This is a genomic window from Streptomyces sp. NBC_01261 (genome assembly GCF_036226385.1).
In the GTDB taxonomy this organism is placed as follows: Bacteria; Actinomycetota; Actinomycetes; order Streptomycetales; family Streptomycetaceae; genus Streptomyces.
Window position 1 is genome coordinate 9644387 of sequence record NZ_CP108463.1, and the last position, 112630, is coordinate 9757016.

102 protein-coding genes and 4 pseudogenes (2 of these 106 cut by a window edge) are annotated in these 112630 nt (G+C 70.5%); 59 read left to right on the forward strand and 47 right to left on the reverse strand.

Translation table 11 applies throughout. The features are described 5' to 3' along the window. Together OG226_RS42820 and OG226_RS42825 are read right to left on the reverse strand one after the other, a co-directional pair. Positions 1 to 595, reverse strand: partial view of an N-acetylglucosamine kinase gene (locus OG226_RS42820; RefSeq protein WP_329352105.1) — the 5' portion only. Its footprint begins 437 nt before the window's first position; 595 of the gene's 1032 nt are visible here — the first part of the coding sequence; its start codon is at positions 593 to 595; its stop codon lies off the left edge, out of view. Continuing rightward, positions 592 to 1269 carry a uracil-DNA glycosylase gene (locus tag OG226_RS42825; RefSeq protein ID WP_328684950.1) on the reverse strand — a complete coding sequence of 226 codons (678 nt, stop codon included), beginning with the start codon at positions 1267 to 1269 and terminating at the stop codon, positions 592 to 594. The genes OG226_RS42820 and OG226_RS42825 overlap by 4 nt, the downstream gene beginning before the upstream one ends. Before the next feature lie 567 nt (positions 1270 to 1836). Between OG226_RS42825 and OG226_RS42835 the strand changes: the two genes are divergently transcribed. After that, the gene (locus OG226_RS42835; RefSeq protein ID WP_328684951.1) at positions 1837 to 2421 is read left to right on the forward strand and encodes an Rv1733c family protein; all 585 of its coding nucleotides are present in this window, start codon (positions 1837 to 1839) and stop codon (positions 2419 to 2421) included. A 373-nt stretch (positions 2422 to 2794) separates the two neighbouring features. On the opposite strand, the gene OG226_RS42840 is transcribed toward OG226_RS42835, so the two are convergent. Both OG226_RS42840 and OG226_RS42845 read right to left on the reverse strand, forming a co-directional pair. Continuing rightward, complete coding sequence (locus OG226_RS42840; protein ID WP_329352106.1) at positions 2795 to 4849, reverse strand: HEAT repeat domain-containing protein; 2055 nt, start codon at positions 4847 to 4849, stop codon at positions 2795 to 2797. Between the two features lie 86 nt (positions 4850 to 4935). Next, positions 4936 to 6603: an acyl-CoA dehydrogenase family protein gene (locus tag OG226_RS42845; RefSeq protein WP_329352107.1), complete on the reverse strand. Its 1668-nt coding sequence runs from the start codon at positions 6601 to 6603 to the stop codon at positions 4936 to 4938. A gap of 74 nt (positions 6604 to 6677) precedes the next feature. Here OG226_RS42845 and OG226_RS42850 point away from each other — a divergent pair, with 74 nt between their 5' ends. Beyond that, positions 6678 to 7433: a PaaX family transcriptional regulator C-terminal domain-containing protein gene (locus OG226_RS42850; protein WP_329352108.1), complete on the forward strand. Its 756-nt coding sequence runs from the start codon at positions 6678 to 6680 to the stop codon at positions 7431 to 7433. 43 nt (positions 7434 to 7476) lie between these two features. Further along, the gene (locus OG226_RS42855; RefSeq protein WP_329352109.1) at positions 7477 to 8016 is read left to right on the forward strand and encodes a GNAT family N-acetyltransferase; all 540 of its coding nucleotides are present in this window, start codon (positions 7477 to 7479) and stop codon (positions 8014 to 8016) included. Between the two features lie 71 nt (positions 8017 to 8087). Here the strand turns inward: OG226_RS42855 and OG226_RS42860 are convergent, their stop codons facing one another. Further along, positions 8088 to 8882 (reverse strand): pectate lyase, encoded by a 795-nt coding sequence (locus tag OG226_RS42860; RefSeq protein ID WP_328684956.1) that lies wholly within the window; start codon positions 8880 to 8882, stop codon positions 8088 to 8090. A 32-nt stretch (positions 8883 to 8914) separates the two neighbouring features. Then, positions 8915 to 9886 carry a pectate lyase family protein gene (locus OG226_RS42865; RefSeq protein WP_329352110.1) on the reverse strand — a complete coding sequence of 324 codons (972 nt, stop codon included), beginning with the start codon at positions 9884 to 9886 and terminating at the stop codon, positions 8915 to 8917. A gap of 238 nt (positions 9887 to 10124) precedes the next feature. Here OG226_RS42865 and OG226_RS42870 point away from each other — a divergent pair, with 238 nt between their 5' ends. Next, positions 10125 to 11450 (forward strand): extracellular catalytic domain type 1 short-chain-length polyhydroxyalkanoate depolymerase, encoded by a 1326-nt coding sequence (locus OG226_RS42870; RefSeq protein WP_329352111.1) that lies wholly within the window; start codon positions 10125 to 10127, stop codon positions 11448 to 11450. Positions 11451 to 11526: 76 nt separating this feature from the next. Then, on the forward strand, positions 11527 to 12855 hold the full coding sequence (locus tag OG226_RS42875; RefSeq protein WP_329352112.1) for an SGNH/GDSL hydrolase family protein: 1329 nt from the start codon (positions 11527 to 11529) through the stop codon (positions 12853 to 12855). Between the two features lie 60 nt (positions 12856 to 12915). On the opposite strand, the gene OG226_RS42880 is transcribed toward OG226_RS42875, so the two are convergent. Together OG226_RS42880 and OG226_RS42885 are read right to left on the reverse strand one after the other, a co-directional pair. Next, on the reverse strand, positions 12916 to 14283 hold the full coding sequence (locus tag OG226_RS42880; RefSeq protein ID WP_329352113.1) for a nucleobase:cation symporter-2 family protein: 1368 nt from the start codon (positions 14281 to 14283) through the stop codon (positions 12916 to 12918). 136 nt (positions 14284 to 14419) lie between these two features. Then, on the reverse strand, positions 14420 to 15766 hold the full coding sequence (locus OG226_RS42885; RefSeq protein WP_329352114.1) for an FAD-dependent oxidoreductase: 1347 nt from the start codon (positions 15764 to 15766) through the stop codon (positions 14420 to 14422). 227 nt (positions 15767 to 15993) lie between these two features. On the opposite strand from OG226_RS42885, the gene OG226_RS42890 reads away from it, so the two are divergent. Then, positions 15994 to 16467: a DUF6214 family protein gene (locus OG226_RS42890; RefSeq protein ID WP_329352115.1), complete on the forward strand. Its 474-nt coding sequence runs from the start codon at positions 15994 to 15996 to the stop codon at positions 16465 to 16467. A gap of 9 nt (positions 16468 to 16476) precedes the next feature. On the opposite strand, the gene OG226_RS42895 is transcribed toward OG226_RS42890, so the two are convergent. Then, positions 16477 to 17211 (reverse strand): TetR/AcrR family transcriptional regulator, encoded by a 735-nt coding sequence (locus OG226_RS42895; RefSeq protein WP_328684963.1) that lies wholly within the window; start codon positions 17209 to 17211, stop codon positions 16477 to 16479. A 262-nt stretch (positions 17212 to 17473) separates the two neighbouring features. Here OG226_RS42895 and OG226_RS42900 point away from each other — a divergent pair, with 262 nt between their 5' ends. After that, positions 17474 to 17722: a DUF2630 family protein gene (locus tag OG226_RS42900; protein WP_033278377.1), complete on the forward strand. Its 249-nt coding sequence runs from the start codon at positions 17474 to 17476 to the stop codon at positions 17720 to 17722. A gap of 64 nt (positions 17723 to 17786) precedes the next feature. Here OG226_RS42900 and OG226_RS42905 read toward each other — a convergent pair whose 3' ends face one another. From OG226_RS42905 to OG226_RS42925, 5 genes are all read right to left on the reverse strand, one after another. Beyond that, positions 17787 to 18488, reverse strand: a complete 702-nt coding sequence (locus OG226_RS42905; RefSeq protein ID WP_329352116.1) for a Clp protease N-terminal domain-containing protein — start codon at positions 18486 to 18488, stop codon at positions 17787 to 17789. A 126-nt stretch (positions 18489 to 18614) separates the two neighbouring features. Next, a complete protein-coding gene (locus OG226_RS42910; protein WP_329352117.1) occupies positions 18615 to 19334 on the reverse strand; it encodes an HAD family hydrolase in 720 nt (239 codons plus the stop codon). Between the two features lie 123 nt (positions 19335 to 19457). Continuing rightward, positions 19458 to 20117 (reverse strand): phosphatase PAP2 family protein, encoded by a 660-nt coding sequence (locus OG226_RS42915; protein ID WP_329352118.1) that lies wholly within the window; start codon positions 20115 to 20117, stop codon positions 19458 to 19460. Between the two features lie 83 nt (positions 20118 to 20200). Continuing rightward, positions 20201 to 21136 carry a M56 family metallopeptidase gene (locus OG226_RS42920; RefSeq protein WP_328684967.1) on the reverse strand — a complete coding sequence of 312 codons (936 nt, stop codon included), beginning with the start codon at positions 21134 to 21136 and terminating at the stop codon, positions 20201 to 20203. 94 nt (positions 21137 to 21230) lie between these two features. Next, positions 21231 to 21800, reverse strand: coding sequence for a DUF5134 domain-containing protein (locus tag OG226_RS42925; RefSeq protein ID WP_443066953.1), 570 nt, complete (start codon positions 21798 to 21800; stop codon positions 21231 to 21233). Between the two features lie 189 nt (positions 21801 to 21989). On the opposite strand from OG226_RS42925, the gene OG226_RS42930 reads away from it, so the two are divergent. From OG226_RS42930 to OG226_RS42940, 3 genes are all read left to right on the forward strand, one after another. Further along, entirely contained in the window at positions 21990 to 23678 is a 1689-nt protein-coding gene (locus OG226_RS42930) for an FUSC family protein (protein WP_329352119.1), read from the forward strand. After that, positions 23675 to 24247 carry a MarR family winged helix-turn-helix transcriptional regulator gene (locus OG226_RS42935; RefSeq protein WP_443044877.1) on the forward strand — a complete coding sequence of 191 codons (573 nt, stop codon included), beginning with the start codon at positions 23675 to 23677 and terminating at the stop codon, positions 24245 to 24247. Before OG226_RS42930 ends, OG226_RS42935 begins: the two co-directional genes overlap by 4 nt. 118 nt (positions 24248 to 24365) lie before the next feature. Next, positions 24366 to 26942 (forward strand): cellulosome protein, encoded by a 2577-nt coding sequence (locus OG226_RS42940; RefSeq protein ID WP_329352120.1) that lies wholly within the window; start codon positions 24366 to 24368, stop codon positions 26940 to 26942. A gap of 22 nt (positions 26943 to 26964) precedes the next feature. On the opposite strand, the gene OG226_RS42945 is transcribed toward OG226_RS42940, so the two are convergent. Continuing rightward, positions 26965 to 27732, reverse strand: a complete 768-nt coding sequence (locus tag OG226_RS42945; RefSeq protein ID WP_329352121.1) for a VOC family protein — start codon at positions 27730 to 27732, stop codon at positions 26965 to 26967. Positions 27733 to 27830: 98 nt separating this feature from the next. Beyond that, positions 27831 to 28223, reverse strand: coding sequence for a VOC family protein (locus OG226_RS42950; RefSeq protein ID WP_328684971.1), 393 nt, complete (start codon positions 28221 to 28223; stop codon positions 27831 to 27833). 76 nt (positions 28224 to 28299) lie between these two features. Here OG226_RS42950 and OG226_RS42955 point away from each other — a divergent pair, with 76 nt between their 5' ends. Beyond that, positions 28300 to 28839, forward strand: a complete 540-nt coding sequence (locus tag OG226_RS42955) for a GNAT family N-acetyltransferase (RefSeq protein WP_328684972.1) — start codon at positions 28300 to 28302, stop codon at positions 28837 to 28839. Between the two features lie 21 nt (positions 28840 to 28860). Here the strand turns inward: OG226_RS42955 and OG226_RS42960 are convergent, their stop codons facing one another. Further along, positions 28861 to 29544: a glycerophosphodiester phosphodiesterase gene (locus OG226_RS42960; protein ID WP_328684973.1), complete on the reverse strand. Its 684-nt coding sequence runs from the start codon at positions 29542 to 29544 to the stop codon at positions 28861 to 28863. A gap of 415 nt (positions 29545 to 29959) precedes the next feature. Between OG226_RS42960 and OG226_RS42965 the strand changes: the two genes are divergently transcribed. From OG226_RS42965 to OG226_RS42985, 5 genes are all read left to right on the forward strand, one after another. Further along, complete coding sequence (locus OG226_RS42965; RefSeq protein ID WP_328684974.1) at positions 29960 to 31357, forward strand: DUF6421 family protein; 1398 nt, start codon at positions 29960 to 29962, stop codon at positions 31355 to 31357. A gap of 38 nt (positions 31358 to 31395) precedes the next feature. Next, positions 31396 to 32142: an SDR family oxidoreductase gene (locus OG226_RS42970; RefSeq protein WP_329353693.1), complete on the forward strand. Its 747-nt coding sequence runs from the start codon at positions 31396 to 31398 to the stop codon at positions 32140 to 32142. Next, positions 32139 to 33209: a threonine aldolase family protein gene (locus OG226_RS42975; protein WP_328684975.1), complete on the forward strand. Its 1071-nt coding sequence runs from the start codon at positions 32139 to 32141 to the stop codon at positions 33207 to 33209. The genes OG226_RS42970 and OG226_RS42975 overlap by 4 nt, the downstream gene beginning before the upstream one ends. Positions 33210 to 33311: 102 nt before the next feature. Next, positions 33312 to 33884 (forward strand): transglutaminase-like domain-containing protein, encoded by a 573-nt coding sequence (locus OG226_RS42980; RefSeq protein WP_328684976.1) that lies wholly within the window; start codon positions 33312 to 33314, stop codon positions 33882 to 33884. 8 nt (positions 33885 to 33892) lie between these two features. Then, the gene (locus OG226_RS42985) at positions 33893 to 34585 is read left to right on the forward strand and encodes a B3/B4 domain-containing protein (RefSeq protein ID WP_329352122.1); all 693 of its coding nucleotides are present in this window, start codon (positions 33893 to 33895) and stop codon (positions 34583 to 34585) included. 4 nt (positions 34586 to 34589) lie between these two features. On the opposite strand, the gene OG226_RS42990 is transcribed toward OG226_RS42985, so the two are convergent. Together OG226_RS42990 and OG226_RS42995 are read right to left on the reverse strand one after the other, a co-directional pair. Continuing rightward, positions 34590 to 35318: a lysophospholipid acyltransferase family protein gene (locus tag OG226_RS42990; RefSeq protein WP_329352123.1), complete on the reverse strand. Its 729-nt coding sequence runs from the start codon at positions 35316 to 35318 to the stop codon at positions 34590 to 34592. A gap of 186 nt (positions 35319 to 35504) precedes the next feature. Beyond that, positions 35505 to 35921 carry a DUF4395 domain-containing protein gene (locus OG226_RS42995; protein WP_328684979.1) on the reverse strand — a complete coding sequence of 139 codons (417 nt, stop codon included), beginning with the start codon at positions 35919 to 35921 and terminating at the stop codon, positions 35505 to 35507. A gap of 75 nt (positions 35922 to 35996) precedes the next feature. On the opposite strand from OG226_RS42995, the gene OG226_RS43000 reads away from it, so the two are divergent. From OG226_RS43000 to OG226_RS43015, 4 genes are all read left to right on the forward strand, one after another. Then, positions 35997 to 36410: a TlpA family protein disulfide reductase gene (locus OG226_RS43000; protein ID WP_329352124.1), complete on the forward strand. Its 414-nt coding sequence runs from the start codon at positions 35997 to 35999 to the stop codon at positions 36408 to 36410. 220 nt (positions 36411 to 36630) lie between these two features. Then, on the forward strand, positions 36631 to 37146 hold the full coding sequence (locus OG226_RS43005; protein ID WP_329352125.1) for a flavin reductase family protein: 516 nt from the start codon (positions 36631 to 36633) through the stop codon (positions 37144 to 37146). Positions 37147 to 37388: 242 nt separating this feature from the next. Next, positions 37389 to 38177 (forward strand): electron transfer flavoprotein subunit beta/FixA family protein, encoded by a 789-nt coding sequence (locus OG226_RS43010; RefSeq protein ID WP_026178662.1) that lies wholly within the window; start codon positions 37389 to 37391, stop codon positions 38175 to 38177. A gap of 70 nt (positions 38178 to 38247) precedes the next feature. Beyond that, positions 38248 to 39210 carry an electron transfer flavoprotein subunit alpha/FixB family protein gene (locus OG226_RS43015; RefSeq protein WP_329352126.1) on the forward strand — a complete coding sequence of 321 codons (963 nt, stop codon included), beginning with the start codon at positions 38248 to 38250 and terminating at the stop codon, positions 39208 to 39210. Positions 39211 to 39265: 55 nt separating this feature from the next. Here OG226_RS43015 and OG226_RS43020 read toward each other — a convergent pair whose 3' ends face one another. Then, on the reverse strand, positions 39266 to 40162 hold the full coding sequence (locus tag OG226_RS43020; RefSeq protein WP_328684982.1) for an endonuclease/exonuclease/phosphatase family protein: 897 nt from the start codon (positions 40160 to 40162) through the stop codon (positions 39266 to 39268). A 185-nt stretch (positions 40163 to 40347) separates the two neighbouring features. Here OG226_RS43020 and OG226_RS43025 point away from each other — a divergent pair, with 185 nt between their 5' ends. The 4 genes and pseudogenes from OG226_RS43025 to OG226_RS43040 all read left to right on the forward strand — a co-directional run bounded on the left by OG226_RS43025 (position 40348) and on the right by OG226_RS43040 (position 45981). Then, on the forward strand, positions 40348 to 41652 hold the full coding sequence (locus tag OG226_RS43025; protein ID WP_329352127.1) for a DUF6986 family protein: 1305 nt from the start codon (positions 40348 to 40350) through the stop codon (positions 41650 to 41652). Between the two features lie 230 nt (positions 41653 to 41882). Continuing rightward, the gene (locus tag OG226_RS43030; protein ID WP_329352128.1) at positions 41883 to 43094 is read left to right on the forward strand and encodes an RNA-guided endonuclease InsQ/TnpB family protein; all 1212 of its coding nucleotides are present in this window, start codon (positions 41883 to 41885) and stop codon (positions 43092 to 43094) included. A gap of 19 nt (positions 43095 to 43113) precedes the next feature. Continuing rightward, positions 43114 to 44376, forward strand: a pseudogene (locus OG226_RS43035) (serine/threonine-protein kinase); the annotation flags it as partial. Between the two features lie 915 nt (positions 44377 to 45291). Next, positions 45292 to 45981, forward strand: coding sequence for a hypothetical protein (locus OG226_RS43040; protein ID WP_329353761.1), 690 nt, complete (start codon positions 45292 to 45294; stop codon positions 45979 to 45981). Here the strand turns inward: OG226_RS43040 and OG226_RS43045 are convergent. Together OG226_RS43045 and OG226_RS43050 are read right to left on the reverse strand one after the other, a co-directional pair. Then, positions 45927 to 46772 carry a hypothetical protein gene (locus OG226_RS43045; protein ID WP_329352129.1) on the reverse strand — a complete coding sequence of 282 codons (846 nt, stop codon included), beginning with the start codon at positions 46770 to 46772 and terminating at the stop codon, positions 45927 to 45929. The two genes, OG226_RS43040 and OG226_RS43045, sit on opposite strands and share 55 nt — an antisense overlap. A gap of 19 nt (positions 46773 to 46791) precedes the next feature. After that, positions 46792 to 47829 (reverse strand): LacI family DNA-binding transcriptional regulator, encoded by a 1038-nt coding sequence (locus OG226_RS43050; RefSeq protein WP_328684986.1) that lies wholly within the window; start codon positions 47827 to 47829, stop codon positions 46792 to 46794. Between the two features lie 205 nt (positions 47830 to 48034). Here OG226_RS43050 and OG226_RS43055 point away from each other — a divergent pair, with 205 nt between their 5' ends. Then, positions 48035 to 48988, forward strand: coding sequence for an ROK family protein (locus OG226_RS43055; protein ID WP_328684987.1), 954 nt, complete (start codon positions 48035 to 48037; stop codon positions 48986 to 48988). A 98-nt stretch (positions 48989 to 49086) separates the two neighbouring features. Here the strand turns inward: OG226_RS43055 and OG226_RS43060 are convergent, their stop codons facing one another. Then, on the reverse strand, positions 49087 to 51108 hold the full coding sequence (locus OG226_RS43060) for an NPCBM/NEW2 domain-containing protein (protein ID WP_328684988.1): 2022 nt from the start codon (positions 51106 to 51108) through the stop codon (positions 49087 to 49089). Positions 51109 to 51305: 197 nt separating this feature from the next. Here OG226_RS43060 and OG226_RS43065 point away from each other — a divergent pair, with 197 nt between their 5' ends. From OG226_RS43065 to OG226_RS43100, 8 genes are all read left to right on the forward strand, one after another. Next, positions 51306 to 52277 carry a TIGR01777 family oxidoreductase gene (locus OG226_RS43065; RefSeq protein ID WP_328684989.1) on the forward strand — a complete coding sequence of 324 codons (972 nt, stop codon included), beginning with the start codon at positions 51306 to 51308 and terminating at the stop codon, positions 52275 to 52277. Positions 52278 to 52307: 30 nt separating this feature from the next. Further along, positions 52308 to 52502 carry a hypothetical protein gene (locus tag OG226_RS43070; protein WP_019065142.1) on the forward strand — a complete coding sequence of 65 codons (195 nt, stop codon included), beginning with the start codon at positions 52308 to 52310 and terminating at the stop codon, positions 52500 to 52502. Between the two features lie 139 nt (positions 52503 to 52641). Beyond that, the gene (locus OG226_RS43075) at positions 52642 to 53685 is read left to right on the forward strand and encodes an NUDIX hydrolase (protein WP_328684990.1); all 1044 of its coding nucleotides are present in this window, start codon (positions 52642 to 52644) and stop codon (positions 53683 to 53685) included. 250 nt (positions 53686 to 53935) lie between these two features. After that, positions 53936 to 55753 carry an ABC transporter family substrate-binding protein gene (locus OG226_RS43080; protein ID WP_328684991.1) on the forward strand — a complete coding sequence of 606 codons (1818 nt, stop codon included), beginning with the start codon at positions 53936 to 53938 and terminating at the stop codon, positions 55751 to 55753. A gap of 119 nt (positions 55754 to 55872) precedes the next feature. Further along, complete coding sequence (locus OG226_RS43085; RefSeq protein ID WP_328684992.1) at positions 55873 to 56859, forward strand: ABC transporter permease; 987 nt, start codon at positions 55873 to 55875, stop codon at positions 56857 to 56859. Further along, entirely contained in the window at positions 56852 to 57772 is a 921-nt protein-coding gene (locus OG226_RS43090) for an ABC transporter permease (protein ID WP_328684993.1), read from the forward strand. Before OG226_RS43085 ends, OG226_RS43090 begins: the two co-directional genes overlap by 8 nt. A gap of 32 nt (positions 57773 to 57804) precedes the next feature. After that, complete coding sequence (locus OG226_RS43095; RefSeq protein WP_328684994.1) at positions 57805 to 58887, forward strand: ABC transporter ATP-binding protein; 1083 nt, start codon at positions 57805 to 57807, stop codon at positions 58885 to 58887. After that, positions 58884 to 59954, forward strand: a complete 1071-nt coding sequence (locus OG226_RS43100; RefSeq protein ID WP_328684995.1) for an ABC transporter ATP-binding protein — start codon at positions 58884 to 58886, stop codon at positions 59952 to 59954. The genes OG226_RS43095 and OG226_RS43100 overlap by 4 nt, the downstream gene beginning before the upstream one ends. Here the strand turns inward: OG226_RS43100 and OG226_RS43105 are convergent. From OG226_RS43105 to OG226_RS43115, 3 genes and pseudogenes are all read right to left on the reverse strand, one after another. Then, a complete protein-coding gene (locus OG226_RS43105; RefSeq protein ID WP_328684996.1) occupies positions 59951 to 60982 on the reverse strand; it encodes a protein kinase family protein in 1032 nt (343 codons plus the stop codon). The genes OG226_RS43100 and OG226_RS43105 overlap by 4 nt on opposite strands. 33 nt (positions 60983 to 61015) lie before the next feature. After that, positions 61016 to 61219, reverse strand: a pseudogene (locus tag OG226_RS43110) (DUF1905 domain-containing protein); the annotation flags it as partial. Positions 61220 to 61228: 9 nt separating this feature from the next. Then, positions 61229 to 62584: a dipeptidase gene (locus OG226_RS43115; protein WP_328684997.1), complete on the reverse strand. Its 1356-nt coding sequence runs from the start codon at positions 62582 to 62584 to the stop codon at positions 61229 to 61231. A 132-nt stretch (positions 62585 to 62716) separates the two neighbouring features. Between OG226_RS43115 and OG226_RS43120 the strand changes: the two genes are divergently transcribed. Continuing rightward, entirely contained in the window at positions 62717 to 63985 is a 1269-nt protein-coding gene (locus OG226_RS43120; protein ID WP_328684998.1) for a geranylgeranyl reductase family protein, read from the forward strand. Here the strand turns inward: OG226_RS43120 and OG226_RS43125 are convergent. After that, positions 63975 to 64424: a nitroreductase family deazaflavin-dependent oxidoreductase gene (locus OG226_RS43125; protein WP_328684999.1), complete on the reverse strand. Its 450-nt coding sequence runs from the start codon at positions 64422 to 64424 to the stop codon at positions 63975 to 63977. The two genes, OG226_RS43120 and OG226_RS43125, sit on opposite strands and share 11 nt — an antisense overlap. A 167-nt stretch (positions 64425 to 64591) precedes the next feature. On the opposite strand from OG226_RS43125, the gene OG226_RS43130 reads away from it, so the two are divergent. The 3 genes from OG226_RS43130 (at position 64592) to OG226_RS43140 (ending at position 67345) form a co-directional block, all read left to right on the forward strand. Next, complete coding sequence (locus tag OG226_RS43130) at positions 64592 to 65284, forward strand: TetR/AcrR family transcriptional regulator (protein ID WP_328685000.1); 693 nt, start codon at positions 64592 to 64594, stop codon at positions 65282 to 65284. A 190-nt stretch (positions 65285 to 65474) separates the two neighbouring features. After that, positions 65475 to 66683, forward strand: a complete 1209-nt coding sequence (locus OG226_RS43135) for a sensor histidine kinase (RefSeq protein WP_328685001.1) — start codon at positions 65475 to 65477, stop codon at positions 66681 to 66683. Then, positions 66680 to 67345 carry a response regulator transcription factor gene (locus OG226_RS43140; RefSeq protein WP_328685002.1) on the forward strand — a complete coding sequence of 222 codons (666 nt, stop codon included), beginning with the start codon at positions 66680 to 66682 and terminating at the stop codon, positions 67343 to 67345. Before OG226_RS43135 ends, OG226_RS43140 begins: the two co-directional genes overlap by 4 nt. On the opposite strand, the gene OG226_RS43145 is transcribed toward OG226_RS43140, so the two are convergent. Both OG226_RS43145 and OG226_RS43150 read right to left on the reverse strand, forming a co-directional pair. Beyond that, positions 67306 to 67587 (reverse strand): DUF6332 family protein, encoded by a 282-nt coding sequence (locus OG226_RS43145; RefSeq protein ID WP_329353695.1) that lies wholly within the window; start codon positions 67585 to 67587, stop codon positions 67306 to 67308. The genes OG226_RS43140 and OG226_RS43145 overlap by 40 nt on opposite strands. 184 nt (positions 67588 to 67771) lie before the next feature. Further along, entirely contained in the window at positions 67772 to 69256 is a 1485-nt protein-coding gene (locus OG226_RS43150) for an MFS transporter (protein WP_328685003.1), read from the reverse strand. Between the two features lie 87 nt (positions 69257 to 69343). Here OG226_RS43150 and OG226_RS43155 point away from each other — a divergent pair, with 87 nt between their 5' ends. Beyond that, entirely contained in the window at positions 69344 to 69721 is a 378-nt protein-coding gene (locus OG226_RS43155; protein WP_328685004.1) for a MarR family winged helix-turn-helix transcriptional regulator, read from the forward strand. A 36-nt stretch (positions 69722 to 69757) separates the two neighbouring features. Here the strand turns inward: OG226_RS43155 and OG226_RS43160 are convergent, their stop codons facing one another. Both OG226_RS43160 and OG226_RS43165 read right to left on the reverse strand, forming a co-directional pair. Continuing rightward, positions 69758 to 70498 (reverse strand): maleylpyruvate isomerase family mycothiol-dependent enzyme, encoded by a 741-nt coding sequence (locus tag OG226_RS43160; protein ID WP_328685005.1) that lies wholly within the window; start codon positions 70496 to 70498, stop codon positions 69758 to 69760. A gap of 63 nt (positions 70499 to 70561) precedes the next feature. After that, positions 70562 to 71530: an alpha/beta hydrolase gene (locus OG226_RS43165; RefSeq protein ID WP_329352130.1), complete on the reverse strand. Its 969-nt coding sequence runs from the start codon at positions 71528 to 71530 to the stop codon at positions 70562 to 70564. A 202-nt stretch (positions 71531 to 71732) separates the two neighbouring features. Here OG226_RS43165 and OG226_RS43170 point away from each other — a divergent pair, with 202 nt between their 5' ends. Together OG226_RS43170 and OG226_RS43175 are read left to right on the forward strand one after the other, a co-directional pair. Beyond that, positions 71733 to 72188: a MarR family winged helix-turn-helix transcriptional regulator gene (locus OG226_RS43170; RefSeq protein ID WP_328685007.1), complete on the forward strand. Its 456-nt coding sequence runs from the start codon at positions 71733 to 71735 to the stop codon at positions 72186 to 72188. 301 nt (positions 72189 to 72489) lie between these two features. Next, positions 72490 to 74127: an MFS transporter gene (locus OG226_RS43175; RefSeq protein WP_328685008.1), complete on the forward strand. Its 1638-nt coding sequence runs from the start codon at positions 72490 to 72492 to the stop codon at positions 74125 to 74127. Between the two features lie 102 nt (positions 74128 to 74229). Here OG226_RS43175 and OG226_RS43180 read toward each other — a convergent pair whose 3' ends face one another. Together OG226_RS43180 and OG226_RS43185 are read right to left on the reverse strand one after the other, a co-directional pair. Next, positions 74230 to 74883 (reverse strand): TetR/AcrR family transcriptional regulator, encoded by a 654-nt coding sequence (locus OG226_RS43180; protein WP_328685009.1) that lies wholly within the window; start codon positions 74881 to 74883, stop codon positions 74230 to 74232. A gap of 57 nt (positions 74884 to 74940) precedes the next feature. Next, on the reverse strand, positions 74941 to 75549 hold the full coding sequence (locus OG226_RS43185) for a flavin reductase family protein (protein ID WP_328685010.1): 609 nt from the start codon (positions 75547 to 75549) through the stop codon (positions 74941 to 74943). 221 nt (positions 75550 to 75770) lie between these two features. Here OG226_RS43185 and OG226_RS43190 point away from each other — a divergent pair, with 221 nt between their 5' ends. Then, positions 75771 to 76799, forward strand: a complete 1029-nt coding sequence (locus OG226_RS43190) for a GAF domain-containing sensor histidine kinase (protein ID WP_329352131.1) — start codon at positions 75771 to 75773, stop codon at positions 76797 to 76799. A 40-nt stretch (positions 76800 to 76839) separates the two neighbouring features. Here OG226_RS43190 and OG226_RS43195 read toward each other — a convergent pair whose 3' ends face one another. Further along, positions 76840 to 77352: a universal stress protein gene (locus OG226_RS43195; protein WP_328685012.1), complete on the reverse strand. Its 513-nt coding sequence runs from the start codon at positions 77350 to 77352 to the stop codon at positions 76840 to 76842. Between the two features lie 225 nt (positions 77353 to 77577). Between OG226_RS43195 and OG226_RS43200 the strand changes: the two genes are divergently transcribed. Next, positions 77578 to 78423 (forward strand): universal stress protein, encoded by an 846-nt coding sequence (locus OG226_RS43200; protein ID WP_328685013.1) that lies wholly within the window; start codon positions 77578 to 77580, stop codon positions 78421 to 78423. 108 nt (positions 78424 to 78531) lie between these two features. On the opposite strand, the gene OG226_RS43205 is transcribed toward OG226_RS43200, so the two are convergent. Next, positions 78532 to 79233, reverse strand: a complete 702-nt coding sequence (locus tag OG226_RS43205) for a response regulator transcription factor (protein ID WP_328685014.1) — start codon at positions 79231 to 79233, stop codon at positions 78532 to 78534. Between the two features lie 216 nt (positions 79234 to 79449). Between OG226_RS43205 and OG226_RS43210 the strand changes: the two genes are divergently transcribed. The 7 genes from OG226_RS43210 (at position 79450) to OG226_RS43240 (ending at position 87855) form a co-directional block, all read left to right on the forward strand. Beyond that, positions 79450 to 79953 carry a hypothetical protein gene (locus tag OG226_RS43210; protein ID WP_328685015.1) on the forward strand — a complete coding sequence of 168 codons (504 nt, stop codon included), beginning with the start codon at positions 79450 to 79452 and terminating at the stop codon, positions 79951 to 79953. 189 nt (positions 79954 to 80142) lie between these two features. After that, positions 80143 to 80769, forward strand: a complete 627-nt coding sequence (locus OG226_RS43215; protein ID WP_328685016.1) for a hypothetical protein — start codon at positions 80143 to 80145, stop codon at positions 80767 to 80769. 151 nt (positions 80770 to 80920) lie between these two features. Next, the gene (locus tag OG226_RS43220) at positions 80921 to 81814 is read left to right on the forward strand and encodes a universal stress protein (protein ID WP_328685017.1); all 894 of its coding nucleotides are present in this window, start codon (positions 80921 to 80923) and stop codon (positions 81812 to 81814) included. Positions 81815 to 81868: 54 nt separating this feature from the next. Then, complete coding sequence (locus tag OG226_RS43225; RefSeq protein ID WP_328686600.1) at positions 81869 to 82777, forward strand: universal stress protein; 909 nt, start codon at positions 81869 to 81871, stop codon at positions 82775 to 82777. 89 nt (positions 82778 to 82866) lie between these two features. Further along, positions 82867 to 85257 carry a phosphoketolase family protein gene (locus OG226_RS43230; protein ID WP_328685018.1) on the forward strand — a complete coding sequence of 797 codons (2391 nt, stop codon included), beginning with the start codon at positions 82867 to 82869 and terminating at the stop codon, positions 85255 to 85257. 196 nt (positions 85258 to 85453) lie between these two features. Then, positions 85454 to 87028, forward strand: a complete 1575-nt coding sequence (locus OG226_RS43235; protein WP_329352132.1) for an MFS transporter — start codon at positions 85454 to 85456, stop codon at positions 87026 to 87028. A gap of 98 nt (positions 87029 to 87126) precedes the next feature. Next, positions 87127 to 87855 (forward strand): GntR family transcriptional regulator, encoded by a 729-nt coding sequence (locus OG226_RS43240; protein WP_328685020.1) that lies wholly within the window; start codon positions 87127 to 87129, stop codon positions 87853 to 87855. A 40-nt stretch (positions 87856 to 87895) separates the two neighbouring features. On the opposite strand, the gene OG226_RS43245 is transcribed toward OG226_RS43240, so the two are convergent. The 6 genes and pseudogenes from OG226_RS43245 to OG226_RS43270 all read right to left on the reverse strand — a co-directional run bounded on the left by OG226_RS43245 (position 87896) and on the right by OG226_RS43270 (position 94096). Then, positions 87896 to 88219 carry an L-rhamnose mutarotase gene (locus OG226_RS43245; RefSeq protein WP_328685021.1) on the reverse strand — a complete coding sequence of 108 codons (324 nt, stop codon included), beginning with the start codon at positions 88217 to 88219 and terminating at the stop codon, positions 87896 to 87898. Next, positions 88216 to 89742: a sugar ABC transporter ATP-binding protein gene (locus OG226_RS43250; RefSeq protein WP_328685022.1), complete on the reverse strand. Its 1527-nt coding sequence runs from the start codon at positions 89740 to 89742 to the stop codon at positions 88216 to 88218. The genes OG226_RS43245 and OG226_RS43250 overlap by 4 nt, the downstream gene beginning before the upstream one ends. Beyond that, a complete protein-coding gene (locus OG226_RS43255; protein WP_329352133.1) occupies positions 89739 to 90782 on the reverse strand; it encodes an ABC transporter permease in 1044 nt (347 codons plus the stop codon). Before OG226_RS43255 ends, OG226_RS43250 begins: the two co-directional genes overlap by 4 nt. Next, a complete protein-coding gene (locus OG226_RS43260; RefSeq protein ID WP_329352134.1) occupies positions 90779 to 91843 on the reverse strand; it encodes an ABC transporter permease in 1065 nt (354 codons plus the stop codon). Before OG226_RS43260 ends, OG226_RS43255 begins: the two co-directional genes overlap by 4 nt. After that, entirely contained in the window at positions 91840 to 92934 is a 1095-nt protein-coding gene (locus OG226_RS43265) for a mandelate racemase/muconate lactonizing enzyme family protein (protein WP_328685025.1), read from the reverse strand. The genes OG226_RS43260 and OG226_RS43265 overlap by 4 nt, the downstream gene beginning before the upstream one ends. A 70-nt stretch (positions 92935 to 93004) precedes the next feature. Beyond that, positions 93005 to 94096 (reverse strand): annotated as a pseudogene (locus OG226_RS43270) (sugar ABC transporter substrate-binding protein). Between the two features lie 350 nt (positions 94097 to 94446). Here OG226_RS43270 and OG226_RS43275 point away from each other — a divergent pair. Continuing rightward, a complete protein-coding gene (locus OG226_RS43275; protein WP_329352135.1) occupies positions 94447 to 95337 on the forward strand; it encodes a helix-turn-helix domain-containing protein in 891 nt (296 codons plus the stop codon). A gap of 15 nt (positions 95338 to 95352) precedes the next feature. On the opposite strand, the gene OG226_RS43280 is transcribed toward OG226_RS43275, so the two are convergent. Both OG226_RS43280 and OG226_RS43285 read right to left on the reverse strand, forming a co-directional pair. Then, positions 95353 to 96168, reverse strand: coding sequence for an SAM-dependent methyltransferase (locus OG226_RS43280; protein ID WP_328685028.1), 816 nt, complete (start codon positions 96166 to 96168; stop codon positions 95353 to 95355). A gap of 161 nt (positions 96169 to 96329) precedes the next feature. Next, complete coding sequence (locus OG226_RS43285; RefSeq protein ID WP_443066954.1) at positions 96330 to 97544, reverse strand: MFS transporter; 1215 nt, start codon at positions 97542 to 97544, stop codon at positions 96330 to 96332. Between the two features lie 140 nt (positions 97545 to 97684). On the opposite strand from OG226_RS43285, the gene OG226_RS43290 reads away from it, so the two are divergent. Continuing rightward, positions 97685 to 97840, forward strand: coding sequence for a hypothetical protein (locus OG226_RS43290; RefSeq protein ID WP_329352136.1), 156 nt, complete (start codon positions 97685 to 97687; stop codon positions 97838 to 97840). A gap of 104 nt (positions 97841 to 97944) precedes the next feature. On the opposite strand, the gene OG226_RS43295 is transcribed toward OG226_RS43290, so the two are convergent. Beyond that, complete coding sequence (locus OG226_RS43295) at positions 97945 to 99051, reverse strand: sugar ABC transporter substrate-binding protein (protein WP_328685030.1); 1107 nt, start codon at positions 99049 to 99051, stop codon at positions 97945 to 97947. 492 nt (positions 99052 to 99543) lie between these two features. Between OG226_RS43295 and OG226_RS43300 the strand changes: the two genes are divergently transcribed. From OG226_RS43300 to OG226_RS43315, 4 genes are all read left to right on the forward strand, one after another. Further along, positions 99544 to 101298: a serine/threonine-protein kinase gene (locus OG226_RS43300; RefSeq protein WP_329352137.1), complete on the forward strand. Its 1755-nt coding sequence runs from the start codon at positions 99544 to 99546 to the stop codon at positions 101296 to 101298. A 182-nt stretch (positions 101299 to 101480) separates the two neighbouring features. After that, positions 101481 to 103229: an esterase gene (locus tag OG226_RS43305; RefSeq protein WP_329352138.1), complete on the forward strand. Its 1749-nt coding sequence runs from the start codon at positions 101481 to 101483 to the stop codon at positions 103227 to 103229. A 110-nt stretch (positions 103230 to 103339) separates the two neighbouring features. After that, positions 103340 to 104215 carry a PhzF family phenazine biosynthesis protein gene (locus OG226_RS43310; RefSeq protein WP_329352139.1) on the forward strand — a complete coding sequence of 292 codons (876 nt, stop codon included), beginning with the start codon at positions 103340 to 103342 and terminating at the stop codon, positions 104213 to 104215. Positions 104216 to 104320: 105 nt separating this feature from the next. Beyond that, entirely contained in the window at positions 104321 to 105136 is an 816-nt protein-coding gene (locus OG226_RS43315) for a DUF1963 domain-containing protein (protein WP_329352140.1), read from the forward strand. A gap of 172 nt (positions 105137 to 105308) precedes the next feature. On the opposite strand, the gene OG226_RS43320 is transcribed toward OG226_RS43315, so the two are convergent. Next, on the reverse strand, positions 105309 to 106178 hold the full coding sequence (locus OG226_RS43320; protein WP_329352141.1) for an SDR family NAD(P)-dependent oxidoreductase: 870 nt from the start codon (positions 106176 to 106178) through the stop codon (positions 105309 to 105311). Between the two features lie 146 nt (positions 106179 to 106324). On the opposite strand from OG226_RS43320, the gene OG226_RS43325 reads away from it, so the two are divergent. The 3 genes from OG226_RS43325 (at position 106325) to OG226_RS43335 (ending at position 111145) form a co-directional block, all read left to right on the forward strand. Next, entirely contained in the window at positions 106325 to 107185 is an 861-nt protein-coding gene (locus OG226_RS43325) for a helix-turn-helix transcriptional regulator (RefSeq protein ID WP_443066955.1), read from the forward strand. A gap of 230 nt (positions 107186 to 107415) precedes the next feature. After that, the gene (locus tag OG226_RS43330; RefSeq protein ID WP_329352143.1) at positions 107416 to 109224 is read left to right on the forward strand and encodes a hypothetical protein; all 1809 of its coding nucleotides are present in this window, start codon (positions 107416 to 107418) and stop codon (positions 109222 to 109224) included. A 187-nt stretch (positions 109225 to 109411) separates the two neighbouring features. After that, entirely contained in the window at positions 109412 to 111145 is a 1734-nt protein-coding gene (locus OG226_RS43335) for an LCP family protein (protein ID WP_329352144.1), read from the forward strand. A gap of 7 nt (positions 111146 to 111152) precedes the next feature. On the opposite strand, the gene OG226_RS43340 is transcribed toward OG226_RS43335, so the two are convergent. Continuing rightward, on the reverse strand, positions 111153 to 111617 hold the full coding sequence (locus OG226_RS43340; protein WP_328685039.1) for a DUF5990 family protein: 465 nt from the start codon (positions 111615 to 111617) through the stop codon (positions 111153 to 111155). 264 nt (positions 111618 to 111881) lie between these two features. On the opposite strand from OG226_RS43340, the pseudogene OG226_RS43345 reads away from it, so the two are divergent. Continuing rightward, positions 111882 to 112109, forward strand: a pseudogene (locus OG226_RS43345) (FadR/GntR family transcriptional regulator); the annotation flags it as partial. A 126-nt stretch (positions 112110 to 112235) separates the two neighbouring features. On the opposite strand, the gene OG226_RS43350 reads toward OG226_RS43345, so the two are convergent. Continuing rightward, positions 112236 to 112630 carry the final stretch of a PhzF family phenazine biosynthesis protein gene (locus OG226_RS43350; protein WP_329352145.1) on the reverse strand. 448 nt of this gene lie beyond the right edge of the window, so 395 of the gene's 843 nt are visible here — the last part of the coding sequence; its start codon lies off the right edge, out of view; it ends in the stop codon at positions 112236 to 112238.

Genomic DNA, 112630 nt, shown 5'->3' on the forward strand with positions numbered 1-112630 from the left:
TCAACAGCGCTGCGGAACCACCGTCCCGCCCGTCGTACGCCCGCAGCGCCGCCTCCAGCCCGGCCCGCCCGATCCAGGCCCCGCCACCGCAGTCACCGAGCAGATGACCCCAACCGTCGGCTCTTCGCCACCCGGTGAGATCGGTGCCGATGGCGATGAGTCCGGTCCCGGCGGCGATCACGGCACCGGGCCGTGCCCCGAGAGCACCCGCATAAGCGGTGACGGCATCAGCGGCGAGCGTGACGGTCCGCACCCCGAACTCCCGCGCCAACGCCCCCGGCAACTCGGCCCGCAACCCGTCTCCGAGGGTGGCGAGACCGGCGGCCCCGATGACGGCCGTGCCCACCTCGGACACGTCGGATGCCTTGGACGCCTCGGGCTTTTCTGCCAACGCCCGGACCATGGGGACCAGTTGCTCCATGAAATGCCCGGGATCGATCCCGCGAGCACCGGTCCGAACGGGTTCCCCGGAGGAGAGCGGGTCGGACGTCCGGCCGCCGACCTCGCCCACAACGACACGGAGCCCGGAGCCTCCGGAGTCCACGGCGAGGAACCTGCCGCCGGCATCCGGTGACCCCTCCCTCGGAACCGTCACGGCAGACGCCAGTCCACCGGTTGTCCTCCCTGCCGGACCAGCAGGTCGTTGGCGCGGCTGAAGGGGCGGGAGCCGAAGAAGCCGCGGTCGGCCGACATCGGGGACGGGTGCGAGGACTCCACCGAGGGCAGGTCGCCGAGGAGGGGCCGGAGGTTGCGGGCGTCGCGGCCCCACAGGATCGACACCAGCGGCTTGCCGCGCGCCGCCAGCGCCCGTATCGCCTGCTCGGTGACCTCTTCCCAGCCCTTGCCGCGATGGGCGGCCGGACTGCGCGGGGCCGTGGTGAGCGCCCTGTTGAGCAGCAGCACCCCCTGCTGGCTCCACGGGGTCAGATCGCCGTTGGACGGCTGGGGCAGCCCCAGGTCCGTGTTCAGCTCCTGGTAGATGTTGAGCAGACTCGGCGGCAGCGGACGTACCTCAGGGGCCACCGAGAACGACAGCCCCACCGCGTGCCCCGGAGTCGGGTAGGGGTCCTGTCCGACGATCAGGACGCGGACGTCGTCGAAGGGTTGTTGGAAGGCTCGGAGGACATTCGGTCCCGCCGGTAGATAGGTGCGCCCCGCGGCGATCTCCGCGCGCAGGAAGTCCCCCATCTCGGCGACGCGTCCGGTCACGGGTTCCAGGGCTTTCGCCCAGCCCGGTTCGACGATCTCATGCAACGGTCGTGGTGCCACGGGCGTCACCCTACTGCCGTACCGGGCCCGGCGATCAACCGGTGCGCGAAGCCCGACCGGGAACGACCGAACCGACGCCGCATCTGAACGAAGCCCGCCCTGCGGGGAGTTGACCTCCCGCAAACTCCCGCCCTCGGTCCCGGTGTCGGGCCGCGGGTCTCGACGGCGACCGAATACAGCGCCTGAGCGGTGCGGTTCGGACTCTCGTCGAACTCCTGGTCCTTGCCCTGCCTGTGTCCGATGAACAGGCCTTTTCGCGTGCCCGCCGTGTGCGGAGCCTCTGTCATGCCGATCACCCCCGCTGCTTTTTTGGCGACTTCGCCCCCATCTCCGTCCAGTCTGCACCCGACCACTGACAGTCACCCCTGGAACTGGCATCACCGCAGCTCAGGAGGCCAAAGCCGGTCCGCGGCGCGGATTCGCGAGGCCTTCCCGCGAAGTGCCTGCGGGAGTCACGGCAGCCATGGGAACGTCGAGTCGGGGTATTCGTCGTGAGCATCGAGGAGACGTCTCCCGTATGGGAGGGCGGTTCGGCATGTCAGTGCGTTCATGAGGAGGATGCCTTCGATGGCGTTCCGAGGTCCGAAGGTGTGGCTGTGGCGGTGGCGGCGGAATCCGCTCAAGCGCCGTGCCGATGCGGTGGAATCGTGGATCGTGCTCGGCGCCTGGCTGATCACCGTCCTCGCCGGTGTGCTCGCCGGTCTGACGGCGACCCAGTCCGTCGAACACGAGCTGGCCCAGGAACGCGTCGACTGGAAACCCGTGGTGGCCCTGGTGGTCCAGGACGCGCCGGGCGCCGCCCCGGCGAACTCCAGCAGGACGAGCGGCGAACCGGTCTGGGCAAAGGTCCGTTGGACGGCCGTGAACGGCTCCTCGCACACCGGCCAGATACGCGTCCCCTCCGGCAGCGCGATAGGCACTCCGGTGACCGTCTGGACCGATCCGCAGGGTCACCTGGTGACCAAGCCCGCCAGCGCCTCGCAGGCCAAGCTGCGGGCCGTACTGATCGGCACCCTCCTGGGAGTGGGCGCGGCAGCCGTCCCCTTCGTCAGCGCCCGGGCCCTGCGCGGCCGGCTGGAACGCCGACGCATGGACCAGTGGGACGAGGAGTGGGCGCGCTTCGGCCCACTGTGGGGCCGCAAGACGGGCTGAACGCCCGGCAGTACGGCGTCGCCGAGCCCCTGGCCTGCGGATCGCAGACGGGGGCCCTCGTCATGCCCACCGGACGGACCCACCCGATCGCAAGCCGCCCGCACTTCCCGGCAGACGGCCCCGGACGGCCTTGCTCGGCCCGCACCTCCGGTCGTCCGACCTCGCCCGGTCTCAAGCCGCCTGCTTTGCCCGGTTCACAGCCCTGACGGGCTTTGACTCGGCCCGTACCGTCCGGAGCAGGGGCCCGCCCGACCTCGTTCGTCCCGCACCCGGGACCATCCAGCCTCGCCCAGCCTCAATCCGCGCACCTCCCGGCTGGCAGCCCGTCAGATCCCCTTCGTTCCAAGCCTCTGGCCCCCACTCCCACCCGATCTCAAGCCCCCCGTACCTCCCGGCACCTCTCCAACAGTCGCTCGTCCTCCAGAACGTCCAGGCCCCCATGCCCGCCCGACCGCACCAAATGCCTTCGCGGAGCGGCGAGTTCAGCCTCCACCAGGTCATGCAGAGGCGCCCCGGCCGCTTCCATGCCGAGCAGGCATGCGGCAATGGTGCCCCGCACCTCCGGATGCTCCTCCCAGGCCGAACGCAGTACCGGAAGCACTCTCTCCGCCTCCCCGGTGACCCGCCACAGCGCGCACGCCCCCGCCGCTCGCTCCCACACGCTGTCCGCCCCGACCAGCCGAGCCAACCCGGGTGCCGCGACCCGCGCGGCCGACCCCAACCGGGCCAGCGCCTCGGCGGCAGTTCCGCGCCGTTGCGGGTCCGGTTCCGCCAACTCCCGTATCAGCACAGGCAGTACGGCCGAGGCATCCCCCTCCGCCGACCACAGAGCACCCGCGGCGATACCGGCGCACTCGGACTCCAACAGCCCCCGCAGCACCGGTACGACCTCCTCCGCGTCACCCCCGAACGCATCGAGCGCCCGTACCGCAGACTCCACCACCCGGTGCCTCGACCGCACCCCGTCCGCCATCCCGCCCAGCAGCCGCAACACCTCCGGCACGGCCTCCCGATCGGCGAGCGCGGTCAGCGCCGACAGCAGCGGTACGGCGCGGTCGTAGGTCTCGGGGGAGTCGAGGGGGACCTGGCCGAGCCGGTGTCGTAGTGCCGGGGCGAGTGGTGCGGCGGCGCGGCCGAGGTGGACGATCACGCGTCCCAGGTCGTCGGGTACGAGCGGCTGTGCGAGGACCTGGGCCAGTACCGGTGTCGCCCGTGGATCGCCGCTGCGGGCAAGGGACTTGAGCGGGCCGCCCAGGGTCGGCGCCCGGCGTTCCCAGCGGTGCACCCACAGGTCGGGGCGGGAGGTCACCAGCGCGTGGAGGTGATCGGCGGCAGGCGCGGCCAGGTGGAAGAGGTCGCCGAGGACCGACACCGCCGCATCACGCAACCGGTCCGACACCGCCGCACCGAGCAACGGAGGTGTGCCCGCTGCCAGTTGCTCACCGATCAGCTGGACGGGCACCGCGTAGTCGGCCCGCCACTCGCGGAACAACCCCGCCGACATCCACACCCCGTTGCACCGGTCGGCCGGGTCCGGGCTGGTCAACTGCCCTTCCAGCAGGGCGATCCGGTCGCCCACCCGCCCGCCGAGCGCGGTGTGCAGCGTACGCAGCAGCAGCGCGCCCTCCTCGTCCGAGGGCCGCAGCCGCCGTAACCGTCCGGCGAGCGTGTCCGGGTCCGCGTGGTCGCTCTCGGTCGGCGCCGAACGGCCCGACCGGCGCTGCTCGGACCGCTCCCCGAGCAGCTCGACGACGGTGGGGACCAGGTCGGCGGGGAGCAGATCGGGTGCGCAGCCCGCGAGTTGGCCGAGCGCGGCGAGCCGTAGACCGGGGTCGTACGGCGGGGTGCCCAGCATCAGCAGGATGTCCAGCGCCTCGGGGGCGTGGGCCGGGTGACCGCGTACGAACAGGCCGACGCTCTCGGTGAGGGCGAGCAGGACCCGGTCGTCGCGCTCGACCGCGATCCGCCGGCGTAACAGGCCCAGCACGCGCGCGGGTTGGTCGAGAAACCGGACCAGTGCTTCGGCCGCCGCGCGGCGTACGCCGGAGTCCCGGTCCCCGAGGAGGGCGACGAAGACCTCGGCTCCCGCGCGGACGGCGGCGTCGGCCGACCCGCGCCCGTCACCCGTATCCACCACCTCCCCCTCCGGTGCGTGGCCCTGTCCGATGCTGACCAGAAGTTCCACCAACCCGCCCCGGTCCGCGACCTCTTCGCACGCGGCGAGCGCGAGCAGAAACGGAACGCAGGCGAGCGTCGCGTCGTACACGATCCCCTGGTGGTGCACCGCGCCGTACATCCCGTCGAGCGCGCTCGCCCGCTCGACGGGGTCCCTGGAGGCCAGTCCCCGGAGCAGTCCGGGCACGTCCTCCGCACTGCCGTACGCATGCCGCAGTGAGGCCCAGCCGACCTCGTCGATCCCCGTGAACACGTTGTCCTCCCCAGGCGCAGTGCCAACTGATCGCGAGTCTGCACCACGCCACTGACAACGAAGCGGAATCGGGGAGTAACCGAGGGTCAGTTTTCTTCGGGCAAGGCGCGGGCGAGGATCGTGTCGAGGTCGGCGGAGTCGGGGAGGGTGCCGAAGGCGTGGCCCCAGTCGCCGGCCAGCCGGGTCGCGCAGAAGGCGTGGGCGACCGCGGCTGGGGCATGTCGTACCAGGAGGGAGGCCTGGAGGGTCAGCGCCATCTGCTCGACGAGACGCCGGGCTCCCGTCTCGGTGGCCTCGCGCAACCCGCTCTTCAACCGGCTGACGGCCGCGTCCAGGCGGGCGTCAGCGCCCTGGGCCAGGGCGAGTTCGGAGAACAACGCCTCCGCCGGGCCGGGGTCCCGGCTCAACGCCCTCAGTACGTCAAGGGCGTTGACGTTCCCCGAACCCTCCCAGATCGAGAGGAGAGGCGCCTCGCGGTAGTGGCGGGGCATGCCCGAGTCCTCGACGTAACCGTTGCCGCCGAGGCATTCCAGGGCCTCCGCCGTGAAGGCCGGGCCGCGCTTGGTGACCCAGTACTTGCCGACGGCGGTGGCGATCCGGCGGAACGCCGACTCGGCGCCGTCCCCGCGCACCGCCCGGTCGGCCGCGCCCGCCAGCCGTAGCGTGAGCATCGTGGCGGCCTCCGACTCCAGCGCCAGATCGGCCAACACGTTCCGCATCAGGGGCTGTTCGAGGAGCCGGGCGCCGAACGCGGACCGGTGCCGCACATGGTGACCCGCCTCGACGAGCGTCTTGCGCATGAGAGTTGCCGACATCATCACGCAGTCCAGGCGGGTGCAGTTGACCATCTCGATGATGGTCTTGACGCCACGCCCCTCGGGGCCGACCAGCCAGGCGACGGTCCCGTCGAACTCGGGCTCCGAGGACGCGTTGGACCGGTTGCCCAGCTTGTCCTTCAGCCGCTGGATGCGGAACGTGTTGCGGCTGCCGTCGGGCAGCACGCGCGGCACCAGGAAGCATGACAGTCCGTCAGGCGCCTGAGCCAGTACGAGGAACACGTCGCACATCGGCGCCGATGTGAACCACTTGTGCCCGCGCAGGGTGTACACGCCGGGTGCGGTGGTGGGGGTGGCCGTCGTTGTGTTGGTGCGGACGTCGGAGCCGCCCTGCTTCTCGGTCATCCCCATCCCGGCCAGCAGTCCGCGCTTCTCGGTCGGGACGCGCAGGACCGGGTCGTACACCCGGCTGGTCAGCAACGGCTCGTAGACCGCGGCGAGTTCGGGCGTGGCACGCAGGGCGGGGACGGCGGCGTACGTCATCGACGTCGGGCAGCCGTGGCCGGCATCGGTGTGTCCCCACACCAACCCCCGTGCGGTACGGGCCACATGGGCGCCGGGGCGTTCGTCCGCCCAGGGCGCTCCGGCCAGCCCCTCGGCGACGGCGACACCCATCAACCGGTGCCAGCTCGGGTGGAACTCCACCTCGTCGATCCGGTTGCCGTAGCGGTCGTGCGTGCGTAGCTCCGGCTCGTGCCGGTTCGCCTGCTCACCCCACTCCTGCGCCTCCTCGCTGCCCGCCGCCCGACCGAGCCGCCGCACGTCCTCCTCGGCCCAGCCGGCACCCTCCCGGCGCAGCCCCTCCAGCAGGGCCGTGTCCTCGGAGGCGTCGTACGGGGTCAGGGGCGGGGGCTGGTTGGTGACGTCGTGCGTGGCGTTCCGCGGCTGCGGCGGTATGTGCGCGAGTGTCTGGGCCATGGAGTCAGTGTTGCACTATCTCTACGACCGCATCAATGATGTAACACAAGAATCGCCACGTAGAGTACGAGGCCATGCGGATGAACGTGTCAGAAGGGCCCGGCGAGGTGGACCTGCGCCCGCTGTCCGCGCGGTCGGTCGTCCTCAGCCTGCTGCTGGGCACGCACCCGCCCGAGCTGCCCGTGCGAAATCTGCTGCGCGCCGTGGAACCGCTCGGGGTCGCCGGCTCCACGCTGCGGGCCGCGCTCAGCCGGATGGTGGCCGCCGGAGACCTGCGGAGCACGGACGCGGTCTACCGGCTCAGCGACCGCCTGCTGGAACGCCAGCGCCGCCAGGACGCCGCCGTACACCCCGAGACCCGCCCCTGGGGCGGCGACTGGGAGATGACCGTCGTCACCGCGACCGGCCGCGGCCCCGCCGAACGCGCCGACCTGCGCGGCAAGTTGACCGCCTTCCGGCTCGCGGAACTCCGCGAGGGAGTCTGGCTTCGCCCGGCCAATCTGCTACGACCCCGACCGGACGAACTCGGCGCGGTCGCCCGGCACTTCACCACCCGCCCCGAGGAACCCGCCCGCGAACTGGCGGCTGACCTATGGCCACTTGAGGCCTGGGCGAAGGCGGCCGAGGCGCTGCTCGACCGGATCACCGCCACCGCGGACCACCCGGCCGACCGCTTCACCGTACTCGCCGCCGCCGTAAGGCACTTGCTCGCGGACCCGGTCCTGCCCCCCGAACTCCTGCCCGCCGACTGGCCGGGCGCGGCTCTGCGCACCGAATACACGCGCCATCGGCGGGAGTTGATCGCGAACACGCTGGGGAACCCGGTATAGGCCGCTTCGCCAGGCCGGTTTGACGGTCTGTTAGCGTGCGCGGATGGAAGATCTGGGACTCGCGGACTGGCCGCCCGAGCCGATCGGAACCGGACGGCTCGTGCTCCGTGGGTCCGAGGCGCGGGACCGAGCGACGTTCATCGAACTGCTCGCCTCCGCAGAGGTGCACACCTACCTCGGCGGTCCCCACCCGCGTGACGAACTTGAGCGCAAGACGCCCGAGGTGCCCGAGCACCGGCCCGGAAGCCTCGTCGTCGAGCTCGACGGGGCGATGATCGGCCTGATCCTGCTCAGGAGAGCGACCGGACACATCCGCCCGTCCGCTGACGGGAAGGTTGATCTCGGCTACCTGTTCCTGCCGCGTGCGTGGGGATTCGGATACGCCGCCGAGGCGTGCGCGGCTGCACTCGACTGGCTCGACGGCGTCCTTCCCGGCGAGCCGGTGGTGCTCACCACCCAGACCGCCAACGGCCGTTCGATGCGCCTCGCGGCGAAGCTCGGCTTCACCGAGGTGGAGCGGTTCGAGGCGTGGGACGCCGAGCAGTGGCTCGGCATGAGGCCAACGGCCGTCCTGCCGGGCTGAGTTCGTGCCGGAGCGGCCGTGCGAAGCGTCGTGCGGGGACGCTTCGCACGGCCGCCGTCACCGTGGGGGGCTCACTTGTAGGTGATGTCCGACGACGCGTACTTGCAGTAAGTGCCGTCCGCGCCCGTGCCATTGGTCGTCGGCTCGGCGCCCGTGTTGTTCCCGATGTACTTCTGGCAGGGGATCATCTTCTTGCTGGTGTCCCCGACGATCGTGATGGCCTTCAGGGTCGCGCTGTCACCGTAGTTGGTGTTGATGCCGACGATCCGGCTGCCCTTGTAGGTCGCCTCGATGGTGTTGAGGTTGATCGTGCGCTTGTACTGCGTTTTGCAGTTGCCGCACGAGCGGACGAACGTACCGAAGGTCTGCGCCGCGAACTTGGAGACGTTGAGCGTCCCGGCGCCGTTGAACTGGAACACCTTGTCGCTGGCCTCCTTCGCACCACCGCCCGACACGGTGTACACGTTGGACGACGAGGAGCCCAGGAAGGTCGCCGCGTCCTCGCCGACGTCCTCCCACCAGACGTTCTGCAGCGTGCAACTGCCCAGGCAGTGGATGCCGTCGGCGGCGGGCGAGCCGATGATGACGTTCTTGACGACGGCACCGGCGGCCAACTCCAGGATCGGCCCCTGGTCCTCGTCCTGGCTGCCCGTGCCCAGGTCACCGCTGCCGTACAGGCGCAGCATCCCGTAGTCCTTGGTGCCCGAGACCGAGATCGTCGAGGTCACCGCCTGGCTGCCGCTCGCGGTGGGCCAGGTGGCGGCACTGGCCGGCGAGAGGGCGCCGGATGCCATGATCATGCCAACGGAGAGGCCGAAGGCGGTCAGCGCGCCGGTCAGTACGCGCGGTCGTACGGAAGAAGTCATGTCCCGATTCCTTCTCCGAGGTGGGGGAGTGGTCAGAGCTTTCCGGTGCCCGCGCCGGCGGTCACCGAAGTGACGACGGTCGAGGCGGGCTCGGCGGTGTAGCTGTACGGCGGGCTGGTGAACGTGCCGACCTGCGAGATCTCGGTGGCGGCTCCGCCGAGGTCGTTGCCGGACAGGTTGGCGTAGCCGTCCACGTCGCTGTCCCGGTTCGTCGTGACGGCGACCTCGGTGTCCCGGAAGACGTTGTTCTGGACGAACATTTGGGCGCCCATGCGCGAGTGCACGGCCGTCTCGGCGCCGACGACGTAGTTGTCGTAGAAGTGCCCGGTGCCGAAACGCAGGCTGGGGATACGGGAGTTGACCTGGTCGAACCAGTTGTGGTGGTACGTCACCCGCAGATGTCCGGTGTCCTCGCCGGCGTTGTTGTCGCTGTGGCCGACGAGCGAGCCCTTGTAGTGGTTCTTGAAGGTGTTCCAGGAGACGGTGACGTAGTCGGAGGCGTGGGTGATGTCGAGCAGGCCGTCGTAGTAGTCCTTGCCGTGGTCGAGGTCGGACGAGAAGGCGTTGTGGTCGATCCACACCTTCGTCGAGGCCTGCACGGTGATGCCGTCGGCGGGTGCGACCGGCTTGCTGATGTTCAGGTTGCGGACGACGACGTTCGTCACCTTCTTCAGGCGCAGCCCGCCACCGGTGAACCCGGACGCCGAACCGACGCCCAGGACCGTCGTGTTGGACCCGATGTCGACCTGACCGCTCAGCGAGATCAGGCCGTTGACCTTGACCACCTTCGAACTGCTGCCGGTGACCGCCGACTTGAAGGCGTCCAGCGTCGACACCGTGACCGCCGTGGCGCTCCCGCCACCGGTCGTCCCGGCACCGAAACCGACCGGCGAGGCGTCGGCCGCGGAGGCGGACTGGGGGAGCGTGAGCACGGCTGTCGCGGCGAGGGCGACCGCCGCCAGAACTGATCGTCGCGGATGTGTATGTGGGGGGCGAGTACGCATGCGGGTGCGTCCCTTCCGGGGGAGTGGGGTGATCGTGTACGTGAACGGCGTACGCCGTGAGGGACCGCGCGGTCACACTTCTGAACGGAACGTAGGGTGCAAGCGCTTTCTAGTCAACGCTTGTGCAGAAACTATTCGAAGCGTGGGAGCGCTTCCATGACATCCGTGTCCATGCCACGATGCCGATTGCTCTCCCCGAAAGATGCCGCACGAGCCGCGATCAGGAAGGGACGATGACGTGCGCCCCACAGCCGCCGACACCCTCAAGTCCGCCAGAAAACCGCCGCGTTCGGTACTCGTCGCCCTCTTCGGAGCGCTGGTGCCCTTACTCGCGGCCCTGACGCTCCTGGCGCCCCCGGCCGCCGCCCGCACCGAGGCCGTCCCCACCGCCACCCTCACCGAGGTCACCGGCTTCGGCGCCAACCCCAGCAACCTGCAGATGTACGTGTACGTCCCGGCCACGGTCACCGCGCACCCGGCGATCGTCGTGGCCGTGCACTACTGCGGGGGATCGGGCCCGGCGATGTACTCCGGCACCGAATACGCCTCGCTGGCCGACCAGTTGGGGTTCATCGTCGTCTACCCGTCGGTCACCCGCGCCAGCAAGTGCTTCGACGTCTCCTCGCCCCAGGCCCTGCACCGCGACGGCGGCAGCGACCCGGTGGGCATCAAGTCCATGGTCGACTGGGTGACCGGCACCTACTCCGCCGACACCTCCCGCGTCTACGCCCTGGGCATCTCCTCCGGCGCGATGATGACGAACGTCCTGCTCGGCGACTATCCCGACGTGTTCGCGGCGGGCGCCGCCTTCGCCGGCGTGCCGTTCGGCTGCTTCGCGACCACCGACGGTTCCGAGTGGAACACCGCCTGCGCCAACGGCACGGTCATCCAAACCCCGCAGCAATGGGGCGACTTGGTCCGGGGCGCCGACCCCGGCTACACCGGCCCGCGTCCCCGCATGCAGCTGTGGCACGGCACCGCGGACGACACGCTGCGCTACCCCAACTTCGGCGAGGAGATCAAACAGTGGACCAACGTGCTGGGCGTCAGCCAGACCCCGGCCGCCACCGACTCCCCGGCGACCGGCTGGACCCGCACCCGCTACGGCGCCACCGGTGACCGGGCCCCCGTCGAGGCGATCAGCCTCCAGGGCGTCACCCACAACCTCTACACCTACGGCATGGGCGCCCGCGTCCTCACCTTCTTCGGCCTGAGCGGCGGCGGCACCACACCCCCGCCCTCGACCGGCCCCTGCAAGGTGACCGTCACGACCAGCGCCTGGAACACCGGCCTCACCGCCTCCGTGACGCTCACCAACACCGGTACAAGTGCCGTCAACGGCTGGCAGTTGGGCTTCACCCTGCCTGCCGGGCAGACCATCACCAACGGCTGGGGTGCCACGTACACCCCGGCCTCCGGCACGGTGACGGCCACCAACGCGTCGTACGACGGCACGATCGCGCCCAACGCGAGCGTGACCATCGGCTACCAGGCGAACCACACCGGCAACAGCGCGGCACCGACGGCCTACACGCTCAACGGGACGGCCTGCACGGTCGGTTGACCCTGTCCAGGGTGCGCGCCCGTCACCTCCGGTGTGCACCCTCGCCCCCAACTCCCGGCAGAGGAAGGCAGGTTCCGTGCAACCCACGAGACGGACCGCGATCGTCGCCACGACGACAACAGCACTGTCGGCCCTGGTCGCCACCAACCCAGCCCATGCCCAAGGGAGTTCGGCCCCTCCCGCCGCACACTGGGTGAACACCTGGACGGCGATGCCCCAGCTCACCGAGCCCGCCAACCTGCCACCGGTGCCGTTCACCGGGACCAGTTCGGTCCTCGTCGACACCACTCTGCGCCAGACACTCCGCATCACCACCGGCGGGCGGAAGCCGCGCCTGCGCTTCTCCAACGCCTATGGCGACACCCCGCTCCCGCTCACCGCGGTGACGCTGGCATTCCCGCAGGACGGCAGGGCGGGAGCGAGCGCGATCGTTGCCGGCAGCAGCAGACCGGTCACCTTCGCCGGACGCAGATCGGCGACCGTCCCCGTCGGTGCCCAACTGGTCTCCGACCCGCTGGACTTGGACCTGCGTGCAGCGTCCGTCCTGACCGTGACGACCTACCTGGCGACGGGCCAGCCCTCGCTCGCGCTCACCTCGCACCCGGGCTCGCGCACGACGTCGTACCTCCGCACCGGCGACCGCACCGAGGACCAGGACCTGCTGCCCGGGGCGACCCCGGTTGACCACTGGTACCTGCTGAGCGACGTCGAGGTCCTGGCGCCGCGCGCCACCACGGCCGTAGCGATCCTGGGCGACTCGCTCACCGACGGCCGGGGCTCCACGACCAACGCCAACGACCGCTGGCCCGACCAGCTCTACGACCGCCTCCGCGCCCACCCCGCCTCCGCGTCCGTGGCGATCCTGAACCAAGCGGCCGGAGGCAACCGCGTCCTCAACGACGGACTCGGCCCCAACGTCCTCGCCCGACTCGACCGCGACGTCCTCTCCCGCAGCGGAGTCACCCGCCTCATCGTCTTCGAGGGCGTCAACGACATCGGCACCGCCGACGCGACCCCCGCCGCCCAACACCGGGTCACGGAAGACCTGTTGGCCGCGTACGGCCAGATCGTCGTCCGCGCCCACGCCCAGGGCATCCGCGTCTTCGGCGCGACCCTGCTCCCCTTCGGCGGCAACACCTACGACGACCCGGCGGGCGAACGCGAGTCCTCCCGCCGGGCGGTCAACTCCTGGATCCGCACGGCCGGTTGCTTCGACGCGGTGCTCGACTTCGACCGCGCCGTACGCGATCCCGCCGACCCGCGCCGCCTGCTCCCGTCCCTCCAGGTCGGCGACTGGCTGCATCTCAATCCGGCGGGGTACGGGGTGCTGGCCGCGACGGTCCCCGCCGGACTGCTGCGCTGGTCAGGGCGCAGGGCCTCGGTGGTGCCGCATCGGTACCGGTGAGCGAGCCGTCGTGCGTGCCACGCCCCGCGTCCGCGACCGGATCCGCCGGACGGACGGACCCTAGACGACCGGCTCCTCCGCGACAGCGCCGACGGGAGCCGCGGTGCTGGTGGCCGCCGAACTCCCCTTCGCCGGAAGGTGGTTGAAAAGCAGGTTCAGCACGATCGCCGTCAGGCAGCCCGCGCTGATGCCGCTGTTCATCACCGTCTGGAACCAGTCCGGGAACTGCGCGTAGATCGTCGGCACCCCGACCGGGAGCACGCCCACGGCCACCGAGACGGCGACGACCGTGAGGTTGTGGTTGTCCTTGAAGTCGACCTGGGTCAGGGTGCGCAGACCGCTCGCGGCGACCGTGCCGAACATGACCAGACCCGCGCCGCCGAGCACCGGCGCCGGTATCGCCGCGACGACCGCGCCCAGTTTGGGCAGCAGGCCGAGGACGACGAGGATGCCACCGGCGACCGCGACGACCCAGCGGCTGCGGACCCGGGTCATGCCGACGAGGCCGACGTTCTGGGCGTACGCCGTGTACGGGAAGGTGTTGAAGATGCCGCCGAGGACGGTGGACAGGCCATCGGCGCGCAGCCCGTCGGCGAGCGAACGTGGCTCGATCTTGCGGTCGGTCATCTCGCCGACCGCGATCAGGTCACCGGTCGTCTCGGTCATCGTCACCAGCGCCACCACCAGCATCGACACGATCGCCGAGGCGTGGAAGGTAGGCCTACCGAAGTGGAACGGGGTGCTGATGCCGACCCAGTCGGCGTCCCCGACCCCGCTGAAGTCCGTGAACCCGAACACCACCGCGGCCACCAGCCCCACGGCCATGCCGATCAGCACCGCGATCCGGCTCAGGAACGCCGGCGCGAACCGCTGCACACCGAGGACGACCGCGAGCACGAACGCGGCGAGCGCGATGTTCTTGGGCTCACCAAAGTCCTTCGCACCCTGCCCGCCGGCCGCCCAGTTGCCCGCCGCCGGCAGCAGCGACAGACCGATGATCAGGATCACCGTGCCGGTGACCAGCGGCGGGAAGAAGCGCAGCAGCCTGCCGAAGACGGGGGCCAGGAGCGCGATGGCGAGGCCGGCGATGATCACGGAGCCGTAGATCGCGGGCAGTCCGCCGCCCGTCGTACCGATCAGCACCATCGGCGACACCGCGGCGAACGTGCAGCCCTGCATGATCGGCAGCCGTACGCCGAACCGCCAGAAACCTATGCACTGGATGAGGGTGGCTATCCCGCACACCAGCAGGTCCGCGGTGATCAGATACGCCAGGTCGGCGGCCGACAGCTTCATCGCCCCGCCCACGATCAGCGGCACCGCGACCGCGCCCGCGTACATCGCGAGCACGTGCTGGAGTCCGAAGGCGGCCAGTTGCCGGACGGGTGGAACCTCGTCGACGGGATGCACGGGTGTGGTCGTGGCCATGGGCACTCCTGAGCGGCGGAGAGGGGAGGAATGTGCGAACAGTTCGAGACCGTAGGCGCCTTGAACAGTTTGTTGATTTCTGGGTTGTTGCCGCCATGTGTCTTGCCCAGCTGCTATGTGCGCGCCCCACATACCGCTAGGTGTGCGTCCCGCGTACCGCCGCCAGCAGGGCGTCCCAGTCCGGCAGTTTGACCACACCACCCCGCCCGAGCGAGGCCCCCAACTCCGCCTCGGCCCGCTCGATGGCCTCCCACCCGCCCCACTCGACCGGCTCGATCCCCTCCGCGCGCAGCACGGCGAGGGGATCTTCGGAGAGCTCCTTCGCTACGACCGTGGAGGCGTCCGCGAGCAGTGACGTCACCGTCTCCTTGGCGTCCGGGCGGTTGGTGCCGATGACGCCGGTCGGGCCCCGCTTGATCCAGCCGGCCACGTACTCGCCGGGCACGGTCCGCCCTTCGCGTACGACACGGCCTGCCCGGTGCGGCACGGTGCCGAGCTCCGTGTCGAACGGCAGCCCGTCCAGCGGCACCCCGCGATAACCCACCGAGCGCAGCACCAACTGCGCCTCGATCTCCTCGAATCGACCCGTGCCGACCACTCCGCCCCGCCCGTCCGGCGCGGTGCGTTCGAAGCGGACCGAGCCCACGCGCCCCGTCTCGGCCAGGAGTTGGACGGGACGGAGGAAGAAGCGGAGGTGGATACGGCGTGGGGCGCCCCGGGGCGGGAGTGCGGACCAGTTGCGCAGTGCCTCCACGTTGCGGCGCTGGGCGCCGGGCAGGGCGGAGGGGTCGAGACAGCCCGGGTCGAGCGCCAACTCGGCCGGATCCACGGTCACTTCGGTGTCCGGGAGGCCGCCCAGTTCACGCAGCTCCTTGGTGGTGAAGCGGGCCTGCGAGGGGCCGCGTCGGCCGACCATGTGGACGTCCGTGATCCCGCTCGCCGCCAGTGCGGCGAGCGCAGCCTGCGGGATGTCGGTACGGCTCAACTCGGCCGCGCCGCGCGCGAGCATCCGCGTGACGTCCACCGCGACGTTGCCCACGCCGATGACCACGGCCGAGCGTGCGCCGAGCACGAAACCGTCGGCCGTGGAGTCCGGGTGGGCGCTGTACCAGGACACGAACTCGGTCGCCGACCAGCTTCCCGGCAGCTCCTCGCCGGGAATCCCCAGGTGGCGGTCGGTGGCGGCACCGACGCAGTACACGACCGCGTCGTACAACTCCCGCAGCCGGGCGGCGGACGGCCCGCCCGGTCCCACGAGCACCCCGCCGAGGAACCGCACCCGCCCGTGCTCCAGGACCGCCCGCAGATTGTTCTGCAGCGACTTGATCTTCTCGTGGTCCGGTGCCACGCCGTAGCGCACCAGACCGTACGGGCACGGCAGCCGGTCCAGGACGTCGACCAGCACCCCGGGCTCCAACTGGACCAGACTCTGGGCGGTGTAGACCCCGCTCGGCCCGGAACCGACGACGGCGACACGCAGCACGGCGGAACTCCTCACCCGTCAGGCACACAGGAGAACGCACTTTCGCCAGACCACTGACGCGTCCAGGATCGCACCGCCGGTGCTCCGCTGACAGGGTGCCGAACGCACCCGTACGCGCTGGGGGCGCGCGTGTCCGTTCGTATGGAATGTGATCATGCGGTTACGTTGCGTATGTGCTAGAAGCATCCTTCGTTAATCTTTCTGATCGCTCTCCGTCGGACGGGGCGGTGTCCGTGTGGCCCGCGTGGGAAGTGCAGGAGCACGACGGCGCCACCTCGTGGTTCCATGTCCGGCTCGCCTTTCCCGACGGCGCCCGGGTCGACGCGCTCGCCGTGGTGTGCGAGCAGACCGTCTCCGTCGAGGACGTACGGGCCCAACCTGCCCTGTCCCTCGACGACTTGACGGTGCTGGCCGACTGGCTTGAGGGGCCGCTCTTCGAGGCGTGCGGTGTGGAGCCGGCTCCTGTGGAGGGGGAGGAGTGGGCGGAGTCGGGCGGAGCGCGCCGGGCGCGGCCGGCCTGGCCGCGTGGCATCGAGGGGCGATGGCAGATCGCCCAGGAGTACCGGGCCGCGCAGGAGGAGGGAGCTGATCCCGTCCTCGCGGTGATGTGCGCGACGGGACACAGTCGGCGCCGGTCTCTCCGGCTCATCTCGCAGGCGCGGGACGCGGGGTTTTTGACGCCCCGTCATGCTCGGCGCTGAGTGGGGTAGTTACGCGTCGGAGGGCTTGGTCGGCCGGTCGTCGGCCGAACTCCCGGGCGTGGGTGGGGAAATGGGCGGGAGCGTGGACCTGTCGTCCGTCGCGAAGAACCGTGAGAGGTCCGGGTCGGGCGCCGCTCCGGCCCGCGCGGCGGACTCCGGCGGTATCCCCAACTCCCAGTCGAGTCCGTACCGTTGGAACAACTCGGTGCGCAGCACCGGGATCGACATCGGCACCCCGGGCACGAGCGCCGAGTAGACCGCGCCCATGAGCAGCGCGCGCAGCATCGGGTAGTCGGAGGGGACGTTCCCCGAGCCGTACCGCGCGATCGTCTGCCCGAGCAGTTCGGACAGGCGCCGCTGCTCCGGGCACTGCACGAAGCCCTCGCCCTGGAGGAGTCCGGCCATGTGCTGGCGCATCAGCACGGGCCGGTCGTGCGCGAGGCCCAGAATCGCGTCGATGGCCCGCGCCATCCGCTCCCGCCCGTCGTCGGTCCGGGGCTCGCGCTCCAGGGCCTCCTCCAGCGTGCGGTGCATCAGACGGTGCACGGCGGACTGCACGAGCTGGCGCTTTCCGGGGAAGTAGTACGAGACCAGGCCGCGCGCCGAACCGGCCCGGTCCGCGATGTCGCCCAAGGTCGTGGCCTCGTAGCCGTGCTCGCTGACCAGCTCCACGGCCGCGTGCAGGAGCCGTTCCCGGGAACGCCTGCGCAACTCTTCATTGACCGATGCGCTTCGCGGGGACATGCTGTAACTCCTGCGTTGACTGGCTATCAGCCAACTATACTCAGGACGTCCGGGTCTCCCGTCGAGGGGGCCTGGCGCATGCTGCCGTCCGTCTGGGGCGACGCGGGGGATCGTCTCAGGCGGGCGGCTCCTTTTCACCCCAATGGTTTCCTTGGGCGACTTTTGAACCGGCGTCCGGCGCCGCCTTCTCGCACATCTGTCGCACGGCACGTGATCCGTCCCTAGAGTGGGCACGGGTGTCGAGCCGAGGAGGCGCACGGGCATGGAGCAGGACCAGCAGATCTTCGCGCGGATCAACGAGATGGTCGACGACGAGCGCAAGCTCCGGGAGGCCGTCGCGTCCGGCGCGATCGACAGCGCCACGGAGCATCAGCGCCTCGGGCAGCTGGAACGCGAACTCGACCAGTGCTGGGACCTGTTGCGCCAGCGCCGCGCGAAGGTGGAGTTCGGGGAGAACCCGGACGAGGCGCGGGTGCGGCCGGAGTCCGAGGTGGAGGGGTATCAGGGGTGACGTGAGATGACGGGTGAGGTGGTCGCGGCGGCCCGGTGCTCCGTGGCCACAGGGCGTTTCGTCGCTAATTGCCGCGCGCGGCAAGCCTGTTGGCGATCTCGGCCCTGACCGTCTCGTGCAGTTCGTCCGAGGTGAAGCCGAGGCCGCGCAGGATCTGCGCGGCCGGGCTCTCCTCGACACGGATCAGGCCGAGCAGCGCGTGTTCCGTGCCGACCCAGTCGTGGCCGAGGTCGGCGGACGCGCGGCGGGCCTGCCCGATGGCCTCCTTGCTCTCCGGCCGGAACGCGATGTGACCCCGCAGCATCTTCTCGCCGGCCGGCGGCAGTGCTTCCTCGATCGCGGCGCGGACGCGCTGCTCCGACTCGGTCTTCGCCACCAGCACCTCGTACGCCAGGCCCCGCGGTTCGCCGAGCAGGCCGAGCAGGAGGTGTTCGGTGCCGATGGAGTCGTGCCGGTGCGTTCGGGCGGCCTCCTGTGCGAGCACGATGCTGTGCCGGTTCAGGTTGGTGTACCGCTCGAAGGGTCCGGGTGTGTGGCGTTGCTGGGCGGCCTGCTTGGACACCCCGATGGCGTCGCCGATCTCGGTCCACGACGCGCCGACCTGCTTGGCCTTGCTGACGTAGTGGTCGATGAGCTGGTCACCGAGGTCGGACAGGGTCTGGGCCCGCAGTCGCGCTTCGCTGACGCGGGCCAGTTCGTCGGTGTCGGGGAGCTCCTCGTCGAGACGGGCGATCAGATCGGCGAGGCTGATGTCGAGTGGGCTCATGCGTCAACTTTAAATTGACGATCCCTCATCGTCAACCTGTAATTGACGATTGTTCCGGGTGCCCCCGCGCACTGATCCGGGTGTCCCCGCGTACTGATTCGAGGGTGCTCGCGCGTACTGACTGGGTCAGCCCCGAAGCCCGCCCTGCTCCCGCCCTTGTCCGACCAGTTCGAGCACTGGTCGCAGACCGTCCGGCCGCTCCGTCACCAACCGGTGGTCCACGAAGTGCACCCCGCACCCGAGCGCCGCCGCCCCGCCGTCCGCCCGCCGGTCGTCGCCGACCATCAGCACGCCCTTCGGGTCGACGCCGAGGGCCTCGCAGGCGACGGTGAACAGCCGTGGGTCCGGCTTCTGAATGCCGTGTTCGTACGACAGGACGTACGCGTCCACATACGGGTCGAGCCCGTGCTCGCGAAACACCGGCCGCAGATCCCAGCCGATGTTGCTGACCACACCCACGCCGATCCCGCGCTCGTGCAGGGTCCGCAGCACGTCCTCCGTGTCCGGGTACGGCGTCCACGCGGCCGGCGTCATGTGCCGGTCGTACAGCGCGTCGTGCAACGCCGGTTCGGGGAGCGGGACTTGGCGCGAGACGCCGGTGTACGCGGCCCGGTGCAGCGCGGAACTCTCGTCCCGGATCGCCCACACCTCCGCGAACTCCTCGGGCAACCGCTCCGGTTGCGCCCCACCCGGCATCGCCCCCGCCGCCTCCAGTGCCCGCGCCGCCTCGACCAACTCCGGTTCCGGCAAGGCGATTCCGGTCTCACGCAACACGGCACGCAACCAGGACTCGGTGGACTCGATACGGAAGAGGGTCCCGGAGAAGTCGAAGAGGACGGCATTCATGCGGTGATCTTACGCAGCGACATTCCATGCGGCGGGGCGGCCGACACCGGCCTGGTCGATTGCCTGTGCGCCCAGCGCGTCGGCGCCCCCGGCACGCGTCACATGCTCACTGAGGCGCGGCGTTCAGATCCCCGGCCGCGCTGACCCCCACCGTTCGTACACCCCCACAGCCCCCACCACCACGAACGCCCCCAGCATCCACCCGCCCACCACATCCGACGGCCAGTGCACGCCCAGCCACACACGGGTGAGTCCCACACCCGTAACGGAGATCACGGCCAAGATCATGGCCGTACGCCATACAGCGCGTCCGGTCCCGTAGTCGTGGAGCAGCCACAGCAGCAGGCCGCAGACCACCGTGGCGGTCATGGCGTGGCCCGAGGGGAAGGCGGCGTAGTGGGCCGAGTCGACGGGGTCGGGCCATACCGGGCGGGGGCGGTCGACCAGTGCCTTCAGGGTCTGTTGGAACAGGGTGCCCAGCGCACATGTGGCCGCCAGCCATAGCGCCGTCCACCATGCCGAACGGCGCCACACCAGCCACACCATGGCGGCCGCACACACGAGGCGCAGGGTCAGCGGGTCCCAGACCCAGTCCGTCAGGATGCGGAACGTATGTGTCAGGCCGTGGTCCGCGACCGCCCGGCGATGCGTGGTCCGGGCGATCCGCTCGTCGACGTCGATCAGTGGACGCCACTTCACCGCGACGAGCGTAAGGAGCAGGGCGGAGCACAGGGCGAGGGTGATGCCGGTCAGTCGGAGCGTCGGGCGGGGCGGGTAGCGCATGGAACGATCCTCGCCGACTACGCGGTGGGCGGAGCCAACCGCGCCGGGGGAGCACATCCCCGTCGGCTCCTCCCCTGTTCTCCTCAGCCCAGCGCCCGCAACCCCGGCACGAACGCCACCAGTACCGGAACCACCGGCACCAGTGCCGCCGTCGCGGTCCAGCCCAGGCGGCGCATCACGGTGAGGCGGTCCGGGGGAGTGAGGAGCCGGTTCACCCGGTGCGGGACATGGGCGTGCGGAGTGGGGCACGGGCCGAACACCCCGCGGTCCTCGTTGAGTTCGACCAGGGCGAGGGCGGTCGTGAGACGGCCGAAACGGCGGGAGGCCATGTCGTCGGCGGCGAGTTCGACCAGCCGGTGCATCTCGTCCCGGAACGCGGCGAACACCGGCACCTGAGGAAACCCGTTCGCGAGCGCGCCCGAGCAGTGCAGCAACCAGTCGTGCCGGGCCTGCGCGTGCCCCTGCTCGTGCGCGAGCAGCGAGTCCAGTTGCCGCCCCTTGAGGCGTCTCAACGCAGCGGTGGTGATGACCAGTTGGGGCGCGGCGCCGGCCATCCACCACGCGTCCGGCCGCTCTCCCTCCAGGATGACCAGCGGCTCGGCACCAGGCTCCTCGCCGGGCAACACCGGTGCGCGCACGAGGAGTTCGGCCCGACGCAGCCGACGTCGCGCCCGGGCCCGTACGACCTCACGGACCAACATCGCCGCGGTCCACGCACCACCGCACGCGAGGGTCACCGCGGTTGTCGCGGCCCAAGGCCCGGTCGTCACAAGGGGATAGGCGTCCACGACCGCGTGCGGGGCGTTGGCGAACACGTGCCCGCGCACCGCCTGCCACGCGGCGGCGGCGCTGAGCGTCATCGACAGGGCGCAGCACAGGAGTACGGCCGCCACCACGCACTGCCACACCCACAGCGCGAGCACCGGTTCATGGTCCGGCCAGGCGGCCCGGGCGAGCAGCCGTGGGGCGACAACGGCGGCCAAGGCGCCGAGCAGCAACAGTGCCGCGGGGACCATCATGGGAGCACCCTATGAGCGCCGCGGTGATCAGGGGTACGGCTTGTCACGGCAAAGTGACGCAGACCACGATCTCGTACCACCGCACCGGTCCCGCCTAGAGCGTCAGCAGCATCGCGACCATGCCGATCCCCATCGACAGCCGGCATGCCCGCGCCAGCTCCGGCCGGTCGCCCCAACCGACGCTCCCGCCACCGCCCCCCGTGCCGGTGACCGCTCCGGCGACGGGTACCAGCCGGACGCCCGACAGCAGCACGTATCCCACGAAGTAGAGGAGCAACGCGCCTGTCACGAGCGGGACTCCGGAGTCGCCGTGCTCGTGGTGGTGCACGGGCGAGGCGGCCATCGCGAGCGCCATGTAGACCATGGCCGCGGTGCCCAGCAGGTGGTGCACGTGGTGCGGGCTCCTGCGCGCCGACCACAGGGCACGCAGCGCCGCCGCGCCGAACACCGCCGCGTAGGCGGGCCACGCCCAGGAGGGTGGTGTGAACACCGCGGCGGGTACGGCCATCGCCGCCATGCCGAAGCCCATCAGCGCCTCGCCGCCCGCGGCCCGGCGCTGCTCCTCGACGGGGCTGCGCATCCGCAGCAGGCAGTAGGCCCCGGTCGCCGCGCACAGCGCGACCAACAGCCAGCCGGGCGAAGCCGGTCCACCATGCACGCGCATCCCCCGTTCCGCCCCGGATATCGCTCTCCGTCGACGTTCGGTCACAGGATGCCCGTGCCGCACGGGGCGCAATCAAGCGCAACGGTGTACACGGGGAGCACTCGACGGAGCGCGGCAGGTCAGTGGCGCCCCGCACGCGTGCTCGACAGAACTCTTTCACGAGTAAAACACCTGCTAAACTTGTTTCCCATGAGCAGTGCGACCCCCGCCCCCACCCCGCGCGTCCGACGTCTCCCGCTCACCGGCGTGCTGCGCCTCGGCCGGCCGTCCGACATCTGGTTCAAGCCCGCGCTCAGCGCGGTCGCCTCGGTCGCCCCGCCCAACCTGACGCTGCTGGCCCTCGGCCGCCTCGACCTGGCGATGTACACGATGGCCGGCTCCTTGTGCGCGCTCTACGCCCACAACAAGCCGTACGCCGCCCGGGCCCGCGCCCTGCTCTGGGTGGTGCTCGGCATGATCGCCGGCCTGGCCGTCGCGCTCGTCACGGCTTCCCTCACCACCAACGCCGTCGTGCTGGTCACGGTCGGCGCCGCCCTGGCCGCCGTACAGAAGGGGCTGTGCGACGCGACCCGGATCGGCCCGCCCGGCAACGTGGTCCTCACCTTCATCAGCTCCGCCTCGCTCTTCGCCCCGCAGACGCTCGGCCAGGTCCCCGGCCACCTCGCGCTGGCCGCCGCCGCGGGCGCCTGGGCATGGCTCGTCGGCATGGCCCCCGCGCTCGCCCGCCCCTACGGCCCGGAGCGCCGCGCCACCGCCCAGGCGCTGAACGCCACCGCGACGTACGCCGCCGCACACGGCACCGGAGACGGTGACGCACGCGCGCGTGCCGCCGCAGCGGCCGCCGTCCACGCCGCCTGGCAGTCCCTCCTCGCCACCGGCACCCGCACCCCACCTCGACGCGCTCTCGAACGCCTCCTCGTCCGTGCCGAGGTCGCCCTCGCCGCGCCCGCCGACGCCGACCCGGAGCGGCTGCGCACCTGGGCCCGCGAACTGCGCGGCAGGGGACCGGTCCCGCAGACCGACGTCCCGGAAGGCGCCGTAGACGAACTACTCGGAGTGGACGCCGAACTGGCCGCCCCCGTAAGCCCGTTGTGGACCAGGCTCGGTCCTCCGGCCCCCCTCGTGCTGCGTACGGCGCTCGGCTGTGCGCTCGCCGGATACGTGTCCCTCGCCCTCGGTGTCGGCCGCCCCTACTGGGCGCTCGTCACCGCTGCGTCCCTCTACCAGGCCAACATCACGCTCACCTGGGGACGGGGCGTGCAGCGGGTCGTCGGCAACCTCGCCGGGGTGCTCGTCTTCGCCGTAGTCGCCCCGCTCGCCCACGCTCACCCGGCGGCCCTCGTTCTCTGCTGCCTCGCCTTCAACTTCGGGGCCGAGGCGCTGATCGGCCGCAACTACTGGCTCGGCAGCGTGTGTGTGACCCCGATGGCGCTGCTCATCACGGAGTTCGCGCGGACGCAGCAGCCCGGGGAGCTGATCGCCGAGCGGGTCGTCGACACCCTTGTCGGCGCGCTGGTCGGCCTCGTCGCCGCGGCCGTCGTCACCAACCGGCGCGCGACCGACCGCATCGAGGAGGCGCTGAGCGCGGTGGAACGGGCCCGGGAACGGGCCGCGCGACGGCTGGCCGAGCAGGCTCCCGCGCGCGGGAGCCTGGATTCCGCGCACCGCGCGCTCGCCGCCGCGCTCGTCGAACTCCGGGCCACCGTCGATGCCGCGTCGGGCGAGTGGTGGCAGCGCGCCCTGCCGCAGGAGCGGGTCGTGCTCGCCGAACAGTCCGGACACCGTACGCTCGCCGCGACGGTACGACGCCGGGAGTCGCACTCCTGGCCGACCGGGGATCGGCGCACGGGCGGAAAGACGGAGGGCGTACGGGGATGACGGCAATGAATGGACGGCCGGTTGACGGGCACGACGCGGCCCGCCCGACCCCTGCGAGTGCGACCCGGCGCGACACCGTCGCCGCCGTCGTCGGGCAGTGGCAGGCCGTGCACCCCGACCTCGACACCGGCCCGATGGAGATCATCGGCCGGATCAACCGGTGCGCCGCCCTGCTTCAGCAGGCCGAGGACGCGCCGCTGCGCCGGGCCGGGCTCAGCCGCCCCGAGTTCGACCTGCTCGGCGCGCTCCGCCGTACCGGGCACGAGTTGACGCCGAGCGAGCTGACCCGGGAGACCTTCTCCTCGGGCGCCGCCGTCACCAAGCGCCTCAAGCTGCTGACCGAACGCGGGCTGGTCGAGCGCCGCGGCGACACCCGGGACCGGCGCGTCGCCCACGTCCGCCTCACGGACACCGGCCGCGACCTCGTGGACGCGATCCTGCCCGAGCAGCTCGCCTACGAGACGACCGTGCTCGCCGGCCTGGACACCCCCGGACAGGGCGAACTCGCCTCCCTGCTCGGCGAGTTGCTGGCCCAGCTGGAAGGCCGACTGGGCATGCTGCGGGTCTGAGCCGCCGCACGCGGGCGCCGACGGACCGTTGACGCGAGTCGCGTGATCTCCCTACGTTCGATCAAGCCGGTTCGGGACGCCGACTGACGTACGACATGTCGAACAAGGGATTGATGCCGTGGCAGCCGCAGCCTCCACCCCCGAGACGCTCACCGTCGACCTCGGCACCGACACGGGCCCCTTCCACGGAGGCGCGAGCGGCACGCTCTACGGCCTGTACGGCGACGGCGTCCCCAGCCGCAACGCCGTCGAGGGCATGTACGTCCGCACGGTCTCCACCAAGGCCCAGGACGGCACCCAGCACCCGGGCGCCGACGCCCTGGAGATCCTGCGCCCCTTCGTCGAGGCGGGCGGCCAGGACGTCTACGTCTACATGACCGACGTCTACCGCGGCTTCCCCTACGAGTGGCCCGGCGACACCGGAGCCGAACGCCTCGCCGACTTCACGACCCGCGTCCGCCGCCAGGTCGACCAGGTGCTGACGCTCGGCGCGTACAAGTCCCATGTCGTGTACGTCCCGTTCAACGAGCCCGAGGGCAACATGTTCGGCACGGGGGAATGGAGCTACGACCAGGTCTCCTGGCGCACCGAACCGGGCCCCTACTTCACCGCCTGGCGGGACATCCACCGCCTCATCAGGGAACTCGACCCGGGCGCCCGCATCGCCGGCCCCAACACCTGCCTCCTGTACGACGAGATCAGGGGCTTCCTGGAGTTCGCCAAGGCCGAGGGCGTACTGCCCGACGTCATCACCTGGCACGAGCTGTCCTCGCCCGACGAGATCCGCACGAGCGTCGCCAAGTACCGTGCGCTGGAACGGGAGTTGGGGATCGGCCCGCTCCCCGTCAACCTCAACGAGTACGCCCACAACTACCACTTGTCCGTCCCGGGCCAGATGGTCCAGTGGATCGCCGCGATCGAGGAGTCCAAGGTCGACGCCGACATGGCGTACTGGAACATCGACGGCAACCTCAACGACTCGGTCGTGGAGGCCAACAAGGGGAACGGCCAGTGGTGGTTGTTCAACGCCTACGGGCAGTTCACGGGACACACCGTGCAGGTCACGGCACCCCACCCCAACGCCCAGTACACGCTCCAGGGCGTCGCCGCGCTCGACCGCGCCAAGCGGCAGGCGCGCGTGCTGCTCGGCGGCGCGGGCGGCTCCGCGGACGTCGTCTTCGAGCACGTCGACCCCGAAGTCTTCGGTACGACCGTCCACGTGCGGCTCCTTGAGATCCCCTGGACCGGCCAAATCGGCGCCTCCGCGCAACCGTTGAGGCTCGCCGACCACGAACTCCCCGTCGTGGAAGGCGAAGTGACGCTGCGTCTGACCGACCTGGAGGCGATGTCGGCGTACCAGGTGATCCTGTCCCCGGGCGGCAACGGAGCCGTAGCGCTGCCGCCTTCGGTCGGCCGGCGGCGCTCGTACCAGGCGGAGGACGCGGCCTACATCGGTGACGGCCACTCGCTGAACGGGCCCGAGGGGTCACCGTCCGACGTCGACAAGTTCGCGGGCTCGACCGGCTACCACGTGGGCGGACTCCGCACCGGTTCCGACGGCGTGCTCGTCTTCTCCGTGGAGGTCCCGCGGGACGGGACGTACGACGTGAGTGTCTTCGCCAACTCGTACAACCTGGCCGACGCGGTGCGGGAGCAGGGGCCCACCAATGTCTTCCTCCGGGTCGACGGCGGGCATCCGCAGGAACTCCGGATGCCGCTCGGCTACAAGTGGGCGGTGTGGGGCCACACCGACACCCGGGTCGAACTGACCGCCGGCGCGCACACGATCACCCTCGCCGCGCAGGACCACGACCTCGGCGTCACGCGGGGCGACGCGGTCGTCGACCGGCTCGACCTCGCCCTGCGCGACGACCAGGTGACCGCGCCCGCGCTGTACGACGCGGAGTTCGCGGTGCTGGGTGGTGGGGCTCGCGTCGATTACGGGCGGGTCGGAGCGTCGGGCCCCGGTGTCGCCGTACTGCCCCGGGGTGGCACCGCCACCTTCTGGGTGCACGCGGCGGAGGACGGGGAGGCGGCTGTGACCGTCGATCGAATCGGCTCCGGGGAGGGCGAGTTGACGGTCAACGGGGAGAACGTGGGAATTGTTCAACGATCCCCTGTTCCCCTGTTCCTCGCGTCGGGCATCAACAAGGTCACCGTCACCGCCACTTCGGACCAACTAGTCCTGGACCGCCTCCAAGTAGGCCCTTCCCAGGACCTCCTCCCCACCTCGACGCACCCGGCCGAGGCAGGCACCACGACCGGCAGCGCCCGGGTCACCGGCGCCCACACGTTCGCCACGGGCGGCAAGGCGGTCGACGGCATCGGCGGCGGCCCCGCGAACGCGCTCGCGCTCACCGTGACGGCGGAGCGGGCCGGCCGCCACGCGCTGACGATCCGCTACTCCAACGGCGAGCAGGCACCGGCCACCCACTACAACCCGGACCCGGTCTGCCGCCACGCCGATATCTCGATCAACGGGTCGGCCCCACAACGTGTGTTGTTCCCGACCACCTTCCACTTCAACAACTTCCACGACCTCTCCGTCCCCGTCACCCTCGCCGAGGGCACCAACACCCTCACCTTCACGGCGGACGAACTCCCGGACCACGACGGCCACTCCAGGAACCAGTACGGCCAACGATCCGCGTACGCACCGGTGATCGACACGGTGACGGTGACGCGACTGGCCTGAGGACGGGACGCGGGTGGGTGGCTCAGTGCTCCTCGTCGCCCGCCGCGTACACCCCGAACATCGCCCCCTGCGGATCCCGCAGCACCGCGATCCGCCGCACGTCGGCGATGGACGTGGGCTCCATGAGGGCCGTGCCGCCCGCTTCCGTAGCCGTTGCGGCGGTGGCGTCGACGTCGGCCACCGAGAAGTACGGCAGCCAGTGCGGCGGCACCTCCGGCGGGAACTTCGCGTCCATCGTCATCATGCCGCCGAAGTCGGCGCCGTCGATGCCCCATTGCGGGTAGTGCGCCGAGGGGCGGACGGTCCAGCCGAACACGGTCGTGTAGAAACTTTCGGCCCGCTCGGGCGCCCGTGTCAGCAGTTCCACCCAGCCCAGCGCGCCGGGCGCGTTGAACAGCCCGGCACCCGGGAAGGTCCGCGCCTGCCACATCTGGAACGCGGCGCCGCCCGGGTCGAGGGCGACCGCGAAGCGGCCGATGTCGAACACGTCGATCGGCTCCATCAGCAGGGTTCCGCCCGCGGCCCGTACCTGCTCCGCCGTGGCGTCGGAGTCCGCGACCGCGAACGACACGTTCCACGCCACCGGCTGCGACTCCTGGAACAGCGGTGTCAGCGCGGCGACCGCCGCGTCCCCGATGTGCGCGACCGTGTAACCGCCCGCCTCCGGCCGGGGATCGGTCTCCGGGCGCCAGCCGAACACGTCGGAGTAGAACCGCTTGGCCGCCTCCAGATCACTGGTCCCGAGTTCGGTCCAGCAGGGCCCGCCGGTCACCGGCCTGTCGAGCTTCATGGCGTTCCTTCCCGCGGAAAGCTCCCCTCCCAGCACGCTAAGCCCGGGCCGCGACCCCGGCCATCCGGCACGGAGAGGGCGCCGCAGCCGTCGTAGACCTACATCCCCGGGCGGTACCTGAGGGGATGGTCGGCCGGCACCTCCACCAGCACGATGCGTGTCCCGTCCGGATCCGCGGTCCACATCTCCACCAGGCCCCAGGGTTCCCGTACCGGAGGCCTTGCGATCTCGACCCCCTTCGCCCGCAGCTCCTCGTGCGCGGCCCCCGCGTCCGCGACCTGTAGCCACAGCTGTACGGCGGGGGAGGGCGGGGTGTCGGAGCGGCCCGAGACCTCCAGGAAGCCGCCGCCGAGGAAATAGACGGTTCCGCGCTCTACGCCCGTGCCGAATTCCCGGTAGACGGGCAGGCCCAGTCGTTCGCCGTAGAAGGCGCGGGAACGTTCGGGATCGGTCGGGCGCAGCAGGATGCGGCTGCTCAGTACGTGCACCATGCGGCCGGAGCCTAGTCTCCGGGGCCGCGTTACTCTCGTCTCTGCCTGAGCCGCGCCTTGATCGGAGTTGTGCACCATGGACACCGCCGCCACCGGACTGACCTTCCGCGACGCCACCGACGCCGATGCGGACGCCCTGGTCGTGTTGATCGAGTCGGCCTACCGGGGGGACGACAGCCGGGCGGGCTGGACCACGGAGGCGGACATCCTCGAAGGGCAGCGGACCGATCCCGACGGTGTGCTGGCGGTCATCAAGTCGCCCGACAGCCGGCTGCTCGTCGTCGAGCGCGAGGGCCGGGTGGTCGCCTGCTGCCAGCTCGAACACCGGGGCGCGCACGCCTACTTCGGGATGTTCGCCGTCAGCCCGCAGCTCCAGGGCGCCGGTCTCGGCAAGGTGATCATCGCGGAGGCGGAGCGCACGGTCCGGGAGACCTGGGGCGTGCGGGAGATGCACATGACCGTGATCTCCGTACGGAACGACCTCATCGCCTGGTACGAGCGCCGCGGCTATCGCCGTACGGGCCGGATGACCCCGTTCCCGTACGGCGACGAGCGGTTCGGCATTCCGCAGCGCGACGACCTGCAGTTCGAGCTGCTGGTCAAGGAACTCGCTTAGTTCTCACGGCCGTTCGGCCCGCTATGCCGTGAAGCGGCCCGTGCGTTTGATCTCCGGGTAGTCGGTCGTCGCGCCGTCCAGCCCCAGGGCCCGTACGAGCCGCAGCTGGTCCTGTGTGTTCACCACCCAGCCGATGATCTTCAGGTCCGCCTTGCGGGCCGCCTCGACGACCTCCAGGGTCAGCCGGCGGATGTTGAGGCAGACCGTCTCGGCACCGGCCTCGGTGGCGCGTTCCACCACGTCGGGGCCGAAGCGGCTGGCGATCAGCGCGGTCCGTACGCCGGGCACCAGGCGGGCGATCTCGGCGATCGCCTCGTCGTGGAACGAGGACACCTCGACCCGCTCGACCAGGTTCCGCCGGTGCATGACCTCGGCCAGCGCCCGCGCCGCCGCCAGGTCCTTGATCTCGGCCTGGACCGGCGACCTGACCGCGTCCAGTACCTCTTCGAAGACCGGCACGCGCTCGCCGCGGCCCGCGTCCAGGGTGCGCAGCTCACCGAGGGTCCGCTCGGCGATCGGGCCGGTCCCGTCGGTCGTACGGTCCACGTCGGCGTCGTGCATGACGACGAGGGCGCCGTCCCTGCTCAGATGCAGATCGAGTTCGATGACATCGAGGCCGGCCTGCTCGGCGGCGACGAAGGAACGGAGAGTGTTCTCGGGTTCGAGACCCATGACTCCGCGGTGACCGATGGTGAGGAAGTTCAAGGTTCAACTCGCTTCCGTCGCGGCGGCTCGGCACGCGCGCGCGGGCGCGGCCGGACACCGGCGTCCACGCGGCAGAGCCGCAGCCTAACGGCCGGGCCCGGCGATGTACCCGCGCTTACGCGGGGGATTGGGGGCGACGGCCGGGGTGTACCTGGAGCGCACTTCGCGGCGCCGTCACTCGGCCGTGGGCGAGTCCGGCGGCCGTTGACCGAAACCGGCCCCCGGTGACCCTTCGTGGCAGGCGCCGGCCCGCCTACCCCGCCACGGCGGAAGTAATCGCCTTCTTTGTGTCCGGCAGGAAAAAGAGCGGTGACGGATGGGGGGTGCAGGATAATTTGCGGAGCCTTGCCTTGCTAGGAGAAACCCCGAACGCATACGGTGTCCATACGCGAGGTTCTCCCGTGGAGGATGGGACATGACGGAAATTCTTGTGCAGGTGGGTTTTGAGGAGCGGCTTCCTCCCGTGACCAGGGTGGTGGAGCATCCGGCATGGCCCGTGCTCAAGGACGCCGTGGAGCGGATCCGGCCATGGCAGTCGAAGGACGGCTCGATCGACTTCGACGCCGAGGGCGCCCCGGGCTGCGCGGAGGCCGAGTCCGCCGTGCGCCGCGTGACGGGCGCCGTCGAGGAGCTCTCCCCGCTGGTCCCGCACGACGCCGCGTACCACGCGGCGCTCGTCAGGGATCTGGGGCAGTGGGCCGACGACGGCTTCCAGGTGCCCGACTTCCTGGACTCGCTGCTGGCCTTCCAGCCCGCCGTGAACCGCCGGGACGGACTCCAGCACCTGGTCCTCTTCCCGATGTACACGCAGAACGGCAACCCGGACCGCAACCTCGAAGCGGTCGTCCTGCGCATGGTCTGGCCCGACTGGCTGGCCGAGCTGGAGGCGACCCGCTACGACAACCCGCTGTTCTGCGGCATCACCTTCGAGGACTTCACCTCCGGCTACGACACCAACTCGGCGGTGCTCTTCCCGGAGACCATCGCCGTACGGCAGGCGCCGGAACGGTTCTCCTGGGGCGGCATCTTCTGCGACCGCGAGGCCGCCCGCTTCCGCCGGGTGACCGAGGCCGCCGTCGACATCCTGGGCATGCGACTGCCCGAGGACGTCGCCACGATGGTCGACGACCAGAAGCGCTGCGAAGAGGCCTTCGTGCTCTGGGACATGGTCCACGACCGCACCCACAGCCACGGCGACCTGCCCTTCGACCCGTTCATGATCAAGCAGCGCCAGCCGTTCTGGATGTACGGCCTCGAAGAACTGCGCTGCGACCTCACCGCCTTCAAGGAGGCCGTGAAGCTGGAGGCCGATGGCGTCCCGCAGGCTCGTGACGTGCAGTACGCGGTCCTCTGCGACCGCATGTTCCGCTTCCCGGTCACCGGCGAGCGCGTCCGCAACTACGACGGGCTCGGCGGCCAGCTCCTCTTCGCCTACCTGCACAAGCACGACGTCGTCCGCTGGACCGACAACAAGCTGCACATCGACTGGCAGCGCGCCCCCGAGGTCACCAACCAGCTGTGCGCCGAGATCGAGGACCTCTACCGCGCGGGCATCGACCGCCCCAAGTTGGTGCACTGGTTCAAGGCCTACGAGCTGGTCGCGACCTACCTCTCGCCGCACCCGGGCTCCCGCTGGGCCAAGGGCCCGGACGCCCTCGACCTGAGCCTGCCGCCGCGGAAACTCGTGGATGACGTGCTTCCGGACGAGTTTCCGCTGAGCATGTTCTATGAGGCACTCTCCAAGAAGCTCAAGAACGTGATCGCGTCGACCCGGGGCATCACGGCGGAGAACGCCGAGCGGATCGCCGCGTGAGCGACCGTACGACCGAAGTGGCTCAGGAGGCGAGGACCATGGGGAACGGGGCGCTCAACGGCGCGGTGATCGCGGTGGCCGGAGCGGGCGGGCCCGCGGGCCGGGCCGTGCTGCTGCGGCTGGCCGAGGCCGGCGCGACCGTCGTCGGCGCGGACGCGCATCCCGAACGCCTGGCGGAGGCCGTGGACGCGGCCCGCTACGCGCACGGCGGCGCCACCGTCGTGGGAGACACCGTCGACCTGCTCGACCCGCAGGCGACCCGCGACTGGGCCGAGCACATCGAGAAGGACTTCGGCCGCGTCGACGGCCTGGTCCACCTCGTCGGCGGCTGGCGCGGCAGCGCGTCCTTCACGGACACCGACCTCGCCGACTGGGACCTGCTGGAGAAGCTCCTCATCCGCACGGTCCAGCACACCTCCCTGGCCTTCTACGACGGCCTGGAGCGCAGCGACCGCGGGCGCTATCTGCTGATCAGCGCGGCGGGCGCGAGCAAGCCCACCGCCGGCAACGCGGCGTACTCCGCCTCGAAGGCCGCCGCCGAGGCCTGGACGCTCGCCATGGCCGACGGCTACCGCAAGGCGGGCGGCGAGGACGGGCCCAGCTCCGCGGCCGCCGTGATGGTGGTGAAGGCGCTCGTGCACGACGCGATGCGCGCCGAGCGACCCAACGCGAAGTTCGCGGGCTTCACCGACGTCAAGGACCTCGCCGAGGCCATCGCCGGAGTCTGGGACAAGCCCGCCACCGAAGTGAACGGAAACCGTCTGTGGCTGACCGAGAAGCCGTGAACCCTCCGAAGACCGACGCCCGTCGCCACCACGACCCGGAGATCCGCGGCTTCGCCAGCGACAACTACGCCGGCGCCCACCCCGAGGTGCTCGCCGCCCTCGCCCTCGCCAACGGCGGCCACCAGGTGGCCTACGGCGAGGACGACTACACGGAGAACCTCCAGGGCATCATCCGCAGCCACTTCGGCGCCACGGCGGAGGCCTTCCCGGTCTTCAACGGCACCGGCGCGAACGTCGTCGCCCTCCAAGCGGTCACCGACCGCTGGGGCGCGGTCATCTGCGCCGAGAGCGCCCACATCAACGTCGACGAGGGCGGCGCCCCCGAACGCATGGGCGGCCTGAAACTCCTCACGGTCCCCACCCCCGACGGCAAGCTCACCCCCGAACTGATCGACCAGCAGGCCTACGGCTGGGACGACGAGCACCGCGCGATGCCGCAGGTCGTCTCGATCACCCAGAGCACCGAACTCGGCACCCTCTACACACCCGACGAGATCCGCGCGATCTGCGACCACGCCCACGCCCACGGCATGAAGGTCCACCTCGACGGCTCCCGGATGGCCAACGCGGCGGCCTCACTCGACGTCCCCATGCGGACGTTCACCAACGCGGTCGGCGTCGACATCCTCTCCCTGGGCGGGACGAAGAACGGTGCGATCTTCGGCGAGGCGGTCGTCGTCATCAACCACGACGCCGTCAGCCACATGAAGCACCTGCGCAAGCTGTCCATGCAGCTCGCCTCCAAGATGCGCTTCGTCTCCGTGCAGTTGGAGGCGCTGTTCGCCAAGGACCTGTGGCTGCGCAACGCCCGCCACGCCAACGAGATGGCCCAGCGCCTCGCAGAGGGCGTGCGCGCGGTGCACGGCGTGGAGATCATCTACCCGGTGCAGGCCAACGGCGTCTTCGCCCGCCTCCCGCACGACGTGAGCGAGCGCCTGCAGAAGCGCTTCCGCTTCTACTTCTGGGACGAGGCCGCCGGAGACGTCCGCTGGATGTGCGGTTTCGACACCACCGAGGATGACGTGGACGCGTTCCTGGCCGCGCTCAAGGAGGAGATGGCCCGCTAGGTCTGTCGGCGCGGAGTCGGGTCGTGTTGTGTTGTGCATAGATATGCGGTCACCTGAAAAGTAATTGACTCTCGGGTGATCGCTTTCCTATGCTGTGCGGTCATGGAGCTGATCCAGAACACCCCTGACCTGTCTGCGTACTTGGCTGCTGACGAGGCCATTGATCATGAGCATCCCCTCGTACGGGAGACAGCCGCGCGGCTGGCCAGAAGTGCCGCCGACTCGTATGGCTATGCACGCCTCGCGTTCGAGTTCGTGCGGGACGACATTCCCCACTCGCAGGACTCCGGCGATCCGCGCGTGACCTGGCGGGCCTCCGACGTCCTGGAGCAGGGCACCGGAATCTGCTACGCCAAGGCGCACACGCTGGCCGCGCTGCTGCGGGCCGAGGACATTCCCACGGCGCTCTGCTACCAGAAGTTCGACGTGGTGCACGGGCTGGTCGCCGTGCGGTTCAACGGGGCCTGGCACCGGCAGGATCCGCGAGGCAACAAGCCGGGCGTGGACGCGCGGTTCTCACTCGACGGTGAGCAGTTGGCTTTCGTGCCCGATCCTGAGTTCAATGAGCTGGACTATCCAGACCTGTACGCTGAACCGCACCCGGTCGTGCTGAGCGCCCTCAAGGCCGCCCCCGACCGGTCGCGCCTGTGGCAGACGCTCCCGACCGCACTCTGAGGCAGCCCATGACCCTCACCCTGACCGTGTCCGACGAAGTCCGCGCCCTCGCCCCCGGGTTCACCCACGTGGCGATCGAGGCGACCGGACTGGTCAACGGGCCCAGTACCGAAGCGAGTTCGGCGCTCCTCGACGACGCGGCCCGCCGGCTCGCCGTACGGCTGGACGGGCGGGCGCCGCACGAGGATCCGCACATGGTGGCCTGGCGCGAGGTGTACACGGCGTTCGGGTCGAAGCCGTCGCGCACTCGCAACTCGGCGGAGGCACTGGCCAAGAGGGCGCTCTCGGATGCCGGGCTGCCCCGGATCAATGTGCTGGTCGATCTCTACAACGCCATCAGCGTGGCCCACTTGATCCCCGTGGGCGGTGAGGACACCGACCGCATCCAGGGTGTGATGACCCTCCAACGAGCCGCCGGGGACGAGGAGTTCGTGACCGTCGCGGGCGGCGAGGAGGCCGTCGAGCATCCCGACGCGGGCGAGGTGGTGTGGCGGGACGCGGTCGGCGTCACGTGCCGTCGCTGGAACTGGCGGCAGGGGCCGCGCACCAGGCTCACGGAGGAAACGACCTCCGCCGTCTTCCTGTTGGAGAGTCTGGCGCCGATGCCGGTGGCCGACGTCGAGGCCGCCGGTGCCGAACTGGCCGAGCTGCTGGAGAAGTTCAGCCCCGGGGCGCGGATCACCGTCCACGCCCCGGCGTGACGATTCAGCGAGCCTCGGCCGCCTTGACCTCTTCGGGAGTGGGTGCCGTGCCGCCGAGATGGGCCGGCATCCACCAGGTGTCGTCCGGGCCGTTGGGCCGTACCGGATAGGCGCGTTGGGCGGCTTCGAGGAGTTCCTGGATGCGCTCGCGCAGGCGGCGGGTGATCGCGCCCGCGTACTGGTCCTGAGGAGCCTCCACCGGCTCACCGACCCGGATGGTGATCGGGGTGTGGCTGCGCTTGAAATTCTTCGGGTGACCCTTGGTCCACAGGCGCTGGGTGCCCCACAGCGCCATCGGGATCAGCGGGACGCCGGCCTCCTGGGCCATGCGCGCCGCACCCGACTTGAAACTCTTCAGGGTGAACGACTGGGAGATCGTAGCCTCGGGGAAGACGCCGACGATCTCGCCGGACCGCAGCGACTCCAGTGCGTGCTGGTAGGCCGTCTCGCCCTGCTTGCGGTCCACCGGGATGTGCTTCATGCCGCGCATCAGCGGACCGGAGATCTTGTGCCGGAACACCGACTCCTTCGCCATGAAGCGGACCAGGCGCTTCTGCGGCAGGGTGGCCAGGCCGTCGAAGATGAAGTCCAGGTAGCTGATGTGGTTGCTGACCAGCACGGCGCCGCCCGAGCGCGGAATGTTCTCCGACCCCTTGCAGTCGATCTTGAGGTCCCAGGCCTTGAAGAGCGTTTGGGCGAGACCGATGACGGGGCGGTAGACAAGCTCAGCCATGGACGGGGTGGACCCTTCTCTCTGCCTGGAAGGGGTTCTCCGGGCGGGAAAGCTACGCAGCCGTAGGTTTACGGCATTGCGCAGATCGTGCCCCAAGAACGAACGAGTGGCCAGTCCTCGTGCCGTAGAACGGCGAGATCCTCGTCACGTCGATCGCTTGATCCACCTCGGCCTTTTAAGCGGCCTTTACTGTGCGCGTACCGTCACTCGACGCACGAGCAGGTACATCTCGCACCCCAGGCAGTACCCGAACGCGGCATTGAGGAACGCGGCGGCGAGCGCGGCCCCGGTCGCCGCGAGTCCGAGCCAGTCGGGACCCAGGCCGAAACCGACCAGTCCCACCCCGGCGAAGACCAGACCGACCGCCTGCGCGAACCGCGGCGGCTCCGGGGACTCGAACTCGGTGGGCGGCCCGATGCGGGGCCGTACGGCCTTCCGGAACAGCCAGCCGTACGGCGAACGGCCCACACCGCCCGCCGCGCCCAGCGCGAACGCCAGGGTCTGCCAGGCCAGCAGCCAGAAACTGCCGGTGATCAGCACGACCGCCAGCACTACGGTCGTCAGGGCCGCCCCGAAACGCGGTCCTCTTACGTCGATGTCCATGAATCAAGGATTCCGCAACGGAAAGGATTCGTGGTGCCGGGAATCTTTGCAGTCTCGTGAACGCTGGAGAATTCGATGACCGGACTTGTGGTGTGCGTGGTGGTGCTCGCGGCGGCGAGCGCCTACGGAGTGCTGCATCGGCGGCGGAGCGGGAGAGTACGCGTGCGCGGGCGCGACGGCGGGAAACGGCTCGGCGCCGCCGAGTTGGGCGGCGACCTCGGCGAGAAGGCCACCCTGGTGCAGTTCTCCAGCGCGTTCTGCGCGCCCTGCCGGGCCACGCGCCGGGTGCTGGGCGAGGTGGCGGGCATGGTCCCCGGCGTGAGCCACATCGAGATCGACGCCGAGGACCATCTGGACCTCGTACGGGAACTCGACATCCTGAAGACCCCTACCGTGCTGGTCCTCGACGCCGACGGGCGGGTCGTACGGCGTGCCACCGGCCTCCCCCGCAAGGTGGATGTCATCGCGGCTCTGGGGGAGGCGGTCTGACGGTCGTGACGCCATTGGTGAGGACATCGGTGAGTCATCTCCCATATGTCGGAACGTACTTGACTGTGCGCGCCACCTATCGTCAACCTGACCGTATGCCTTCGGAACTCCTTCTGTACGGGCGGGTGCACGTCGACCTGGCCCGCACCGCGAGCGCGCGCTGTCCGGGCTGTTGAGCAGCCACGGACCCCGCTCGTCCCCTCCGCAGAAGGACACGTCCATGACGGCCACGCCCGACCTCGGCACCCGTACTCCTCAGCACGCCTCTCCCGACCTGCTGCGTTCCGTCTTCCGGCAGCACGCGGCCGGTGTGGCGGTGATCACCGCGCGCGGTGAGAACGGCCCGGTCGGCTTCACCGCCACCTCGCTCAGCTCCGTCTCCGCACAGCCCCCGATGCTGTCCTTCGGGATCAGCACCGGAGCGTCCAGCTGGCCCGCGATATCCGGGGCCGACCATGTCGGCGTGCACGTACTCGGCGAGCACCAGGAGCAGTTGGCCGCCACCTTCGCCCGCAGCGGCGCCGACCGGTTCGGGGCGCCCACCGTCTGGCGCGAGGGTCCCGAGGGTGTCCCGGTCCTCGACGGTGTGCTCGCCTGGCTGGTGTGCAGGGTCGCCGCGCGCGTGCCCGCGGGGGACCACCGCATAGTGCTGGCCGAGGTCGTCCTCGGCGACCACGCGGGCACCGGCCGCCCGCTCCTCTACCACCAGGGACGCTTCAACGGGCTGCGTGACTGAGGCCACTCCGGGTGGGTGACGGGCCACCCTGCGGAAGCGTCGAGTTCCGATTACGCTGCGTTGCACAGGTCACAGTTCAAAGCGCTTGCTTAGCGGGCACCCTTGGGGGAGCGTAGGAGTGCGTACTGGCGAGTAATATTTCGCTCGGAGCACCGGTCGCCCCCACCGGGAACGGCCGTTCAGGGCGCCTATGCTGCCTGGAAGTAGGCAGCCGAAAATGACGATGCAGTAGGAGAGCCGGCGTGAGCTTGAGGATCGTTGTCACTGTGAAGTACGTGCCCGACGCCACTGGCGACCGGCACTTCGCCGATGACCTGACCGTCGACCGGGACGACGTGGACGGTCTGCTCTCCGAGCTCGACGAGTACGCGGTCGAGCAGGCGCTGCAGATCTCCGAGAACTCGGACGACGACGTGGAGATCACCGTCCTGACCGTGGGCCCGGAGGACGCCAAGGACGCCCTGCGCAAGGCGCTGTCCATGGGCGCCGACAAGGCGATCCACGTCGAGGACGACGACCTGCACGGCACCGACGTCATCGGCACCTCCCTGGTGCTGGCCAAGGCGATCGAGAAGGCCGGCTTCGACCTGGTCGTCTCCGGCATGGCCTCCACCGACGGCACCGCCGGTGTGATTCCCGCCCTGCTGGCCGAGCGCCTGGGCGTCCCGCAGGTCACGCTGCTCTCCGAGGTCTCCGTCGAGGACGGCGTCGTCAAGGGCCGCCGTGACGGCGACACCGCCAGCGAGCAGCTGGAGGCCTCCCTGCCGGCCGTCGTGTCGGTCACCGACCAGTCGGGCGAGGCGCGTTACCCGTCCTTCAAGGGCATCATGGCCGCCAAGAAGAAGCCGGTTCAGGCCTGGGACCTCTCCGACCTGGAGATCGACACCGACGAGGTCGGCCTCGAAGGCGCCTGGACCGCCGTCGACTCCGCGGCCCAGCGCCCCGCGCGCACCGCCGGCACGATCGTCAAGGACGAGGGCGAGGGCGGCAAGCAGCTCGCCGAGTTCCTCGCGGGCCAGAAGTTCATCTAAGGCCCCAAGGGCCAAGGCCCGACTCGCTTACCGCCCTTCAGACTTCGCACGCACGCAGGAGACCATTCCCATGGCTGAAGTTCTCGTCTACGTCGACCACGTGGACGGCGCCGTCCGCAAGCCCACCCTGGAGCTGCTGACCCTGGCCCGCCGTATCGGCGAGCCCGTCGCGGTCGCCCTCGGCCCCGGTGCCGAGAACACCGCCGCCGCGCTCGCCGAGCACGGCGCGGTGAAGGTGCTGACGCACGACGCCGCCGAGTACGCCGACTACCTCGTCGTCCCGAAGGTGGACGCCCTGCAGGCAGCCGTCGAGGCCGTCTCCCCGGCCGCCGTCCTGGTGCCGTCCTCGGCCGAGGCCAAGGAGATCGCCGCCCGGCTGGCCGTGCGCATCGGCTCCGGCATCATCACCGACGCCACCGACCTGGAGGCCGGTGACGAGGGTCCTGTGGCCACGCAGTCGGTGTTCGCCGCCTCCTTCACCACCAAGACCCGTGTCTCCAAGGGCATTCCGGTCATCACCGTGAAGCCGAACTCGGCCGCCGTGGAGGCCGCCCCGGCCGCCGGCACCGTCGAGGCCCTCGCCGTCACCTTCTCGGACAAGGCCACCGGCACCAAGGTCACCGCGCGCACCCCGCGCGAGTCGACCGGCCGCCCGGAGCTGACCGAGGCCGCGATCGTCGTCTCCGGCGGCCGCGGTGTGAACGGCGCGGACAACTTCGCGATCATCGAGGCCCTCGCCGACTCCCTCGGCGCGGCCGTCGGCGCCTCGCGTGCCGCCGTCGACGCCGGCTGGTACCCGCACTCCAACCAGGTCGGCCAGACCGGCAAGAGCGTCTCCCCGCAGCTCTACATCGCCAACGGCATCTCCGGCGCTATCCAGCACCGCGCGGGCATGCAGACCTCGAAGACGATCGTGGCCGTCAACAAGGACGCCGAGGCCCCGATCTTCGACCTCGTCGACTACGGCGTGGTCGGCGACCTCTTCGACGTCGTCCCGCAGCTCACCGAAGAGGTCAACTCCCGCAAGGGCTGATGTCTTCGAGGTTCTACGAGGCTCCCGTGACCCATGTGGTCGCGGGAGCCTTCGTTCATCCCAGGGTGATGGTGGACTGCACGGGCAGATGGTCGCTCGGGAACTGGCTGTTCTCGGAGAAGGTGTTGAGCGCCGTCCGGCGCACGGTGACTCCCGGGGAGACCAGGATCCAGTCGATGCGGGGACCTTCCGGCACGAGCGCGCGGTAGCCGTGGAAGCTGGCGTAGAGCTGCCCCCGCGCGGCTGCCGCGTCCCAGGTGTCCCTGAGGCCGGCGCCCGCGTCCAGCATCGTGGAGTAGACCGTGGTGGTGTACGCGGCGGTGTTGAAGTCGCCGGTCACCACGAGCGGCAGGGAACTGTCCAGGCGGGCGAGGCGTTCGGCGATGAGCGTGGCGGCACGCTCGCGTGCGTACTGACTCGCGTTGTCCAGATGGGTGTTGAGGACGTAGAACTGCCGTCCCCTGTCCCCGAGATCGCGGAACCGGATCCAGGTGGCGATGCGCGGGTGGTCGCCGCCCCAGGTGTTCGACCCGATCACCGCGGGCGTGTCGGAGAGCCAGAACTGGTCGTACTCGACAGGGGCGAGGCGGCGGGTGTCGTAGAAGATCGCCGTCTCCTCGTCGAAGCTGCCGCCCTTGCGGCCGCCGCCGATCCAGTCGTAGTGCGGGAGGTCCTGCTTGATGTCCTGGAGCTGCGCGTAGAGGCCCTCCTGGGTGCCGATGATGTCGGGGGCCGCGCGGAGCAGCAGGTCGCGCATCACCGGGCGGCGGACCTTCCAGCTGTTGGGCTCGTCGGTGCTCGCGTAGCGCAGGTTGAACGTCATGACGTCCAGCAGGCGGGTTTCCTTCCGGGCCGAGGCGGAGCGTGCGGTACCGATGAGCGGCAGCGCGATGGCGGCCGCCACCAGCGTGCTCAGCCCCGCGCGACGGGTGACCGTCCTGGCAGTCGACATGTGCGTCCCCTCCCCTTGGGAGTCAGGATGAAGGGGCGGGGCACTGGGCGGAAGAGGGCCTGGGGACGACAGTGAACGCGACGGGTTCACGGCGTGGACAGGGTGTTGACCGGCGGGAAGCTCCATGGATAACTTCGCTCTACGGATTGTTGATTCCGTAGAGCGGAAAACTGGAGGGTGTGGGCATGGGTCAGGGCGAGCAGGAGAAGGTGGCGACGAGCCTCGCGGGCGCGGTCAGCGAGGAGATCAGCGCCTCCCTGGCACCGGTCGACGCCGAACTGGAGCGCCGCTACCCCGGCGACCCCGGCACCCGCCAGCCCGTCCACACGGTCTACGTCCCCGGTGACGTCTTCGCCGCCGACACGATCCGCACCTGGGGCGACCGGGCACTGGCCGCCCTAGACGAACACGCCCCCGACGCGGCCTCCTTCGCCGCCGTCCTCGGCCTCTCCGACAAGCTCGCCGAACCCGTCCACGCGCGCGTGCGGGCCAAGTTGGAGCGCGAACCCATCGAGGACCTGCGCGTCGACTTCGAGGACGGCTACGGCCCCCGCCCCGACGCCGAGGAGGACGAGGCCGCCGCCCGAGCGGCCCGCCTGATCGCCGAGGCGTACGAGAACGGCACGGCGGCCCCGTACATGGGCATCCGTATGAAGTGCATGGAAGCGCCGGTACGCGACCGGGGCATCCGCACCCTCGACATCTTCCTCACCGGACTCATGGAGGCCGGCGGGCTGCCCGACGGCCTGGTCCTGACCCTCCCCAAGGTCACGTACGCCGAGCAGGTCACCGCGATGGTGCGCCTCCTGGAGGCCTTCGAGAAGGCACGTGGGCTGGAGCCGGGCCGGATCGGCTTCGAGATCCAGATCGAGACCAGCCAGTCCATCCTCGCCACCGACGGCACCGCCACCGTCGCCCGCATGATCCAGGCCGCCGAGGGCCGCGCCACCGGCCTGCACTACGGCACCTTCGACTACAGCGCCTGCCTCGGCGTCTCCGCCGCCTACCAGGCCAGCGACCACCCGGCCGCCGACCACGCCAAGGCGATCATGCAGGTCGCGGCTGCGGGCACGGGGGTGCGTGTCTCGGACGGCTCGACGAACGTCCTCCCGGTCGGCCCCACCGCGAAGGTCCACGACGCCTGGCGGCTGCACTACGGCCTCACCCGGCGCGCCCTGTCCCGCGCCTACTACCAGGGCTGGGACATGCACCCCGGCCACATCCCCACCCGCTACGCGGCCGTCTTCGCCTTCTACCGCGAGGGCTTCGAACAGGCCGCCGCGCGGCTCGCCCGCTACGCCAACCACGCCGGCGGCGACGTCATGGACGAGCCCGCCACCGCCAAGGCCCTCAGCGGCTACCTGCTGCGCGGCCTGGACTGTGGCGCGCTCGACATCGCCGAGGTGGCCAGGGCGACCGGGCTGACCCGGATGGACCTGGAGGGCTTCGCGTCGCCCCGACGGGGCGACCTGACGGCGTCCGCCAAGTAGCGGACCTGTCACAGGTGTTGGCGCCGGCTTCTGTTGTCACTGCCTCCCCGTAGGCTGTACGGCGTTCATCGGGGCCTTCCTTCGTTGATACCCCGGCCTTCAGGCCGGGGAGGAAACGAAGCTCCTGCGGAGCACGGCAGGAGGAGTCGGTTCGCCGCCGGGGCGGACCGGCGCCCACCGCCGACCGTCCGATACCCGCCTCTCACACGGGAGTTGATAGAGTGTGAGGTATGGCGGAGCAGGTTAAGCGGGCGTTCAGGTACCGCTTCTACCCCACGCACGAGCAGGCGGCGGAGCTGTCGCGCACGTTCGGCTGTGTCCGCTTGGTGTACAACAAGGCGCTGGAGGAGCGCACCCGGGCCTGGTACGGCGAGCAGCGCCGGCTCTCCTACGTGCAGTCGTCCGCCGCGCTCACCCAGTGGAAGAAGACCGAGGAACTGGCCTTCCTGGCGGAGGTGTCCTCGGTTCCGCTCCAGCAGGCGCTGCGTCATCTTCAGGCGGCGTTCGCCCACTTCTTTGCCAAGCGTGCGAAGTATCCGCGCTACAAGTCGCGGAAGAAGTCCCGTGCGTCGGCCGAGTACACTCGCAGCGCCCTCACCTGGCGCGAAGGACAGCTCACGCTGGCCAAGATGGCGGAGCCTTTGGACATCCGCTGGTCGCGCCCCCTGCCTGAAGGTGCGGAGCCGACCACGGCGAGCGTGTCCCGCGACGCGGCGGGCCGCTGGTTCGTGTCCCTGCTGTGCGAGGACTCCATCGCCCCGGCCCCTGCCATGAACACAGCGGTCGGCCTGGACGCCGGGATCACCTCCCTGGTGACCCTGTCCACCGGGGAGAAGATCGCCAATCCGAAGCACGAGCGGCGGGATCGTGCCCGTCTGGCCCGCGCGCAGCGGGAGCTGTCGCGCAAGGCCAAGGGCTCTGCGAACCGGGAAAAGGCCCGCCGCAAGGTGGCCCGCGTGCATGCGCGGATCGCTGACCGGCGCCGCGACTTCCTGCACAAACTGACCTCGCGCATCGTCCACGAGAACCAAGTGGTCGTGATCGAGGACCTGACCGTCCGCAACCTGCTGAAGAACGGCACGCTCGCGCGCGCCGTCTCCGATGCGGCCTGGACGGACCTGCGCTCCATGCTGGAGTACAAGTGTGCCTGGTACGGGCGTGAACTCGTCGTGATCGACCGCTTCTTCCCCAGCTCGAAGCTGTGCGGAAGCTGCGGCACGGTCCGCGGGAAACTGTCGCTGAACGTCCGTGAGTGGACGTGCGAGCACTGCGGCGCCGTGCATGACCGCGACGTGAACGCGGCACGCAACATCCTGGCCGCCGGGCTGGCGGCAGCAGCCTGTGGAGACGGTGTAAGACCTCAACGGGAGTCCTCCCGGACGGGGCAGTCGTCGGTGAAACAGGAACCCCAGCGGGCGACCGCTGGAATCCCCCGCCTTTAGGCGGGGGAGGAAGTCAAGGATGTGCCACAGGGACGGAGGGGCGGTGCCTTCGGGGGAGAGCGGACGCGTGGACGGGGTCGACCGGTTGCTGGCCGGGCGCTATCGCGTCGTGGCCAGACTCGGGCGCGGCGGCATGGGTGTGGTCTGGCGGGCCGTGGACGAGGTCCTCGGCCGTGAGGTCGCCGTCAAGGAACTGCGCACCTTCACCGACGCCCACGGACCCGAACTGGCCGACCTGCGCCTGCGGATGCAGCGCGAGGCGCGGGCGGCGGCGCGGGTCCGTCACCCCGGTGTCGTCGCCGTGCACGACATCGCCGAGGTCGACGGACGCCCGCTGATCGTCATGGAGCTGATCGACGGCCCCTCCCTGGACGACGTGCTGAGCGAGCGTGGCCCGATCGACCCGCGCGAGGCGGCCGGGATCGGCGCGAAGGTGATGGAGGCGCTGGCCGCGGCGCACGCCGTGGGCGTCCTGCACCGCGATGTGAAGCCCGGGAACATCCTGTTGGACCGCGCGGGCCGCGTCGTCCTCACGGACTTCGGCATCGCGACGATGGACGACCCGGGCGACGGCTCCGCCACGCACCTCACGCGGAGCGGTGAACTCATCGGCTCCCTGGACTACTTGGCGCCCGAACGTGCCCAGGGCGCGGACCCCGGCCCGGCGTCCGACGTCTGGGCCCTGGGTGCCACGCTGTACGCGGCGGTCGAGGGCACGTCCCCGTTCCGCCGCACGTCCACGTACTCCACCCTCACGGCGATCGTCTCCGAGCCTCTGCCGGAACCCCGGCGGGCGGGGCGACTTGGGCCCGTTCTGCGGCAACTGATGCAGAAGCGGGCGGAGTTGCGGCCCGGGGCAGATGTGGCGCGGGGGTTGTTGGAGGAGGTCGCGGGGGCGCCGGGGGTGGATCTGCCTACGGCGGTGTTGCGGGGGACGGCCGGGGGCGGAGGCGGGGTTCCTGCGGTGCCGTCGGGGTTCGGAGCGGTGGAGTCGTGGGGGAGTGCGGGGGCGGGGGCTCCGGGGGCGGAGGGGTCAACGGGGGCGCGGGCAGCTGGTGTTGGGGTTTCGGGGGCGGGTCTGGCAGACGCCGATCCCGATCCTGGGGCTGGGGTCCCGGGAGCGAATACCGCTGAGGCGACGGAGAGTGGGCAGGGCCTCGGGGCTGTGCAGCATGTGGCTCCGGCGGGGCAGGGGTTCGGCGGCGGCGGGCCAGCTGGAGGCGGTGGGCCGGGGGTGGGGACCGGTGGTTCGCCTGAGGAAGCGGGGCCGGAGGCGGCCGGGGCCGATGCTTCGGGGTGGTCCGGATCGGGAGGGGCAACATCGGGATCGGCAGGGCGACTTGGGGCACCCGCGTACGGGGCGGGTGCGGCAGGCGTGCCCGGTCCGGGAGGGTCGACATCGGGGTCGGCAGGGCGACTTGGGGCATCCGTGTACGGGCCGGGGTTCGGCATCGGCGAGCCGACCGGAGGCAGTGGCCCGGGGGCGAGGGCTGACGGTTCGCCTGAGGAAGCGGGGCCGGAGGCGGCCGGGGCCGATGCTTCGGGGTGGTCTGGATCGGGAGGGGCAACATCGGGGTCGGTAGGGCGACTTGGAGCATCCGCGTACGGGGCGGGTGCGGCAGGCGTGCCCGGTCCGGGAGGGGCAACATCGGGGTCGGCAGGGCGACTTGGGGCATCCGTGTACGGGCCGGGGTTCGGCATCGGCGAGCCGACCGGAGGCAGTGGCCCGGGGGCGAGGGCTGACGGTTCGCCTGAGGAAGCGGGGCCGGAGGCGGCCGGGGCCGATGCTTCGGGGTGGTCCGGATCGGGAGGGGCAACACCGGGATCGGCAGGGCGACTTGGGGCACCCGCGTACGGGCCGGGTGCGGCAGGTCTGACCGGACCGGGAGAGGCAACATGGGGATCGGCAGGGCCGCTTGGAGCACCCGCGTACGAGGCAGGTGCGGCAGGCGTGCCTGGGTCGGGAGGGGCAACACCCGGGTCCTCGCAGCCACTTGAGGCATCGGCGTACAGGTCTGCCGCGGTGGGACCTTACGGATCGGGGGACCAGGGCCCCGCCCCCGGTTCCTCGGAGCGGCCCTCGGCGGGAACCGTCCCGCCCACTTCCACGGCCCCTCCCGCATCCGTACCCCAAGGCTTCGGCCCGCCCATGCCCTTCGTAGCCTCTCCACCTCAGCCGTCCGCGCCCACCGGGCCCATGACCAGCCCAACCGCACCCCGAAGCAGGCGCAAGGCCCGCGTCGTGATAGCCGCCGCGGCCGTAGTCGCCGTCCTCGCCGGTGCCGGAGTGGTCGTGACTCGGATGGTCGACTCCGGGGACACCACGGTCACTTCGCAACCCAGCGCCTCGCCGTCGGCCGGCGGTGTCGGCCCCGCGTCGCCCGACGGTCGTAAGGACACTCACCCCTCGGCCGACGCCAAGCCCACCGGGCAGGGTGACGACGGGACCCGGGCGCCGACGCAGCAGCACACCGGCAAGGGGAAGAGCACGGCGGCGGAGCAAGACCCCACCGTCGTTTCGAGCAAGTCCACGTCCTCAGGCGGCGGAAGCACCGGCGGCGGCGCGCCCACGACGGGCGGAGCCGGCCCCAGTTCCAGCCCGGCCTCCGTGTGCCGGTCCATCGGCGGCGGCAAGTACAACTGCCAGGTGTGGCGCAGCGCCAAGTCCTACACCGCGTCCGGCACCGAAGTCGGAGTCCTCGGTGCGGGCACCAACTACTTCTTCTGCCAACAGAACCTGGGCCGCCGCGAGACGTACGGCCAGTGGACCAACGTCTGGTGGGCCAAGACGGACGACGACAGCGGCAACACCGACGTCTATGTCAGCGACGTCTACTTGAAGGGCGGGGACAACGACGAGCCGATCCCGGGACTGCCGGTCTGCTGAGGCCGTACCAGGCGTTCCAGGCCGGACACCGTCACCAGCCCCTCCTCCCGGAACAGTCGGGTGCCCCGCTCGCACAACTCCCGGTCCCCGCGAGCCCGTTCGCAGAACTCCGCCGGCGTCCGCCCGAACAACGCCCTCAACCTCGCCGAGCCACGCAGCAGTTCGGTGAGCAGTGCCCGCTCGCCCGGATGCCGGCGCGGTACGCCCGTGCCGTCGTGCAGGACACCATGCCGGTTGACGTAGACGTACGCGCCCCGCAACGACTCGCCCGAGTCCAGCTCGCAACGGAACTTGGGACCGGAACCGGGACCGGAAACAGAAGCGGAAACAGAACCTGAGCCGGGCAGCCATGCCCGGTCGTACGCCCGCTCGCTCGCGTCCACCACCGCGAGCTGCCACGTGTCGAACCACGTCACGAACAACTCCCGTACGACGCCGGGCGAGTTCACCGGCGAAGCCGACACGTACCCCACGCGGCTCACATGCGCGGAGACACCGACGTCGATCCCCGTGACCCGCACCTTCACCATCGGGACGGGAGACGTGATCCCGAACTCGGCCAGCTTGTGCCGCAGTTGGCCGGGGCAGGCGTTGGAGCCGATGGCGAGGACCGGCGTGCGGTTCTCGTACGTGGAGTGGTCGTCGTCGAGGGGCAACAACCGGTCCCCGACGAGGAGTCCGGACTCGGCAGGCCACGCGCCTGGGTAGGTCAACGGATCCTCGCGCGGCGCCCGAGCCAGCCCCAGCGCCTCCAACGTCCGGTCCACGCCGTCGTCCACACGCTCGCTCACGCCGGCGTCCCCACCCCGCTCAATCCGACGGCGGCAGCTCGCCCGACCCCCGAGTGATCAACCGGGTCGGCAGCTCGATGCGCTCCGGCGCGAGGAGCGTGCCGTCCAGCTGGCGGAAGAGGCGGTCGGCGGCCGTACGTCCGAGAGTCGCCGCGTCCTGCGCGACGACGGTCACGCCCGGCTGGAGCAGGTCGGCGAGTTCGAAGTCGTCGAAGCCCACCAGGGCGATCCGGCGGGACTGTTCGGCGAGGACGCGGACGACGGTGACCGTCACACGGTTGTTGCCGGCGAAGATCGCGGTGACGGGCGAGGGACCGGTCAGCATCTGCTCGGCCGCCCGGCGTACCCGGATCGGGTCGGTCACGCCGAGGGACATCCAGGCGTCCTCGACCGGTATGCCCGCGTCCTCCATCGCGGCCCGGTACCCGCGCAGTCGCTCGGCGGCGGTGTGGATGCGGGGCATGTCGCCGATGAAGCCGATGCGCCGGTGGCCGTGGGAGATGAGGTGGGTGACGCCGTCACGCGCGCCGCCGTAGCTGTCCGACAGGACGACATCCGCGTCGATCTTCCCGGCCGGGCGGTCCACGAACACCGTCGCGACGCCCGCCTTGATCTCCGGCTCCAGATAGCGGTGGTCGTCGCCGGCCGGGATCACCACGAGCCCGTCCACGCGCCGGGCGCACAGCGCGAGCACCAACTCCTGCTCACGGTCCGGGTCTTCGGCGCTGGAGCCGTTGATGAGCAGGGCGCCGTGGGCGCGGGCGACCTCTTCGACGGCGCGGCTCAGGGGGCCGTAGAACGGGTCGGCGAGGTCCTCCAGGACGAGGCCGATGCTGGCCGTGCGGCCCTTGCGCAGGACGCGGGCGCTGTCGTTGCGACGGAAGCCGAGGGCGTCGATGGCCTCCTGGACCCGGCGCTCGGTGTCCGGGGTGACGCCCGGTTCGCTGTTGACCACGCGCGAGACCGTTTTCAGGCCGACACCGGCGCGTGCGGCCACGTCCTTCATCGTGGGACGGTTGCCGTAGCGGTTCTCGGGGCGGCGGGCGGTCTCTGGCACGATGCGCTGTCCTGTCCTGTCGTCCACGGGGAATGCATAGGTCCATGGGTTTGTATGAGGATGTGGCGTCGAGCATAGAGCCTGGACAACGTTGTCATATGCGAGAGAGACTGTCCACCGATATCTCCGGCCTGCGCCCCCACCGCGAGACCGGCCCAACTCACCTTCTGGTGGTTCTCATGTTTGACGGGGAGATCTGACACTGATGCACACCGACCTCGTGGCCGCGCTCGACATCGGCGGCACCAAGATCGCCGGGGGGCTGGTGGACGGCCACGGCAAGATCCTGGTGCGAGCACAGCGCCCGACGCCCTCGCAGGACGACGGCGACACCGTGATGCGAGCCGTGGAGGAGGTGCTCGCGGAGCTCACCGCATCACCCTCGTGGTCCCGCGCGAGCGCCCTCGGCATCGGCAGCGCGGGTCCCGTGGACGCCTCCGCCGGCACCGTGAGCCCGGTCAACGTGCCCGGCTGGCGCGACTTTCCGCTCGTCGAGCGGGTGCGCGCGGCGGCCGGTGACCTGCCCGTCGAGCTGATCGGCGACGGCGTGGCGATCACGGCGGCCGAGCACTGGCAGGGCGCCGCGCGCGGGCACGCCAACGCGCTGTGCATGGTCGTCTCCACGGGAGTCGGCGGCGGCCTCGTCCTCAACGGGCAGCTGCATCCCGGGCCGACCGGCAACGCGGGCCACATCGGGCACATCAGCGTGGACCTGGACGGCGACGCCTGCCCGTGCGGTTCGCGTGGCTGTGTCGAGCGGATCGCCAGCGGTCCCAACATCGCCCGGCGGGCGGTCGAGGGCGGCTGGCGGCCGGGTCCGGACGGCGATGCCTCGGCCGCGGCCGTCGCCGCCGCCGCGCGTGCCGGTGACCCGATCGCCGTGTCCTCCTTCGAGCGGGCCGCGCAGGCCCTCGCCGCCGGTATCGCGGCCACCGCGACCCTCGTCGAGATCGACATCGCCGTGATCGGCGGGGGAGTCGGCAAGGCGGGCGACGTGCTGTTCACGCCGCTGCGCAAGGCGCTGAGCGACTACGCGACGCTGTCCTTCGTGCAACGGCTGACGGTGACGCCGGCTCAGATGGGTACGGACGCCGGGCTGGTGGGAGCGGCCGCGGCCGCGCTCGCCGGACAGGCGAGCACGGCCGCGGCCGTGGTGTGAGCGACCGGACGGACGAAACGTTCGTTCAGCGCCCTATGTCCTTGTTCCATAGGTGAGTCGGGCGTCGCTCGGACGAGTCGAGGTGTGATGTGCCGTGTTCAGCAGGTGAGTTGAGCGTCCGCCCAGTCCGCGTGGTCCGAGTCGATCCCGTCGCCGCCGTCGGTGACGACGAGTCGGACCACCTGGGCGCCGGTCACGTCCGCCGTGACCGGCTGGGCGGGCATCGCGTTGGTGAGGACGCCGGTCGAGGCGACCTTCGTGCCGTCCGCCCAGATCTCGAAGGCGACGGTCCCGTTGGTGCCCTTCTCGTCGTCCACACCGACGTCCGCGGTGACCTTCTCGCAGGCCTTCCCGGTGTAGTACTCGACGTCGCTCTCGGCGTGCACACCAAGTCCCTTGGCGTACACCACTCCACCGAGGGTGATCGGGTGGCCGTCCCCCGCCGCGCTCTCCCCGTTGCTGGTGTTGCGCTCAACGGGCCCCCATCCATTGGCGGTTGACATCCACGGAAGGTCACCGAGGTACGAGGTGCCCGCGGGCGGTGCCACCACCACGGACGCGGTGAACGGCAGGGTGCCGCTGACGCGCGCACCGCTCGGCGAGCGGTAACTCGCCTTGAGCGTCAGGTCGTACGATCCCGTCGGTGTCCCCGCCGGAGCGGTGACCGTCCACTTCGTGCGCAGCGCCCTGCCTGTCCGTACGGCCCTCGCGGTCGTCGACGACTTGGCCCGGATCTTCCAGCCCGCGGGCCCGGTCAGGCTCACGGAGACGTGCTCGGCGGTCGTACGGCCGAGGTCGGTGACCGTCGTCGTGAGCGGGGTCGGGGTGGCCGCCTGGACCAACGGGGCGCCGACCAGGCCGAGTTCGACGGCCGGCGGGTTCTTGAGCGCGTGCCGGTCGGCGGAGACCCGTACGAGGACCGTGCCGTGGGCCGGGACGGTCGCGGAGATCGCGCCCGCGGTGTTGTAGCTCTTGTGCTGCCACAGGTCGCGCAGGGTGTAGGCGCGGGCGCCGGGGAGGCCGACGGCCGCGGCGGTCGTGGCGATGCGCTGGGCGCCGCCGGTCTCGTTGAAGAGCGCGACCGTACGGCTGCCGTCCTTCATCTCCTTGGCGACGACCCAGCGTCCGCCCTCGGACGTGACAACGTTGCCCTGCTTGCCCAGCGGGTCCTGGTCGACCGCGATGACCTCCTTGTTGTCGAGGATGTCGAAGGTCGCGGGGGTCGCCGTGCGCAGGTCCGAGCCGATGAGGAGGGGCGCGGCCATGATCGACCACATGGAGAAGTGCGAGCGGTACTCGGTGTCCGTCATGCCGCCGTTGCCGACCTCCAGCATGTCGGGGTCGTTCCAGTGCCCGGGACCGGCGAAGGGGGCAAGTGGCAGGTTCTGCTTGAGGATCGAGAGCATCGAGCCCCAGTTGTCGCTGATGTCACCTGTCGTGCGCCACAGATGTCCGACGTCCGCGGCCCACTCCCAGGGCTTGTTCTCGCCCCACTCGCAGATGCTGAAGACGATCGGGCGCCCGGTCGCCTTCAGGGCGTCGCGCATCGTGTTGTAGCGCAACTTGGCGTCCACGCCCTGGTTGTTGCAGTTGTCGTACTTGAGGTAGTCCACGCCCCAGTCGGCGAACTGCTGCGCGTCGCTGTACTCGTGGCCCAGGCCGCCCGGGAATCCGGCGTCGTTGCACGTCTTCGTGCCGGCGCTGGTGTAGATGCCTAGCTTGAGCCCCTTGGAGTGCACGTAGTCCGCCACGGCCTTGATGCCGTGCGGGAAGCGGACCGGGTCGGGGACGAGCTTGCCGTCGGCGTCGCGGTTCGGCAGGGCCCAGCAGTCGTCGAGGTTGACGTACTGGTAACCGGCCGCCTTGAGGCCCTTGTCGACGAAGATGTCCGCGATGCCCTCGACCATCGACTCGTTGAACTCGGCACGGCAGTTGGTGGAGTTCCAGTTGTTGAAACCCATGGGAGGTGTGAGCGCCTGACCGTCGGCCAGGGCGGGGGAGAGGGGGTCCTGCGCGGGGGTCGCGACGGCGGGCGCGGCGAGGCCCGCCGTGCACAACAGCCCTGCGGCGAGGGCTCCGACCACTCTTCGGCGGGTCGTGCGGGTGTGAGGGTGACGCATCGTTACGTTCCTCCGGACTCGCGAAAGATGGGATCACTTCCTGTGCATGTCATGTGCGCGATTACGGTAGGACGTGTCGAACTCTGTTGGAAGAGTTGCGTATTTATTGTTCGACTTTCCATCGCGCATGTTTTGAACGCGTTCAACTTTCTGCGCTAGGCTCACTCCCGAGCAGTCCGATCGGAAGGGGGAGCCCGGTGAAGATCGTCATTCCCGGTGGCACGGGACAGGTGGGCGCGATCCTGGATCGCGCCCTGACCGAGGCCGGTCACGAGGTCGTCGTCCTGACCCGGCGGCCGTCGCGCGACCGCGAGGTGTGGTGGGACGGCGAGAACCCGGGCACCTGGGCCCGGGAGATCGACGGCAGCGACGTCGTCATCAACCTGGCAGGACGCAGCGTCAGTTGCCGCTACACCCCCGCCAACCTCAAGGCCATGATGGACTCGCGCGTGCACTCCACCCGGGTCGTCGGCGAGGCGATCGCCGCAGCCGCGCACCCGCCGCGCGTCTGGCTGCAGATGAGCACCGCCACCGTCTACGCCCACCGCTACGACGCCCCCAACGACGAGGCCACCGGCGCGATCGGCGGCGACGAACCCGACGTACCCGACTACTGGTCGTACAGCGTCGAGATCGCCAAGAACTGGGAACGCGCGCAGGAGCAGGCCGACACCCCGCACACCCGCAAGGTCGCCCTGCGCGCCGCCATGGTGATGAGCCCCGACCGGGGTGGTGTCTTCGACGTCCTGTCGGGGCTGGTCCGGCTCGGGCTCGGCGGGCCGGTCGCGGGTGGTGCCCAGTACGTCTCCTGGATCCACGACCAGGACTTCGTGCGTGCCGTCGAGTTCCTGATCGACCGGGACGACATCGTCGGACCGGTGAACCTCGCCGCCCCCGGACCGCTCCCGCAGCGCGCCTTCATGCGCGTCCTGCGCGCCGCCCGGGGTGTCCCCGTCGGGCTGCCCGCCACGAAGTGGATGGCGGAACTGGGCGCCTTCGCGCTGCGCTCGGACACCGAACTCCTGCTGAAGAGCCGCCGGGTCGTACCGGGACGGCTGTCGGCGGAGGGGTTCACCTTCGACCATCCGCGGTGGCCCGAAGCGGCCGTGGACCTCGTACGGCGGGCACGGCACGGGACGGGTTCCACCCGGCGGCCGGTTCGGGCGTGACCCCGGCGCGCTTCGTCAGTTGAACGGGGCATGAAGAAGCGCAGCATGCTGGCCATCGCCTCCCTCGCCACCGGTTTCGTCGTCGCCGCGATCTCCCCGTCGCACTCCCACGACCACGACGTGCTCGGCGATCTGAACGTCAAGGACACCGTGGGTGCCATGGATCACCTCGTGAGCGACGGCAGCTTCGCCGCCGACGAGGGAGTCCTGGGACAGAACAGCTGATACCCGTCGTAAGTGTGCGGCGCCGGTGCCTCGTCGGAGGGGGCACCGGCGCCGTCGTATATGCGCTCTCAACTGCGGCTGGTTTCCGTGGCAGGGTGGAACGGGCAAGCCTCAGGGGGCCAACAGAAGAGGGGGAACTGTGACCGTCGTCTGGATCAACGGCGCGTTCGGTGCGGGGAAGACGACCGCCGCACAAGAACTGGTGGACCTGATCCCGAACAGCACGCTCTTCGACCCCGAGGTCATCGGCGGAGCACTTCCGTATCTGCTCCCGCCCAAGCGCCTCGCGGAGGTCGGCGACTTCCAGGACCTGCCGATGTGGCGGCGGCTCGTGATCGACACGGCCGCGGCCATGCTCGCCGAACTGGGCGGGACCCTCGTCGTCCCGATGACCCTGCTGCGCCAGGAGTACCGGGACGAGATCTTCGGCGGTCTGGCGGCCCGCCGGGTCACGGTCCGGCATGTCCTTTTGGCTCCGGCGGAAACGATCCTGCGCGAGCGAATAGCCGGCCGGGAGGTCCCACCGGACCTCCCCGACGGCGAGATCCGGACCCGGCAGTGGGCGTACGACCACATCGAGTCGTACCGCGCCGCGCTCGGCTCCTGGCTCACCGCCGACGCCCATCTCGTCGACTCCAGCGCGCTCACCCCGTACGAGACGGCGGCCCGGATCGCCGGAGCCGTCGGCAGCGGTGCCGTGCCCGTGTGCGACATCGTGCAGACCCCGGAGCCCACCTCCGAGACCCTCGCGGCCGGAGTGCTCCTCTTCGACGAACAGGACCGCGTCCTGCTCGTCGACCCCACCTACAAGGCCGGCTGGGAGTTCCCCGGCGGCGTCGTCGAGTCCGGCGAGGCGCCCGCCCGGGCCGGCATGCGCGAGGTCACCGAGGAGACCGGCATCGTGCTCGACGAGGTACCCCGGCTGCTCGTCGTCGACTGGGAACCACCCGTACCGCCGGGCTACGGCGGCCTGCGCCTGCTCTTCGACGGCGGTCGGCTTGACGCCGCCGCGGCCGACCAACTGCTGCTGCCCGGGCCGGAGTTGCGCGGCTGGTGCTTCGCCAGCGAGGAGGAGGCCGCCGATCTTTTGCCGCCGGTCCGCTACGAGCGGCTGCGGTGGGCGCTCCGGGCCCGGGAACGCGGGGCCGCGCTCTATCTGGAGGCGGGCGTACCGATCGGCTGACGACCCGTCAATTTGCGGTCTGATCAACGATGTTGGACGTGACTTTGCCTTTTCCGGGACACCACCTGGCGATTTTGCGGGGTGCGGGTCATTCCGATAACAAAGCGAGGGTGAATTGTCGCCTTCCCGGTATGAACAAGAACGTGAAGAAGGTACATCGGAGCTCTAACGTCTTTGCGCAGCTCAGTTCTCTCGCGGCCGCCGGCCGCCTTGACGGGACCGGACCTTCCGCCGGTCGAAGGAGAGGAACATGCGCGCGCCATCCTCGGCCCTCACCCGGGCCCTCACACTCGCCGCCGGGCTCGCCCTGGTGCTCACCGCCTGCAGCAGCAGTGGCGGGGGCGGCGGCTCCGGCAAGAGCAGTTCGGCCGGGCTCACCTCCTGCAACACCGTGGGCAAGGCCAACACCTGCAACTCGGCCACCACCAAGTCCGGCGGAACGTTCACCTATGTGCTGGAGAAGAACATCCAGCAGTGGAACGTCCAGGACGTCAACGGCAACACCTTCGAGAACGGGGAGGCCCTGGAGGTCGTCCTGCCGCAGGTGTTCATCCCCCAGCCGGACTTCACCGTCGCCCTCAACACCGATCTGGTGACCTCGGCGACACAGACCAGCACCGGCCCGCAGACCATCGTCTACAAGATCAACCCGAAGGCGGCGTGGAACGACGGCACGCCCATCACCGCCGACGACTTCGTCTACTACTGGCGCACCAACAACGGCAAGGACTGCCCGCCGCCGCCCGCCAGCGACTCCACGCAGACCCACGGCTGTCTGCCGCAGAGCACCGCGGGCTACGACCGGATCAAGTCCCTCACCCCCTCCGACAACGGCAAGACCGTCACCATGGTGATGTCGAAGCCGTACTCCGACTGGAAGTCCCTGTTCGGCGCGGGCTATCCGCTCTACCCGGCCCAGACCGCGGAGAAGATCTCCGGCGCGAAGGTCGGTGACGCCGCCGCCATGACGGCCGCCCAGATGGCGCAGGCCTGGCAGTACTTCCTGAAGACGCCGCCCACCAAGTACCCCACGGCGGGCGCCTACAAGATGCAGCAGTGGGTCGACAACGACCACGCCACCTATGTGCCCGACCCCAAGTGGACCGGCGCGAAGAAGGCGACCCTCCAGCGGCTGATCTTCAAGGTGATCTCGGACGCCACCCAGGAGCCGACGGCCCTGAAGAACAACGAGGTCCAGGGCATCTACCCGCAGCCCGAGGTGGACCTGGTCAACCAGGTCAAGGACATCCCCGGCGTCACCTACACCATCGGCAACGGGCTGACCTGGGAGCACTTCGACCTCAACCTGCACAACCCGGTGATCGGCAAGTATCTGGCGCTGCGGCAGGCGATGTTCACCGCGATCAACATCAAGGACATCATCGCCAAGACGGTCGGCCAGTTCGACCCGGCCGTGAAGCCGCTCGGCAACCACAACTACGTTCCCGGGCAGGCCGGTTACAAGGACGTGGTCACCGCCACCGGCCAGGGATCGGGTGATCTGACCAAGGCCAAGAAGTACCTCACGGACGCCAAGTTCACCGGTGTGGGCACGGCGTTGAAGACACCCGACGGCAAGGCCGTCGGACCCTTCAACTGCCGCTACACGACCGGCAACCAGATCCGGCAGAGCGAGTGCCAGATCCTGCAGAGCAACCTGGCGAGCCTCGGCGTCAAGATCACCATCAAGCCGATCGGCGCCGCCGACCTCGGCACGGTCCTCGCCGGGCACCAGTACGACATCATCGTCTTCGCCTGGGTCGCGGCACCGTTCCCGAGCAGTGGTGCCCAGCAGAACTGGTTCACCGGCGGCGGCGGCAACTATGGCGGCTACAGCAACAAGACGGCCGACTCCCTGATCTCCCAGGCCGTGGGCGAGACGGACGCGACGAAGGCCGCGGCCCTCCTCAACCAGGCCGACCAGCTCATGGTGAACGACGCCTTCGTCCTGCCGCTCTACCAGAAGCCGACGTTCCTCGCGGTGCAGACGCGGTTCGTGAACATGCGCAACAACGCCACGAACGTGGGCCCGGCCTACAACACCGGCACATGGGGCCTGAAGCAGTAGCCCCACCACGTGAGGGAACAGCTCCACCGGCACCCCCGTCGAGCCCGGCCCCGGAGACACCGGGGCCGGGCCCGGCACGGACGGCATCTCCGATCCGCCGGCCTCCGAGAGAAGACCGCATGCTCGCCTACACCGTGCGCCGCATCCTCGTCTCCATCCCCGTCCTCATTATCTCGACGTTCATCGTGTTCCTCGTCGTCATCAACTCCGGTGACCCGGTGGCCAACTTCGCCACTTCACGGCAACCCGCGCCCAGCAAAGCGGCGGTGGCCGCCTTCGCCCGGCACATCCACGCCAACCAGCCGGTGATGGAACGCTATTGGAACTGGATCACCGGCGTCCTGCACGGCGACTTCGGCCCGTCCGTGCAGGCCAACCTGAACATCGGGCACGACCTGTTCACCCGGTTCAAGGTGACCATCACCCTGGTCGCCGCCGCGATGATCCTCGCGCTGATCATGGCCGTCGTGTTCGGCGTGTTCAGCGCGATCCGCCAGTACTCCGCCGCCGACTACACGATCACCTTCGTCGGCTTCCTGTTCCTCGCCATGCCCGTGTTCTGGTTCGCGGTCCTGCTCAAGCAGGCCGGGATCTGGTTCAACCAGAAGACCGGCAGCCAGTTCCTCGGCACCATCGGCGAGAAGTCGCCGTACCTCGAAGTCGACACCACCTGGAACCAGTTCACCGATCACGTGGGCCACCTCATCCTGCCCACCATCACCCTCGCGCTGGTCTCCTTCGCGTCCTGGACCCGCTACACCCGCGCCTCCATGCTGGAGGTCCTCAACAGCGACTACGTACGGCTGGCCCGAGCCAAGGGGCTGCGGCGCGGCAGGGTGATGACACGGCACGCGCTGCGCACTGCCCTCATCCCGCTCGCCACCGTCACCGCGCTCGACATCGCGATCATCCTGGGCGGCGCGGTGATCACGGAGACGATCTTCCAGTGGCACGGCATGGGCGAGATGCTGGTCCAGGCGGCGACCACGCTCGACGTCTACCGCACCATGGCCTGGCTGTTGCTCTCCGCCGTCATCGTCATCGGGTTCAACCTCATCGCCGATCTGCTCTACGCCGTACTCGACCCGAGGATCCGCTATGACTGACATCGAGGCACCGGGGTCCGCGGGCACGCAACTACCGCGCGGGGACCATGAGTTCACCGTACGACAGCGCACCCAGACCCAGCTGGTGCTGCGCCGCTTCGTGCGGCACCGGGCCGCGATGGTCAGCCTGGTCGTGTTCGTGCTGATCATCCTGTGGGCGTTCATCGGCCCGCACCTGTGGCACTACTCGTACCAGAAGTACACCGAGGACAACTCCAAACCCCCTTCCCTGAAGCACCCGTTCGGCACCGACTCCTCGGGCTACGACGGTTACGCCCAGGTCATGCGCGGCACCCAGACCTCGCTCAAGATCGCCATCATGATCGCGCTCGGCTCCACGCTGCTCGGCGCGATCTGGGGAGCCGTCGCCGGCTTCTACAAGGGCATCGTCGACGCGGTCATGATGCGCATCGCCGACCTGGTGCTGACGCTGCCCCTGTTCGCGATCGCGCTGGTCATCTCCTCGCGCACCGGCGGCTCCTGGTACTGGATCGCCATCGTGATCGCGGGACTCACCTGGGCGTACGTGGCCCGGGTGGTGCGCTCCTCGGTGCTGTCACTTCGCGAGAAGGAGTTCATCGAGGCGGCGCGGGCACTCGGCGCCTCGGACACCCGGATCATCTTCCGGCACCTGCTGCCGAACGCGCTCGGCCCGATCATCGTGAACGCGACGATCCTGGTGGCGACCGGCATCCTCACCGAGACCGCGCTCTCCTTCCTGGGCTTCGGCGTCCAACCCCCCGACACCTCGCTGGGGTTGCTGGTCTCCCAGGCGCAGACGGCGGTCGACACCCGGCCCTGGCTCTTCTACATCCCCGGCGCGTTCATCATCGCCATCGCGCTGACCATCAACTTCATCGGCGACGGACTGCGCGACGCCTTCGACCCCCGGCAGCAAAGGGTGCGACAGTGACGACCACGAGTCATGGAGTACGGGAGGTCCCCGTGACGTCCGCCGTGCTCGAAGTCGAGGACCTCAGCGTCGAGTTCGCCACCGAGGACGGACTGGTGCGGGCCGTACGCGGCGTCGGCTACCGACTCGACCGGGGCGAATCGCTCGGCATCGTCGGCGAGTCCGGGTCCGGGAAATCGGTCACCGCCCTCGCCGTGATGGGGCTGCTGCCGGCCGGCGCCAAGGTGCGCGGCTCGGTCCGCTTCGAGGGCACGGAACTGCTCGGGCTGTCCGACGCGCGCCTGTCCGACCTGCGCGGCAGCGGCATCGCGATGATCTTCCAGGACCCCATGACCTCCCTCAACCCCGTCTACGACGTCGGCTATCAGATCGGCGAGACCCTGCTCCGCCACAACCCCGAGATGAAGCACAAGGACGCCCGCAAACGCGCGGTCGAACTGCTCGGCACGGTCGGCATTCCCAGCCCCGAGCGGCGCGTCGACAGCTACCCGCACGAGATGTCGGGCGGCATGCGCCAGCGCGTCGTCATCGCCATCGCGATGGCCAACGACCCGGACGTGATCATCGCCGACGAGCCGACCACCGCCCTCGACGTCACCGTGCAGGCCCAGATCCTCGAAGCCCTGGAGACCGCCCGCGCCGAGACCGGGGCGGCGCTCGTCCTGATCACCCACGACCTGGGGGTGGTGGCGGGCCACACCGACCGGGTCGCGGTCATGTACGCGGGCCGGATCGTGGAGACCGGATCCGTCGAGGACATCTTCTACACCCCGCGCATGCCCTACACCCTGGGCCTGCTCGGCTCCCTGCCCCGCCTCGACCGCGAGGAGGCACGGCTCACCCCCATCACCGGATCACCGCCGAGCCTGCTCAACCTGCCACCGGGCTGCCCCTTCTCACCCCGGTGCCCCATGAGCCGGGACGTGTGCGACACCGACGAACCCGCCCTCCGCAGGGCCGGGGGCGACCTCCACCTCAGCGCCTGCCACTTCGCCGACGAACTCGTCGACACCGGCGCGGGCCAGGTCTTCGACGCCGTCGGCGCGGACACCGAGGCCCTGGCCCGCTTCGCCGACGCGGCCTCCACCACGAACCCCGAGGAGGACGCCGTATGACCGCGCCCGCGCAGGCCGCCACCCCCCTGCCGCCGCTGCCCGGGCACGGCGGCACCGGCGAACCGGTTCTCCAGGTAAGGGACTTGGTCAAACACTTCCCGGTCATGTCCAAGGGCGTCATCCGCCGCCGCGTCGGCGACGTGCACGCCGTGTGCGGGGTCTCGTTCGACCTGCACGAGAACGAAACCCTGGGCCTGGTGGGGGAGTCGGGCTCCGGCAAGACGACGATCTCCCGCACCGTCCTCGGCCTGGAACGCGCCACCTCGGGCCGGGTCCGCTACGGCGAACATGAACTCACCGAACTGAGCAGACGTCAGATGCGGCCGCTGCGGCGCGAGTTGCAGATCGTCTTCCAGGACCCGTACGCCTCCCTCGACCCGCGGATGACCGTCCACGAGATCGTCGCCGAGCCGCTGCGCATCCACGGCCGGTACGGATCCGGGGCGGCCGGTGAGGTGAGCGAACTCCTGCGCCTGGTCGGACTCAACCCGGAGCACGGCAACCGCTTCGCCCACGAGTTCTCCGGCGGTCAGCGCCAACGCATCGGCATAGCCCGTGCGTTGGCCCTGCACCCGAAGGTGATCATCCTCGACGAGCCGGTGTCGGCGCTCGACGTGTCGATCCAGGCGGGCGTCCTCAACCTGCTGATGGACCTGCAGAGCGAACTCAGCCTGTCCTTCCTCTTCGTCGCCCACGACCTGTCGGTGATGCGGCACGTGGCAGGCCGGGTTGCCGTCATGTACTTGGGACGCCTGGTCGAAATCGCCCCGGCCCGGCAGCTGTTCGCCCGCCCGGCACACCCGTACACCCAGGCCCTGGTCTCCGCCATCCCGCTGCCCGACCCGCGCAAGGAACGCGCCCGGAAGCGGATCACCATCCAGGGCGACGTCCCGAGCCCGGTCCGCCCGCCCAGCGGCTGCCGCTTCCGCACCCGCTGCCCCAAGTTCGCGAACCAACTCACCGACAGCGAACGGACGTCGTGCGTCGAGGAGATACCGGCGCTGGTGGACCGGGGTGGGGGTAACCCGGTCGCTTGTCACTATGCGGAGAGCGTGGAGCTGCTCTAGTCGAGGCCGAGTTCCTCGGCGGACGGGTACGGGGTCAGCCTGCTCTCCCGCTCGAAACGGAGGTTGAAGTCGCCGACGGTCGCACCGAGTCGGGCGTACCGGGTGATGAGCTCCGCGACGGCCTGGGGGATGCTCTCGGGCCGCTTGCCCTCGGCGCACGCGCGGATGAAGGCCTCGCGCTCGTCCCTGCCGTAGCCGTACTGGTCCACGACGAGCCAGTGCACCAGGTAGGAGAAGGCGTACGCGCGGTCGTAGTGCCGGTGGCGGTCGTGGAAGTCCCGTTCGTCCGGCGCGAGTTGGAAACGCGGGGAGAGGGCGAGGCCGTAGTCGGCGAGGTAGAGCCGCTGTCCGTCGGTGAGGATGTTCCCGAAGTGGACGTCGAAGTGCGTGAGTTGGTGCTCGTGGAGGAAGCCGGTGACGGCTTCCAGGCCCCGCTCCACGAGGGCGCAGGCGGTGTCGGGATCGTCGGTGCGCAGTTGCGCGGAGAGCCAGTCGTGGAGGGTGCGCGGCTGGTGTTCCATGAACAGGTTCAGGCTCGCGGACGCCGTGCGCAGGGCCTCGATGTGCTCACGGCCGCCGCCCCAGTAGGCCACGTTCCGCTCCACGTCGGCGAGTTCGTCGGGCAGTGGCTGTCCCGGGTCGGGCAGCACACGCCAGTGGTGGAGGAGCGGGAAGCCCGGGAAGCGGCCGGACACCACCCAGATGGTCGTCATCTCGTGGACGGCCAGCTCGCGCCAGACGCCGAAACCGGGGTTGGGGACCGCGCCGATGCCGTAGTGACAGTAGGCAGGCGCCCCGAACACGTTGGCCGTGGACCGGACGTTCTCCGGCCGCCGCTCGACATCGGTGAGCGGCATCCGCTTCACGAACACCCTTCTGCCGCCCACCTCTACCAGTGCCGAGCGACCGCCGACACTGGTGCCCAACGGCGTGCCGGTCTGGACCAGTTCGGCGAGTTCGTGGTCGGAGAGCAGGGCGAGAGACGTGGCGATGTCGCTGTGGGCGACGAGGCGTGAGGGGGGAGCCATGTCTCCCATCTTCGGTCAGCCGACCGGGAGTTGGAGACAACCGCCGTCCTTGGGGAAGAGTGACGTGGCGAACACCACGTCGCCGATCCTGGCCTCGACCGGGATGACACCCCAGCCGTACGAGGCCAGGGCGGCGACCTCGCGGATGTCCGCGGACTCCGCGTCCGGCAGGGGGACGAAGTAGTACGGCGAAGGGCCGCGCCACTCCACCACCCGGCCGGTGAAGACGAACCGCATGGTCACCGCTCAGTTGGCCGCGTAGTTCTGCAGGAACAGCGCCTCCGCCACCGACAGCCGCTCCAACTCCTCGGGAGACACGCTCTCGTTGAGCGCGTGGATCTGGGCCTCCGGCTCGCTGAGGCCGATGAGGAGGATCTCCGCCTGCGGGTAGAGCGCCGCGAGGGTGTTGCACAGCGGGATGGAGCCGCCCTGGCCCGCGTACTGCATCTCCTCGCCGGGGTAGGCGACCGCCATCGCGTCGGCCATCGCCGTGTACGCCGGGCTGGTCGTGTCGGCGCTGAACGGCTGGCCCTGGCCGATCTGTTCGGTGCGGACGCGGGCGCCCCACGGCGTGTGGGCCTCCAGATGGGCCTGGAGCAGCTTGGTCGCCTCGGCCGCGTCGACGCCCGGCGGGACGCGCAGGCTGACCAGCGCGCGGGCGCCGGCCTGCACGGACGGGGTGGCGCCGACGACCGGCGGGCAGTCGATGCCGAGGACCGTGACGGCCGGACGCGCCCAGATGCGGTCGGCGACCGTGTCGGAACCGATCAGTCCGACGCCGTCCAGCACCTTCGCGTCCTCGCGGAACTGCTCCTCGTCGTAGGCCAGCCCCTCCCAGGTCGCGTCGGCCGCGAGCCCGTCGACCGTCGTCGAACCGTCCTTGCCCCGCAGTGAGTCCAGTACGCGGATCAGCGCCGCCAGCGCGTCGGGTGCGGCGCCGCCGAACTGGCCCGAGTGCAGGTTGCCTTCGAGGGTGTCGACCTGCACGCGCACCATGGTCATGCCGCGCAGGGTCGAGGTGACCGTGGGCAGACCGACCCGGAAGTTGCCTGTGTCGCCGATCACGATCGTGTCGGCGGCGAGGAGGTCGGGGTGTTCCTCCGCATACCGCTCAAGCCCGCCGGTGCCCTGTTCCTCCGAGCCCTCGGCGATCACCTTGACGTGGACCGGGACACCGCCGTTGGCCTTCAGGGCGCGCAGCGCGAGCAGGTGCATGATCACGCCGCCCTTGCAGTCGGCGGCACCGCGCCCGTACCAACGGCCGTCGCGCTCGGTCAGTTCGAAGGGCGGACTCGTCCAGCCGGCCTCGTCCAGCGGGGGCTGCACGTCGTAGTGGGCGTAGAGGAGCACGGTCTTGGCGCCCTCGGGGCCGGGCAGGAAGCCGTAGACCGACTGGGTGCCGTCCGGGGTGTCGAGCAGGGCCACGTCCTGGAAACCCTCGGTGCGCAGCGCGCCGGCGACCCAGTTCGCGGCGCCCTCGCTCTCGCTCCTCGGGAACTGGTCGAAGTCCGCCACCGATCGGAAGGCCACCAGCTCGGTGAGCTCCGTCCTCGCCGTGGGCATCAGCGAGGCGACGGTCTCGGCGACCGGATGCGACGACATGGGCACGCTCCTTGTGGGTGCGACGTTGTACGAATGATGCCGTCGATCCTCCCACAGCGGTCTGTGGCGATGTCCGCCGTAGGATGCGGGGGACAGGTGCGGCAGCGGCTTGATCGGGAGCAGTAGACCATCGTGAGCAGCGAGAACTCTTCGGCGGACGACGAACAGCGGGTGTGGGACGTCGTCGTGGTGGGCGCGGGACCCGCAGGGGCTTCGGCCGCCTATGCGGCGGCGGTCGCGGGACGGCGCGTGCTGTTGCTGGAGAAAGCCGAGCTGCCCCGCTACAAGACATGCGGCGGCGGCATCATCGGACCCTCCCGCGACTCCCTCCCGCCCGGCTTCGAACTGCCGTTGAAGGACCGGGTGTTCGCCATAACGTTCTCGAACAACGGGCGCTTCACGCGGACCCGCAGGTCCCGGCAGATGCTGTTCGGGCTGATCAACCGGCCCGAGTTCGACCAGCAGCTCGTCGAGCACGCGCAGAAGGCGGGCGCCGAGCTGCGGACGGGCGTCACAGTGACACGAGTCGAGCAGCACGGCTCGGCGGTCCCGGACCGGCGTACGGTCGCGGTCGTCCTCCAGGGCGGCGAGACGGTGCTCGCGCGGGCCGTCGTCGGCGCCGACGGCAGTGCCAGCCGCATAGGGGCGCACGTCGGGGTCAAGACCGACCAGGTGGACCTGGGCCTGGAGGCGGAGATCCCGGTGCCGGAGACGGTCGCCGAGGACTGGAAGGGCCGGGTGCTCATCGACTGGGGCCCCATGCCCGGGAGTTACGGCTGGGTCTTCCCCAAGGGCGACACGCTCACGGTCGGGGTGATCTCCGCGCGCGGTGAAGGCGCCGCCACCAAGCGGTACTTGGAGGACTTCATCGCCCGGCTCGGCCTCGCCGGCTTCGAACCGAGCATCTCCTCAGGGCACTTGACCCGCTGCCGGGCGGACGACTCGCCCCTGTCGCGCGGCCGGGTGCTGGTCTGCGGTGACGCGGCGGGACTCCTGGAGCCGTGGACCCGTGAAGGCATCTCGTTCGCGCTGCGGTCGGGGCGGCTCGCGGGGGAGTGGGCGGTGCGGATCGCCGAGGCGCACGACGCGGTGGACACCCGCCGCCAGGCACTGAACTACGCGTTCGCGATCAAGGCGGGGCTCGGCGTCGAGATGAGCGTCGGCAAGAGCATGCTGGCGGTCTTCGAGAAGCGCCCCGGTCTGTTCCACGCCGCCCTCACCGGCTTCCGGCCGGCCTGGAAGGCCTTCATGGACATCACCCGGGGTTCGACGACGCTGGGCGAGCTCGTACGCAGCCATCCGATGGCGCAGCGCGCGCTGACCGCGATCGACCGCAGGAACGCGGAACCGGTCGAGCCCGTGGAGCCCACGGAGTCCGTGGAGGGCGAGGTCAGCTCCTGACCGTGACGTGGAACACGGGGTGGTCGGGGGCGATCCGGCGCAGCTCGTCGTCGGAGGAGTCCGGGCCGACTCCTCCGAAGAACACCCCGACCTCGGCCTTCCACCGCTTGAGGTAGGCGCGCAGCAGCGGCACCTTGTCGTCGCCGGTGACCTCGGTCGCGGTGAACGCGTCGACCTTCTTGCCGAGCCGCAGCTCGCCACCGCCCGCCGCCCGCATGTTGTGCGTCCACTGGACGTGGCCGCGCGGGGCGACGACGTACTGCTGTCCGTCCACCGTCAGCAGGTTCACCGGGGTGGTCCGCCACTCGCCGCTCTTCCGGCCGCGGACCGCCAGCACGCGTGAACCCCAGACGCTGAGACCGCGGCGGGTGAACCAGGCGACGGCGCGGTTGAGGACGTTCACGGTGAACCAGCCGGGCTTCTGGACGTGCGTGCTCATGACGACTCCTGGGTTTCGGAGAGCGTGGCTCACTTTTGTGAGCACTGCTCTCGTTCTCGGGAACAGTGTGCATCGGCTTGGCGATCCAATGCAAGAGCGGTGCTCTCGTTTTTGTTCGGTGCTCTTGTTTGTGTGCGGTGCTCTGTTTCCGTGCCACACTGGCTCGCATGAGCACCACACAAGGCGCCCGCGCCCGAGCCAGGATCGAGGTCACCGCGGCCATCAAGGACGAGGCGCGCAGACAGCTCGCCGCGGAAGGGGCCTCGAAGCTGTCGCTGCGCGCCGTGGCACGCGAGTTGGGCATGGTCTCCTCCGCGCTTTACCGGTACTTTCCCAGCCGTGACGAGTTGCTGACCGCTCTCATCATCGACGCGTACGACTCCCTCGGGGAGGCCGCGGAGGCTGCGCACTCCGGGGTCGCGGATGCGGGTCCGTTGCGGCGCTGGGTCGCCGTGTGTGAGGCGGTGCGGGGGTGGGCGCTCGCGCATCCGCATGAGTACGCGTTGATCTACGGGTCGCCCGTCCCCGGGTACGTCGCTCCCGAGACGACCGTTCCGTCTGCCGCGCGGGTTGCCCTGCTGCTCATCGGGATCGCGCGGGACGCCCACCAGGACGGCAGCCTGACCGAACCTCCGCTCCCGGCGGATCTTCGCCCCGAGGCTGAGCGTATGGTCGCGGACTTCGCCGGGGACCTTCCGCCCGCGGTGGCTGTCGCCCTTGTGAGCGCCTGGGCCGAGCTGTATGGGCTGGTCAGCTTTGAGCTCTTCGGTCAGTTCCGGCGGGTGGTGGAGGAGCGGGAGGTGTTCTTTCGGCATGCGGTACGACGGCTTGCGTTCGGGGTGGGGCTTGCGGATGTGTGAGTGCCGCGCTGGATAGGTGGTTCGTCGAGTGCGAGCCGGTGGGGGCTGATCGCGCAGTTCCCCGCGCCCCTTCCGGGGCGCTGTCGTGCAGGAGAGCTGATGGGTCCCGCTTCGTACTCCCTGGGAAGTACGCGTGATCACCCCGCTCGGGTGACGACCCCGACGCCGCTCGGCGTCTAGCGTGACGCGCATGGATGAGCAGCGGGTCGGCGGTGGGGGACCGCCCTGGTGGCGGCACGGACCGCCGTGGGGTAGCTCGGCGCGGTGGCCGTGGCGCTCCACCCTGCTGGTCACCGTGTTTGTGCTGGGCGGCAGCAACTTCGCCTCGCACAGTCAGCCCGACCGGGTCCCGCTCGACCTCTACGCGCGCGTGCTGCTCATCGTCGGGTCTGCGCTGCTCCTGTGGCGTCACCGGTACCCCGTGTGGGTGGCCTTCGGCACCGTGGGTGCCGCCGTGCTCTACCTCGGTGGCGGATACCCGTACGGCCCGGTGTTCGTGACCGTCGCCCTCGGCTGCTTCAGCGCGGTCGTCGCCGGTCGGCGCCGGTCGGCCTGGAGCGCGCTCGGTCTGCTGTGGGCGGCGCATCTCCTGATCTCGCACTGGCTCTACCGGTGGCTGCCCCCACAGCACGACCACGCGATGCCGTGGGGCGGTGAACTGGCCGTCGCCACCTGGATGGTGGCCATCGCCGCGATCTCCGAACTGGCCCGCACCCGCCGCGAACAATGGACCCGGGAGCGGGCCGAACGCGCCCAGGCGGCCCGGCGCCGCGCCGACGAGGAACGGCTGCGGATGGCCCGCGAACTGCACGACGTCCTCGCGCACAGCATCTCCGTCATCAACGTCCAGGCGGGCGTCGGCCTCGCGCTCCTCGACTCCGACCCCGAGCAGGCCCGCACGGCCCTGACCACCATCAAGGCCGCCAGCAAGGAGGCGCTCGGCGAGGTCCGTCAGGTCCTCGACACCCTCCGCACCCCGGGCGACGCCCCGCGCGCTCCCGCCCCCGGCCTCGACCGGCTGCCCGAACTGGTGCAGCAGGCGGCGAGCGCCGGCCTCACCGTCACGGTCGACGGAACACCGCCCCGCCTCCCGCCCGGCACCGACCTCGCCGCTTTCCGCATCGTCCAGGAGGCGCTCACCAATGTCGTACGACATTCCGGTTCGCGGCACGCGCGCGTGCACGTCGAGCACGACCCGCGGGAGCTACGGCTGCGCATCGACGACGACGGGCCCGCGACCGGCGCGGAGGCCGGGGGGAGCGGGAACGGCCTGGCCGGGATGCGGGAGCGGGCCGCCGCGCTCGGTGGCACGATCGAGGCGGGCGCTCGCCCGGACGGAGGCTTCCGGGTGCTCGCCGTACTGCCGTTGAAGGTCACGCCGAAGGAGGACGACCGGTGATCCGGGTACTGCTCGCCGACGACCAGGCCCTGGTCCGGGCCGGCTTCAAGGCGCTGCTGGACGCGCAGCCGGACATCGAGGTGGCGGGTGAGGCGTCCGACGGCGAGGAGGCCGTACGCACGGTGGCCGAACTGCGCCCCGATGTCGTCCTGATGGACATCCGTATGCCGCTGCTCGACGGCCTGGCCGCGACCCGCCGGATCACCGGGGACGGTGACCTCAAGGACGTGAAGGTGGTCATGCTGACGACCTTCGAACTCGACGAGTACGTCTTCGAGGCGATCCGCTCCGGCGCCTCCGGCTTCCTGGTCAAGGACACCGAACCGGACGAACTCCTGCGCGCCGTAAGGGCGGTGGTCGAGGGCGACGCGTTGTTGTCGCCGAGCGTGACCCGCCGCCTGATCGCCGAGTTCGCGGCCCGCTCCAAGGAACCCGCGACCGCCGACGCCCTGACCCAACTCACCGAGCGGGAACGGGAGGTGATGGCCCTGGTCGGCATCGGCCTCTCCAACGACGAGATCGCCCGCCGCCTGGTCGTCAGCCCCCTCACCGCGAAGACCCACGTCAGCCGCACGATGGTGAAGCTGGGCGCGCGGGACAGAGCCCAACTGGTCGTGCTGGCCTACGAGTCGGGGTTGGTACGCCCCGGCTGGCTGGGCTGACCGGAGTCCTGCCGGTACCGGTACAGCACGGTCGCCACCCGGACGAGGAACACCACCAGTACGGGCACGAGTCCCCCGCGCACGAGCAACGTCTCGACAGTGCCCGGCAGTTCGAACAGCAGCGCCGGCCCGGCGACCGCCCCGAACAGCACCGCCGCCACGAACGCCGCGCTGACCAGCGCGTACCCGATCTCCACGGTCATCGCATCCCGCTCGGCCTGCGTGCGCCGTCCCCCGGTCATCATCCCGAAAGTCTCACACGCACGCGCCCGACGGAGCAATCGGCTCCGCCGGGCGCACAGTGGGAGGCGTTTCTCCGGGGCGAGGCATCGCACTCCGGCCCAGTCAGTCGCGCCCTTTAGGGGCGCGGGGAACTGCGCGGCCAGCCACGACGGACTCGCGGACGAAAGCCGCCCCCCGGAGCGACTACTTGCGGACCCCCACCCGCTCGGCCTCCGTCACCGTGGACTTGGCCACGACGATGGACTGTTGAGCCCGCCGCGTACGCAACCCCGGCAGCGTGACCAGCAACCCGGCGAGCGCGATGAACGTCACCACAACCAACCCCGGCCGGTAACTGTCCAGCACCGCCTGCGGGGTGGCATGCGCGGGCGCGTGCGCGGTGACCACGGCCGTGACGACGGCCAGGAAGATCGCGCCACCCACCTGTACCGAGGTGTTCAACAGACCGGAGACCATGCCCTGTTCGTGGTCGTCGACCCCGTTGGTGGCCTGGATGTTGAGCGAGGGGAAGACCAGCGCGAAGGCCGCTCCGATCAGCAGCATCGACGGCAGGATGACCGACGCGTACGTCGGGTCGACGCTGACCCGCAGGAACAGGGCGTACCCCACGACCATCAGCGCGAAGCCCACCACGATCAGCCGCTGGGTGCCGAACCGGTCGACGATCGCCCCCATCTTCGTCGAGGACGCCGCCACCAGCGCACCGGCCGGCAGGAAGGCGAGCGCCGTGTGCAACGCCGACCAGCCGAGCAGCTGTTGCATGTACAGCGTGACCAGGAACTGGAAGCCGACGTACGACCCGAAGAGGGCCATCGCGCCGAGCTGGGCGCGGATCTGGTTGCCGGAGCGCAGTACCCCGAGCCTGATCAACGGCCCCGCGGAGCGCCGCTCGACGTACACGAAGACGGTCAGCATGACGGCGACCGCCAGGAACGACAGGAGAGTTCGGGCCGACGCCCAGCCGACTTCCGGCGCCTGTACGACGGTGAAGACCAGCAGCAGCATCGAGGCGGTGCCGAGGACGGCGCCCGGGATGTCGTAGCCGTTGTGGTCCTTCTCGCGTTCGCTGCGCGGCAGCAGCTTCAGGCCGGCGAGGAGGGCGAGCAGGGCGATCGGCGCGGGCAGCAGCATGGTGAGGCGCCAACTGGCCTCCGTGAGCAGGCCGGAGAGGACCAGGCCCATCGAGAAGCCGGTGGCCGCGCAGGTGGTGTAGATGGACAGGGCGCGGTTGCGCAGTGGGCCCTCGGGGAAGGTCGTCGTGATGATCGACAGGCCGGCCGGCGCGGTGAAGGCCGCGCTGAGGCCCTTGATGAAGCGGCTGGCGATCAGCAGGGGGCCCGAGTCGACGAGCCCGCCGAGCAGCGAGGCCACCGCGAAGACACCCAGGGCGACCAGGAAGACCTGGCGGCGGCCGAGCAGGTCGGCGGTCCGGCCGCCGAGGAGGAGCAGGCCGCCGTATCCCAGGATGTAGCCGCTGACGATCCATTGGAGCGTCGAGGTGGAGAGGTCGAGTTCGGAGCCGATGGAGGGCAGCGCGACGCCGACCATCGACACGTCGAGCGCGTCCAGGAACATCGCGGCGCAGAGCACCAGCAGGGTGCCCCACAGCCGTGGGGTCCAGCGGACCGCCGACGACGGGGCCGCGGGAGGGGAGAGCGGAGAGGTCATGCCGCAGACACTACATGCGTGTGCATCGAATGCAAACGCATTTAATTCCGATGCAACAAACTCGTTTCTCTGCTACGGTGCGCTGTCATGGCGGGGAAGAAGGCCGAGCAGGCGCTCGTGGACCAGTGGCGGGAGATGCTGGCGCTCCATGCCCGCACACAGTGCGAACTCGATCGCGCGTTGCATCAACACGGCCTGTGCGGCAGCGACTTCGAGGTTCTGGACGTGCTGTCCGCCGAGTCCTGCGCGTTCCGTGTGCAGGAGATCTCCGAGCGTGTCCACCTCAGTCAGAGCGCCCTGTCCCGCCTGATCGCCCGGCTGGAGAAGGACGGCCTCGTCGAGCGCGGCATGTGCGCGGAGGACCGGCGGGGCGTCCGCGTGACCCTCACGGACAAGGGGCGGACACTGCACGGCGAGGTACTCCCGTTGCAGCGTGCGGTGTTGACGAAGATGCTGACCGACTGACGCGTCGTCAGCCGCGGATGTGCCGGTCCGTACCCGTCAGCTCCAGGTGACGGCGGACTTCTCCCGCCACAGCCCTGCGACCGACACGTCACCGGTCACGCCCGGGAACGGTCCCCGGTTCCACAGTGCCCGGTACAACTGCCCTGCGGGACCGGCCAGTTCGCAGTCGGCGCCCCCGGTGCCGTCCCGCTCGGCGGCGGGCGGTTCCTGGGACAGCCGTACGGTCCACACCGCGTCGTCCGCGTCCGTCGCCCGCACCCGCAGCACCCGGGGCTCCTCGCTGCGGACCCTGCTCGTGCGGCGACCGTGGAAGCCGCGCAGCAGCTCGTCGATGCCGTCGGCCGCGAAGTCCGGGGCGATCTGGCCGGCCACCCCACCGCGCGCCGCCTCGGCATCCATCCGGTGCACGGTCGTCTCGTGCGCCTGCCGCCGCGCCCAGAACGCGAGCGGTGACGGCGCCGGCAGGAAATGCCAGCACTCCATGTCGGGCGGGGCGGCGGAGAGGGTGTCCACGAGGGAGCGGTGCCCCGCCCGGAACCAGGCCACCAACTCGGCGCCGTCCAGGTCGGGTCGGCCATCGTCGGGGTGGTCCTCGGTGTACCCCTCGGCGACGAAACCGGTCGCCCAGCGATGCACCATCCCCGTGTGCCGCAGCAGATCCCGCACCTGCCACCCCGGACAGGGTGGCACCTCGGCGTCGACGCCCGCCGCCTCCGCGGCCGAGGCCAGCAGGCCGCCCTCCCGGTCCAGGGTGCGTACGAACGCATCGGTGTCCATGCGGCCGAGTGTGCCGTATCGCAGGGGTGGTTCGCGCGTCGGTGAGGGAGGGCGGCCGGTACGTCAGGCGGAGGCGAGCGCCTTGCGCAGGACGGTGACGGCCATCGTGATCGCGGCCTCGGCGGCGTGCGTCTCGCGCAGGGCGTTGAGCATCACGAAGTCGTGGATGATGCCCTGGAAACGGACGGCGGTGACGGGGACTCCGGCCTCGCGGAGCTTGTTGGCGTAGGCCTCGCCCTCGTCGCGCAGGACGTCGGCCTCGCCGGTGATGACGAGGGCCGGGGGCAAGCCCGTGAGTTGCTCGGTCGTGGCCCGCAGCGGGGACGCCGTGATCTGGGCGCGCTCGGCCTCGTCGGTCGTGTACTGGTCCCAGAACCACTGCATGCCGTCGCGGCGCAGGAAGTAGCCCTCCGCGAACTGGCCGTAGGAGCCGGTGTCGAAGTTCGCGTCGGTGACCGGGTAGAACAGCACCTGCTGCACCACGGGGACATCGCCCCGCTCCTTGGCCATGAGGGTCAGCGCGGCGGCCATGTTGCCGCCCACCGAGTCGCCGGCCACCGCGATGCGGGTCGGGTCGAGGACCTTGGTCGCGCCCTCCTGGACGACCCACTGGGCGACGGCGTAGTTCTGCTCGATGGCGACCGGGTAGCGGGCCTCGGGGGAGAGGTCGTACTCCGGGAAGACCACGGCGGCGTTCGCGCCCACGGCGAGTTCGCGCACCAGGCGGTCGTGGGTGTGGGCGTTGCCGAAGACCCAGCCGGCGCCGTGGATGTAGAGGATCACGGGGAGTATGCCGGTGGCTCCCGCCGGGCGGACGACACGGGCCCTGACCTGTCCGGTCGGGCCGCCGGACACGGTGATCCACTCCTCGTCGACGGCCGGCTCGGCGATCTCCCCGGACTGCACCTCGTCGACGGCCTTGCGGCCTTCCGCCGGGGCGAGGTCGAAGAGGTACGGCGGGTTCGCGGTCGCCTCGACGAAGGCCTGGGCGGCGGGTTCGAGGACGGGGCGGGGTGCGGTGCTGTCGGTCATGGCGATCTCCTCGGATCGGGTGCCGCGGCGTGTTCCGGCCGGGTCTCGGCCGGTGGTGCGGCACGAGGATGAGAGTAGCGTGCGATTAAGTCGTGCACAACTAAAGCGTGCTCGATAGAATCGGGTGGACTGGAACGATAAGGTGGTGATTGCCCAGAAGGGCGCCGCAGACGTCGTAGACGCCGGAGCGAGGAGTCGCACCATGAGCCCAGCCGCCGCGGAACCGGCCGAGGGATCGCTGCTCCTCGACGACCAGTTGTGCTTCGCGCTGTACGCGGCCTCCCGCGCGGTGACCGCCCGCTACCGGCCGCTGCTGGAGGAGCTGGGTCTGACCTACCCGCAGTACCTCGTCATGCTCGTGCTCTGGGAGCAGGACTCCATCTCCGTACGGGACTTGGGCACCGCGCTGCAACTCGAATCCAGCACGCTCTCCCCGCTCCTGAAGCGGCTGGAGGCGAACGGACTGGTGCGCCGCGAACGCCGCCGGGACGACGAACGCTCCGTCGCGATCCGGCTCACCGGCGCGGGCGAGCGGATGCGCGAGCAGGCCGCCGCCGTGCCCCTCGCCATCGGCGACGCGATGGGCCTGACGCCCGAGCAGGACGCCCTGGCCAAGCAGCTCCTCCGGCTGATCACCGCCAACGTCGCCGCGGGCTGAACCGCCCGCCACCTGCGCGTTCCCGCCTCTCGGGGCGGTGTGTCGTCGCCACTGTTCACCTTAGCTTGCAGGCCCAACGGCATCTCCCGGACCGGGTCACCGGTATACGGTCCGAAGCGATTTCCCGAAAAGAAATGGCTTACGTCAATGGAGATCCAAGCCGAACAGCCAGGTCAACTTCCGGGCCGCGGGGCGCGATTGACGGAGTCGGCACCGTCACCCCCGTCGTAGCCGCGCACGGAACGCCACGCGCAGTTCACACCCGGTCAATCCGCCCCCGTACGACGTGTTGAGAGGTGCCATGCCGACCCTGGTCTCCGAAGTCTCGCCTCCGGCCCCGCAGCCGGAGAGTCCGTCCCGGAACGTCACCGTGACCATCGTGCTGGCCTGCGTGGGAGTGTTCGTCTCCTACCTGCCGGTCGTCGGGGTGTCGGTCGCGCTCCCGGTGATCCAGCAGGCGCTCGACGCGTCCACCACCGGGCTCCAGTGGATCACCGACGCGTTCATCCTGCCGACCGCCGCCCTGCTTCTGACCTGCGGTGTCATCGGTGACCTCTACGGCCGCAAGAAGATGTACCTGATCGGCCTGACGCTGTCCTGCCTCGGCTGTCTCGTCGCCCTCACCGCGCACGGCGTCGTCCAGGTCTGCGTCGGCCAGGCGCTCACCGGCGTCGGCACCGCCGCCCTGCTGCCCGCGACCCTCGGCCTGATCAGCCACGTCTGCCCCGACCACCGCAAACGCGGCGGCGCGATAGCCCTCTGGACGGCCGCCCTCGGCCTCGGCCTGACCCTCGGCCCGCTCTTCAACGGCCTGATCGTGGAGCACGCGAGCTGGCGCTGGATCTTCCTGCCCACCCTGGCCGTCGGCGCCGCCACGGTCCTGTTCGGCACCTTCGCCCTGACCGACTCCCGCTCGGACCGCGAACGCCACCTCGACATCCCCGGCCAACTCCTCGCCGTCGTCACCATCACCGCCATCGTCTACGGCGTCATCGAGGGCGGCGGCACCCCGGGCTGGGGTTCGGCCGAGGTCGTCACCGCGTTCGTCGTGGCGGCGCTCGCCCTGCCGGCCTTCGTCGTGGTCGAACTGCGGTCGCGCTGCCCGATGTTGGACATGCGGCTCTTCATGTCCCCGTCGTTCTCCGGGGCCGCGTTCGTCATGGCGCTCACCCTGTTCGCGCAGGTCGGTCTGGTCTTCTCGCTCAGCGAGTACTTCGGGCTCGTCCATCACGCCTCGACGTGGGACATCGGGGTGCGCCTGGTCGCGCTCAACGGTTTCACCGTCGTCCTCGGCCCGGTGGTCGGCCGGCTGATGCACCGGTTCTCGCCCGGCCTCGTGCTGGTGACCGGCCTGCTCGTCGGCGGCATCGGGGCACTGCTGGTGAACCTCTTCGACGCCACCACCGGAACCGGTGAAGCGGCCCTGGTCATCGCGGTGTTGGGCATCGGCATCGCGCTGGCGATGGCCCCGATCACCACCATCGCCATGAACAGCCTGCCGCGCCGCCTGGGCAGCACCGCCGGAGCCGCCAACAGCGCCCTCCGCCAGATCGGCAGCGCCCTGGGCCCCGCCGTCTTCGGCGTCGTCCTCACCCACCGCACCCTCGACACGCTGCCCGCCCACGTCGCCGCGTCCGGCCTCACCCCGGCCGACCAGGGCCAGGTCATCGGCATGGTCGACGGCGCCGGCATCCAGGCGGGCGCCTTCCTCCACCTGAACACCGGCGAGGCGACGGGCCGGGCGCTGGCCGCCTACGGAGCCAGCTTCACGGACGCGCTGCACACCTGCGCCCTCGTCGGAGGCATCGGCATGTTGATCGCCGCGGCCGTCGCCTTCCTCACGATCGGCATCCGTGCCCGCGCGCCGCACGGCGAGGGGGAGGCGACTGCGGCGGTGCATCCTGCCGCCGGTGCGGCGGGTGTTGGTGAGGGCGGCTGAGCAACGGCTGCTGCATGAGGGGGAGTTGTCCTTCGGCCACGGGATTCCGAGGGGCAACTGCCCTTGCGGCACGTCCCGTTGGCCCATTGGCAGGGCCTCCCGTCAGGTGAGGCCGCCGTCGTTCTCCAACGCGGGCGCGAGGAGATGGCACAGGGAGTCCGCCAGCAGATACAGCGGGTCGGCGGTCTCCAACGGCCACTCCACGGCGATCCAGGCGGCGAAGAACGACTCGGTCTGCAGTACGGCCATCAGCGCGCGTTGGCGAGCCTCAGCGGGATCGACGCCCTGCCACCGCTCGGGGGGAGCGACCAGCATCGCGACATACCGCTCGTGCGCCTCGACGTACTGCACCCGGCCCTCGCCGAGACTGCGGAGCGCCGCCGGGGCCGCCGCGTTGGCGACGCGGCGGACGGGTGCCATCTCGCGCCAGCGGGCCGCGGCCTCGTCCAGCCAGGTGCGGATGCCGGCCCGGGTCCAGCGCGGCAGCGCGGCCAGGTCGGCGTACGCCTCGCCCATCACGCCGTAGACCCGCTCCACCAGCGCGTCGACGATCTCGGCCTTGCCGGGGAAATGGGCGTAGACCGTGACCCGGGTCACCCCCGCCGCCTGGGCGATGTCCTCCATCCGCGCGTCCAGGAACGGCTTCTCGGTGAACACCGTGACGGCCGCGTCGAGCAGGCGGCGATGGGTGAGGAGCTTCTGCTCTTCGCGCAGGTTCTTGCGGGGCGTCGGCTCCATCCGCCCAGTGTCCGGCATGGGCCGACTGTACGCCGCGTGCTGTGCGACCTGCGGCTCGGCTCGACCCGGTTCGCCTCAGTCCGACTCCGACCAGTCGGCGTACCGGATGCGGCTCAGGTCGACAACCTCGCCGAGGGTGCCCCACTCGTCCTTGCCCAGACGGGCCAGGGGGCGCAGCCGGGTGACCTCGGGATGGCCGTCGTGCAGGACGGTCTCGTCGATCGCGAGGTGGACCACCCGTCCGAAGACCACGGTGGAATTGCCCAGCCGTAGCGTGCTGTGCAGTTCGCACTCCAGCGCCACGGGGGAGCGGGCGACGCGCGGTGCCTTCACCCGCGTGCTGGCCTCGCGCTCGACTCCCACGGCGTCGAACTCGCTGACCCCTTCCGGGAAGTCCGTGGCGGTCTTGTTCACCTCGTCGATGAGGGACTCCGGGGCGAGGTTGACCACGAACTGCCCGGTGGCCTCGATATTGCGCAGCGAGTCCTTACGGCCGACCGAGGAGAACTGCACGATGGGCGGCGCGACGCACGAGACGGTGAAGAAGGAGTGCGGGGCGAGATTGTCGACGCCGTCGGCGGAGACCGTCGACACCCAGGCGATGGGGCGCGGGACGACGGTCGAGGTGAGGAGCCGATACACCACGACCGGTTCCAGCTGGTCCGGGTTGAATTCAGTGCGCATACCAGCGATATATCAGATACCCACGAGGCGTCGCGCTGCCGCCCTGTTGCTCTGTTGCACGACAACGACGACTGGCTACGGCGACGGGTGGCGATGGGTGCCGGTCCCGCGGTGCTCCTTCCGGGCGGCACCCCATATGCCCACCGGCCCGGGGCGGATACCGTGGCACGGGACGGGAGCGGTCGGCTCCGGGTGTGTTCGAGGGAACCGGAGGACCGCAGGTGGGAAGCCCCGAGGAGTCCCGGGTGGCCCGCATACTGCTGCCGCAGCTGAAGCTGGACGAACTGCTGGAGGAACTGCAGGCCCGGCTGGACGCGGCCCGGGGTACACGTGACCGCGTGCACGGCCTGCTGGAGGCGGTCCTCTCGGTCGGCCGGGAACTGGACCTGGAGCAGGTCCTGCACGGCATCGTGGAGGCGGCGGCGGTTCTGGTCGACGCCGAGTACGCCGCGCTCGGCGTGATCACCCCGGACGGCAAGGCCCTGTCGGCCTTCCACACGATCGGCGTCACCGAGGAGCGGATCGCCGAGATCGGCACCTACCCGGAGGGCCACGGGATCCTGGGCGAACTGATCCGGCACCCCGAGCCGTTGCGGCTCGCGAAGATCTCCCAGCACTCGTCCTCGTACGGCTTCCCGGCCCACCACCCGCCGATGAACAGCTTCCTCGGGGTTCCGATCCGGGTGCGCGACCAGGTCTTCGGCAATCTGTACCTGACCGAGAAGCGCGGCGGTGCGCAGTTCGACGAGGAGGACGAGTCGGTCCTGTCGACCCTGGCCGTGGCGGCCGGTGTCGCCATCGACAACGCCCGTCTGTACGAGGAGTCCCGGCTGCGCGAGCGCTGGCTGCAGGCCAACGCGGAGATCACCCACAGCCTGATGTCCAGCGGTGCGCGGACCGACGTCCTCGCGCTGATCGCCGAGCGGGCCGGCGAGATCACGGGATCGGCCCTCGCGGCGGTGGCGCTGCCGATGGAGGGCACCGGATCCCTCGCCGTGCTGTCCGAGGCGCTGACCAACATCGCCCGGCACGCTCGGGCGGGCCGTGCCGATGTCGCCCTGGAGACGGACGGCCGAGAGGTGCGCCTGACGGTCACCGACAACGGTGTGGGCATCCCGGCCGAGGGCCGACGCAGTGGGCTCCTGAACATGGAGGAGCGGGCTCGACAACTCGGCGGAGAGCTGCACCGGACGACTCCGCGGGACGGCGGCACCAGGCTGGTGTGGCGCGTACCGGTCACCCGGAAGTAGGCGTTCGCTTCGCCCCCGGCGAGGCCCGGGCATCGCCGGACTACGAAGCGCTACTCCCCGCCGGCGAAGGCGAGTTGACGGCTGTGAGCGGCTCCCCGGACCGTTCCGCGACCGGCACGGTCACCACCGGAACCGTCGCCTGCCGCACGCACTCACGGCCCACCGGGCCGACCGAGGGGAGTCCGAAATTCCCGTGCGCCTTGCGGCCCAGGGCCAACAGCATGGCGCCGCGCGCCTGTTGGAGCAGCATGCGGGCGGGCGGTCCCTGCACCACGACGCGGCGCACGGCACCGTCGAGCCCGAACCCCAGGGCCTTGCGCACGGTGGCGGCGAGGACCTGTGCGGCCTGTTCGCGCTGCTGGTCGACCGTCGGGCCGGCGGGCACCGCGGCGTAGGGCGCGTGTCCGCTCGCGGCCGGTTCCCAGGCGTGTACGGCGACGAGGTCCGTGTGCAGGACGGCCGCCTGCTCGGCCGCCCAGCGCAGGGCCGCCATCGACGGTTCGGAGCCGTCGACACCCACCACGATGCCGGTGCCGTCGGGGTGTTCGGTCATGGCAGCCTCCCTGGTCGGTCTCCTGTCCCCACAGTGGCCCGGGCGCGGCGGCCGTGCCGTGGGCCGACGGTCCCTTGTGGCCGGCCGGAGGGTGCGGAGGAAGAGGGCCGGTCGGAGGGACGAGGGGGTCCGTCCGGCCCCTGTGACTGTGCGGTGGGCGGCACGAGTCTGGGGTCCGGTGGAGCGCTTCTTCCGTCCGGGGAGGGTGCCTGAGAGGGGTGGACTGTGACGAAAGGCCCGGTGGTCGTGGTCGTGGACGGTTCGCCGTCGAATCCGGCGGTGGTCGAGGCCGCCGCGCGGGAGGCCGAGCGGTTGGGGGTCGGTCTGGAGCTGACGCAGGCGGTCGGCTGGCCGTCAGGGGCGGGGCGGTTCGCGGTTCCCTCGTGGGAGACGGACGGGACCGGCGGGCACGCGTCGACGCGTGGCGTACTGGCCGAGGCCGAGCGGTACGCCCGTGGCGCCGCACCGCGCGTGCGGATCGCGCGCGGGGTCCTCGTCGGCGAGCCCGGGACCGTACTGGAGGGCGAGTCGCGCACCGCCTCGCTGACCGTCGTCGGAAGCGAGCGCGCACGCGGCACCCGGCGCGAGGGCTCGCTCGCCGGGCGTCTGTCCGCGTGTGTGTCCGGTCCACTGCTGGTGGTGCGCGGCAGGCCGAACCCGGTCGGCCCGGTGCTGCTCGTGGTCCACGGCGCGTCGACGCTGCGAGGAGCCGCCGAATTCGCCTTCGCCGAGGCCTCGGCACGCGGCGCGGACCTGGTGACGACACGGCTGCGGAACATCTCCGCCGCACGTCCCTACGGCGGGTCCGCACAGGCCACGACCCAGGACGAGGAGGACCTCGCGCTCGCCGAGGCGCTGTCCGAACTGCGCGAACGGTACCCCGACGTCACCCTGCGCAGCCGCAGGCCCCGCGGCGGATCCCGCCGGGCCCTCGTCGAGGCCGGCGCGGACAGCCAACTCCTGGTGGTCGGGGTACGCGACCGGTACCGGTTCGCCCGCCTGCCACTGGACCCGGTCTGCCGGACGGCACTGCACGAGGCGGACTGCCCCGTCGCCCTCGTCCGCTGCTAGCCCTCGCGGGAACGAGTGACCGGTGGAACGGATCTGGCGTTCCACCGGTCGCCCGCGGTCCCAGGTGTGCGGTGCGAGCCACGCGTCCCCGACGGCCCGGCGTGCGGTTCAGCCGCCGGGACGGTTGCCGGGCCCGGGCTGTTCCAGGTGCGAGGCGAGGACCGCGGCCTGTACCCGGCGCTGGACGCCCAGCTTGGCGAGCAGTCGGGAGATGTGGTTCTTGACGGTCTTCTCCGACAGGTAGAGGCTCTTGCCGATCTCGCGGTTGGTCAGGCCGTCCCCGATCAGCGCGAGGATCTCCCGCTCGCGCGGCGACAGGCTCGCCAACTCGGGGGAGATCGCCGGGGTTTGAGTGGGTTCGGCGCGCAGTGAGCGCATCAGACGGGCGGTTGTCGCGGGGTCGAGCATCGACTGGCCGGAGGCGACCGTCCGTACCGCCGAGACCAGGTCGGAGCCCTTGATCTGCTTGAGGACGTAGCCGGACGCGCCGGCCATGATGGCGTCGAGCAGGGCGTCCTCGTCGTCGAACGAGGTGAGCATCAGCACCGCCAACTCCGGCATGCGGTCGCGGAGTTCGCGGCAGACGGTGATGCCGTCGCCGTCGGGGAGGCGTACGTCCAGGACGGCGACGTGCGGGCGTACCGCGGGGGCTCGTAGGAGGGCGTGCTCGACGTTCTCCGCGTCGCCGACCACCGAGATGTCCTCCTCGGCGTCCAGGAGGTCGGACAGACCGCGACGGACGACCTCGTGGTCGTCCAGCAGGAAGACACGGATCGGGTCCTGCGCGGTGAAGGTGTGTGCCTCGGCCATCTCGACGCCTCGTTCCCCGGAGTGAGCACGGACCGCGGGCCGTCCGTGCCCCCGATCATCACGCGTCCGGCCCGGCGGCACCAGGGCCGACCGGCCCCAACCGTCCCTCGTGCCGTGTCCCCGTCGGCCCCTCCCGGTGCGACCAACCGCGGGTTTGCCGCACCGGGAGGCAGGGGTGCTGTCGGTGGCCCGGCGGTGGGTTCGTACGATCGGACCGTGATCAAGCGGACCACGGCGCGCACGGGGCGGAAGCGGGTCTTCGGGATCGTGCTCCGCGGTGTGATCGCCCTTTCCCTCTTCGGTGTCGCCGGCTACCTGGCCGTCTCGGCCGTCGGGCGCCTGGGGCTGGTCGGGAACGAGCTGACCATGCGGGTCACGGAGTGCGAGGCGTCCGTGCCGACTACGACATCGCGCGGCGGCGGTCATCCCGACCTCGACTGCAAGGGGTTCGTGGATCCGGCGCAGGACTCAGGCGGCGGGACACGCCGGATCACGGCTACCGGCTTCTCCTCCGAACCCGTCTTCGGCGCACCGGTGAAGGTGGCCGAGGAGCCGTGGGGATCCTGGGTGCCGGTGGATCAGGGCGACTGGAACCGGCTGGGCCGCGCGCTCTCCCCACTCATCCCGCTCGCCTTGGCGGGCTTGTTCGCCAAGGTGCCCGTGGCCGCTTGTCGCCAAAGGAAGAACTCCGGTCGGCCGCCCGTGGAGGCCTCGGTGTAGCACCCGGTGCGGGGTCCGCCGGGTGGGACGACGTTCAGCGGCGCATTCCGTCGCCCGGGGCCCAACCGGCCCTGCGGAAGGGGCCGTTCGGCCGGGTACCGGCGGACCAACGGCATCGGGTGGCGGACGGCCCGGCGCACAAGAGTGAGGGTGCGACGAACGACCCGACACCTCGAAGGGACCCCGATCATGGCCGTGCACGAGCCTTCGCACAGTAGCTCCGGTTTCCACCTGCCGACGTTCGGCGGGAACGGATCCGCATCCGACGCCGCCGTGACGGCAGCCGCCCCGGCGACCACCGCGACACGTGCCCACGCCTTCGCGTCGCTGCGTCTGCTGACCGGGTTCGTCTTCCTGTGGGCCTTCCTCGACAAGACGTTCGGCCTTGGGTACGCGACTCCGTCCGGCAAGGGCTGGCTCGACGGCGGCTCGCCCACGAAAGGCTTTCTGAGTTCGGTGGCGGCGGGCCCGATGGAGTCGACGTTCCACGACTGGGCCGGTGCCGGCTGGGCGGACCTGCTGTTCATGCTCGGTCTGCTAGCCGTCGGTCTCGCGCTGACGGCAGGTGTCGCGCTGCGGCTCGCGGCCGTGGCGGGGACCGCGATGATGGCGCTGATGTGGCTGGCCGAGTGGCCGCCGGCGAAGCACCTGTCGGACGGCTCGCCGAGCATGTCGTCGAACCCGTTCGTCGACTACCACCTCGTCTACGCCGCGGTCCTCATCGCCCTCGCGGTCGTGGGTGCCGGTGCCACGTGGGGTCTCGGCAAGCTCTGGTCCACGCTGCCGATCGTCCGCGACCACACCTGGCTGCGCTGACTGCGGGAGAGACGGTGGGCCCCTTCCGCAGGGGCCCACCCTCCGGCTGCCCATTGGGCCGAACGGCCCCTGTCGGGGACCTGCGGCCCCTGCCGCGGGAACCCCTACGACACGAAGCTGGAATCAGACATCCCGTTGAGGAGACAGAACCATGGTCCGCAGTGTTGTCGCAGGTCTCGACGGTTCCCCCGAGAGCCGTGCCGCCGCCGAATGGGCGGCGGGCGAGGCGGAACTGCGCGGTCTGCCGCTGAAGGTCGTCCATGTCCGGGAGCCCGCCCCGGACCCGTTGGCCCAGGCCCCGCTGCTGGGTGCCGAGACGCTGCGGGACTGGAGCGAGCGGATTCCACGTGAGGCGGCCGAGGGACTGCGGCTGCGTCACCCCGGTGTGGACGTGACGGTGGAGCGGGTGACCGGCACGCCCGCTGACGTTCTGGTGGACGCGTCGAAGGACGACGACCTGCTGGTCCTCGGCTCCCGCGGGCTGAGCGGCGTCGGCGGATTCCTCGTCGGTTCCGTCGGTCTCTCCGTCGTGGCGCGCGCCGAACTGCCCGTAGTCCTGGTCCGGGTCGGCGACCAGGCCGCCGACGAGGACGAGAGCGCCCCGGCGTCCACCACTCCACCCCGGCCCGTGGTGCTCGGCCTCGACGCCGACGCACCCGCCGACGCGGTGATCGAGTTCGCGTTCGCCGAGGCCGCCCGGCGCGACACCGCCCTGCGCGTCGTCTACGGCTGGAACCTCCCGCCGTACTACGCCTACGGCCTCGCGCTGGACGCGGGCCTCAACGAGGACCTCTCCCGTGAGGAGACCGACTCCCTCACCGAGGCCCTGCGCCCGTGGCGGCAGAAGCATCCCGACATCGAGGTCGTCCTGGAGCCCCGCGCCGGCAGCGCGGCCGATCACCTGGTGGACGCCTCCCGTGCGGCCTCCCTGATCGTCGTCGGCCGCCGGATCCGCCGTGGTGCGCTCGGCGCCCACATCGGCCCGGTCGCGCACGGCGTCCTGCACCACTCCACCGCCCCCGTGGCCGTCGTCGCACACGACTGAGGAGCAGCAGTCATGAAGGCACCCGATGCACGAGCGTCCGGCGAGCCCCTCGTCATGGACGACCACCCCGATCCCGGGCCCGGCCCCGGGACGGACCTCCCGATCGTCGTCGGCGTCGACGGCTCCGAGCCCAGCCTGCGGGCCGTCGACTGGGCGGCCGACGAGGCCGTACTGCGCGGGGTGCCGCTACGGCTGGTGTACGCCTCGCTCTGGGAACGGTACGAGGGCACCTCCCTCGCCGACGACCACGACAAGCCGTCCGAACAGGTGCGGGCCGAGGACATCGTCGACACGGCCGCCCGACGCGCCCACCGCCGTCGGCCCGACGTGAAGATCTCCACCGACGTCCTGGCCGAGGAACCCGAGTACGCGCTGGTGCGGGAGAGCCGCAGCGCCTCCGTGCTGGTGACGGGCACCCGTGGCCGCAGTGGTCTCGCCGAGGCGCTGCTGGGCTCCGTGAGCCTGACCGTCGCCGGGCACGCGCAGTGCCCGATGGTCGTCGTGCGCGGCGATGGCGACAACCAGGACCGGACCAGCGCGCACGGCCGGATCGTCGTGGGGATCGGAGAGAAGCCGGCGGGCTCGGCGGCGGTGCGCTTCGCCTTCGACGAGGCGCGGCGCCGTGGAGTCCAGGTGGAGGCGGTACGGGCCTGGCGGTGGCCCGCGCGCGAGTCCACCGACCATGCGCTGATGTCCGGCGAACCCGCCCGACTGCACGAGCAGCAGGCGGTGGAGGCGCTGGACGCGGCGCTCCAGGACGTCCCCGCCGATGTCGCGTCACGCCGCCGTACGGTCGAGGGCCCCACCCGGACGGTACTGGTGGACGCCTCGCGCGGCGCCGACCTCCTGGTCGTCGGAGCCAGGCGCCGCCCCGGGCACTACGGCCTCCAACTGGGCCGGGTGGCACACGGAGTGCTGCACCACTCGCCCTGCCCGGTGGTCGTCGTGCCCGAGCATGCATGAGCACGATCGTCCCCAACTCCGCCTGCTGACGCGGTAGTTCCACCTACGACGCCCCCGTTGAACCATGCCGATGACTTCCGGAGCCCCCGATGCCCAAGGCCGAAACCCAGGACGCCACCGCCCTGTCCGTACTCTCCGACGACGAACTGCGCACCCTGGACGCCCACTGGCGGGCCGCCAACTACCTTGCCGCAGGCCAGATCTACCTGATGGCGAACCCGCTCCTGACCGAGCCCCTGAAGCCCGAGCACATCAAGCCGCGGTTGCTGGGCCACTGGGGTACCTCGCCCGGGCTCAACCTCGTGTACACCCACCTCAACCGGGTGATCAAGGCGCGCGGTCTCGACGCGTTGTGCATCTGGGGACCCGGACACGGCGGACCGTCCGTGGTCGCCAACTCCTGGCTGGAGGGCAGCTACAGCGAGACGTATCCGAACGTCTCACGCGACGGGGCGGGTATGGGGCGGCTGTTCCGGCAGTTCTCCTTCCCCGGTGGCGTGCCCAGCCACGTGGCGCCCGAGACACCCGGTTCGATCCACGAGGGCGGCGAACTCGGCTACTCCCTCGCGCACGCGTACGGCGCCGCCTTCGACAACCCGGACCTCCTGGTCGCCTGCGTCATCGGCGACGGCGAGGCGGAGACCGGACCGCTCGCCGCCGCCTGGCACTCCAACAAGTTCCTCGACCCGGTCCACGACGGCGCCGTCCTGCCGATCCTGCACCTGAACGGCTACAAGATCGCCAACCCGACGGTCCTGTCCCGTCTCCCCGAGTCCGAACTCGACGAACTGCTGCGCGGCTACGGCCACGAGCCGATCCACGTGACCGGCGACGACCCGCTCCAGGTGCACCGCGCGATGGCCGCCGCGTTCGACGACGCGCTGGACCGCATCGCCGTGATGCAGCGCACCGCCCGCGAGGACGGCGTGAGTGAGCGGGTGCACTGGCCGATGATCGTCCTGCGCACCCCGAAGGGCTGGACGGGGCCCGCCGAGGTCGACGGCGTCCCCGTCGAGGGCACCTGGCGCGCGCACCAGGTCCCACTGTCCGAGGTGCGCGAAAACCCGCAGCACCTACGGCAGTTGGAGGCCTGGCTGCGCTCCTACCACCCGGAGAAACTGTTCGGCGCCGACGGCCGGCCCGTCGCGGACGTCCTCGCCTGCCTGCCCGGGGGCACCAAGCGCCTCGGCTCCAGTCCGTACGCCAACGGCGGCCTGCTGGTACGCGACCTGCCGATCCCGTCCCTCGACCGGTTCGCGGTCCCCGTCGAGAAGCCGGGCACGACCCTGCACGAGCCGACCCGCGTTCTCGGCGACCTCCTCGAACAGGTCATGCACGACACCGCGGCGAGCCGCGACTTCCGCCTCGTCGGCCCGGACGAGACCGCCTCCAACCGTCTCCAGGCCGTCTTCAACGCCAGCGGCAAGGCCTGGCAGGCCCAACTCCTGCCGGTCGACGAGCACTTGGACCGGCACGGCCGGGTGATGGAGATCCTCTCCGAACACACCTGCCAGGGCTGGCTGGAGGGCTACCTGCTCACCGGCCGGCACGGACTGTTCTCCTGCTACGAGGCGTTCGTGCACATCGTCGACTCGATGGTCAACCAGCACATCAAGTGGCTGAAGACATCGAGGGAGTTGACGTGGCGGGCACCCATCGCCTCCCTCAACTACCTTCTGACCTCCCATGTCTGGCGCCAGGACCACAACGGCTTCTCGCACCAGGACCCCGGCTTCGTCGACCACGTCCTCAACAAGAGCCCCGAGGTCGTCCGGGTCTACCTCCCGCCGGACGCCAACACCCTTCTCTCCGTGGCCGATCACGTCCTGCGCAGCCGTGACTACGTCAACGTGGTCGTCGCCGGCAAGCAGCCCTGCTTCGACTGGCTCTCCATGGACCAGGCCCGCGCCCACTGCGCGCGCGGCGCCGGGATCTGGGAGTGGGCGGGCACCGAGAACGGCGACGAACCCGACGTCGTCCTGGCCTGCGCCGGCGACGTCCCCACGCTGGAGATCCTGGCCGCCGCCCAGCTGCTGCGCCGGCACCTGCCCGACCTCGCCGTGCGGGTCGTCAACGTGGTCGACATGACGCGGCTCATGCCCCGCGACGAACACCCGCACGGGATGAGCGACTTCGAGTACGACGGCCTCTTCACCACCGACAGGCCGGTCATCTTCGCCTACCACGGCTACCCGTGGCTCATCCACCGCCTCGCCTACCGCCGCACCGGCCACGCCCACCTGCATGTACGCGGCTACAAGGAGTCCGGCACCACGACCACCCCCTTCGACATGGTCGTCCGCAACGACCTCGACCGCTACCGCCTGGTCATGGACGTCATCGACCGCGTCCCCGGCCTCGCGGTACGCGCAGCCGCCGTACGCCAGCAGATGGCCGACGCCCGCACCCGCCACCACGCCTGGATCCGCGAACACGGCACCGACCTGCCGGAGGTCGCCGACTGGACGTGGAACGCCTGACCCGCCGGTAAACGAATGATGACGTGCCGCCAGCTCACCTCGCTGCGCCGCGCCTTGCGGAGCGAGGGGCGGTAGTCCGCGGGGTCGTCGCCCTCCGCCCCGAGTCAACTCTGTTTCCCTCCGCTATACACCGTGTATGGTGAGTCGATATCGCTATACGCGGCGTATAGCGAACGGGTCGCTTGGAGTCCGGCGTATGAGCGCGGCAGTGAACGAGTCGAGTCCGTCGGACACAACCCCCGCCGCCCGCCGGAAGGTGCTGAAGGCGCTCAGCGGGCTGCTGCTCGCGCTGTTCGTCTCCACTCTCAGCAGTACGGTCGTCTCCAGTGCGCTGCCGAAGATCATCGGGGCGGTGCACGGGTCGCAGACGCAGTACACGTGGGTCGTCACCGCGACGCTTCTCACCAGCACGGCGACGACGCCGATCTGGGGCAAGCTGGCCGACCTGTTCAGCAAGAAGACCCTCGTGCAGGTGTCCATCGGCGTCTTCGTGCTGGGTGCCGTGGCAGCCGGGGTGAGTCGGACCGCGGGGCAGCTCATCGCCTCGCGGGCGTTGCAGGGTGTCGGGGTGGGAGGCGTGCAGGCCCTCGTCCAGATCACCCTCGCGGCGATGATCCCGCCCCGCGAACGCGGCCGATACAGCGGCTACTTGAGCAGTGTCACGGCCACGTCGACCATCGGCGGGCCGCTGCTCGGCGGTGTCGTCGTCGACACCTCGTGGCTGGGGTGGCGGTGGTGCTTCTTCATCGGCGTGCCGATCGCGGCCGTAGCGTTGCTCATGCTTCAGCGGACGCTGAGCCTTCCCGTCCTCCGGCGCGAGAACGTCAGGATCGACTACCTGGGGGCCACCCTCATCGCCTCGGGCGTCAGCGTGCTGCTGGTGTGGGTGTCGTTCGTCGACAACTCCTTCGGCTGGGCCTCGTGGCAGACCGGGGTCATGGTGGCCGGCGGGCTGGTGTTGATCGGCGCGGCCGTGTGGGTGGAGTCGCGGGCCGCCGAACCCGTCGTACCGCTCCACATCGTGAGGCAGCGCACGACCGCGCTGGCGATCGTCGGCAGCCTCTCCGTCGGTACGGCCATGTTCGGCGCCGCGGTGTTCCTCAGCCAGTACTTCCAGCTCAGCCGCGGGCACAGTCCGACCGAGGCGGGCCTGCTGACGATTCCCATGATGGCCGGCATTCTCGTCGCCTCCACGGTCGCGGGCCGGTTGATCAGCCGGACCGGGAAGATCAAGCCGTTCATCATCACCGGGGCCGTTCTCCTCACGCTCGGGTTCGCCGTGCTCGGCACCATCGACTCCAGGACGCCCATGCCGCTGCTGGGCGTGGCGATGCTGTGTGTCGGGATGGGCGTCGGCATGACCCTGCAGAACCTGGTGCTCGTCGTGCAGAACACCGTGCCGCTGAAGGACATCGGCGCGGCCAGTTCCACGGTGTCGTTCTTCCGCTCCCTCGGCGGCACGATCGGTGTCTCCGTCCTCGGCGCCGTACTGGCCCGGCACGTCCAGGACCAGATCGCGCACGGCCTCGTCTCGGCGGGACTGCGCACCACGGGCTCCGCCACGGACGTCTCCGCGCAGCCCGCCGCCGTACAGGAGATCATCCGTGTCGCCTACGGCGACGCCACCGCGCGGATCTTCCTCCTCTCGGCCGTGGCCGCCCTCATCGCGGTGTTCGCCGCGATCCTGCTGAAGCCGGTCAGCCTGCGCAGCAGCCTCGACCTGACCGAGAAGAGCGGCGGAACGGCGACGGTCGCCGCGGAGGCCGGGTGACGGGCGGAACCAGACGGAGAAGTTCCGCGGGAGCCCCTCTCAGCCCATCTACCTGGGTAAACTGTCGGGAACGCCAAGTGCCTTGAGAGGGAGCCGGGATGCCGCCGCACAGTCCTTCCGCGGCCGGGGTTCCGGACGAGGGCGAGAGCGACGAGCGGAGCGTGCCGCCCGTCCGGCAGGCCCTGTCGGACAGCGTGTACGAGCGCGTCAAGGCGATGGTCATGGACCACGAGATCGCCCCCGGCGCCCGCGTCGGCATCGAAGCCCTCGCCCGCACCCTCAAGGTCTCGCCAACTCCCGTACGGGAGGCGCTCGCCCGGCTGGAGTCCGACGGCCTGGTCGTGAAGCGGGCGCTCTCCGGATACCGGGCCACGCAGCTGCTCACCCGTCAGGGTCTCGACGAACTCTTCGAGATGCGGCTGCTGTTGGAGCCGAAGGCAGCCGCGCTGGCCGCCGTCAACGCGACCGAAGCGCAACTCGACAGCCTTGAGCGGATCGTCGAGGAGATGCAGGCCCACCCGAGCCCGAACGAACGGTACGCGTCCTACCGCGACTTCGCCGCCCTCGACCAGCGCTTCCACGAGGCGATCGGACAGGCCGCGCATCGACCGCTGCTGGCGGACGCGGTGGAACGGCTCCACGCACATCTGCACATCTTCCGGCTCAGCAAGGTGGTTGGCGCCTGGGGGCCCACCGTCGCCGAGCACGAGCGGATCGTCCGTGCCGTTCTGCGCCGCAACCCGGAACGGGCGGCCGAGGCGATGACGGAGCACCTGACGCGCAGCCTGGCACGGCAGATCGAGGACGGCGAGCCGTCCGTTTCCTGAACGGCCGCCGCGGAACGGGGAGTTGGGAGCCCGCCCCCGCTCACTCCATCAGGAACACCTGTTCCGCCGTGGCCCACCACTCGCCGGGCGCCGCCTCCGGCACGGGCGCCTGACAGGGGGCGGTGAGTTCCCACCACCGCCGGGTGGCCTCGTCCTCGGACATCTGGGCCAGGTCCGCCGCGAGATCGTCGCCGTGGTACTCGAAATAGCTGAACAGGCGGTCGCCCAGCAGATGGATCGAGTAGTTGGTGATGTGGCAGTGCCGGATGCGGTCGAGCACCGGCTGGGGCACGTGGCGGTGCAACTCCCGGTATTCGTCCAGCTTTTCCGGGTGTACAGCGATGACCTGGGCCACGCGCCTCACGAGCGCACCGCGTCGCGGTCGTGGATCAGGCGGATGACCCGGCCGCTCATGCGGTCGTAGTCGCGGTCGTTGTCGAGTTCGCCGCGGACGCGGTGGTCCGTCATGACGACGATGCGGTCGGCGAGGGTGACCATCTCCGCGAGGTCGCTGCTGATGAGGAGGATGGGCAGGCCGTCGCGGGCCAGGTCCCAGATCAGTTCGTGGAAGGCGCGCTTGGTGCGCACGTCGACGCCCACCGTCGGCTCGTCGATGACCAGCAACTTGGTGTCCGCGGCAAGCCACTTGGCGAGGCTGACCTTCTGCTGGTTCCCGCCCGAGAGCTCACCCGCGTTCTGCCCTAGCCCCGAGACACGGATGCCGAGCCGGTCGACGAGATCCTGCGCCACGTCCCGCTCCTCGCGTGCCGAGACGAACCCGAGGGCCTTGGCGAGCCGCTTCCACACCGTCACCGTGATGTTGCGGACGATGGGCTGCTCAAGGAAGACGCCCTCCTCCTTGCGGTTCTCGGTGACGTAGCCGATGCCGAACTCGTGCAGGGCCTGGCGGGGAGAGGTGATGCGGACCGGGCTGCCGTGGACGCGGACCTCGCCGCCCGTGATGCGGTCCAGGCCCAGCACCGCCTTGATCAGTTCGCTGCGTCCGGCGCCGACCAGTCCGTACAGGCCGACGATCTCGCCGGGCCGGACCTCCAGGCTGATGTCACGGTGTCCGCCGGCCGTGGAGACCTTGTCCAGTACGAGAGTTGGGGTGCCGGTGCGGTCGACCGTGCGGGGGCGCATCTCCGTCGCCGCGTGGGCGCGGCCCACCATGAGGCCCACGATGTCGTCGTGGGTGTGGTCCGACAGGGGAGACGACTCCAGGACCGACTTGCCGTCGCGCAGCACCGTGACGGTGTCGCAGACCGCGAAGACCTCCTCCAGCTTGTGGCTGACGAAGACGACACAGGCGCCTCGGTCGGCCAGTCGCCGGATCACCTCGAAGAGGCGCTCGGTCTCCTGCGGGGAGAGGGACGCGGTCGGCTCGTCCAGCAGCAGGACCCGGCTCTCGGTGTAGAGGGCCTTGGCTATCTCCACCAACTGCTGCTGCGCTACCGAGAGTTCACGCACCGGCCGCTGTGGGTCGAGGTCGACGCCGAGTTCCGCGAGGCAGGCGACGGCCGGTGCGGTCATGGCCTCGCGGTCGACCAGGCCGCGGTGGGAGGGCGGGTTCTGCAGGGTGATGTTCTCCGCCACCGAGAAGCCCGGGATCAGGTTGCGTTCCTGGTGGACGACACCGATGCCGGTGCGGGTCGCCTCCAACGGCGAGCGCAGATGGACCTGTTGGCCGTTCCGGGTGAGCCGGCCGCCGTCGGGGGAGTGGACGCCGGTGAGGACCTTGATGAGGGTCGACTTGCCGGCGCCGTTCTCGCCGAGGAGCGCGTGCACGCTGCCGGCGGTCAGCCGTAGCCCCACGCCGTCCAGCGCCCGGACACCGGGGAAGACCTTGACCAGGTCCTGGCATTCGAGAAGAACCGTGCCGCTCACTGGGTACCTCCGGTCTGCGGCAGGACGGCGCCGTCGGTCGTCGCGGACTTCTCCAGGCGCGTCTGGTGCAGTCGGCCACCGGCGACCGTACCCAGCACGACCAGGCCGATGAGGAGGTTCACCCAGCTCGGGTCCAGCGAGAACTGGGCCCGCGCGGCATCGATCAGCCGCGTCACGAAGGCCGCAAGTACCGTGCCCAGTACGGCGATCGAACCGCCGGTGAGGGCCACGCCCCCGATGATCGGCGCGGCGAAGCTCGGCAGCAGCCAGTCACCGCCGACGCTGCGGTTGACGCCGGGCAGCGAGGCCGTGGCGGTCACGGCGGCCACCCCGATCAGCAGCCCGGACAGGGTGTGCGCGGCGACGATCTGCCGGTCGGTGGAGATGCCGGACAGCCGGGCGGCGAGCGGGTTGCCGCCCGCGGCGAGGAGTCGTCGGCCCGCGACCGTGCGGTACATGAACGCGGCCAGCAGTGCCGCCGCGACGAGCGCGGTGACGAAGACGAGCGGGATGTTCAGCGGCGCAGCCGTGCCGAAGTCGCGCAGCGTACGGGAGTAGCCGTCGACGGTACGGGTGCCGGTGAGCCGGTACTGCGCCCCCAGGAGGATCGTCATCGTGGCGAGGGTGACGATGAACCCGTTGATCCGGGTGCCCACGATGGCGACACCGGTGGCCAGCCCGATGGCCGTCGCCGTCAACAGGCCCACGATCACGGCGACTCCGGCGGGCACCCCGTGGTCGGCCATGAGGACGCCCATGAGACAGGCGGTGAAGCCGCCCAACGCGCCCACGGCGAGGTTGAGTTGGCCCACGCACAGCGCCACCGTCTGGGCCAGGCCGATGAGGATGGGAGTGGCCAGGTACTGGAGGAAGACCCGCACCGAGGGGCCCTCGAAGAACGAGCCCGACGAGGCGATGCCCAGCGCCACATAGCCCACCACGACCACGCACAGCAGCATCGCCGCCGTGGAACGGGAGAACCGGCGCAGCGCCGAGCCACCCCAACTCCCTTGACCCAGCGTCACGTTCAAGCGGTTCATGTCGAACGCACCACCTTGCGATAGGACACCACGGCGCGTATCCGGTCCGCCGACAGGGCCAGCAGGAGGACACAGCCGAGATAGATGTTCAGGCTCTCCAGACCGACGCCGAGCAGGTCGAGCCCCTTGCGGATCACACCGACCAGGGCGGTGCCGAGCAGCGTGCCCAGCACGGACACCACCCCGCCCGTGAGGAGGGTGCCGCCAAGTACCGCGCCCAGGAAGGACGGCAGCATGAAGTCGTCGCCGATGGAGGCGCGGAACGTGCCCGTGCCGGCCGCCGCCATGAACCCGGCGAGCGCGGCGAGCAGCCCCGACAGCGTGTGCGCGAGCAGGATCCGGCGCCCGGTGGGAATGCCGGACAGCTCCGCGGCGGCCGGATTGGCGCCGGTGAGCAGCAGTTCGCGGCCGATGCGCGTGCAGCCGTAGAGGAAACCGAGGGCGAGCATCGCGAGGAGCGTGAACTGGGCGATCTGCGGGACGGCCGGGGAGCCGCAGACGGGGCCCGCGCAGATGTCGGCGAGGGAGTAGGAGCGCAGGGCGTCGATTCCGGCGGGGTGGGTGGTGAAGGCGGCGTCGTCGGTGAGGGACGAGTACAGGAGGGAGACCAGGCCCAACAGGGCGAAGTCCATGGCCAGGGTGACGACGAAGGAACTCACTCCGGTACGGGCGATGAGCCAGCCGGTGACCGCGCCGATCGCCGCCCCGGCGGCCAGGCACATCAGCAGCCCCACCTGCATCGGGACGCCGAGACGGTCGTAGCCGAGGCCCGCGAACATGGCGCCGAAGGCTGCCATGCGGCCGACCGCGAGGTTCATGTGGCCCACGGACAGGGCGACCATCTGCGCGAGCGCGACCACGGTCAGTGTGGCGATGTCGCGCAGGAGCGGGAAGAGCACCAACCGCTGGTCCAGGAAAGCCGGTCGGAGCACACCGAACAGGACGCCGAGCGCGATGACGAGGACCAGGAGACCGAGTCGTTGGTTGACCCAGAACGGCATGCGGTGCGCGGCCGTCTTCTCCTCCGGGACGGTGTCCGGCGGGCTGATCGAGGTCGTCATGCCACCCTCCGGTCGTCCAGCGCGTCCGGGTCCCAGTCGATGCCGATGCCCGGTACGTCCGGGGCCACGGCCATGCCGTCGCGGATGGTCAGTTCCGTGCGGGTCACGGCCCTCAACTGCGGGATGTACTCGACGTATTGGCCGTTGGGCACGGCGGCGGCGAGGCTCACGTGCAGTTCCATCAGGAAGTGCGGGCAGACCATCACGTTGTGGCTCTCCGCCAGGTGCGCGACCTTCAGCCACGGCGTGATGCCACCGATCCGCGCGGCGTCGACCTGCACGACGGACGCGGCACCGGCCTCCAGATAGCTGCGGAACTGCATCAGGGAGTACATGGATTCGCCTACGGCGACGGGGATGCGGGTCGCCGCCGCGAGCCGCGCGTGCCCGCTGATGTCGTCCGCGGGCAGCGGCTCCTCCAGCCAGTACGGGTCGTACGGCTCCAGCGCCGCCGCGAGCCGCAGGACGGAGGACGCCGTCTGGGACTGGTTGGCGTCGGTCATGATGTGCAGCGCGGGGCCGACGGCCTCGCGGACCGCGCGCAGCCGCTCCGCGTCCTCGGCGGGATGCGGCCTGCCCACCTTGATCTTCACGCCCGCCCAGCCCAACTCCTGTGCGCGGAGGGCGCTTTTGACCAGTTCCTCGGCGCTCAGATGGAGCCAGCCGCCCTCGGTGTCGTAGACCGGCACCTCCTGGCGGTGACCGCCGGCCAGCCGCCACAGGGGTTCGCCCGCCCGCTTGCACCGCACGTCCCACAGGGCGGTGTCGACGGCGGCGAGGGCGAGCGAGGTGATGGCTCCGGTGGTGGTGGACCGGGTCAGCGCGAACAGCCGCTGCCACAGCGCCTCGACGGTGCGGGCGTCCTGTCCGAGGAGCGCGGGCAGCAAGTGGTCGCGGAGCAGGGCGAGTACAGAGCTGCCGCCGGTGCCGATCGTGTAGGAGTAGCCGGTTCCCGTGAGCCCGTCCGCGGTCTCCAGGTCGACCAGGACCGTCTCCTGCTTGACGAACGACTGCACCGCGTCGGTGCGGTTCTGCTCGACGGCGATGTCGGCCAGCCTGGCGGTCGCGGCCGTGATGATGCTGCTGCTCATTTCAGCGATTCCGTTTTCTGTCGGGGGAGTTGGCCATCAGCGCTGCTTGGCCGGCAGGGCTGGTCGCCGGTCAGCCGCAGGAGAGGATCTTGTCGGCGAACTCCTTCTTCAGTTCGGCGGTCTTCGCCTGCCGCGCCGTGTCGTAACCGGCGACGTTCGCCTTGGTGACGACGAACGAACCCGAGTCCACCTCCACCCCGGGAGAGCGGACCGTGCACTGCTTCGTCTGGAGGAGTGCCAGCGCCCAGATCCCGATCTCGGCCTGGCCGACCGGGTTCTGCACCACGGTGGCGGTGACCGTGCCCTGCTTGATGCCGCTGAGGATCTTGGCGTCGTCGTCGATCGCGATGACCTTCGCCTTCGACCCGGACGACTTGACGACGTCGGCCGCGGCGACGGCCGGGTTGTAGGCGGTCGCGACAATTCCCGTGATCTGACCGCCCTTCGCCGCCATCAGGTCGGACACCGCCTTCTGCGCGGTCTGCAGGTCCGTGTCGATGTCGGTGATGGTCTGCAGGAGCTCGACCTTGCCGCCCGACTCCTTCACGGCCTCGGCGACGCCCTTGATCCTCAACTGGGTGTTGGCGTCCACGTTGTTGCCGGTGACGTGGACCAGGGTGCCCTTGCCGCCCATGGCCGCGATCGCCGCCTTCGCGGCTTTGTAGGCGGCGAGTTGGACGTCCGTGGAGAGTCAGAAGTCGGCCTCGTCCTTGGTGCCCGCGGGACACGAACCCAGCGAAGCCACCGGGAAACCCTGCGACTTGAGGTCCGCGAACGTCGAGTTGATGTCGGTGGGGGAGACGCCGAACACCCCGAACGCGTTGTAGCCGCGTGCTGCCAGCGTCGACAGCAGGTTGTTCTGCTTCTGCTGGTCCCACTCCGCCGTCTCGTCGAAGGCCACGGCTCCGAGGCCGTACGTCTTCTTCGCGGTGACGCCCGCGGTCTTCCAGGGCTGGAAGTACGGGTGGGCGCCGCCGGGCACGAGGGCGACCCTGGTCCTGGAACCGTCCACGAGGTCGGCGCCGGCGCCCGTGCGCGCGGCCGGCGCGGCCTGACTGCCCGACTGCGCACCCGAGTTCCTGTAGGTGCAGGCCGCTGTCCCCGTCGCCAGCAGGGCGACTGCGACAACTCCGGGCAGGACAGATCTGGTTGGGAAGCGCATGACCCACCCCTGCGGATTCAGATAGGAATCAGATAGGAAATCGATGCGGCGATCGTGGAGGAGGAAGCCGGGCGCGTCAAGGTCTGCGGCACGAACTGGTGTGGTGGGCAGGGAGTTTAAGACTCCGGCGGCCCATGCCTGTGCCCTTCCTATGTCCCAGCCCTGAGCAAAATCGTATAGGAAATATGTACGTGTCGACCTGGCTGTAAAGGTATAGATCATTCCGGCAAGTCGAAGATCGCGTGCCCCGCGGCCCTCTAGGATGGCTGGCTTCAGCGTCCGCGGGCGTGCACGTCACAGACGTACAACTCGTGGGCGTGCACGGGCAGTTCACCGCAGGGAGTTTGCGCATGGGTTCCGATGAGGTCTTAACCACGCCGCTGGACGGGCTGTCGGCCGGCCCCGTGGTGCCGCGGCTGGTGCTGGGCGCGCGGTTGCGCGAACTGCGGGAGGACCGGGACATCGCCCGCGTGGTCGCCGGTGAGGCCATCCGCGCCTCCCGCTCCAAGATCAGCCGCCTGGAGGCCGGCCGCCACCGCTTCAAACCGCGCGACGTGGCCGACCTGCTCACGCTCTACGGCGTCACGGACGAGGCCGAGCGAGCCACCCTGCTGGCCCTCGCCGAGGAGGGCAACTCCCCTGCCTGGTGGCAGCACTTCAACGATGTGGTGCCCACCTGGGCGCGGGCCTACCTCGGGGCCGAACAGGCGGCGAGTCTCGTCCGCTGCTTCGAGGTCCAGCGCGTGCCCCATCTGCTGCAGACCGCCGACTACGCGCGCGCCTCACTCCGGCTCGCCCACGCGGGTGCCGGTGGAGCGGAACTCGACCGGCGGGTCAAGCTGCGGATGACCCGGCAGCGGATTCTGCGTCGGCGGCCGGCGGCACAGCTCTGGGCCGTGATCGACGAGGCGGCGCTGCGTCGCCCGGTGGGCGGAATCGGCACGATGCGGGCCCAGTTGAGGCATCTCATCGAGATCTGCCGGCTGCCGCAGGTCACGGTCCAGGTGATGCCGTTCCTCGCGGGCGGGCACGCGGGGGAGGCCGGGCCGGTCACCATCCTGCGGCTGCCCGGGGGCCGGCTGCCCGACATGGTCTACCTGGAGCAGAGGGTCACTGCCCTCTACCCCGACCGGCCGACCGAGATCGAGTGCTACTGGGACGTCATGAACCGGCTGGTGGTGGAGGCGGAATCGCCGGAGGAGACCCCGACGATCCTGCATCGCATTCTTCAGGAGACGTGAACTGCCGGGCGGGTCCTAGCGCTTGAGGGCGACGCCGCCGTACTGGTGCACCTCCGCGGGCAGACCCCAGGCGCTGTCGTCGGGGCGCCAGCGGGAGCAGGAGGCCACGCCCGGTTCGAGCAGTTCAAGGCCCTCGAAGAAGCCCGCGATCTGCTCGGGACTGCGCAGGATGTACGGGATCGAACCGCCCTCGTTGTACTGGCGGATGGCGTCGACGTAGGCCTCGCTGGTGTCGGTGCTGTCGTAGTGCACGAGGAAGCTGCCGGCGGGCAGGGCGTCCACCAGGCGTCGTACGATCGCGCGTGCCTCGTCGTAGTCCTCGATGTGGCCCAGGATGCCCATCAGCATGAGGGCGACGGGCTTGTCGAAGTCGAGGGTCTTGCCGGCCTCGCGGACGATGGTGACCGGGTCGCGCAGGTCGGCGTCGACGTAGTTGGTGACGCCCTCCGGGGAACTGGTGAGCAGCGCGCGGGCGTGGGCCAGCACCAGCGGGTCGTTGTCGACGTAGACGATGCGGCACTCGGGGACCACCCGCTGGGCTATCTCATGGGTGTTGTCCACGCTGGGCAGCCCGGTGCCGATGTCCAGGAACTGCCGGATGCCCTCCTCGGCGGCCAGGTGACGGACGGCGCGGGCGAGGAAGTACCGGGCGGCACGGGCTCCGGTCTCTATGCCGGGGAAGATCTCGCGGAACGCGTCACCGGCGGCACGGTCCACCTCGTAGTTGTCCTTGCCGCCCAGCCAGTAGTTCCAGATCCGGGCCGACTGCGGCACGGTGGTGTCGAACCTGGCGAGCGGATCCTGCTCGGAGTTGTCTGCCGCGTCGGTCATGGAAGCTCCTGTGCGTACGGCGGTGAGAACCACGGAACCGTCGAAGATCGGCCGTGGGCACCCACGTTATTCCCCCGTGGCGCGACTCGTGTGCCTCGTCGGCCCCAACTGCGCGTACCGGCACGCTCGTTGGCTTGTTCGCTGCGCCCGGTGACGTGGAATCAGCCTTCTGCCGCGTGCCGGGTGAGGAATCCGATTCCGGCCGCGACGGCGGCGAGTACGGCGACGCTGGTGAGGGCGGCGGGGAGGGAGTACCAGTCCGCCATGAAGCCGATGGCGGGCGGTCCCAGGAGCATGCCGCCGTAGCCGAGGGTGGAGGCGATGGCGACGCCGTCGGGGCCGGCGAGGGTGCCGGCGCGTTCGACGGCGACGGGGAAGAGGTTGGCGAGGCCGAGCCCGGTGATCACGAAGCCGAGGACGGTGGCCCACAGGGTGGGCGCGAGCGCGCCGAGCAGCATGCCGAGGGCGGCGGTCGTGCCGCCGGAGACGAGGGTGCGGGTGCGGCCGAGCCGTTCGAGGAGCCGGGTGCCGGTGAGCCGGCCGGCGGTCATCGCGAGCGCGAAGCAGGAGTAGCCGATGGCGGCGGCACCGGCGGTGGCGTCGAGGTCCTGCTCCAGGTGCAGGGCGCTCCAGTCGGCGAGGGCGCCTTCGCCGAAGGCGGTGCAGAGGGCGATCAGCCCGAAGGTGAGGACGAGGCCGTGGGTACGGGGGTTGAGGCGGCGGGGGGTGGTCTCCTGCTTCGGGGAGTCCTCGGGGGGTGTGGGAGGTGCCGGGGGCTGGAGGCGCAGCAGATTGCGCCCTACGACGGTGGTCACGACCAGGCCGATCACGGTGAGGCCGAACAGGTGCTGCGTCGGGGTCAGGAACCCGGCGACCAGTCCGCCGAGCCCGGCGCCGACCATGCCGCCGAGACTGAACGCGGCGTGGAAGCTGGGCATGATGGGCCGCCGCATCGCCCTGACCAGGTCGACCGCCGCACTGTTGAACGCGACGTTGATCCCGCCGTAGGCCGCGCCGAAGACCAGGAGGACGAGGCCGAGGGTGAGGGGCGAGTGAGTGAGCGGTGGGAGGGAGACGCTCAGGGACAGCAACACGGCGCAGACGACGGTGACTTGGTGGTTGCCGTAGCGGTGGCAGAGGCGGCCGGTGAGCATCATCGTGATGACAGCGCCGGCGGAGACACCGAGAAGCGCGAGGCCGAGGGTGCTGGCCGATGCGCCGGTCTGTTCCTTGATGGCGGGGATGCGGACGACCCAGCCGGCGAAGACGAAGCCGTCCAGGGCGAAGAACGCGGTGAGGGTGATCCGGAGGCGGGTCAGGTCGGTGGGGGCGCCCGGCACGGCGTTGTGCGTTCGGGGTTTGTTTATTTGCGGCACAAATTCAGGCTAGGTGGGTGGAGGGGGTGGGGCAAGAGGCTGTGACGCCGGTGCGTGTGGTCCGTGGCGAGCGGGGAGAGGCGGAAACGGGCGCGGTGGCGTGAGAGCGGGTGCGCCTGGGACGGTGGACTGCGGGGCGGTTGAGCAACGTGCTGCCGGGCGGCACGGTCGTCATGTTCAACGCGGAGTGGGGACTTGGGGGCCATCTGCCGTCCACGCCCGTTCCCGACGCGACTCGCCCGCGCATCCTGGCCGCCTTCGTGGCACGCCTTGAGGGGGACGGGGGCCTCGACTGAACGCGGAACTGAAGCGGCACGGGCTGTCTCGTGCGGCGGTCGGTCACCCGCGCCGTGCCGCACGGTGTTCATGGAGGTCCATGCGGCCGTAGAGAGCGTGGCCGCTACTTCAGCCCGATCGCCGCGCAGGCTGCCGCGTACGCCGGGGTGCAGATGTCCTTGACGGTGTAGATACCGTCCGCGATCACCGTGTCCTTGATGTTGTCCTTCGTGAGCGCGACCACCGGGACCAGCATCGTGGGGATCTTCTTCTCCGTGGGGCTGTCGACCGTGTCGCGGGTCAGGGAGTCGAACTGGATGTCGCGGCCCTGGACCTTGTACACCGCCATCTCCGCGGCGCGGGTGGCCTCTTCCGGGAACGGCTTGTACGCGGTCATGTACTGCTCGCCCGCGACGATCCGCTGCACCGCGTCCAGGTTCGCGTCCTGGCCGGTCACCGGTGGGATCTTGGTGGCGCCCGCGTCCTTCAGCGCCTTGATGACCGCGCCCGCCAGGCCGTCGTTGGCGGCGTAGACCGCGGCGATGTCGTCGAGGCCGACGGCCTTGATCGCGTTCTTCATGTTCGCCTCGGCGACCGTCGGCGACCACTTGTCGGTGTTGTACTCCTTGGCGATCTTGACGTTGTTCTTGAGTTCGCCGAGAGCGCCGTCCTTGAACTTCGCGTAGTTCGTGTCCACGGGGTCGCCGTTCATCATGACGATCTCGCTGGACGCAGCCTTGGTGCCGAGCGCCGTGATGATGGCGCGGGCCTGGATCTCACCGACGAGTTCGTTGTCGTGGGAGACGTACGCGTCGATCGGGCCCTCCGCCAGCCGGTCGTAGGCGATGACGGGGATGCCGGCGTCCTTCGCCTTCTGGACCTCCGGCGCGATGGCCTTGGAGTTCAGCGCGTCCACCAGGATGACGTCGACCTTCTGGTCCACCATCTGCTGGAACTGCCGGCTCTGCTTGTCCTGGCTCGCCTCGGCGTTGGCGTAGACGACCTTGCCCTTGCCGTTGGTGAGCGCGGCGACCTCCTTCGTGATGACGGGGTGGTCGAAGGCCTCGAAGCGCGCGGTGTCCTTGTCGGGCAGGAGCAGTCCCACCGTGATGTCGTCGCCCTTCCTCGGAGACGCGGAGCCCTCGCTTCCACCGACTCCGTCGATGACGCCGCACGCGCTGAGTGCCAGCGCCGACGCGGAGGCGGTCAGGGCTGTCGCGAGATGACGCACGGGGATTCCGCAAAGGACGGGAGCGCTCACGTGAGGCGCCTTTCGAGTGTGAGGGGAGCGGGGTGGCATTCGGGGGGCGTTGATGTCCGGTGAGAAGTGGCTGCCGGGCGAGGGGGACGCGGCTCTTGTGTCTCTGGGGGGCTTCGATTCGGCTTCCGTAGCCGCGAGTTACTCCTTCGCCTGTGCGATTCCTGTCTCCGGTCGTCACCGTCGCACTTCCTCGATGTGGACGGGGTGGTGATCACGGGGAGAGGTTGTGGCGGCTTCGGTGACCCGGTTTGAGTCGACCGTGTTCGCGGGGGCGCAGGGGGAAGCGCTATCGCTCGGACGTCGTAACCGCGCGTGTTGTGGCGGGTGTTGGGGACAGCGGTGAGAAGTGAGCTGGGCAAAGGGGGAGTTGGGCGGAGTGGGGCACCCGTGACTGGCCAAGAGGCCTGTCGGGGTCCGGCGTTGCCGATACGCTGAAAGACGGCCATGAACCGGGGACGGGGCATGGATCCGCGGAAGCGGTTGTCGGGCGGATACGTCTGCGAGCGTGAACTCGGCCGAGGCGGACAGGGAGTGGTGCGGCTCGCCCGGGACCGGACGGGGCGGCAGGTCGTGGTGAAGTTCCTGCTGCCGGGCATGGAGTACGACGAGGTCGCGCTCGCCCGCGCACGCAGCGAGTTCGGCGCGGCGAGCCGGGTCGGCGAACTCGCCACCGCGCGCGTCCTCGACGCCGATCTCTCCGGACAACACCCCTACATCGTCAGCGAGTTCGTCCAGGGACCCACGATCCAGCAGCATGTCGCCGCCGGCGGTCCGCTGCCCTCCGGCCGGCTCCAGTCCCTCGGGCTGGCCGTCGCGCACGCGTTGGCACAGGTGCACCGGGTGGGCGTCGTGCACCGGGACGTCAAACCGTCCGACATCCTGCTCTCCCCGGACGGGCCGCGGATCATCGACTTCGGTATCGCCCGCGACGACCGCTCGCTGCAGTCGGTGCTCACCACACCGGGCAGCGTGCTCGGCTCGCCCGCGTACATGTCGCCCGAGCAGGTCAAGGCGCTCCCGGTCACCGCCGTCTCCGACGTGTTCTCCCTCGGCGGCACGCTGTACTTCGCCGCCACGGGACGGCGCCCCTTCGCCGGGGAGGGCGACTACGAGGTGCTCGTCGCCGTGTGCACCCGCGACGCGGACCTCACCGCCGCACCGGAGCCGGTCCGTTCGGTCATCGCCGACTGCCTGCGCAAGCACCCGGCGGAACGCCCCACCGCCGCCCAACTCGTCACCCGGCTCGCGGGGGCGACGGGGGCGACGGAGGCGACGGAGGCGGAGGCGGGGGAGGCGGAGGCGGGGGAGACGGGGGAGACGGGGGCGACGGGGGAGACAGAGGCGGGGGAGGCGGAGGCGGGGAAGGCGGACGGTGCGCGGACGGAGTCTCGTACGCCCTCGCATCCGCCCGGCCCCAGGAGCAGCGGCGCGGGCTCCGGCCCGAGCGCCGAGCAGCTGCGGTCATGGGGGTTCGCGGCCGGCAGCGCCGCGGTGGCTCTGCTGCTCGCCATCGTGCTCAGCACCACCTCGGGAGGATCGGCGACGGAGCACGGCCCACAGGCCCACGGCTCGACCCCCTCGACCCCCTCGACTTCCTCGGCCTCCGCGTCCTCCGCGTCCTCGTCGTCCGGGAGAACGACGAGATCCGCCGGCTCCCAACTCCTTTCGCACACGGACGACTTGACCGACTCGGGCGACTGGTCGTACAAGGACCCGGCCCTGGCGAAGATCACGCACAAGGGCGGGACCATGCTGGTGGATCCCAGGCCCGAGCTGGAGGTGTGGCCGCAGGCGCCCTTCGAGCCGTTCTCGTTCGCGGTGCGGCTGAGCACCCAGACGGAGTGGTACGGAGGTGAGGGCGGGGTCGGGCTGTGGTGCGACGGCTCGGGGAACTACTGGAAGGGTTCCCGCTGGTCGACCTACCTGACGACGGATCAGGAAGCCTTGATCGTGGGGGAGTTCAGGTTCAAGGGGAAGTTCCAGCACGACCGGGTAGTCGAGGTGAACCTCGCGGACCTGGGCCTGAAGGTGGAGAGTCGGCGACAGATCGACATGTCGATGACCTGTTCCTCGGCCGGTGAGGGCCGGATCAAGGTGGAGCTCGCCGTCAACGGCACCCGGGTCGCCGCGTACACCGGAAACGCCACCGACCCCCGGGGCACGGCCTACCACGCGGGTTTCGAGCGCTTCACCGCGACCGAGCTGTCGGCGCCCTGACGACTTCTAACAAAATTATCATCGAAATTGTTAACAATTACCGGCTCCGACTCAGGGTCCCGGCCTACAGTCTGGGACTCGTATGAGCCGCACAGTTCGACCGGCCCCCGGTGTTGCCAGGGGTGGTGCCCAGGCCGGCTGTGACCACGTAACCAGCTGCACATGGAGGTCCACGGGTGGACATGAACCGCAGAACTGTGATCCGGAGCGCCACAGGCGTCGCAGCCCTGGCCACGTTCGGAGTCGCCGAGGGCACGGCGGGCACGGCGTTCGCCGCCACCTCGTCGTCGGGCAGTTCGTCGAGCACGTCCTCGGCGTACTCGCTGGAGCTCGACCCCACCGCCTGGTCGTACGACTCGACCAACGACGTGTACTACCAGATCGGCAAGGTGTACGTCGCGAACCCGGCCGCGACGGACTACGAGAACCTGTCGATCTACGTGCCCGGCGCCTATCTGACGGCCACCGCGAACAGCGACGGGACCACGTACACGGCGAAGGCCAACCCGAAGGGCACCGTCGGCCAGTACTCGGGACGCACGGCGCCGATCGTGATCCCGGTCAACACCCCCGGCTACGCCCAGCAGGCGCCGGCCACGTCCTACAGCTACACCGGCGTCTCGCAGTACCTGGAGGCCGGGCTCGTCTACGTGTGGCCGGGCCTGCGCGGCCGAAACAGCTCGACCAGCACCCGCTCCGACGCGGCCCCCTGGGGCGTGACCGACCTGAAGGCCGCGATCCGGTTCCTCCGGTACAACCGGAGCGTCCTGCCCGGCAGCACGGACGACATCGTCCTGTTCGGCATGAGCGGCGGCGGCGCCCAGGACACCGTGGCGGGAACGTCCGGCGACAGCCCCCTGTACCACCCGTACCTGCGCACGATCGGCGCGGCGATGGAGGACGCCCAGGGCCGTCCCCTCAGCGACGCGGTCGCCGGCGTCATGGCCTGGTGCCCGATCACCAACCTGGCCGAGGCCAACCTGTCCTACGAGTGGAACATGGGCCAGTTCGCCTCGACCGGCACGCGCGCCTCCACCACGTGGACCAGCGCCTACTCGGCGGACCTCGCGAAGGCCTGGCCCAAGTACCTCAACCGCCTGGGCCTGCGCGACGAGCGCGGCAGGCGCCTGAAGCTGACCGAGTCCGGCAACGGCAGCCATCTGTCCGGCAGTTACTACGACCACCTGATCAAGGTGATCACCACCTCGCTGAACAACTTCCTGTCGGACAACACCTTCCCGTACACCATCACGACCCAGGGCGGCCCGCCCGGATCGGGCCAGACGGGGACCTCGACCACGTACGAGACGGTCGCCGACTACATCGCCTACCTCAACACCGACAGCACCTGGGTCACCTACGACGCCACGACCAACACCGCCACGGTGTCCGGCCTCGAAGGCTTCGTGAACAGCCAGAAGGCCGCGAACAAGCCGGTCGGCGCGTTCGACGGATACTCCCGCGGGCAGGGCGAGAACAGCGTCTTCGCCATGGGCCTCAATGTGCCGTCGCACTTCGCGCCGCTCACGCGTGACGTCATCAAGGCGAACGAGACGACGTACGCCACGTACTCCGACTGGAACTCCGCCTACGGCTCCGCGGCCTACGACAGCGACTTCGCGAAGAAGGACAGCGTCGGCAAGGACATGGCCTGGCGGGGCGACGCGTACAACCCGCTGTACTTCCTCTCGCCCGCGTTCGGTGGCTACCGGCAGTCGCAGGTGGCCCGGCACTGGCGCATCCGCACCGGCATCATGCAGGGCGACACGGCCAACACGACGGAGATCAACCTCCAGTTGGCCCTGCTGAACTACGGCATCCGCGATGTCGACTTCGCCACGGTGTGGGCCGAAGCGCACACGATGGCCGAGCGCACCGGTGACTCGACGACGAACTTCATCAGCTGGGTGGAGTCCGTGGTCAAGAAGTGATCGTCGGCCAGGACACCCCGGGCGCCCGACCGGCAGGCTTGGTCGGGCGCCCGGCACCGTCCCGGCCCACGTGCGGGAATGGCCGCGGCCCCAGCCCGGTTGCCACGGTCATGACGACGAGTGCGGCACGCCCCGAGGTCCTGCGATACACCGCCTTCTCCAGCGACCCGGCCGGTGGGAACCCCGCGGGCGTGGTCCTGGACGCCTCCGCTCTGGACGACAGCGCCATGCTGGCCGTCGCCGCCGACCTCGGGTACTCCGAATCCGCGTTCCTGACCGCGCCCCCGGAGGGTCTCGGCGGTGAGGACGGGCGGGCGTACACCATCCGGTACTTCAGCCCCAAGGCCGAGGTGCCGTTCTGCGGGCACGCCACCGTCGCGACCGCCGTGGCACTCGCCGAGCGGGTCGGCCCCGGGGAGTTGGTGTTCGCGACACGCGCCGGCACCGTGCCGGTGGAGGTGGTCGAGGAGGGTGGGACGCTCCGGGCCACGCTCACCAGCGTCGAACCGCACATCAAGGCCATCGCCGACACCGACCTCACGGAGGCCTTGGCCGCGCTCGGCTGGCCGCAAGCCGATCTCGACCCTGCCTTCCCGCCCCGTATCGCCTTCGCGGGCGCCCGCCACCTCGTCCTCGCGGCGGCGACCCGCGCCCGACTCGCGGACCTCGCCTACGACTTCGCCCGCCTCGAAGCCCTGATGCACCAACTCGACCTGACCACCGTCCAGTTGGTGTGGCGCGAGTCGGACACCGTCTTCCACGTCCGCGACCCGTTCCCCGTCGGCGGTGTCGTCGAGGACCCGGCGACCGGCGCCGCGGCGGCAGCCTTCGGCGCCTACGTGCGTGAACTCGGCCTGGTCCCCGACGACGCCGTCCTCACCCTGCGCCAGGGCGAGGACCTCGGCCGCCCCGGCGAACTCACGGTCACGTTGCGCGCGGGCGACCCGCGGGTCCGCGTCGGTGGCGCGGGAACACGCATCGGCTGAAGCGCCGCCAACGCCGAAGGCTCCCGCGCCGGTTGTCCAGCCGGTCCATGTCGGCGTACTGCGGCGATCCGCGACATGTCAGTGGCCCATGGCACGATCCCGGGCATGACGTCGATCGACGAAGCTCTCCTTCTTGGGACGGCCGCCAAACACGGCGTACCCGCCCCCGTCGTACGGGAGTTGATGGCGCGGGCGCGGCCGTGCCTCTACCTGGTTCCGTACGACGAAGTGCCTGAGGCTCGTCGGGAGGGCATCCGCCCCGCCGCGCGGACGGGCGGGCTTCCCGCGCTGCCGGACGGGGTGAACTGGCCCGACGGGAGGGAGCCGTTGGTGCTGAGTGTCGACTGTGCCGCCCTGCCGCACGGCGTCCTGGACATCGAACTGCCCGCCGATGGGCACCTGTTGTTCTTCACCGAGATCGAGTACCCGCCGGAGTCGTCCGCGGTGCTCCACATACCTGCCGGTGTCCGCACCGCGGAGCGCTCCGCGACGTATCAACTCGACGGTGAGGACGTGCAGTCCAGGGTCTACGAACCACGCACCCTGTACCCCGTGACCGGACTGACCTTCGACGGTGAGTGGGAAGGGGGCCCGGAGATCGGCGCGTTCCTCGACGGCGACGGCGACGGCGACGGAAACGGAAACGGCGATGGCGGCGGCGCCCAGGACGCGCTGGACGGTTTCGAGGAGGCCGTCGGCGACCTGGCCTTCGGCGGACACCGGCCCGGCGTCTGCGTCCGGATCGGCGGGTTCTCCGACCCGTGGGACATGGCCCCGGACACCGGCGAACTCGTGCTGTTCGCGCAGCTGGCCGGGCAGGCGGTCGACTACAACGTGTTCACCATGAACCTGATCGTGGGCACACGGGAGGACATCGCGGCTCGGGAGTATGACGGCCTCCAGTACGAGCAGCAGTGCTGATCTCCGGTCACTCCTGGACGGAGGCTGTGCCCATCGGGGTGCAGCGGTCGCCCGCCGCGGCTCCGACCGGGATCGCGGCGCTCAGGGAGGCGATGGGTGCGGGGGTGCGGGACGTAGACGGCGGCGTGGCCGGCGGCTTCCGGGCAGGCCCCGGGACGACCCTTCACCTAGCTCACCGGGCGACCGCTCCAACGAGGTCGGCGGTCGCGTTCCACAGCCGTGCGGCCATCGCCGGGTCGAGGCCGGCCTTGCCCTGTCGGCGTACGGCCGGGGAGCCCCGGAAGCCGCCCAGGCCGTCCGGGCCGATGTAGGAGTTGCCGGGGACGTCCTGGGTCGCGGCGTAGAGGAGGGACAGCGCTCCGCGCTCGGGGGTGTTGGTGAGGAACGTGAGCCTGTTGACGATGTTCGACCGGGAGTGGGCCGCCAGCGAGGTGCGGGCGATGCCCGGACTGGCCAGGACCGAGCGGACCGGACTGCCCGCGGCGGTCAGTCGGCGCTGCAACTCCAGTGAGAACAGGACGACCGCGAGCTTCGACGCCTGGTAGGCCTGCATCCCGTTGGGCTTGCGGGTGCGCCGGTCGAGGTCGGCCAGGTCGAGCCTGCCCTGCTTGTGCAGCTCGCTGGTGACGTGCACGACGCGGTCGGTGAGGTGATCGAGGAGCAGGGTGGTCAGCAGGAAGGGGCCGGTGTGGTTGGTGGTGGTCTGCACGTCCAGGCCGTCGGCGGTACGCGCGGCCGGGATGTCCATCACGCCGGCGTTGTTGACCAGGATGTCGAGGTCGCCGGACCAGGCGTCGGCGAAGGCTCGTACCGAGGTCAGGTCCGACACGTCGAGCGGGCGGACGTCGAAGGTGCCGGGCAGGGCGGCGACGGCGCGGCGGGCCTTGCCGGTGTCGCGTACCCCCAGCACGACACGGGCACCGACGCGGGCGAGTTCGCGTGCCGTGATCAGGCCGAGGCCGCGACCGGCACCGGTGATCACCACCGTACGGCCGGTCAGGTCGGGCAGGTCGTGCGCGGTCCAACTGGGTATGCGGGTCATGGGACTTGGCTCCTGGTTCGCTGTGATGGGTGACCGCTGATCGCAGCGCCAGTGAACCCGCCCCGCCGCAGCCGCCGGAAGGACCTCCGCAACCACTGAATGAGAGGTCGTGGCTGTGCCGCGTCGGATGGCGAACGATGAGGACCATGGACCACACGTTCGACCGCTCGTCCCTCGGCGCCTTCTTGCGCACTCGGCGCGCGGCCCTGCAACCGGAGGACGTCGGGCTGCGGCGCGGGCAGCGCAGGCGCGCTCCGGGTCTGCGCCGCGAGGAGGTGGCGGAGCTGTGCACGATGTCCGCCGACTACTTCGCCAGGCTGGAGCGCGGCGACGGGCCGCAGCCCTCGGAGCAGATGCTCGCGGCCATCGCGCGCGGCCTGCGGCTGACCCCGGACGAACGCGATCACCTGTTCCTGCTCGCCGGGTACCGAACGGCCCGCCGTGGCCTGCGACTTGAGCATGTGAGCCCCGGGCTGATGCGGGTCATGGACGGCCTGGCCGGCACCACCGCGCAGGTCATGGGCCCGCTGGGGGAGACGCTGCTGCAGACCCCGTCCGCCGTGGCGCTGCTCGGCGAGCAGACCCACTACACCGGCAACTCCCGTAGCGCGACGTTCCGTTGGTTCACCGACCTGGCCGAGCGGGAGTGCTACGACCCTGATCAGCACGACATCACCAGCCGGACCGACGTCGCCCTGCTGCGCGCCGCCGTCACCCGGGACGGGCCCGGCTCGCCCGCTGCGGGCCTGGCCGACGTCCTGCTGCGCACCAGCGACGAGTTCGCCCGGCTGTGGGAACGGCACGAGGTGGGCGTGCGCTGGAGCGGGACCAAACGGTTCGTCCATCCCCAGGTCGGCCGCCTGGACCTCTACTGCCAACTCCTCCTGGAGCCGGACCAGGGCCAGTCGCTGCTCATCTTCACCGCCACCCCCGGTACGGAGAGCCACGAGAAACTCGCCCTCCTCACCGTGCTCGGCACCGACCGGTTCGCCACCGGCGCCGAGTGATCCGGTGAGTCTCCCGCGGGCACAGGTGCGGCCCCGTCGGCGCGAACATGGGCCCCACCTCGCCCGACGCGTCAACGCACCCTGCACGTAAGCACTTTCTTCCCCAGCTCTTTCCTTCCGCCGGTGAACCTCGTCGGCTCCTTTCACCTCTACGACGTGTAGTGGAGGTTGCCCCGGAGTGAACTGCCGACCGACCTTGACGGTGGGGACGGAGCGAGGAGAAGGACGCCATGGATGACGGTCCCCGTGCCGGCGGTGGTGTGCGGCTGAGGTGGCGTGACGCGCCCGCCGTGGCGGGGCTGCCGAGGACCCGGCCGCTCGCGACCGAGCCGGCGGCGGCGCCGCAGCAGCTGCACCGGGGGATGACGCTGATCGCCGCGATCAGCCTGTTCATCGGAACCCGGGACGCCTGGACGCGGGCGATGACGTCCCGTCCGGACGTCGCCGGGATCATCTCCGTCTGCTACGCCGGGATACTCGTCGCGGGCGTCCTCGCCCTCACCACACGCACCCGGCGCGCCCTGACCCGGGTGGACGCGGGCGTCCTGCTGCTCGCCGTCGTGCTGGTGCTGTGCGGGTACTCGCTCAACCACGCCGGCACCGACGAGGGCGTCCTCACCGCGCAGGCCGCCCACGAGATCCTGCACGGGCACCCCATCTACGGGCAGCCGTGGCCGTGGCTGTTCGACCGTTCGTCGGTCGGCATCACGAAGACCATGTCGGGCGGCGCCGACTACACCTACGGCTATCCGCCCCTGACCGCGTTGCTCGCCGCCCCCGTCCACGCCGTGGTCCACTCGACGGCCGCCGCCACCCTCGTCACCACCGGCGCGCTGCTCGCGGGCGCCGTCCTGCTCTGGTGGCTGCTCCCGGCCCCCTGGCGGTCCGGCGCCACCGCCGTGTGCCTCGGCTTCGGCTTCCTGCCCACCTACGCCTACGCCGGCTACCCCGCGGTCCTCGCCCTGGTCCTCCTCATCCCGGTGGTGGTCCGCTGGCCCGACACCGGAGCCGCCGGCCGGCTCGGACTGCCCGGAGTGGTCCGGGCCCTCTGCCTCGGCGCGGCCTGCGCCTCCCAGCAACTCGCCTGGTTCCTCACGCCGTTCCTCCTCATCGGCCTCTACGCCGTCCGCCGCGGCGACCTCGGCCCTGGGCCGTGTCCGCGAAGTCCCGCCTGCCCCGCGACGCCCGGCACCCACTCTCGGCGTGCCCTCGGCGTGGTCGCCCGCTACACGGGCACCGCCGCCCTCACATGGGCCGCGATCAACGCCTACTTCGCCACCCAGGACGTCCACACCTGGCTGCACGGCCTGCTGCTCCCGCTCACCCAGAAGGCGATCCTGCACGGCCAGGGCCTGATGGGGATCTCGTACTACTTCACCGCGGGCAGCAGCAACCTCGACTACTACTCCTACGGCAGCCAGCTGCTCCTGTTCGGCCTGCTCGCCGCCACGCTGCTCTTCGTACGGCGGCTCGGCCCGGCGATCACCGTGCTGCCCTGGCTGAGCTTCTACCTCGCCACCCGGTCCCAGGACGGCTACTTCCTGATGATGACCCCGCTGTGGCTCGCGGCGGCGGCCACCGTCCCGGCCTCCGCGTTCGCCTCGGCCTGGCAGCCCCGCATCCCGCACCTGACCGGGCACCGGGCCAAGGCCGTCCTATCGGCGGCGCTCGTCACGCCCGCCGTGGTGTGCGCGACGGTCGCCGCGATCAGCGCGCCGCCGCTGCGGATGAACGTCACACCGAGTTTCGCGGAGCGGGCCGGCCACCTGGACATCACCGGTCTCGCGGTCCGGGTCGTCAACATCACAGGCACCCGGCTCACCCCCCACTTCGCCAGCCGCCTCGGACAGGGCGCCTCCAACTGGTGGACGGCCTCCGGCGGGCCCGTGACCCTCGCCCCGCACGCCTCCGCGACGTACGACGTGAAGCCCCCCGGCGGTGTCCGGCGGGCGCCGGGCGGGTCGCGTCCGCGCTTCTATCTCATCGCCGTGACCGGTACCCCGATGACCATCACCAGCGCACGGATTCCGATCAGTTGACCGAGTTTGACGTAAAAGGATATCCCGTAAATGAGAAAGGCCCTACAGGGTTCTCATCTGAGATTGTTATATTGCGCAACCACGCAAGAGAGGCAGGCCCCCTGCCTCGCCCGACCCGACACGGCCGCGCGCCCCTGGCCGCAGCATCGAACGGCCTGAACGGCCCGACCGTACGTGGGAGTGCCAGATGACCGACCTCGGGGACGGCCCCGTGGGACACGCCACGCGCAGCCGCACACGAGGCGTGCCCAGGCCGCGTGCGAGCGAGGCCGACGAACCGCTGCCCACCGGCGGCCGGGCCGCCGCCCGCGCCGCGGCCCGCCAGGCCCCGCGCGGCGGATCCCGCGCAGCCGGCCGCGCCGCCTCGCGCCGCCGCGTCAAGCAGGCCCCGGCCGGCAAGCGGGTGTTGAAGATCAGCGCGATATCCCTGTCGGTGCTGATCATGGTGACCGCGGGTGCCGGCTGGTGGTTCTACGAGCACCTGAACGGCAACATCAACAGCATCGCGATCGACGACGGCGCGGGCGGCAAGGAGAAGGCCGACGCCTTCGGCCGTACGCCGATCAACCTCCTCGTGATGGGCAGCGACGCCCGGAGCAGCGCGACCGACTGCAAGCTCGGCGGCGGCTGCTCGTCGACGGGAGTGCAGACCGGGAACGGCAACGCGGACGTCGAGATGGTGGTCCACATCTCCGCCGACCGCTCGAACGCCACCGTGATGAGCATCCCGCGCGACACCATGACCCAGGTCCCCTCCTGCAAGGACCCGGACAGCAGCCAGTCGACGGCCGGTTACTACGGCCAGATCAACAGCGCGCTGCAGTACGGCCAGGAGTGCCAGGTCAAGACCGTGCACGCGCTCACCGGCATCACCATCGACCACTTCGTGCAGATGGACTTCTCCGGCGTCGTGAAGATGTCCGACGCGGTCGGCGGCGTCTCGGTGTGCGTCGACGCCGACGTCTACGACACCTACTCGCACCTGAAGCTCGCCAAGGGCACCCACACCCTCAAGGGCAACGCGGCGCTGGAGTTCGTCCGCTCCCGGCACGGCTTCGGCGACGGCAGCGACCTGGGCCGTACCGTCTCCCAGCACCTGTTCCTGAGCGCGATGATCCGCAAGTTCAAGAGCGCCGGCACGCTCACCGACCCCCAGGCGGTCTACAACCTGGCCGACGCCGCCACCAAGGCGCTCACCGTGGACACCGGCCTCGGCACCGTCAAGAAGCTCATCGGGCTCGCCGCGGACCTGGACAAGGTCCCCACGAAGCGCATGACGTTCACCACGATGCAGACCGGCGCCGACCCGAACAACGCCGACCGGGTCGTGCCCGCGACGGCGGCGAAGAGTCTGTTCGCGACCATAGCCAACGACCAGTCGCTGACCACCTCTTCCGGCAAGAAGTCCTCGGCGGCCACCGCGACCGCCACGGCGGCGGCCGTACCCGCCGCGCAGATCGCCGTGACGGTGGAGAACGGCACCGGCATCAGCGGGCGCGCCTCCACGATCGCCACCTCCTTGATAGACGGCGGCTTCAGCTCCGGCACCACGACCGGCAACGCCGGCGTCAGCGCGACCACGACCACGCTCACCTACGGCTCCGGACAGAAGGCCGAGGCCCAGACGGTGGCCAGCGCGATCGGCCTCTCCTCCTCGCACCTCAAGCAGGGCACCGGCACCGGCCTGACCCTGGTGATCGGCACGGACTGGCCGAGCGGTACGACGTACCCCGGCGCCGGCTCGTCCCCGGCCCCCGCCGACACCAAGGCGGCCACCTCCAACGCCCAGGCCTCGACCGCCGATCAGTCGAAGTCCTGCGCCAAGGTCAGCACCTACAAGACGGTCAGCCTGAACGGCGTCGCGATGACCCCGACCCAGGCGTACCGGCTGGCGACGAACAAGAAGGACTCCGCGTCCTGACCGGCAGTTAGCGGGCGGCGGCGGTCCAGGTGATGCGCGGGGGATCCACCCGCGCGCACAGCGGGCCGCCGTTCGCGTCGGTCAGACCGAGCCGGCCGACCAGCAGGCCGTCGGGCGCGGCGGCGGCCAGGACGTCGTCCGGCACCGAGTCGAGCATGAGCTTGGCGCGCCGGAACATGGTGAAGAGACCGGCCGCATCGACCGTCCCCCATGACAGGTAGACGAACCGCAGACCCATCCGGTGCTGCACATAGGGGCCCGTGACCACGACGCCGTCCGGCGAGAGCTCCGCCACGCACTCCAGGTTCCAGCTCGCGGACACGGCATCGCCCGGCTGCGGATCGAGCAGCTCGGCCGGCCGGTCCCGGCGCTGCACGGCGACATGGACGTTGTCGTACGACTGGACGGGCTTGTCGGCGGGGGCGGGGAAGGTGCGGCCGGGCAGATCGACGGCGTCGATACGAATGCGCATACGGGCCATCATGCCGGGTCCGCCCTCCGCACCCTCAGTCGATCAAGGGGAAGCGGCAGGCGGTCCGGCGCCCGGAGGCACTCATCGTCGGCCGGGGCCGCTCCACCGCGCAGGACCATGCCCCTCTACCGGGCCACGCAGGTCGAAGAGCTGCTCGAACTCCTCCCAGCGGGAGCGCAGCATGTGCCGGACGGCGGCGGCCGTCGACTCGGTCCAGCTGCCGCGACGGCCGCCCGACGCCGCAGTACCAAGGACCTCGAACCCATGCGGGACGCCCTGTCCGCCTACCTCTCCGCGAACACCCAGCCAGACGCGCACACCGCGGACAGCGCCTTCCACCAGGCCGTCCGCGCCGCGACCGGCAACCCGCAGATCGTCATGCTCAGCCAGGACCTGCTGGCGCGCATCAGCCTCGGCTTCCCCGTCGAACCCCGGGGCAAGGGCGAAGAGATCCACTTCCACCAGGGCGGTGAGGACCACAAGGCCCTGTACGAGGCCATCGCCGCGGGCGAACGCGAGCGCGCCGAGGAGATCGCCCGGGGCCACTTCACGATGAGCGCGGACCCGATCCGCGAGGTGCTGGCGAGGGTCCGGGCGAGCTGGACCGATACCGGTCGGCTACGGCAGCGGGATCACGTCCATGACCTCGGCGGTGCCGCCCACCTGTACGGCTACCCCGGGCCGGGCCGTCGCGGTGATCGTGGCGGGGCTGCCGAGCGAGTCGCCCATGTCGACGGCGATTCCGGTGACACCCCGCCCCGCGAGGTCGGCGGCGAGGCACGCGGTGCTGTTGGCGTTCGCGATGTCCTCCGGGACGCCGATCGACGGCGCGAACATGCGCGCCGCGATCCGGCCCGAGCGCGTCGGCACCGAGTAGACGTAGCAGCCGAGGAGTCCGAACCGGTCGCAGGCCGACCGGAGTTGGCCGAAGTCCGGGGCGAGTGCGGCGAGCACGGACCGCGAGAGGACGGGCACCAGCAGCCGCTCCCGCCCGACCGAGGCGACCCGGGCAC

Bases quoted from the DNA above. Each gene is read 5' to 3' on its own strand.
- OG226_RS42980 (WP_328684976.1), top strand. From the start codon at position 33,312: ATGGAGCTGATCCAGAACACCCCTGACCTGTCTGCGTACTTGGCTGCT.
- OG226_RS43055 (WP_328684987.1), top strand. From the start codon at position 48,035: ATGCACACCGACCTCGTGGCCGCGCTCGACATCGGCGGCACCAAGATC.
- OG226_RS43255 (WP_329352133.1), bottom strand. From the start codon at position 90,782: ATGAACCGCTTGAACGTGACGCTGGGTCAAGGGAGTTGGGGTGGCTCG.
- OG226_RS43020 (WP_328684982.1), bottom strand. From the start codon at position 40,162: ATGTCGACTGCCAGGACGGTCACCCGTCGCGCGGGGCTGAGCACGCTG.
- OG226_RS43080 (WP_328684991.1), top strand. From the start codon at position 53,936: ATGCGCGCGCCATCCTCGGCCCTCACCCGGGCCCTCACACTCGCCGCC.
- OG226_RS43160 (WP_328685005.1), bottom strand. From the start codon at position 70,498: ATGGACACCGATGCGTTCGTACGCACCCTGGACCGGGAGGGCGGCCTG.
- OG226_RS43025 (WP_329352127.1), top strand. From the start codon at position 40,348: ATGGGTCAGGGCGAGCAGGAGAAGGTGGCGACGAGCCTCGCGGGCGCG.
- OG226_RS43030 (WP_329352128.1), top strand. From the start codon at position 41,883: ATGGCGGAGCAGGTTAAGCGGGCGTTCAGGTACCGCTTCTACCCCACG.
- OG226_RS42965 (WP_328684974.1), top strand. From the start codon at position 29,960: ATGACGGAAATTCTTGTGCAGGTGGGTTTTGAGGAGCGGCTTCCTCCC.
- OG226_RS43150 (WP_328685003.1), bottom strand. From the start codon at position 69,256: ATGACCTCTCCGCTCTCCCCTCCCGCGGCCCCGTCGTCGGCGGTCCGC.
- OG226_RS43335 (WP_329352144.1), top strand. From the start codon at position 109,412: ATGACCGACCTCGGGGACGGCCCCGTGGGACACGCCACGCGCAGCCGC.
- OG226_RS42930 (WP_329352119.1), top strand. From the start codon at position 21,990: ATGAGCAGTGCGACCCCCGCCCCCACCCCGCGCGTCCGACGTCTCCCG.
- OG226_RS42900 (WP_033278377.1), top strand. From the start codon at position 17,474: ATGGAGCAGGACCAGCAGATCTTCGCGCGGATCAACGAGATGGTCGAC.
- OG226_RS43100 (WP_328684995.1), top strand. From the start codon at position 58,884: ATGACCGCGCCCGCGCAGGCCGCCACCCCCCTGCCGCCGCTGCCCGGG.
- OG226_RS43260 (WP_329352134.1), bottom strand. From the start codon at position 91,843: ATGACGACCTCGATCAGCCCGCCGGACACCGTCCCGGAGGAGAAGACG.
- OG226_RS42995 (WP_328684979.1), bottom strand. From the start codon at position 35,921: ATGGACATCGACGTAAGAGGACCGCGTTTCGGGGCGGCCCTGACGACC.
- OG226_RS42950 (WP_328684971.1), bottom strand. From the start codon at position 28,223: ATGGTGCACGTACTGAGCAGCCGCATCCTGCTGCGCCCGACCGATCCC.
- OG226_RS43155 (WP_328685004.1), top strand. From the start codon at position 69,344: ATGGCGGGGAAGAAGGCCGAGCAGGCGCTCGTGGACCAGTGGCGGGAG.
- OG226_RS43090 (WP_328684993.1), top strand. From the start codon at position 56,852: ATGACTGACATCGAGGCACCGGGGTCCGCGGGCACGCAACTACCGCGC.
- OG226_RS43340 (WP_328685039.1), bottom strand. From the start codon at position 111,617: ATGCGCATTCGTATCGACGCCGTCGATCTGCCCGGCCGCACCTTCCCC.
- OG226_RS42845 (WP_329352107.1), bottom strand. From the start codon at position 6,603: ATGGCCCAGACACTCGCGCACATACCGCCGCAGCCGCGGAACGCCACG.
- OG226_RS43085 (WP_328684992.1), top strand. From the start codon at position 55,873: ATGCTCGCCTACACCGTGCGCCGCATCCTCGTCTCCATCCCCGTCCTC.
- OG226_RS42915 (WP_329352118.1), bottom strand. From the start codon at position 20,117: ATGCGCTACCCGCCCCGCCCGACGCTCCGACTGACCGGCATCACCCTC.
- OG226_RS43315 (WP_329352140.1), top strand. From the start codon at position 104,321: ATGACGTCGATCGACGAAGCTCTCCTTCTTGGGACGGCCGCCAAACAC.
- OG226_RS43240 (WP_328685020.1), top strand. From the start codon at position 87,127: ATGCCGCCGCACAGTCCTTCCGCGGCCGGGGTTCCGGACGAGGGCGAG.
- OG226_RS42895 (WP_328684963.1), bottom strand. From the start codon at position 17,211: ATGTCCCCGCGAAGCGCATCGGTCAATGAAGAGTTGCGCAGGCGTTCC.
- OG226_RS43070 (WP_019065142.1), top strand. From the start codon at position 52,308: ATGAAGAAGCGCAGCATGCTGGCCATCGCCTCCCTCGCCACCGGTTTC.
- OG226_RS43220 (WP_328685017.1), top strand. From the start codon at position 80,921: ATGGTCCGCAGTGTTGTCGCAGGTCTCGACGGTTCCCCCGAGAGCCGT.
- OG226_RS42880 (WP_329352113.1), bottom strand. From the start codon at position 14,283: ATGGCCACGACCACACCCGTGCATCCCGTCGACGAGGTTCCACCCGTC.
- OG226_RS43230 (WP_328685018.1), top strand. From the start codon at position 82,867: ATGCCCAAGGCCGAAACCCAGGACGCCACCGCCCTGTCCGTACTCTCC.
- OG226_RS43310 (WP_329352139.1), top strand. From the start codon at position 103,340: ATGACGACGAGTGCGGCACGCCCCGAGGTCCTGCGATACACCGCCTTC.
- OG226_RS43325 (WP_443066955.1), top strand. From the start codon at position 106,325: ATGGACCACACGTTCGACCGCTCGTCCCTCGGCGCCTTCTTGCGCACT.
- OG226_RS42935 (WP_443044877.1), top strand. From the start codon at position 23,675: ATGACGGCAATGAATGGACGGCCGGTTGACGGGCACGACGCGGCCCGC.
- OG226_RS42835 (WP_328684951.1), top strand. From the start codon at position 1,837: ATGGCGTTCCGAGGTCCGAAGGTGTGGCTGTGGCGGTGGCGGCGGAAT.
- OG226_RS42990 (WP_329352123.1), bottom strand. From the start codon at position 35,318: ATGGCTGAGCTTGTCTACCGCCCCGTCATCGGTCTCGCCCAAACGCTC.
- OG226_RS43005 (WP_329352125.1), top strand. From the start codon at position 36,631: ATGACGGCCACGCCCGACCTCGGCACCCGTACTCCTCAGCACGCCTCT.
- OG226_RS43170 (WP_328685007.1), top strand. From the start codon at position 71,733: ATGAGCCCAGCCGCCGCGGAACCGGCCGAGGGATCGCTGCTCCTCGAC.
- OG226_RS43060 (WP_328684988.1), bottom strand. From the start codon at position 51,108: ATGCGTCACCCTCACACCCGCACGACCCGCCGAAGAGTGGTCGGAGCC.
- OG226_RS43040 (WP_329353761.1), top strand. From the start codon at position 45,292: ATGACCAGCCCAACCGCACCCCGAAGCAGGCGCAAGGCCCGCGTCGTG.
- OG226_RS43145 (WP_329353695.1), bottom strand. From the start codon at position 67,587: ATGACCGGGGGACGGCGCACGCAGGCCGAGCGGGATGCGATGACCGTG.
- OG226_RS43115 (WP_328684997.1), bottom strand. From the start codon at position 62,584: ATGTCGTCGCATCCGGTCGCCGAGACCGTCGCCTCGCTGATGCCCACG.
- OG226_RS42850 (WP_329352108.1), top strand. From the start codon at position 6,678: ATGCGGATGAACGTGTCAGAAGGGCCCGGCGAGGTGGACCTGCGCCCG.
- OG226_RS43185 (WP_328685010.1), bottom strand. From the start codon at position 75,549: ATGCGCACTGAATTCAACCCGGACCAGCTGGAACCGGTCGTGGTGTAT.
- OG226_RS43175 (WP_328685008.1), top strand. From the start codon at position 72,490: ATGCCGACCCTGGTCTCCGAAGTCTCGCCTCCGGCCCCGCAGCCGGAG.
- OG226_RS43205 (WP_328685014.1), bottom strand. From the start codon at position 79,233: ATGGCCGAGGCACACACCTTCACCGCGCAGGACCCGATCCGTGTCTTC.
- OG226_RS43015 (WP_329352126.1), top strand. From the start codon at position 38,248: ATGGCTGAAGTTCTCGTCTACGTCGACCACGTGGACGGCGCCGTCCGC.
- OG226_RS43180 (WP_328685009.1), bottom strand. From the start codon at position 74,883: ATGCCGGACACTGGGCGGATGGAGCCGACGCCCCGCAAGAACCTGCGC.
- OG226_RS43225 (WP_328686600.1), top strand. From the start codon at position 81,869: ATGGACGACCACCCCGATCCCGGGCCCGGCCCCGGGACGGACCTCCCG.
- OG226_RS42955 (WP_328684972.1), top strand. From the start codon at position 28,300: ATGGACACCGCCGCCACCGGACTGACCTTCCGCGACGCCACCGACGCC.
- OG226_RS43300 (WP_329352137.1), top strand. From the start codon at position 99,544: ATGGATCCGCGGAAGCGGTTGTCGGGCGGATACGTCTGCGAGCGTGAA.
- OG226_RS43305 (WP_329352138.1), top strand. From the start codon at position 101,481: ATGAACCGCAGAACTGTGATCCGGAGCGCCACAGGCGTCGCAGCCCTG.
- OG226_RS42905 (WP_329352116.1), bottom strand. From the start codon at position 18,488: ATGAGCCCACTCGACATCAGCCTCGCCGATCTGATCGCCCGTCTCGAC.
- OG226_RS42920 (WP_328684967.1), bottom strand. From the start codon at position 21,136: ATGATGGTCCCCGCGGCACTGTTGCTGCTCGGCGCCTTGGCCGCCGTT.
- OG226_RS43105 (WP_328684996.1), bottom strand. From the start codon at position 60,982: ATGGCTCCCCCCTCACGCCTCGTCGCCCACAGCGACATCGCCACGTCT.
- OG226_RS42910 (WP_329352117.1), bottom strand. From the start codon at position 19,334: ATGAATGCCGTCCTCTTCGACTTCTCCGGGACCCTCTTCCGTATCGAG.
- OG226_RS42925 (WP_443066953.1), bottom strand. From the start codon at position 21,800: ATGCGCGTGCATGGTGGACCGGCTTCGCCCGGCTGGCTGTTGGTCGCG.
- OG226_RS43215 (WP_328685016.1), top strand. From the start codon at position 80,143: ATGGCCGTGCACGAGCCTTCGCACAGTAGCTCCGGTTTCCACCTGCCG.
- OG226_RS42855 (WP_329352109.1), top strand. From the start codon at position 7,477: ATGGAAGATCTGGGACTCGCGGACTGGCCGCCCGAGCCGATCGGAACC.
- OG226_RS43235 (WP_329352132.1), top strand. From the start codon at position 85,454: ATGAGCGCGGCAGTGAACGAGTCGAGTCCGTCGGACACAACCCCCGCC.
- OG226_RS43125 (WP_328684999.1), bottom strand. From the start codon at position 64,424: ATGAGCACGCACGTCCAGAAGCCCGGCTGGTTCACCGTGAACGTCCTC.
- OG226_RS43330 (WP_329352143.1), top strand. From the start codon at position 107,416: ATGGATGACGGTCCCCGTGCCGGCGGTGGTGTGCGGCTGAGGTGGCGT.
- OG226_RS42860 (WP_328684956.1), bottom strand. From the start codon at position 8,882: ATGACTTCTTCCGTACGACCGCGCGTACTGACCGGCGCGCTGACCGCC.
- OG226_RS43195 (WP_328685012.1), bottom strand. From the start codon at position 77,352: ATGACCGAACACCCCGACGGCACCGGCATCGTGGTGGGTGTCGACGGC.
- OG226_RS43265 (WP_328685025.1), bottom strand. From the start codon at position 92,934: ATGAGCAGCAGCATCATCACGGCCGCGACCGCCAGGCTGGCCGACATC.
- OG226_RS43320 (WP_329352141.1), bottom strand. From the start codon at position 106,178: ATGACCCGCATACCCAGTTGGACCGCGCACGACCTGCCCGACCTGACC.
- OG226_RS43000 (WP_329352124.1), top strand. From the start codon at position 35,997: ATGACCGGACTTGTGGTGTGCGTGGTGGTGCTCGCGGCGGCGAGCGCC.
- OG226_RS43135 (WP_328685001.1), top strand. From the start codon at position 65,475: ATGGATGAGCAGCGGGTCGGCGGTGGGGGACCGCCCTGGTGGCGGCAC.
- OG226_RS42985 (WP_329352122.1), top strand. From the start codon at position 33,893: ATGACCCTCACCCTGACCGTGTCCGACGAAGTCCGCGCCCTCGCCCCC.
- OG226_RS43165 (WP_329352130.1), bottom strand. From the start codon at position 71,530: ATGACCGACAGCACCGCACCCCGCCCCGTCCTCGAACCCGCCGCCCAG.
- OG226_RS43275 (WP_329352135.1), top strand. From the start codon at position 94,447: ATGGGTTCCGATGAGGTCTTAACCACGCCGCTGGACGGGCTGTCGGCC.
- OG226_RS43280 (WP_328685028.1), bottom strand. From the start codon at position 96,168: ATGACCGACGCGGCAGACAACTCCGAGCAGGATCCGCTCGCCAGGTTC.
- OG226_RS42865 (WP_329352110.1), bottom strand. From the start codon at position 9,886: ATGCGTACTCGCCCCCCACATACACATCCGCGACGATCAGTTCTGGCG.
- OG226_RS43130 (WP_328685000.1), top strand. From the start codon at position 64,592: ATGAGCACCACACAAGGCGCCCGCGCCCGAGCCAGGATCGAGGTCACC.
- OG226_RS42945 (WP_329352121.1), bottom strand. From the start codon at position 27,732: ATGAAGCTCGACAGGCCGGTGACCGGCGGGCCCTGCTGGACCGAACTC.
- OG226_RS42970 (WP_329353693.1), top strand. From the start codon at position 31,396: ATGGGGAACGGGGCGCTCAACGGCGCGGTGATCGCGGTGGCCGGAGCG.